This is a genomic window from Klebsiella sp. M041 (assembly GCF_059759695.1).
The window spans coordinates 166,293-247,551 of the sequence record NZ_JCAXWU010000009.1 but is presented as its reverse complement, the minus strand read 5'-3'; the positions used below and the strand labels follow the sequence as shown (position 1 = coordinate 247,551).

At 60.8% G+C, this 81,259-nt stretch carries 74 protein-coding genes and 3 pseudogenes; 42 read left to right on the top strand and 35 right to left on the bottom strand.

Annotated elements, in window-relative coordinates; all coding sequences use genetic code 11:
• Window positions 1–512: 512 nt before the first annotated feature.
• Entirely contained in the window at window positions 513–2,558 is a 2,046-nt protein-coding gene (gene paaZ, locus AC6CWS_RS14395; RefSeq protein ID WP_050534148.1) for a phenylacetic acid degradation bifunctional protein PaaZ, read from the bottom strand.
• A gap of 286 nt (window positions 2,559–2,844) precedes the next feature.
• Between paaZ and paaA the strand changes: the two genes are divergently transcribed.
• The 14 genes from paaA to AC6CWS_RS14325 all read left to right on the top strand — a co-directional run bounded on the left by paaA (window position 2,845) and on the right by AC6CWS_RS14325 (window position 14,414).
• Window positions 2,845–3,774 carry a 1,2-phenylacetyl-CoA epoxidase subunit PaaA gene (gene paaA / locus AC6CWS_RS14390; RefSeq protein ID WP_065882215.1) on the top strand — a complete coding sequence of 310 codons (930 nt, stop codon included), beginning with the start codon at window positions 2,845–2,847 and terminating at the stop codon, window positions 3,772–3,774.
• A gap of 11 nt (window positions 3,775–3,785) precedes the next feature.
• A complete protein-coding gene (gene paaB, locus AC6CWS_RS14385) occupies window positions 3,786–4,073 on the top strand; it encodes a 1,2-phenylacetyl-CoA epoxidase subunit PaaB (RefSeq protein ID WP_023289451.1) in 288 nt (95 codons plus the stop codon).
• Window positions 4,074–4,080: 7 nt separating this feature from the next.
• A complete protein-coding gene (gene paaC, locus AC6CWS_RS14380) occupies window positions 4,081–4,836 on the top strand; it encodes a 1,2-phenylacetyl-CoA epoxidase subunit PaaC (protein WP_065882217.1) in 756 nt (251 codons plus the stop codon).
• A gap of 11 nt (window positions 4,837–4,847) precedes the next feature.
• Window positions 4,848–5,345 carry a 1,2-phenylacetyl-CoA epoxidase subunit PaaD gene (gene paaD / locus AC6CWS_RS14375; protein ID WP_023289453.1) on the top strand — a complete coding sequence of 166 codons (498 nt, stop codon included), beginning with the start codon at window positions 4,848–4,850 and terminating at the stop codon, window positions 5,343–5,345.
• 7 nt (window positions 5,346–5,352) lie between these two features.
• Entirely contained in the window at window positions 5,353–6,423 is a 1,071-nt protein-coding gene (gene paaE, locus AC6CWS_RS14370; RefSeq protein WP_023289454.1) for a 1,2-phenylacetyl-CoA epoxidase subunit PaaE, read from the top strand.
• Window positions 6,420–7,187, top strand: a complete 768-nt coding sequence (gene paaF, locus AC6CWS_RS14365) for a 2,3-dehydroadipyl-CoA hydratase PaaF (RefSeq protein ID WP_023289455.1) — start codon at window positions 6,420–6,422, stop codon at window positions 7,185–7,187. Before paaE ends, paaF begins: the two co-directional genes overlap by 4 nt.
• Before the next feature lie 2 nt (window positions 7,188–7,189).
• The gene (gene paaG / locus AC6CWS_RS14360) at window positions 7,190–7,978 is read left to right on the top strand and encodes a 2-(1,2-epoxy-1,2-dihydrophenyl)acetyl-CoA isomerase PaaG (protein ID WP_050534152.1); all 789 of its coding nucleotides are present in this window, start codon (window positions 7,190–7,192) and stop codon (window positions 7,976–7,978) included.
• A complete protein-coding gene (locus tag AC6CWS_RS14355) occupies window positions 7,979–9,403 on the top strand; it encodes a 3-hydroxyacyl-CoA dehydrogenase (protein WP_072199070.1) in 1,425 nt (474 codons plus the stop codon).
• Window positions 9,393–9,815 (top strand): hydroxyphenylacetyl-CoA thioesterase PaaI, encoded by a 423-nt coding sequence (gene paaI, locus AC6CWS_RS14350; protein WP_080901499.1) that lies wholly within the window; start codon window positions 9,393–9,395, stop codon window positions 9,813–9,815. The genes AC6CWS_RS14355 and paaI overlap by 11 nt, the downstream gene beginning before the upstream one ends.
• Entirely contained in the window at window positions 9,815–11,020 is a 1,206-nt protein-coding gene (gene pcaF, locus AC6CWS_RS14345) for a 3-oxoadipyl-CoA thiolase (protein WP_044522629.1), read from the top strand. Before paaI ends, pcaF begins: the two co-directional genes overlap by 1 nt.
• 26 nt (window positions 11,021–11,046) lie before the next feature.
• Complete coding sequence (paaK, locus tag AC6CWS_RS14340) at window positions 11,047–12,363, top strand: phenylacetate--CoA ligase PaaK (protein WP_023289460.1); 1,317 nt, start codon at window positions 11,047–11,049, stop codon at window positions 12,361–12,363.
• 99 nt (window positions 12,364–12,462) lie between these two features.
• Complete coding sequence (gene paaX / locus AC6CWS_RS14335; protein ID WP_074442607.1) at window positions 12,463–13,389, top strand: phenylacetic acid degradation operon negative regulatory protein PaaX; 927 nt, start codon at window positions 12,463–12,465, stop codon at window positions 13,387–13,389.
• Window positions 13,390–13,398: 9 nt separating this feature from the next.
• Window positions 13,399–13,995 carry a phenylacetic acid degradation protein PaaY gene (paaY, locus tag AC6CWS_RS14330; protein ID WP_065882227.1) on the top strand — a complete coding sequence of 199 codons (597 nt, stop codon included), beginning with the start codon at window positions 13,399–13,401 and terminating at the stop codon, window positions 13,993–13,995.
• 11 nt (window positions 13,996–14,006) lie between these two features.
• A complete protein-coding gene (locus AC6CWS_RS14325; protein WP_023289463.1) occupies window positions 14,007–14,414 on the top strand; it encodes a GFA family protein in 408 nt (135 codons plus the stop codon).
• Window positions 14,415–14,450: 36 nt separating this feature from the next.
• On the opposite strand, the gene azoR is transcribed toward AC6CWS_RS14325, so the two are convergent.
• Window positions 14,451–15,056: an FMN-dependent NADH-azoreductase gene (gene azoR, locus AC6CWS_RS14320; RefSeq protein ID WP_002902889.1), complete on the bottom strand. Its 606-nt coding sequence runs from the start codon at window positions 15,054–15,056 to the stop codon at window positions 14,451–14,453.
• A 203-nt stretch (window positions 15,057–15,259) separates the two neighbouring features.
• Here azoR and hrpA point away from each other — a divergent pair, with 203 nt between their 5' ends.
• Window positions 15,260–19,162, top strand: a complete 3,903-nt coding sequence (hrpA, locus tag AC6CWS_RS14315) for an ATP-dependent RNA helicase HrpA (RefSeq protein WP_048334923.1) — start codon at window positions 15,260–15,262, stop codon at window positions 19,160–19,162.
• Window positions 19,163–19,222: 60 nt separating this feature from the next.
• On the opposite strand, the gene AC6CWS_RS14310 is transcribed toward hrpA, so the two are convergent.
• The 6 genes from AC6CWS_RS14310 to AC6CWS_RS14285 form a co-directional block, all read right to left on the bottom strand.
• Window positions 19,223–19,897 carry an O-methyltransferase gene (locus AC6CWS_RS14310; RefSeq protein WP_074442596.1) on the bottom strand — a complete coding sequence of 225 codons (675 nt, stop codon included), beginning with the start codon at window positions 19,895–19,897 and terminating at the stop codon, window positions 19,223–19,225.
• Window positions 19,898–21,277, bottom strand: coding sequence for an efflux transporter outer membrane subunit (locus AC6CWS_RS14305; protein WP_065882229.1), 1,380 nt, complete (start codon window positions 21,275–21,277; stop codon window positions 19,898–19,900). It abuts the gene before it with no gap.
• On the bottom strand, window positions 21,274–22,359 hold the full coding sequence (locus tag AC6CWS_RS14300) for an HlyD family secretion protein (RefSeq protein ID WP_032452665.1): 1,086 nt from the start codon (window positions 22,357–22,359) through the stop codon (window positions 21,274–21,276). Before AC6CWS_RS14300 ends, AC6CWS_RS14305 begins: the two co-directional genes overlap by 4 nt.
• Before the next feature lie 28 nt (window positions 22,360–22,387).
• Complete coding sequence (locus AC6CWS_RS14295) at window positions 22,388–24,040, bottom strand: efflux MFS transporter permease (RefSeq protein WP_065882231.1); 1,653 nt, start codon at window positions 24,038–24,040, stop codon at window positions 22,388–22,390.
• Complete coding sequence (locus AC6CWS_RS14290; protein ID WP_023289469.1) at window positions 24,040–24,471, bottom strand: MarR family winged helix-turn-helix transcriptional regulator; 432 nt, start codon at window positions 24,469–24,471, stop codon at window positions 24,040–24,042. Before AC6CWS_RS14290 ends, AC6CWS_RS14295 begins: the two co-directional genes overlap by 1 nt.
• A gap of 125 nt (window positions 24,472–24,596) precedes the next feature.
• Complete coding sequence (locus AC6CWS_RS14285) at window positions 24,597–25,520, bottom strand: LysR family transcriptional regulator (protein WP_065882233.1); 924 nt, start codon at window positions 25,518–25,520, stop codon at window positions 24,597–24,599.
• A gap of 100 nt (window positions 25,521–25,620) precedes the next feature.
• Here AC6CWS_RS14285 and AC6CWS_RS14280 point away from each other — a divergent pair, with 100 nt between their 5' ends.
• Genes AC6CWS_RS14280 through AC6CWS_RS14250 form a run of 7 tightly spaced genes read left to right on the top strand, consistent with a single transcriptional unit; the run spans window position 25,621 to window position 33,103 of the window.
• Entirely contained in the window at window positions 25,621–26,619 is a 999-nt protein-coding gene (locus tag AC6CWS_RS14280; RefSeq protein ID WP_065882236.1) for an aldo/keto reductase, read from the top strand.
• A 49-nt stretch (window positions 26,620–26,668) separates the two neighbouring features.
• Window positions 26,669–27,856: an MFS transporter gene (locus tag AC6CWS_RS14275; RefSeq protein WP_065882238.1), complete on the top strand. Its 1,188-nt coding sequence runs from the start codon at window positions 26,669–26,671 to the stop codon at window positions 27,854–27,856.
• Window positions 27,853–28,917 carry an aldo/keto reductase gene (locus AC6CWS_RS14270; RefSeq protein WP_065882240.1) on the top strand — a complete coding sequence of 355 codons (1,065 nt, stop codon included), beginning with the start codon at window positions 27,853–27,855 and terminating at the stop codon, window positions 28,915–28,917. Before AC6CWS_RS14275 ends, AC6CWS_RS14270 begins: the two co-directional genes overlap by 4 nt.
• Before the next feature lie 60 nt (window positions 28,918–28,977).
• Window positions 28,978–30,462 (top strand): FAD-dependent oxidoreductase, encoded by a 1,485-nt coding sequence (locus AC6CWS_RS14265; RefSeq protein WP_064154692.1) that lies wholly within the window; start codon window positions 28,978–28,980, stop codon window positions 30,460–30,462.
• Between the two features lie 2 nt (window positions 30,463–30,464).
• A complete protein-coding gene (locus AC6CWS_RS14260; RefSeq protein WP_065882242.1) occupies window positions 30,465–31,670 on the top strand; it encodes an acetyl-CoA C-acyltransferase in 1,206 nt (401 codons plus the stop codon).
• Between the two features lie 13 nt (window positions 31,671–31,683).
• Window positions 31,684–32,469 carry an AfsA-related hotdog domain-containing protein gene (locus AC6CWS_RS14255; protein ID WP_023289476.1) on the top strand — a complete coding sequence of 262 codons (786 nt, stop codon included), beginning with the start codon at window positions 31,684–31,686 and terminating at the stop codon, window positions 32,467–32,469.
• The gene (locus tag AC6CWS_RS14250; protein ID WP_065882245.1) at window positions 32,450–33,103 is read left to right on the top strand and encodes an HAD family hydrolase; all 654 of its coding nucleotides are present in this window, start codon (window positions 32,450–32,452) and stop codon (window positions 33,101–33,103) included. The genes AC6CWS_RS14255 and AC6CWS_RS14250 overlap by 20 nt, the downstream gene beginning before the upstream one ends.
• Before the next feature lie 62 nt (window positions 33,104–33,165).
• On the opposite strand, the gene AC6CWS_RS14245 is transcribed toward AC6CWS_RS14250, so the two are convergent.
• Window positions 33,166–34,440, bottom strand: coding sequence for a Glu/Leu/Phe/Val family dehydrogenase (locus AC6CWS_RS14245; protein WP_023289478.1), 1,275 nt, complete (start codon window positions 34,438–34,440; stop codon window positions 33,166–33,168).
• 212 nt (window positions 34,441–34,652) lie between these two features.
• Window positions 34,653–34,799: pseudogene (locus AC6CWS_RS14240) on the bottom strand (hypothetical protein).
• A 169-nt stretch (window positions 34,800–34,968) separates the two neighbouring features.
• Here AC6CWS_RS14240 and AC6CWS_RS14235 point away from each other — a divergent pair.
• From AC6CWS_RS14235 to AC6CWS_RS14210, 6 genes are read left to right on the top strand one after another with little or no spacing between them, the layout of a single operon-like run.
• On the top strand, window positions 34,969–36,174 hold the full coding sequence (locus AC6CWS_RS14235) for a bifunctional succinylornithine transaminase/acetylornithine transaminase (protein ID WP_023289479.1): 1,206 nt from the start codon (window positions 34,969–34,971) through the stop codon (window positions 36,172–36,174).
• Window positions 36,175–36,192: 18 nt separating this feature from the next.
• Window positions 36,193–37,215 (top strand): arginine N-succinyltransferase, encoded by a 1,023-nt coding sequence (astA, locus tag AC6CWS_RS14230; RefSeq protein ID WP_023289480.1) that lies wholly within the window; start codon window positions 36,193–36,195, stop codon window positions 37,213–37,215.
• Window positions 37,206–38,672 (top strand): succinylglutamate-semialdehyde dehydrogenase, encoded by a 1,467-nt coding sequence (astD, locus tag AC6CWS_RS14225; protein WP_048334917.1) that lies wholly within the window; start codon window positions 37,206–37,208, stop codon window positions 38,670–38,672. Before astA ends, astD begins: the two co-directional genes overlap by 10 nt.
• 21 nt (window positions 38,673–38,693) lie before the next feature.
• Complete coding sequence (astB, locus tag AC6CWS_RS14220) at window positions 38,694–40,034, top strand: N-succinylarginine dihydrolase (protein WP_065882247.1); 1,341 nt, start codon at window positions 38,694–38,696, stop codon at window positions 40,032–40,034.
• Window positions 40,035–40,044: 10 nt separating this feature from the next.
• A complete protein-coding gene (astE, locus tag AC6CWS_RS14215; protein WP_065882249.1) occupies window positions 40,045–41,040 on the top strand; it encodes a succinylglutamate desuccinylase in 996 nt (331 codons plus the stop codon).
• A gap of 9 nt (window positions 41,041–41,049) precedes the next feature.
• Complete coding sequence (locus tag AC6CWS_RS14210; RefSeq protein ID WP_032452677.1) at window positions 41,050–42,480, top strand: amino acid permease; 1,431 nt, start codon at window positions 41,050–41,052, stop codon at window positions 42,478–42,480.
• A 915-nt stretch (window positions 42,481–43,395) separates the two neighbouring features.
• Here AC6CWS_RS14210 and AC6CWS_RS14205 read toward each other — a convergent pair.
• The gene (locus tag AC6CWS_RS14205; protein WP_023289485.1) at window positions 43,396–44,721 is read right to left on the bottom strand and encodes an MFS transporter; all 1,326 of its coding nucleotides are present in this window, start codon (window positions 44,719–44,721) and stop codon (window positions 43,396–43,398) included.
• Window positions 44,722–45,102: 381 nt separating this feature from the next.
• Here AC6CWS_RS14205 and AC6CWS_RS14200 point away from each other — a divergent pair, with 381 nt between their 5' ends.
• Window positions 45,103–45,903 carry a YdcF family protein gene (locus AC6CWS_RS14200; protein WP_065882251.1) on the top strand — a complete coding sequence of 267 codons (801 nt, stop codon included), beginning with the start codon at window positions 45,103–45,105 and terminating at the stop codon, window positions 45,901–45,903.
• Between the two features lie 61 nt (window positions 45,904–45,964).
• Here AC6CWS_RS14200 and AC6CWS_RS14195 read toward each other — a convergent pair whose 3' ends face one another.
• On the bottom strand, window positions 45,965–46,102 hold the full coding sequence (locus AC6CWS_RS14195; RefSeq protein ID WP_065882253.1) for a hypothetical protein: 138 nt from the start codon (window positions 46,100–46,102) through the stop codon (window positions 45,965–45,967).
• On the opposite strand from AC6CWS_RS14195, the gene aldA reads away from it, so the two are divergent.
• A complete protein-coding gene (gene aldA, locus AC6CWS_RS14190) occupies window positions 46,101–47,540 on the top strand; it encodes an aldehyde dehydrogenase (RefSeq protein ID WP_065882254.1) in 1,440 nt (479 codons plus the stop codon). The two genes, AC6CWS_RS14195 and aldA, sit on opposite strands and share 2 nt — an antisense overlap.
• Before the next feature lie 48 nt (window positions 47,541–47,588).
• Here the strand turns inward: aldA and gap are convergent, their stop codons facing one another.
• Window positions 47,589–48,587, bottom strand: coding sequence for a type I glyceraldehyde-3-phosphate dehydrogenase (gap, locus tag AC6CWS_RS14185; RefSeq protein ID WP_016160929.1), 999 nt, complete (start codon window positions 48,585–48,587; stop codon window positions 47,589–47,591).
• A gap of 282 nt (window positions 48,588–48,869) precedes the next feature.
• On the opposite strand from gap, the gene AC6CWS_RS14180 reads away from it, so the two are divergent.
• On the top strand, window positions 48,870–49,028 hold the full coding sequence (locus tag AC6CWS_RS14180) for a YqaE/Pmp3 family membrane protein (RefSeq protein ID WP_002903230.1): 159 nt from the start codon (window positions 48,870–48,872) through the stop codon (window positions 49,026–49,028).
• A gap of 39 nt (window positions 49,029–49,067) precedes the next feature.
• Here the strand turns inward: AC6CWS_RS14180 and AC6CWS_RS14175 are convergent, their stop codons facing one another.
• From AC6CWS_RS14175 to AC6CWS_RS14160, 4 genes are all read right to left on the bottom strand, one after another.
• Window positions 49,068–49,460: a DUF1398 domain-containing protein gene (locus AC6CWS_RS14175; protein ID WP_065882255.1), complete on the bottom strand. Its 393-nt coding sequence runs from the start codon at window positions 49,458–49,460 to the stop codon at window positions 49,068–49,070.
• 252 nt (window positions 49,461–49,712) lie between these two features.
• Window positions 49,713–49,946 carry a sulfurtransferase-like selenium metabolism protein YedF gene (gene yedF, locus AC6CWS_RS14170; protein WP_004204092.1) on the bottom strand — a complete coding sequence of 78 codons (234 nt, stop codon included), beginning with the start codon at window positions 49,944–49,946 and terminating at the stop codon, window positions 49,713–49,715.
• Window positions 49,943–51,154, bottom strand: coding sequence for a selenium metabolism membrane protein YedE/FdhT (yedE, locus tag AC6CWS_RS14165; protein ID WP_048294706.1), 1,212 nt, complete (start codon window positions 51,152–51,154; stop codon window positions 49,943–49,945). The genes yedF and yedE overlap by 4 nt, the downstream gene beginning before the upstream one ends.
• Before the next feature lie 103 nt (window positions 51,155–51,257).
• Entirely contained in the window at window positions 51,258–51,611 is a 354-nt protein-coding gene (locus tag AC6CWS_RS14160; protein ID WP_048297423.1) for a DUF1304 domain-containing protein, read from the bottom strand.
• A gap of 200 nt (window positions 51,612–51,811) precedes the next feature.
• On the opposite strand from AC6CWS_RS14160, the gene AC6CWS_RS14155 reads away from it, so the two are divergent.
• Entirely contained in the window at window positions 51,812–52,330 is a 519-nt protein-coding gene (locus AC6CWS_RS14155; protein ID WP_032452687.1) for a hypothetical protein, read from the top strand.
• Between the two features lie 70 nt (window positions 52,331–52,400).
• Here the strand turns inward: AC6CWS_RS14155 and ydfZ are convergent, their stop codons facing one another.
• On the bottom strand, window positions 52,401–52,604 hold the full coding sequence (ydfZ, locus tag AC6CWS_RS14150) for a putative selenium delivery protein YdfZ (RefSeq protein WP_004151566.1): 204 nt from the start codon (window positions 52,602–52,604) through the stop codon (window positions 52,401–52,403).
• Between the two features lie 244 nt (window positions 52,605–52,848).
• A pseudogene (locus AC6CWS_RS14145) lies at window positions 52,849–53,001 on the bottom strand (transcriptional regulator); the annotation flags it as partial.
• Between AC6CWS_RS14145 and AC6CWS_RS14140 the strand changes: the two are divergent.
• Window positions 52,988–53,257: pseudogene (locus AC6CWS_RS14140) on the top strand (substrate-binding domain-containing protein); the annotation flags it as partial. The pseudogenes AC6CWS_RS14145 and AC6CWS_RS14140 sit on opposite strands and share 14 nt — an antisense overlap.
• A gap of 39 nt (window positions 53,258–53,296) precedes the next feature.
• On the opposite strand, the gene AC6CWS_RS14135 reads toward AC6CWS_RS14140, so the two are convergent.
• Window positions 53,297–54,856, bottom strand: coding sequence for a YdgA family protein (locus tag AC6CWS_RS14135; protein ID WP_065882257.1), 1,560 nt, complete (start codon window positions 54,854–54,856; stop codon window positions 53,297–53,299).
• An 86-nt stretch (window positions 54,857–54,942) separates the two neighbouring features.
• Window positions 54,943–56,121 carry a mannose-6-phosphate isomerase gene (manA, locus tag AC6CWS_RS14130; RefSeq protein ID WP_023289494.1) on the bottom strand — a complete coding sequence of 393 codons (1,179 nt, stop codon included), beginning with the start codon at window positions 56,119–56,121 and terminating at the stop codon, window positions 54,943–54,945.
• 201 nt (window positions 56,122–56,322) lie between these two features.
• Between manA and fumA the strand changes: the two genes are divergently transcribed.
• Both fumA and fumC read left to right on the top strand, forming a co-directional pair.
• A complete protein-coding gene (gene fumA / locus AC6CWS_RS14125; protein WP_023289495.1) occupies window positions 56,323–57,969 on the top strand; it encodes a class I fumarate hydratase FumA in 1,647 nt (548 codons plus the stop codon).
• Between the two features lie 338 nt (window positions 57,970–58,307).
• Window positions 58,308–59,708, top strand: a complete 1,401-nt coding sequence (gene fumC / locus AC6CWS_RS14120) for a class II fumarate hydratase (protein ID WP_032452692.1) — start codon at window positions 58,308–58,310, stop codon at window positions 59,706–59,708.
• On the opposite strand, the gene tus is transcribed toward fumC, so the two are convergent.
• The 4 genes from tus to rstA form a co-directional block, all read right to left on the bottom strand.
• Complete coding sequence (gene tus / locus AC6CWS_RS14115) at window positions 59,698–60,630, bottom strand: DNA replication terminus site-binding protein (RefSeq protein ID WP_065882259.1); 933 nt, start codon at window positions 60,628–60,630, stop codon at window positions 59,698–59,700. The genes fumC and tus overlap by 11 nt on opposite strands.
• Before the next feature lie 75 nt (window positions 60,631–60,705).
• Entirely contained in the window at window positions 60,706–62,007 is a 1,302-nt protein-coding gene (gene rstB / locus AC6CWS_RS14110) for a two-component system sensor histidine kinase RstB (protein WP_065882260.1), read from the bottom strand.
• Window positions 62,008–62,271: 264 nt separating this feature from the next.
• Complete coding sequence (locus AC6CWS_RS14105; protein ID WP_023289499.1) at window positions 62,272–62,634, bottom strand: hypothetical protein; 363 nt, start codon at window positions 62,632–62,634, stop codon at window positions 62,272–62,274.
• Between the two features lie 230 nt (window positions 62,635–62,864).
• On the bottom strand, window positions 62,865–63,581 hold the full coding sequence (gene rstA, locus AC6CWS_RS14100) for a two-component system response regulator RstA (RefSeq protein WP_023289500.1): 717 nt from the start codon (window positions 63,579–63,581) through the stop codon (window positions 62,865–62,867).
• 128 nt (window positions 63,582–63,709) lie between these two features.
• Between rstA and AC6CWS_RS14095 the strand changes: the two genes are divergently transcribed.
• Window positions 63,710–64,045: a GlpM family protein gene (locus tag AC6CWS_RS14095; protein ID WP_023289501.1), complete on the top strand. Its 336-nt coding sequence runs from the start codon at window positions 63,710–63,712 to the stop codon at window positions 64,043–64,045.
• Here the strand turns inward: AC6CWS_RS14095 and folM are convergent.
• From folM to ydgH, 3 genes are all read right to left on the bottom strand, one after another.
• Entirely contained in the window at window positions 64,042–64,764 is a 723-nt protein-coding gene (gene folM / locus AC6CWS_RS14090) for a dihydromonapterin reductase (protein ID WP_032452696.1), read from the bottom strand. The two genes, AC6CWS_RS14095 and folM, sit on opposite strands and share 4 nt — an antisense overlap.
• A gap of 36 nt (window positions 64,765–64,800) precedes the next feature.
• Window positions 64,801–66,183, bottom strand: a complete 1,383-nt coding sequence (locus AC6CWS_RS14085) for an amino acid permease (protein WP_065882261.1) — start codon at window positions 66,181–66,183, stop codon at window positions 64,801–64,803.
• 177 nt (window positions 66,184–66,360) lie between these two features.
• The gene (ydgH, locus tag AC6CWS_RS14080; protein WP_004887044.1) at window positions 66,361–67,311 is read right to left on the bottom strand and encodes a DUF1471 family protein YdgH; all 951 of its coding nucleotides are present in this window, start codon (window positions 67,309–67,311) and stop codon (window positions 66,361–66,363) included.
• Window positions 67,312–67,832: 521 nt separating this feature from the next.
• Here ydgH and pntA point away from each other — a divergent pair.
• The 3 genes from pntA (at window position 67,833) to AC6CWS_RS14065 (ending at window position 71,098) form a co-directional block, all read left to right on the top strand.
• Window positions 67,833–69,362, top strand: a complete 1,530-nt coding sequence (pntA, locus tag AC6CWS_RS14075) for a Re/Si-specific NAD(P)(+) transhydrogenase subunit alpha (protein ID WP_048297428.1) — start codon at window positions 67,833–67,835, stop codon at window positions 69,360–69,362.
• Between the two features lie 10 nt (window positions 69,363–69,372).
• Complete coding sequence (gene pntB, locus AC6CWS_RS14070) at window positions 69,373–70,761, top strand: Re/Si-specific NAD(P)(+) transhydrogenase subunit beta (protein WP_004887040.1); 1,389 nt, start codon at window positions 69,373–69,375, stop codon at window positions 70,759–70,761.
• A gap of 148 nt (window positions 70,762–70,909) precedes the next feature.
• Entirely contained in the window at window positions 70,910–71,098 is a 189-nt protein-coding gene (locus tag AC6CWS_RS14065; protein WP_004887037.1) for a YdiH family protein, read from the top strand.
• A gap of 119 nt (window positions 71,099–71,217) precedes the next feature.
• Here the strand turns inward: AC6CWS_RS14065 and uspE are convergent, their stop codons facing one another.
• The 3 genes from uspE to ogt all read right to left on the bottom strand — a co-directional run bounded on the left by uspE (window position 71,218) and on the right by ogt (window position 73,768).
• On the bottom strand, window positions 71,218–72,168 hold the full coding sequence (gene uspE / locus AC6CWS_RS14060; RefSeq protein WP_004887033.1) for a universal stress protein UspE: 951 nt from the start codon (window positions 72,166–72,168) through the stop codon (window positions 71,218–71,220).
• A gap of 138 nt (window positions 72,169–72,306) precedes the next feature.
• The gene (gene fnr, locus AC6CWS_RS14055) at window positions 72,307–73,059 is read right to left on the bottom strand and encodes a fumarate/nitrate reduction transcriptional regulator Fnr (protein WP_498256408.1); all 753 of its coding nucleotides are present in this window, start codon (window positions 73,057–73,059) and stop codon (window positions 72,307–72,309) included.
• A 193-nt stretch (window positions 73,060–73,252) separates the two neighbouring features.
• Window positions 73,253–73,768: a methylated-DNA--[protein]-cysteine S-methyltransferase gene (gene ogt / locus AC6CWS_RS14050; RefSeq protein ID WP_023289506.1), complete on the bottom strand. Its 516-nt coding sequence runs from the start codon at window positions 73,766–73,768 to the stop codon at window positions 73,253–73,255.
• 267 nt (window positions 73,769–74,035) lie between these two features.
• Here ogt and AC6CWS_RS14045 point away from each other — a divergent pair, with 267 nt between their 5' ends.
• Entirely contained in the window at window positions 74,036–74,194 is a 159-nt protein-coding gene (locus AC6CWS_RS14045) for a hypothetical protein (RefSeq protein WP_064154677.1), read from the top strand.
• A 32-nt stretch (window positions 74,195–74,226) separates the two neighbouring features.
• Here AC6CWS_RS14045 and abgT read toward each other — a convergent pair whose 3' ends face one another.
• The 3 genes from abgT to AC6CWS_RS14030 form a co-directional block, all read right to left on the bottom strand.
• Window positions 74,227–75,753: a p-aminobenzoyl-glutamate transporter gene (abgT, locus tag AC6CWS_RS14040; protein ID WP_049013443.1), complete on the bottom strand. Its 1,527-nt coding sequence runs from the start codon at window positions 75,751–75,753 to the stop codon at window positions 74,227–74,229.
• Between the two features lie 123 nt (window positions 75,754–75,876).
• Entirely contained in the window at window positions 75,877–77,322 is a 1,446-nt protein-coding gene (locus tag AC6CWS_RS14035; RefSeq protein WP_065882272.1) for a M20 family metallopeptidase, read from the bottom strand.
• Window positions 77,322–78,632, bottom strand: coding sequence for a M20 family metallo-hydrolase (locus AC6CWS_RS14030; protein WP_065882274.1), 1,311 nt, complete (start codon window positions 78,630–78,632; stop codon window positions 77,322–77,324). Before AC6CWS_RS14030 ends, AC6CWS_RS14035 begins: the two co-directional genes overlap by 1 nt.
• A gap of 166 nt (window positions 78,633–78,798) precedes the next feature.
• Here AC6CWS_RS14030 and AC6CWS_RS14025 point away from each other — a divergent pair, with 166 nt between their 5' ends.
• Together AC6CWS_RS14025 and smrA are read left to right on the top strand one after the other, a co-directional pair.
• The gene (locus AC6CWS_RS14025) at window positions 78,799–79,707 is read left to right on the top strand and encodes a LysR family transcriptional regulator (protein WP_044522727.1); all 909 of its coding nucleotides are present in this window, start codon (window positions 78,799–78,801) and stop codon (window positions 79,705–79,707) included.
• Window positions 79,708–79,808: 101 nt separating this feature from the next.
• Window positions 79,809–80,372: a DNA endonuclease SmrA gene (gene smrA / locus AC6CWS_RS14020; protein ID WP_032452707.1), complete on the top strand. Its 564-nt coding sequence runs from the start codon at window positions 79,809–79,811 to the stop codon at window positions 80,370–80,372.
• On the opposite strand, the gene AC6CWS_RS14015 is transcribed toward smrA, so the two are convergent.
• Entirely contained in the window at window positions 80,369–81,175 is an 807-nt protein-coding gene (locus tag AC6CWS_RS14015; RefSeq protein WP_023289513.1) for an IclR family transcriptional regulator domain-containing protein, read from the bottom strand. The genes smrA and AC6CWS_RS14015 overlap by 4 nt on opposite strands.
• Window positions 81,176–81,259 lie beyond the last annotated feature (84 nt).

The window sequence follows — 81,259 nt, the reverse complement described above, 5'->3', positions numbered from 1 at the left end:
TGGCGGCTGCGCCTTACCCGGCCTACCTGTCCGGGTCTGACTGCCAGTAGGCCCGCGCAAGCGCAGCGCCGCCGGGCAAGGACAGCGGGCACGGAGCCGATTTTGTGCCGGGTGGCGGCTGCGCCTTACCCGGCCTACCTGTCCGGGTCTGACTGCCAGTAGGCCCGCGCAAGCGCAGCGCCGCCGGGCAAGGACAGCGGGCACGGAGCCGATTTTGTGCCGGTTGGCGGCTGCGCTTTACCCGGCCTGGAGGGTTCGTGCGACCTGTCCTTGATTGACCCACTTGCGCGACTGAAACTGCCGGGGCTGGCCGGAGCCCGGGGGGACAGGGGGCGGCGGCGACGGGCCGCCCTCTGTGCGCACCCTGCGCCGTAAGAGACATAACGCAGAGGACCAACCGGGAGCGCAAACTACGCTGAAGCCGCAGATAACATAAAGGACTTCCCGCGGCGAAACCGTTGCACACCGCTTGCAGTCTCAATGGCTCAAGGTTCGGCCAACAGATTCCGCCATTACGCCGGGAAATCCCCCTGCTGGCGCGCCACCAGGGTCAGAATGGAATACAGCGCCACCGCCTGCTGGTGCTGGTTGAAAATCTCCACCGCCCATTCCACCACGCCGGTAGCTTTCTCCTCGGCGCTACGCTGACGTTTAACGGTTTTCCGCTTACAGGTCAGACGCACCTGGATGGTGTCTCCCGGCTTGACCGGTTCAATAAAGCGCAGGTTTTCCATGCCGTAGTTGGCGATAACCGGCCCGACGCCGGCATCGACGAACAGACCGGCCGCCGCGGAGATCAGGAAATAACCGTGGACCACGCGCTCGCCGAAAATCGAGTCGGCGGCGGCGATTTTGTCCATGTGGGCGTAGAAATGGTCGCCGCTCAGACAGGCGAAGTTAACGATATCCGCTTCGGTCAGGGTCCGCCGCGGGGTCAGCAAACTGTCGCCGGGCTGGATCTCTTCGAAATATTTGCGGAACGGGTGAATGCGGTCTTCGCTCACCTGGGCGCCGCGCACCCACTGCTGGCCAATGGTCGCCAGCATCGTCGGGCTGCCCTGGACGGCGGTGCGCTGCATATAGTGTTTCACCGAACGCAGTCCGCCGAGCTCTTCGCCGCCGCCGGCGCGGCCGGGACCGCCGTGCACCAGCTGCGGCAGCGGCGAACCGTGGCCGGTTGACTCGACCGAGGACGCCTCGTTCAGTATCTGAATACGGCCATGGGCGCGGGCGGCGCCGAGGATAAACTCGCGCGCCAGTTCGCCGCTGGCGGTGACCAGCGTTCCCGCCAGGCTACCGCCGCCGGCACGAGCCAGCGCCAGGGCATGCTGGCGATCCTGGTAGGGCATCAGGGTCGCCACCGGACCAAAGGCTTCAATGGCGTGAACCGCCGGGGTTTCATCCGGCTGCGCGCAGTAGAGCAGCGTCGGCGGGAAAAAGGCCCCGGCCGCGCTGAGGTCCGCCTGTCCGCCAAGCAGCGCTTCGCAGCCGGCGGCAATCAGTTTATTGACGCTCTCCTGAACGTCCTGACGCTGCTCGTGATTAACCAGCGCCCCCATCTTAATCCCTTCCTGCGCCGGGTCGCCGACGGTCACTTTATGCAGGCGGGCGATCAGGGCATCGCTAACCGCATTGATCTGCGCCAACGGGACGATGATGCGGCGGATAGCGGTACATTTTTGCCCGGCTTTCGCCGTCATCTCGCGGACCACTTCCCGGATAAACAGCGCGAACTCCGGCTGCTCCGGCGTGACGTCTTCGCCTAACACACAGCAGTTGAGCGAATCCGCTTCCATGGTAAAGGGAATCGATTTGGCCACCAGGTTGGGGTGCGACCGCAGCTGCTGGCCGGTGGCGGCTGAGCCGGTAAAGGTCACCACGTCCTGGCTGTCGAGATGGTCGAGCAGATCGCCCGCGCCGCCGCAAATCAGGCTGATGGCGCCTTCCGGCACCAGGCCGCTGTCGACAATCGCCTTCACCATGGCCTGGGTGAGCTGGGCGGTAGCGGTGGCCGGTTTAACGATCGCCGGCATGCCGGCCAGCCAGGTGGGGGCCAGTTTTTCCAGCATTCCCCAGCAGGGGAAGTTGAAGGCGTTGATATGCACAGCGACGCCTGATTTTGAGGTCAGCACGTGACGCGCGGCAAAACCGCCCTGTTTAGAGAGCGGGATCAGCTCGTCTTCCGGCCACAGGATATCGTCCGGCAGTTCGCGACTACCGAGCCCGGCATAGGTGAAAAGGGTGCCGATGCCGCCTTCGATATCCACCCAGCTGTCGGCGCGGGTGGCGCCGGTTTGCGCGGAAATCGCGTAGAACTGGTCTTTCTGCTCCAGCAGATGTTTCGCTACCGCTTTTAACATCGCGCTGCGTTCAATAAAGGTCATGGCTTGCAGAGCCTGACCGCCGCGCTCAATTGCGAAGCGGCGCGCCTGCGCCATATCCAGGCCTTCGCTGGTCACCTCCCACAGCGCCGCGCCGGTGATGGCGTGATGGATAGTACGGGCGCGGCCCCGGCCGGTCTGCCAGGCGCCGGATAAGTAGCTGGCTAACTGCTGCATCGCGAATCTCCAAATATGTTACGTGGAATGTCTATAAATAGTTCTTTTATGAATCATAAAATGCAAGCGCGTATTTAATAAATTATTAACATTGTGATCGCGATGACGTTATGTTTTTGACCTAATTAACTGTATTTGTTGTGGTTTACAAAAGGTTTTGCGGAGGCTATCACAAAAAGAGTAAACAAAATTTGTGGTTTTCTTTAACCAATATGTAACCTTCAATAAACAAAGTGATTCACATAAACTGTTGTGATGTGAATATCGGAATCATAAAGGTGATGACGTGACAGAAGAACAACGCTTTGACCAGCGCATCGCGCAGGAAACGGCCATCGAACCGCAGGACTGGATGCCGGATGCCTATCGTAAAACCCTGATCCGTCAGATTGGTCAGCATGCGCACTCGGAAATCGTCGGCATGCTGCCGGAAGGCAACTGGATCACCCGGGCGCCCACTCTGCGCCGCAAAGCGATCCTGCTGGCTAAAGTGCAGGATGAGGCCGGCCACGGGCTGTATCTCTATAGCGCCGCGGAAACCCTCGGCTGCGCGCGGGAAGATCTGTATCAGAAGATGCTCGACGGGCAGATGAAATACTCCTCCATTTTTAACTACCCGACGCTGAGCTGGGCCGATATCGGCGTGATCGGCTGGCTGGTCGATGGCGCGGCCATCGTCAACCAGGTGGCGCTGTGCCGGACGTCCTACGGCCCCTATGCCCGGGCGATGGTCAAAATCTGCAAAGAAGAGAGCTTTCACCAGCGCCAGGGATTCGAAGCCTGCATGGCGCTGGCGCAGGGTAATGACGCTCAGCGGCAGATGCTGCAGGACGCCATTAACCGCTTCTGGTGGCCGGCGCTGATGATGTTTGGCCCCAGCGACGACAACTCGCCGAACAGCGCCCGCAGCATGGCGTGGAAAATCAAACTGCACTCCAACGACGAGCTGCGTCAACGCTTTGTCGACAACACCGTGCCGCAGGTGGAGATCCTCGGCATGACCGTCCCGGACCCGGAGTTGCACTTTGATGAAGCCAGCGGCCACTACCGCTTCGGCGAGATCGACTGGCAGGAGTTTAACGAGGTGATTAGCGGCCGTGGCGTGTGCAACCACGAGCGGCTGGCCGCCAAGCGTAAGGCCTGGGAAGAGGGCGAGTGGGTACGCGAAGCCGCGCTGGCCCATGCGCAAAAACAGCAGGCCCGCAGCGCGGCATAAGGAGAGACAACATGAGCAAAGTTTACTGGCCGTTATATGAAGTGTTCGTTCGCAGCAAACAGGGGCTTTCCCATCGTCACGTCGGCAGCCTGCATGCCGCCGACGATCAAATGGCACTGGAGAACGCCCGCGACGCCTACACCCGCCGCAGCGAAGGCTGCTCCATTTGGGTGGTGAAGGCCAGCGAAATCGTCGCCTCGCAGCCTGAAGCGCGCGGCGAATTCTTCGACCCGGCGGAAAGCAAAGTCTACCGTCATCCGACCTTCTATACCGTGCCGGACGGCATGGAACACATGTGAGGCGACGATGAATAACCACAATCCTGTAACCACCTACGCTCTGCGTCTTGGCGACAACGGCCTGGTGCTGGCCCAGCGCTTAGGCGCCTGGTGCGGCCATGCCCCGGAGCTGGAGATCGATCTCGCATTGGCCAATATCGGCCTCGATCTGCTTGGCCAGGCGCGCAACTTTTTGAGCTATGCCGCCGAGCTTAACGGCTGCGGCGATGAAGATACCCTGGCCTTTGGCCGCGATGAGCGCCAGTTCAGCAACCTGCTGCTGGTGGAGCAGCCGAACGGCAATTTTGCCGACACCATCGCCCGCCAGTTCTTTATCGACGTCTGGCACGTCGCCCTGTACAGCCGGCTGGTGAACAGCCGTGACGCGCAGCTGGCGGCCATTGCCGCCAAAGGGCTGAAAGAGGTGCGCTACCACCAGCGCTTCAGCCGCGGCTGGCTGGAGCGTCTTGGTCACGGCACCGAGGTTTCAAATCGCAAAATGCAGCAGGCGGTCGACAATCTGTGGCGCTTCACCGGCGAACTGTTCCTTGCCGATGACCTGGAGCTCAGCCTGGCCGGGGAGGGCATTGCGGTTGATCCGCGCGAGCTTCAGGCCGAATGGCAAAGCACCGTGCATACCGCGCTGCTTGACTCAGGCTTACCGGTCCCGCAGGAAGCGGCCTTTCGCAGCGGCGGCAAACAGGGGCTGCACAGTGAACATCTCGGCACGCTGCTGGCGGAGATGCAATATCTGCAGCGTTCCCATCCCGGCCTGCAGTGGTAAGGGAGGGGACGATGCAACGTTTAGATGACATCGCTCCCGCCGAGGTGCGCGCCATCTGGGGAGTGTTAAGCGCGATCCCGGACCCGGAAGTGCCGGTACTCACCATCACCGACCTCGGCATGGTGCGCAGCGTCGCGCGCCACGGCGACGGCTGGGTGATTGGCTTTACCCCGACTTATTCAGGGTGCCCGGCGACGGAGCATCTGCTGAGCGAGATCCGCGCGGTGATGAGCGAGCATGGTTATCTGCCGGTCCACATCGTCCTGCAGCTGGACCCGCCGTGGACCACCGACTGGATGAGCCAGGAGGCCCGCGAGCGCCTGCGCCAGTACGGCATCAGCCCGCCGCAGGGGCACGCCTGCCACGCGGAAATGCCCGCCGAGGTGAGTTGTCCGCGCTGCGGCAGCACCCGCACCTCGCTGATTAGCGAATTCGGTTCCACGGCCTGCAAAGCGCTCTATCGCTGCGACAGCTGCCGGGAACCCTTTGATTACTTTAAATGTATTTGAGGTTGCCATGACGACGTTCCATGCGCTTAAGGTCGCGAGAGTCGAGCCGGAAACCCGCGATGCGGTGACCATTACGTTTGCGATTCCGCAAGCCCTGCAGGCGGAGTACTGCTTTCGTCCGGGCCAACATCTGACGCTGAAAGCCCGACTGGGCGGTGAAGAGCTGCGCCGCTGTTACTCCATCTGCCGCAGCCCTACGCCGGGAGAGATCAGCGTCGCGGTCAAAGCCATCGACGGCGGGCGCTTCTCGCGCTTCGCCCAGCACGCTATCCAGCAGGGGATGGAGCTGGAGGTAATGGTGCCGCAGGGGCATTTCGGCTATCAGCCGCAGGCTGAACGGCAGGGCGACTATCTGGCGATCGCCGCCGGCTCCGGGATCACGCCGATGATGGCGATCGTTAGCGCCACCCTGGCCACCGAGCCGCACAGCCGCTTCACGCTGATCTACGGCAACCGCAGCAGCCACAGCATGATGTTCCGCCAGGCGCTGGCCGATTTAAAAGACCGCTATCCGCAGCGCCTGCAGGTGGTGCATCTGTTCAGCCAGGAGTCGATGGACAGCGATTTGCTGCAGGGGCGCATCGATGGCGACAAACTGCGCCAGCTCGCGGACCATCTGCTGGATTTCAGCCGTTTCGACGAGGCCTTTATCTGCGGCCCGGCGACGATGATGGATGAGGCGGAAACGACCCTGCGCGAGCTCGGCGTGCCGGAGCACGCCATTCATCTCGAACGCTTCAATACGCCGGGCGGCAGCGTTAAGCGCGCCGCCGGGGTGCAGGCGGAAGGGCGCACGGTAACCATCCGCCAGGACGGGCGCGATCGGCTGATCGCCCTCAGCGCCGAAGACGACAGCATTCTGGATGCCGCATTGCGCCAGGGGGCAGACCTGCCGTTTGCCTGCAAGGGCGGGGTGTGCGCCACCTGTAAATGCAAAGTGCTGCGCGGCGAAGTGGCGATGGCCGCCAACTATAGCCTCGAAGCGGATGAGCTGGCGGCGGGTTACGTGCTGAGCTGCCAGGCGCTGCCCACCAGCGGCGACGTGGTGGTCGACTTTGATGCGCGGGGGATGGCATGAGCGAGCTGATGATCCACCGCCATGGCCGGGTGCTGCAGCTGACGCTAAACCGTCCGCAGGCCCGCAACGCGCTGAACAATGCCTTATTAACCCGGATTGCCGAGGCGCTGGAGGCTGCGGCCGCTGATGACAACGTCAGCGTCTGCGTCATCAGCGGCAATCCGCGCTTCTTTGCCGCCGGAGCCGACCTGAACGAGATGGCGGAGAAAGATCTCCCGGCGACCCTGGATGATATCCGCCCGCGGCTGTGGGCGCGTATCGATGCCTTCCCCAAACCGCTGATCGCCTCGGTCAACGGTTACGCCCTCGGCGCGGGCTGCGAGCTGGCCCTGCTGTGCGACCTGATTGTCGCCGGGGACAACGCCCGCTTTGGCCTGCCGGAAATTACCCTCGGCATCATGCCGGGCGCTGGCGGCACCCAGCGGCTGATCCGCAGCGTTGGCAAGGCGCTGGCCAGCCGGATGGTGCTGAGCGGCGAGAGTATTGACGCCCGTCAGGCGCAGCAGGCCGGACTGGTAAGCGATATCCATCCGGCGGCGTTAACCGATGAATATGCCCTGCAACTGGCGACCACCATCGCCCGCCACGCGCCGTTGGCGCTCCGGGCGGCGAAACAGTCGCTGCGCCTGTCGCAGGAGGTGAGCCTGCAGGCCGGTCTCCAGCAGGAGCGCCAGCTGTTCACCCTGCTGAGCGCCACCGAAGACCGCCGCGAAGGCATCGACGCCTTCTTACAAAAACGTACCCCGGACTTTAAAGGACGCTAATCGTGGAAGCTTTCATTCTCAGCGCAGTGGAACAGGGCGTCATGACCATTACCCTCAATCGCCCGGACCGCCTCAACAGTTTTAACGACCTGATGCATCAACAGCTGGCGGAATGCCTGAAGCAGGCCGAGCGCGACGACGGCGTGCGTTGCCTGCTGATCACCGGCGCCGGCCGTGGCTTTTGCGCCGGCCAGGATTTGAACGACCGCAACGTCGACCCCAGCGGCCCGCCGCCGGATCTCGGCCTGTCGGTGGAACGCTTTTACAACCCATTAGTGCGTCGTCTGGCGGCGCTGCCGAAACCGGTGATTTGCGCGGTCAACGGCGTAGCCGCTGGCGCAGGGGCCACCCTGGCGCTGGGCTGCGATATCGTGCTGGCCGCGCGTTCGGCCAAGTTTGTGATGGCCTTCAGCAAGCTCGGGCTGGTGCCGGACTGCGGCGGCAGCTGGTTCCTGCCGCGGGTGGCCGGCCGCGCGCGCGCCATGGGGCTGGCGCTGCTGGGCGATAGCCTCAGCGCGGAACAGGCCGCGCAGTGGGGGATGATCTGGCAGCTGGTGGATGATGCCGAACTGGCGGACACCAGTCTGCAGCTGGCGCGCCATCTGGCGGCTCAGCCGACGTTGGGTCTTGGGTTGATTAAAAAGGCGCTGCTGGCGGCGGAAACCAACGGTCTCGACGCGCAGCTGGACCTGGAGCGCGATTATCAACGCCTCGCCGGGCGCAGCGATGATTATCGCGAAGGGGTCAGCGCATTTCTGGCCAAACGGCCACCACAGTTCAGCGGGAAATAGATGATGACGACATCCATAGCCAACGTGGCGGTGATCGGCAGCGGCACCATGGGGGCCGGCATCGCCGAAGTGGCGGCTGCCGCCGGGCATCCGGTGCTGATTTACGACATCGATCATCAGGCCATCGCCCGGGCGATCGAGGGTATTGCCAGGCGGCTCGCCTCACGGGTCGAGCGCGGCAAACTGGCGTCAGAGCAGGCCGACGCGCTGCTGGCACGCCTGCATCCGGCCCACGATTTAGCCGCGCTGGCCGACGCAGATTTAGTGATCGAAGCGGCCTCTGAACGCCTGGAGGTAAAAACGGCGCTGTTCGCGCAGCTGGCGGCGATCTGCGCGCCGTCAACGTTGCTCACCAGCAACACCTCGTCGATTTCGATTACCGCCATCGCCGCCGGAGTGAAGCATCCCGAACGCGTCGCCGGGCTGCACTTCTTTAATCCGGCGCCGGTCATGAAGCTGGTGGAGGTCGTCAGCGGCCTGGCGACGTCTGCGGAAGTGGTGGAGCAGCTGTGCCAGTGCGTGAGCGGCTGGGGGAAGCGGCCGGTGCGCTGCCGCTCGACGCCCGGCTTTATCGTTAATCGCGTGGCGCGTCCATTCTACGCCGAAGCCTGGCGGGCGCTGGAGGAGCAGGTGGCCGCCCCGGAGGTTATCGATGCCGCTTTGCGTGACGGCGGCGGTTTCCCGATGGGGCCCCTGGCGCTGACGGACCTGATTGGCCAGGACGTCAACTTCGCCGTGACCTGCTCGGTATTTAACGCTTTCTGGCAGGACCGCCGTTACCTGCCATCGCTCCTCCAGCAAGAGCTGGCGCTGGCCGGGCGGCTGGGCAAAAAGAGCGGCCATGGCGTCTATCGCTGGCCTGCGGAAGTCAGGACGGCGGCGGCGCTGCCGCCGGTTGCCCATGGCGCTCAATCCGTCATCACTATAAGTGACAGTGTCACCGAGCTGGACGAGCTGCTGTTGCTGGAGACCGAAGGCGAGACTGCCCTGGCGCTGAGCGTTAAGCATCGCCGTCCGGTGGTGGTGTATGACCTGTGCGCCAGCGATACGGTGGTGCTGGCCGCAGCGGCGACCAACGCGCCGGCGGCGACGGACAAAGCGGTGCACTACTTCCAGCAGCAGGGCAAGAACGTGCTGCGTATCGCCGATTATCCCGGCCTGCTGGTGTGGCGCACGGTGGCGATGCTGATTAACGAAGCGCTGGATGCACTACAGAAAGGGGTGGCCAGCGCACAGGATATCGATACCGCCATGCGTCTGGGCGTCAATTACCCGCAGGGCCCGCTGGCGTGGGGGGACAGCCTCGGCTGGCGCCGCGTGCTGCGCCTGCTGGAGAACCTGCACCACCATTATGGCGAGGAGCGCTATCGCCCCGGCTCCCTGTTGCGCCAGAAGGCGCTGATGGAGAAGCATCATGAGCAATGATGCCTGGCGCAACGCGCGCGCGATGTACGAAAAAGATACCTGCGCCAGAACGATGGGGATCGAACTCATCGAAATGGACGACGGTTTTGCGCAGATGACCATGACCGTCTCGCCGGACATGCTTAACGGCCATCAAACCTGCCACGGCGGTCAGCTATTTACCCTTGCCGATACCGCTTTCGCCTACGCCTGTAACAGCCAGGGGCTGGCGGCGGTGGCTTCGGCGGCCAGCATTGATTTTCTCCGCCCGGCGTTTGCCGGCGACCGGCTGGTCGCCACCGCCAGAGTCAAACAGCAGGGCAAGCTGACCGGGGTCTACGACATTGAAATTGTTAATCAACAGCAAAAAATTGTGGCCCTGTTTCGCGGCAAATCGCACCGCATCGGCGGCACAATCACAGGAGATGTGTAATGCGCGAGGCCTTTATTTGTGACGGGATCCGCACGCCGATTGGCCGCTACGGCGGCGCGCTGGCCAGCGTGCGCGCCGACGACCTGGCGGCGATCCCGCTGCGTGCGCTGCTGAGCCGCAACCCCAGGCTTGACCCGACCGCGATCGATGATGTGATTTACGGTTGCGCGAATCAGGCGGGCGAAGATAACCGCAATGTGGCGCATATGGCGACGCTGCTGGCCGGCTACCCGCATACGGTGCCGGGAACCACCCTCAACCGCCTGTGCGGCTCCGGGCTGGACGCCGTCGGTTTTGCCGCCCGGGCGATCAAAGCCGGCGATGCCGATCTGCTGATCGCCGGCGGCGTGGAGTCGATGTCGCGCGCGCCGTTTGTGATGGGGAAGGCCAGCGCGCCGTATCAGCGTCAGGCGGAGCTGTTCGACACAACCATTGGCTGGCGTTTTGTGAACCCGCTCATGGCGCAACACTTCGGAACTGACAGCATGCCGGAAACCGCCGAGAATGTAGCCGAATTGTTAAATATCAGCCGCGCCGATCAGGATGCTTTCGCCTGGCGCAGCCAGCAGCGCACGGCGCAGGCCCAGCGCGACGGCATTCTGGCGCAGGAGATCGTGCCGGTGCAGGTTGTCGGCCGGAAAGGGGCGCTTAGCGACGTGCGCGAGGACGAGCATCCGCGACCGGAAACCACGCTTGAGCAGCTGGCGCAACTGAAAGCGCCGTTCCGTCAAGGCGGCGTCATTACCGCGGGCAATGCTTCCGGCGTCAACGACGGCGCCGCGGCGCTGATCATCGCCAGCGAACAGCAGGCCGCTAGCCAGGGGCTCACGCCGCGGGCGCGGATCGTGGCGATGGCGACGGCGGGCGTCGAGCCGCGCCTGATGGGACTGGGGCCGGTACCGGCGGTGCGTAAAGTGCTGGAGCGGGCGGGGCTCAATATTAACGATATGGATCTGATTGAGCTGAATGAGGCCTTCGCCGCCCAGGCGCTGGGGGTGCTCAGACAGCTCGGCGTGCCGGACGATGCGGCGCATGTGAATCCCAACGGCGGCGCCATCGCTTTAGGCCATCCGCTGGGCATGAGCGGCGCGCGTCTGGCGCTGAGCGCCAGCCTTGAGCTGCAGCGCCGCGGCGGGCGCTATGCGTTGTGTACGATGTGTATTGGCGTGGGTCAGGGCATCGCCATGATCCTCGAGCGAGTGTGAGCTAATTTACCTGCGAGTACCCTACAATGATAACTACTACAAAATTAGATCCGATTGAAACCGCCTCGCGTGATGAGCTGCAGGCCCTGCAAACCCAGCGTCTGAAGTGGACGCTGAATCATGCGTATAACAATGTGCCAATGTATCGTCGTAAATTCGACGCCGCAGGCGTGCACCCTGACGACTTCCGCGAACTGAGCGACCTGACCAAATTCCCGTGCACCACCAAACAGGATCTGCGCGACAACTATCCCTTCGATACTTTCGCGGTGCCGATGGAGCAGGTGGTGCGCATTCATGCCTCATCCGGCACCACCGGCAAACCGACGGTGGTGGGTTATACGCAAAACGATATTGATAACTGGGCCAATATCGTCGCCCGTTCGCTGCGCGCCGCCGGCGGCACGGCGAAAGATAAAATTCACGTCGCCTACGGCTACGGCCTGTTTACCGGCGGCCTTGGCGCGCACTACGGCGCGGAACGCTTAGGCGCGACGGTGATCCCGATGTCCGGCGGACAGACCGAAAAACAGGCGCAGCTGATCCGCGATTTCCAGCCGGATATGATCATGGTGACGCCCTCATACTGTCTGAATCTGATTGAAGAGCTGGAGCGCCAGATGGCCGGCGATGCCCGCGGCTGTTCATTACGCGTCGGCGTCTTTGGCGCCGAGCCGTGGACCCTGGCGATGCGCGCGGAGATCGAGCGCCGGCTGGGGATCACCGCCCTGGATATTTACGGTCTGTCAGAGGTGATGGGCCCGGGGGTGGCGATGGAGTGTCTGGAAACCGTTGACGGCCCGACCATCTGGGAAGACCACTTCTTCCCGGAAATCGTTAACCCGGACGACGGCACGCCGCTGGCCGATGGCGAACACGGCGAACTGCTGTTCACCACGCTGACCAAAGAGGCGCTGCCGGTGATCCGCTATCGTACCCGCGATCTGACGCGCCTGCTGCCGGGCACCGCGCGCACCATGCGCCGTATGGACCGCATCAGCGGACGCAGCGACGATATGCTGATCATCCGCGGGGTTAACGTCTTCCCGTCGCAGCTGGAAGAAGAGATCCTTAAGTTTGAACACCTGGCGCCGCACTACCAGCTGGAGGTGAATCGCCGCGGCCATCTCGATTCGCTGGCGGTGCGCGTGGAGCTGAAAGAGAGCGGGCTGGCCCTGAGTCACGAGCAGCGCTGCCAGATTTGTCACCAGCTGCGCCACCGCATTAAGTCGATGGTCGGGATCTCCACCGATATCACCATCGTCAACTGCGGCAGCATTCCGCGCTCTGAAGGCAAAGCCTGTCGCGTATTCGACCTGCGTAAAGCGGTGGTCAGCGGTTAATTCTCTCCCAGATAACCCGGCTGAGGCCTTTACGCCGTAGGCCGGGAATTTCCTGTGCTATGATTCATAAAGGAAAAATATAACAACAGAATGAATCAGATGAGTAAACTCGACGCCTTTATTCAACAAGCGGTGACGGCGACGCCGATCAGCGGCACGTCATTAATCGCCTCGCTGTATGGCGACGCCTTATTACAACGCGGTGGGGAAGTGTGGCTGGGCAGCGTCGCGGCGCTGCTGGAAGGATTAGGCTTCGGCGAGCGTTTCGTCCGCACCGCGCTGTTTCGCCTCAATAAAGAGGAGTGGCTCGATGTCGTCCGTATCGGCCGCCGCAGCTTCTATCGTCTGAGCGACAAAGGGCTGCGCCTGACCCGACGCGCGGAACATAAAATTTATCGCGCGAACGCAGCGGAATGGGACGGCACCTGGCTGCTGCTGCTTTCGGAAGGCCTGGAGAAAAATGTGCTGGCCGACGTCAAAAAGCAGCTGCTTTGGCAGGGGTTTGGCGCGCTGGCGCCGAGCCTGTTAGCCTCGCCGTCGCAAAAGCTGGCGGATGTCCAGTCGCTGCTCCATGAAGCGGGGGTCGCCGAAAACGTCATCTGTTTTGAAGCCCACTCGCCGCTGGCGCTCTCCCGGGCGGCGCTGCGCAGCCGGGTGGAGGAGTGCTGGCATCTCACCGAACAAAACGAGATGTATGAGGCTTTTATCTCGTTATTCCGGCCGTTACTGCCGCTGCTGCGCGACTGCGACCCCGCGGAGTTAACGCCGGAACGCAGCTTTCAGATCCAGCTCCTGCTGATTCATTTCTATCGTCGGGTGGTGCTCAAAGATCCGCTGCTGCCGGAAGAGCTGCTGCCGGCGCACTGGGCGGGGCAAACCGCCCGCCAGCTGTGTATCAATATTTACCAACGGGTGAGTCCCGGCGCGCTGGCGTTCGTCAGCGAGAAAGGTGAAAGCTCGGTCGGCGAGCTTCCCGCGCCGGGCCCGCTCTATTATCAGCGCTTTGGCGGTTTGCCGGGCGCATAAGGAGGTTGCATGCCGATTTATCAGATTGATGGACTGACCCCGGTGGTGCCGGAGGAGAGTTACGTCCACCCGACCGCGGTGTTGATTGGCGACGTGATCCTCGGCAAAGGGGTCTATGTTGGGCCCAACGCCAGCCTGCGCGGCGATTTTGGCCGCATCGTGGTCAAAGACGGGGCCAATATTCAGGACAACTGCGTGATGCACGGCTTCCCCGGCCAGGATACGGTGGTGGAAGAGGACGGACATATCGGCCACGGCGCTATTCTGCACGGCTGCGTGATTGGCCGCAACGCGCTGGTGGGGATGAGCGCGGTGATTATCGACGGGGCGACCATCGGCGAAAACAGCATTGTCGGCGCCTCGGCCTTTGTCAAAGCCAACGCTGAGATGCCCGCCAACCATCTGATCATCGGCAGCCCGGCAAAAGCGATTCGCGTCCTGAGCGAACAGGAGCTGGCGTGGAAAAAGCATGGCACCCGTGAATACCAGGTGCTGGTGGAACGCTGTCAGCAGACGCTGCATCAGGTTGAGCCATTACGGGAAGTGGAAGAGGGGCGTAAGCGGCTGGAGTTTGATGAAAACCTGCGGCCAAAATCCTCAACCTGAGGGGGAAATATATGGCAGAGAAATTATCCGCTCACTGTCACTGCGGTGCGGTGGCGTTTACCGTTGAACTCAGCGACGGCTTCAATACCGCTCGGCGCTGTAACTGCTCATATTGTCGAATGCGCGGGGCGGTCGCGGTCTCTTCGCCGCGTTCAGGCATAGAGGTGGTACGCGGAAGGGATAAGCTCACCGAGTATCGCTTTAATACAGGGGAAGCCGTGCACTTTTTCTGCTCGGTATGCGGGATCTACACCTTTCATCAACGGCGTTCAAACCCACAGGAGTATGGTGTGAATGTGGCCTGCATTGACGGCGTTTCGCCTTTCGATTTTTCCTGCGTGGAGGTCAACGACGGGGTGAATCATCCAAACGATGGCGGCGGAGGCGTGGTGGGGTATTTGCGCTACGAGAAAAAGTAAAACACTCCTCCCGCAGGAAGCGAGAGGAGTGAAATATTAGGCTGCAACCACGCTGTCGATGGCCGCTTTTGCGTCAGACTGCGCTTTGGCCGCGACTTCCGGGCCGTAAGCGATACCTTCGGCGAACACGAAGTTCACGTCGGTGATGCCGATAAAGCCGAGGAAGGTGGACAGGTACGGGGTGACCAGGTCGGTCGGGGTATCTTTATGGATACCGCCGCGGCTGGTCACGACGACCGCGCGTTTACCGGTCACCAGACCTTCCGGCCCTTTCTCGGTGTAGCGGAAGGTCACGCCGGCGCGAGCCACCAGGTCAAAATAGTTTTTCAACTGCGTCGGAATGTTGAAGTTGTACATCGGCGCAGCGATAACAATCACATCATTGCCTTTCAGTTCGGCGATCAGCTCGTCGGAAAGGGCCAGCGCTTCCTGCTGACGCGGCGTCAGCGGCGCGTCGCTCGGACGCAGGGCGCCAACCAGTTCACCATCCAGAACCGGGATCGGATTAGCGGCCAGGTCACGCACGGTGATCTCGTCGCCCGGGTGTTTTTCCTGCCATTGTTCAACAAAATAGTCGGAAAGCTGACCAGATTGTGAGTACCCTGCCAGAATACTGGATTTCAGAACTAATACTTTGCTCATGGGTGTTTCCTTTTTTAATGTGATTGACGGGTCAGTGCCCTGGTGCTTGATGACACTGTATTCACAATCACGCCACAGAGATAGCGCAATATATCGAATCCTATGTTCAGATTTTTTGAACAAGGCACGGATGACACAGATGTGGTACTCTAAGGCAATACTTCAAAAGAGATTTTCCCGGCAGAGCTCTGCCCGATAACGCTATGACAGAACAACAAAAAATCACCTTCCCCCAGCTTTATCAACAGCTCGACGGCCTGATGCTGCGCGACAAAACGCGCTTTGCCCGCCGTCTGCACGGCGTGAAGAAGGTTAAAAATCCTGAATCGCAACAGGCCATCCTCCAGGAGATGGCGCAGGAGATAAGCCAGGCAGCCGGTAAAGTCCTGCTGCGCGAAGCGGCGCGACCGGCCATCACCTATCCGGAAAACCTGCCGGTTAGCCAGAAAAAACAAGAAATTCTCGAGGCGGTACGCGATCACCAGGTGGTGATTGTCGCCGGGGAGACCGGTTCGGGTAAAACCACCCAGCTGCCAAAAATCTGCATGGAGCTGGGCCGCGGGCTGAAAGGGCTGATCGGCCATACCCAGCCGCGTCGTCTCGCCGCGCGAACCGTCGCCAACCGTATCGCCGAGGAGCTGCAAACGGAGCCGGGCGGTTGTATCGGCTATAAGGTCCGCTTTAGCGATCACGTCAGCGACAACACCATGGTCAAGCTGATGACCGACGGTATTCTGCTGGCGGAGATCCAGCAGGATCGCCTGCTGATGCAGTATGACACCATCATTATCGATGAAGCGCACGAGCGCAGCCTGAACATCGACTTCCTGCTCGGCTACCTGAAAGAGCTGCTGCCGCGCCGTCCTGACCTGAAAATCATCATCACCTCGGCGACCATCGACCCGGAACGTTTCTCAAAGCATTTCAATAATGCGCCGATTATCGAAGTCTCCGGGCGGACTTACCCGGTGGAAGTGCGCTACCGGCCGATAGTGGAAGAGGCGGACGATACCGAGCGCGATCAGCTGCAGGCGATCTTTGATGCCGTCGACGAGCTGGGGCGCGAAGGGCCAGGGGATATTCTGATCTTTATGAGCGGCGAGCGGGAGATTCGCGATACCGCCGATGCGCTGAATAAGCTGGATCTGCGCCATACCGAGGTGCTGCCGCTGTACGCTCGCTTGTCCAACAGCGAGCAGAACCGCGTCTTCCAGCCGCACAGCGGACGGCGCATCGTGCTGGCGACCAACGTGGCGGAAACCTCGCTGACCGTGCCGGGCATCAAGTACGTTATCGATCCCGGTACCGCGCGTATCAGCCGCTACAGCTACCGCACCAAGGTGCAGCGCCTGCCGATCGAGCCGGTTTCCCAGGCCTCCGCCAACCAGCGTAAAGGCCGCTGCGGCCGCGTCTCGGAAGGGATCTGTATTCGTCTTTATTCAGAAGACGATTTCCTGTCGCGCCCGGAATTTACCGACCCGGAAATTCTGCGCACCAACCTGGCGTCGGTCATCCTGCAGATGACCGCCCTGGGCTTAGGCGATATCGCCGCCTTCCCGTTCGTTGAAGCGCCGGATAAGCGCAACATTCAGGACGGCGTGCGCCTGCTGGAAGAGCTGGGCGCGATCACCACCGATGAGCAGGCCACCGCCTATAAGTTAACGCCGATGGGCCGCCAGCTCAGCCAGCTGCCGGTGGACCCGCGCCTGGCGCGGATGGTGCTGGAGGCGCAGAAGCACGGCTGCGTGCGGGAAGCGATGATCATCACCTCCGCGCTGTCGATTCAGGATCCGCGCGAGCGGCCGATGGATAAGCAGCAGGCCTCCGACGAGAAGCACCGCCGCTTTCACGATAAAGAGTCTGATTTCCTCGCCTTCGTCAATCTGTGGAACTACCTCGGCGAGCAGCAGAAGGCGCTGTCGTCGAATCAGTTCCGCCGCCAGTGCCGGGTCGATTTTCTGAACTATCTGCGCGTGCGCGAGTGGCAGGATATCTACACCCAGCTGCGTCAGGTGGTGAAAGAGCTTGGCCTGCCGATCAACAGCGAACCGGCGGAATACCGCGAGATCCATACTGCGCTGCTGACCGGTCTGCTGTCGCACATCGGCATGAAGGATGCCGATAAACAGGAGTTTACCGGCGCGCGTAACGCCCGCTTCTCCATCTTCCCGGGGTCCGGTCTGTTTAAAAAGCCGCCGAAGTGGACGATGGTGGCGGAACTGGTGGAAACCAGCCGGCTGTGGGGCCGCATTGCCGCCCGCATTGAGCCGGAGTGGGTGGAGCCGGTCGCGCAGCACCTGATCAAACGCTCATACAGTGAGCCGCACTGGGAGCGGGCGCAGGGCGCGGTGATGGCGACGGAAAAGGTCACCGTCTATGGCCTGCCGATCGTTGGCGCGCGTAAGGTCAACTACAGCCAGATCGACCCGGCGCTGTGCCGCGAGCTGTTTATCCGCCACGCGCTGGTGGAGGGCGACTGGCAAACGCGCCACGCCTTCTTCCGGGAGAACCTGAAACTGCGGGCGGAAATCGAAGAGCTGGAGCATAAGTCGCGCCGCCGCGACATTCTGGTGGATGACGAGACCCTGTTCGAATTCTACGACCAGCGCATCAGCCACGACGTCATCTCCGCCCGGCATTTTGACGCCTGGTGGAAGCAGGCCAGCCGCGACACCCCGGATCTGCTCAACTTTGAGAAGAGCATGCTGATTAAGGAAGGGGCGGAGCAGGTCAGCAAACTGGACTATCCGAACTTCTGGCATCAGGGCAATCTGAAGCTGCGTCTGACCTATCAGTTCGAGCCGGGCGCCGACGCCGACGGCGTGACGGTGCATATTCCGCTGCCGCTGCTTAATCAGGTGGAGGAGGCCGGGTTTGAATGGCAGATCCCCGGTCTGCGCCGGGAGCTGATTATCGCCCTGATAAAATCGCTGCCGAAGCCGGTGCGGCGCAATTTCGTCCCGGCGCCCAACTATGCGGAAGCGTTTCTTGGCCGGGCGACGCCGCTGGAGCTGCCGCTGCTCGACTCCCTCGAGCGCGAACTGCGGCGGATGACCGGCGTGACCATCGACCGCGAAGCCTGGCAGTGGGATCAGGTGCCCGATCACCTGAAAATCACTTTCCGGGTGGTGGACGATAAAAACAAGAAGCTGCAGGAAGGGCGCTCGCTGCAGGCGCTGAAAGAGGCGCTGAAGGGCAAAGTTCAGGAGACGCTGTCGGCGGTCGCTGATGACGGCATCGAGCAGAGCGGGCTGCATATCTGGAGCTTTGGCACCCTGGCGGAGAGTTACGAACAGAAGCGCGGCAACTATAAGGTGAAAGCCTGGCCGGCGCTGGTGGACGAGCGCGACAGCGTGGCCATCAAGCTGTTTGATAATCCACAGGAACAGCAGCAGGCCATGTGGCGCGGTCTGCGTCGCCTGCTGCTGCTTAACATTCCGTCGCCGATTAAGTATCTGCACGAGAAGCTGCCGAACAAAGCCAAGCTCGGGCTCTATTTTAACCCGTACGGCAAAGTGCTGGATCTGATTGACGACTGCATCTCCTGCGGCGTTGATAAGCTTATCGACGAGGCGGGCGGGCCGGTGTGGACGGAAGAGGGCTTTAGCCAGCTGCATGATAAAGTTCGCGCCGAGCTCAACGAGACGGTCGTGGAGATCGCCAAACAGGTCGAGCAGATCCTCACCGCGGTGTTCAATATCAACAAACGGCTGAAAGGCCGGGTGGATATGACCATGGCGCTGGGGCTGTCGGACATCAAAGCGCAGATGGCGGGGCTGGTTTACCGCGGCTTTGTCACCGGCAACGGCTTCCGTCGTCTTGGCGATACGCTGCGCTATCTGCAGGCGATTGAAAAGCGTCTGGAGAAGATGGCTATCGATCCGCACCGCGACCGCGCGCAGATGCTGAAAATCGAGAGCGTGCAGCAGGCGTGGCAGCAGTGGCTGAATAAGCTGCCGCCGAACCGCCGTGAGGACGACGATGTCCGGGAGATCCGCTGGATGATCGAGGAGCTGCGGGTGAGCTTCTTCGCCCAGCAGCTGGGGACCCCGTACCCCATCTCGGACAAACGCGTGCTGCAGGCGATGGAGCAGATTACGCCGTAACCTGGCCGGTTGTCCCCGGTGGCGCTGCGCTTACCGGGGCGACGGGCCCGGCGTCCACGCTTAAGCGTTGACCCACGCCAGGGTAAAGCCGTCCCAGCCTTTCGTGCCCACGGTTTGCAGCGCCGTTGCCGTCAACCGTGGCTCGGCGCCCATCATCTCAATGAACTGACGCACGCCCTGAACGCGCTCGTCGGCGCTCTGTGGGTTGACCACTTCGCCGTCGCGTACCACGTTATCGCCAATAATTAAGGTTCCCGGGCGGGAATAACGTAGCGCCCAGCGCAGATAATGGGGATTATTCGGCTTATCGGCATCGATGAAGATCAGGTCGAAAGCGGGACATTCGCCAAGCGCCTCCAGGGACCGTAGCGCAGGCCCCTCCCGCAGCGTGACCCGCTGGTCAACCCCCGCCAGCTGCAGATTCTCCCGCGCCACCCGGGCATGATGCGCGTCGGCCTCCAGGGTGAGGAGTTGGCCGTCGGCAGGAAGCTCGCGCGCCATCCAGATGGTGCTATAGCCGCCGAGGGTGCCGATCTCCAGGATCCGCTTAGCCTGGGTAAGCCGTACCAGCAGGGCGAGAAACTGACCCTGATTGGCGGCGACATCGTGTGCCGGGAGCCCGGAACGATGGTTGTTTTCCAGTACCCGATCGAGCACAGGATCGCTGGGAATTAAGGCCTCAATCAAATAATTGTCTACTGCAGACCACTGTTGTTGCATATGACGCTTCCCCATTTAGCTCCCTGATGAATCAGACCAGCCGCCTCCCAGCGCCCGGTATAGATCGATCTGCGCCAGCAGCAGGTTATTCTTCACCTGTACCACGCTAAGCTGGGTGGAGAACAGCGTTCGCTGGGCATCAAGCACATCCAGATACGAAGAGTAGCCGTTACGGTAGCGGTTCTGCGCAATGCGCAATGTTTCTTCCGCCACCGCCTCCTGCCCCTGCAGTTCGGTCAGCTGTTCGCCGTAGCGGCTAATGGCGTCCAGGCTGTCATTGACCTCTTTGAACGCGCCGCGCACCGTGTTCTCATAGCTGTACAGCGCCTGGTTGCGCTGGGCCATCGAGACATCCACCTGGGCATTTAACGCCTGGCGGTTAAGCAGCGGCGCCAGGATGCTACCGCCAATGCTCCAGAGTCGCAGCGGGTTGTCCAGCAGATCCGGCAGCGTCCGGTCCTGCAGGCTGCCGGTGGCGGTCAGGTTGATAGACGGCAGTAGCTGCGCCTGGGACGAGGCCAGGGTGGCATCGGCGGCGACCAGCTGACGCTGGGCCTGTACGATATCCGGGCGGCGGTTGAGCAAGGTGGACGGCAGCTGCGAGGGCAGACGCAGCGGGGTGAGCCCGGCGAATTCGCCGCGTTTTATCGCGCCGGGGTTATCCCCCAGCAGCACGCTGAGGGCGTTTTCCTGCTGCGCAATCTGGTGCTGCAGCGGCGGGATCTGCGCCCGCGTGGAGCGCAGCTCCGAATCCGCCTGCATCAGCTCAAGGCGCGAGGTATACCCGGTTTCATACTGACGTTTGGCCAGGCGCCAGGCGTCTTCCCGCGCCTGGAGCGTCTGCTGCGTGACCCGCAGTTGCTCATCCAGCGACAGCAGCGTCACGTAGCCCACGGCCACCGAGGCGGCGACGCTCAAATTGGCCGCGTCGGCAGCGGCTTTCTGCGCCTCGAGGCTGGCCCCGGCGGCGCTGGCCGCGCTGCGGTTCGCGCCCCAGATATCGACATCATAGCTGGCGGTCAGGCCGCCTTTATACACCGTACTGTGGATCGGCAGGCCGGTGGCGGCGGACTGCGCGCGGGCGCGGGTGCCGGTCAGGCTGGCATCCAGCGAGGGGAAAAGAGTGCTGTCGGCGGCATACGCCCGCGCCTGATACTCATTCACCCGCTCGCGGGCGATCAGCACATCGCTGTTATAGCGCAGCGCCCGGTCGACATACTGATTCAGCGCGCTGTCATGAAAATTGCGCCACCATACGCCTTCCACCGGGCTGGCAGGGCCAACGTCGGCCCGCCAGGCGGCAGGGATGGCGAGCGTCGGCTGGGCGCGCTGCACATCGGCGGACTGACAGCCGACCAGCGCCAGGACGATGGCAAGGGTGACCGGGCGGATCATGGCTGCTTCTCCGCGCGGGTATCAATGGTCACCTGCACCGACATGCCGGGGCGCAGGCGCTCGCTGTTGCGTTGCCCCTCGTTAACCGTGATGCGTACCGGGATGCGCTGGGCGATCTTGACGAAGTTGCCGGTGGCGTTGTCCGGCGAAATGGCGCTGAACTCCACCCCGGTCGCCGGGGAGATACTCTGCACCTTGCCGTGGAAGGTCTCGCCGTTGAGCGCGTCAACGGTGAAGGTAACCGGCTGGCCGATACGCACATCGGCCAGCTGGGTCTCTTTCAGGTTGGCGATCACCCAGTGCTGCGGCGGCACCAGCGAGGTCAGATGGGTTCCGGCGCTGACGTAAGCGCCAAGACGCACCGAAATCTGCCCCAGCTGGCCGCCGGTGGGGGCGATGATCTGCGTATTCTGCAGGTCGATCTGCGCCAGCTCGAGGGCTGCTTTGGCGCTGGCCACGTCGGCCTCAAGTGAATCGCGATTGACGATGGTCGATTCGCGGTCCTGGCGCGACATCTCCAGCGCCGCTTTCGCCTGTTCAATATCCGCTGCCCCCTGGGCGGCGCTGGCGCGGGCGGAATCCCGCTCGCGGATCGACAGCGATCCATCGGCGGTCAGCTCCTGCACCCGTTTTAAATCAGCCTGGATTTTCAGATTCTGCGCGCGGGCGTTTTGCAGCGCGGCTTCATTTTTGGCGATCGTCGCCTCGGCGCTTTTGCGCTGCTGCAGGTTGTTGCGCAGCGCTGCCTCCTTCATCGCCAGGGTGGCCTGGGCCTGGTGCACCCGCTGTTTATAGATGCGATCGTCTATCTGGAACAGTACCTCGCCCGGCTGAACGATGGCGAAATCCTTGACGTTGACGGCAGTGATGTAGCCGTTGACCTGTGGGCTGATAAAGGTGGTCTGCCCGCGCACGTAGGCGTTGTCGGTAAACTGGCTATGGCGGGTGAACGGCGGCAGTTGCCAGGCATAGAGGATCACCAGTACGCCGACGAGGCCTATCGCCGCGGCGGTAAAAATGGAGACCACGCGAATGTTGTTTCGGGTATTGGCCTGTTGTTTGGCCGCATCCTGCTGACTCATAACGACTCCAGAGATGAAATGATGATAATTATTTGTTGCCGGTGGCGCGTTTTAAGGCGATACGGGCGGTCAATCGTAAGCGAATTAAGCGCCAGAAAACCCACACTAACGTCCCGGCGGAGATCGCCGCCGTCAGCAGATAGGTGTCATTCCAGGCGAGAATATTGGCCTGCAGCGTCGCGGCGTTTTGCAGCAGGGTGGTGGCCTGGACGCTGAGCAGCGTGCTGTCGCCGATCTGGCTCTGGTACATCTGGCTGTACTGCTGCAGCCGCTCGACGATCAGCGGGTTGAGCGTGGTGATCTGGTCCGCCAGCTGGCTGGAGTGAAATTTCTCCCGCCAGGTCTGGAAGGTGCCGAGTATCGCCGACCCCAACAGACCGCCTATGTTCTGGCTCATGCCGAACAGCACCGAGAAGCTGACCAGGTTGCGCGGATCGGCGAACACCCCGCCAATGCCGGCGAGCATCGCCGGCGCCAGAAAGAAGGCGCTGCCGAAGCCAAGCAAAAACTGGCTGAACATCAGCTGTTCCGGACGGGTGAGGGCGTTGGACTGGCTGTCGAGCAGCGAGGCCACCATGATCAGCGCCAGGGCGGTGGCGGTCGGCCAGTAGAGCTTCTGCGGGTTAAGCGTCAGGCAGCTGGCGATGATCCCGCACAGAATGCCGGCGAAAATTGACCACGCGAGGTTGGTCATCTGTTCGTTTTGCAGGCCAACGTACTGCAGCCAGCCGATCACCCCGGTATTCTGCTCCGCTAGCACGATGCGGATCAGCAGCATAATCAGACCCAGGCGCAGGATACTGCCGCTGGAGAGCCATTTGGTATTGAGCAGAGGATTGCTGCGGTTATGCTCAAAGGCGATGGCGGCGACGATCAGCACCACCGCCGCGGCCAGCGACCAGCCGATCCACGGCGCTTCGAACCACCACTCGAGCCGCCCCAGCGAGAGCACCGCGCAGACCAGCGCCATGCCGGGGGCCAGCAGGAAGAAGGTAATAAAATCCTTCTTCTCGAACACCTTTTTACGATCGCTCGGCGGCAGCTTCAGGGCGATGACGCAGGCCAGCGACACCAGCGCCAGCCCCAGCTCAAAGAAGTAGAGCCCGCGCCATTCATCGATCTGCAGCAGCTCGCTGGAAAAGAGGCGCGCCAGCGGAATGGCCAGCGACGAGCCGGTGATACCGATAGTCAGCCCTTTCAGGCGGTGGCGTGCGGGCCAGGCCTGCACCTGATAGTAGATCCCCAGCGAGCTGAGCGCCGCGGCCACCATGCCGTGGGCGGCGCGGACCATCAGCGCCGAGCTGAGATCGTTGACGAACAGGTGGAAGAAGGTGACCAGCACATAGAGCACCAGAAAGCCTTCGGTAAAGGCGCGCAGCCCGAACTGCTGACGAAATTTCACCAGCAGCAGGTTAATGGAGACGTTGGTCATGACATACACCGCCGGCAGCCAGGCGATCTCCGTCGACCAGGCGGCGAAGGTGCCCTGCAGCAGCTGCAGATTGGCGGTGACCACCGCGTTGCCCAGCGCGCCGGTGAGGCACACCAGCAGCCCGACCACCCCGTAGGCCAGGCGCTTCGCCGGGCTGTGCAGCGGCGTCGATGGCGAGCCGAGCAGGGCCGGTTTTTCATGCGGCGCCCAGTCATGAGGGACGTAGGGGTTACTCTGGCGACGGGGCATTATTTCTTCTCCACTTCGCGCAACAGCTTTTCCAGCACCCGCTGAGTTTGTTCCCGCTCCTGCGGCGTGATCGCCGTCAGGATCTCTTCACGCAGATCGTCCGCCACCGTTTTGACCTGCTCGAAGAGGGCCTGCCCCTGGTCGGTGACCACCAGCAGCCGCTTGCGTTTATCGCGGTCGGTGGTGACGCGCTCCACCAGGCCGAGGGCCACCAGGCGGTTGATCAGCGGCACAATGGTCGGGCTCTCCACTCCCAGCTCCTGCGCCAGTTCGCTTTGCGACAGCGGCTGGTGGTGGCGGGCGATGGCGGCGACCGCCACCCAGCTGGCCTGGCTGAGGCCGAGGTTTTTCAGCCGACGATTAACCGCCAGCCGCCAGTGATGGGCGGTCAGATATAAAAGATGGGAAAAGTTAAGCTGTCGATGGTCCATAGGTCGTCTGCCAAAATCGTTAGAGCTCTAACGAGTTTATGTCTGACAACCGGCGGAATTCAAGGGAAAGGATAAAAAATGGTTAACGGTGTGTGCGTTTATTGTGGCGACAGGAGGATACCCCCTCAAATCATTTTCTCATGGAGGATACTCTTATTCTGCGCCATCACCCAGGTGATAAAAGCGCGCAGGGGCGCGGGAATATGTTTGCGACTCGGATAGTAGACGCAGAAATGATCCGCCGGGTAGCGGTAGCTGGGTAATAAGCGAACCAGGCTGCCGGCGTTCAGTTGCGCGGACACCAGCGACTGATAGACAAAGGCGATCCCCAGTCCGCTCTCCGCCGCCTGAATCATCGCCGTATCGGAATCGACGACCAGATCGCCCTTGACGGCGACTTCGCCTGGCTCGCCGTCGGGGCTGATAAATTCCCACCGGTACTTTTCGCCGCTGGGAAAACAGCGGTTGATGCAGCGGAAATTGACCAGCGACTGCGGGGTGTCGGGCGCTCCGGCCTCGTGGAGATAGTCCGGGCTGGCCACTGGGATCAGCGACAGCTTCTCGCCAAAGGGGATGGCAATCATATCTTTGGGCACGTCCCGGGAATAGCGAATGCCAGCGTCAAAACCGGACTCGATAATATTCACTTTCCGATCGGTGGTAAACAACTCCAGCGTCACGTCAGGATAGGCGGTTTTAAAAGCAATAAAATAGCGCTGAAAGAAAAGGTCGAGAACTATGCGCGGTAAATTGACTTTCACCACCCCTTCCGGGGTCAGACGGTGATAATTCAGACTGTCGACCACCCGGCGATAATCATTCACCACCGGCGTCATATTATTAAGAAATTCCTCACCTACGGCGGTTAAAGACAAACTGCGCGTCGAGCGATTGAGCAGGCGCACGCCTAATTTTTCTTCCAGATGATTAATAGCGCTGGTGAGGGCCGGCGGTGAAAGATTTAATGCTCTGGCAGCTTGCCGAAAACTGCCATGTTTCACTATGAGTATTAATATTTCAATTTGTTGCAAATCAGGCAACGTTTTCATTGTTAATTTCCAGCTAACACCGCGTTCGGAATAGATTAATTGTTATCAATGTAAAAGGGAAGTATATATTTAATAACATTCAGCACGTAAGGAAAATAAGGTGAAAACACGTTATCTCGGAAAAGAGAAGTTCCAGGTTTCCGCATTGGGTCTCGGGTGTATGGGAATGAGTTTCGCCTATGGCGGCGCTGAGGAGTCGCAGGCGATAAATACCATCCATGCCGCAGTGGACATGGGGGTGACCTTCCTGGATTCCGCCGAAGTGTATGGGCCTTTTGACAATGAAGTCCTTGTTGGGAAAGCGATTAAAGGCATCCGCGATAAGGTGCAGATTGCCACCAAATTTGGCTTTCGTATTCTGCCGACCGGCCAGGGGCTGGAGCGGATGGCCGGCGTCGACAGCCGTCCGGAACATATTCGCGAGGCGGTGGAAGGGTCGCTGAAGCGGCTGAATATCGAGACCATCGATCTGCTCTATCAGCACCGCGTCGATCCCGCGGTGCCGGTGGAAGAGGTGGTGGGCACCATGGCCGACCTGGTCAAAGAGGGTAAAATTCGCCATATCGGGCTGTCGGAAGTGTCAGCCCAGACGCTGCGCCGGGCCTGCAAGGTGCATCCGATCGCCGCGGTGCAGACGGAATACTCGCTGTGGACCCGTGAGCCGGAGGGCGGCATCCTCAAAGCCTGCCGCGAGCTGGGCGTGGGCTTTGTCCCTTACAGTCCGCTGGGCCGCGGCTTCCTGACGGGCCAGATCACCGACCCCGGCGTCTTCGCAGCCGATGATTTTCGTCGCAATCTGCCGCGCTTCCAGGCCGAAACCATGCGCAAAAACCAGCAACTGCTCGACCGTCTGCAGCAGGTCGCCAGCCGCTACGAGGCCACCCTGGCGCAGATGGCCCTCGCCTGGGTGATGAGCAAAGGGGAAGATATCGTGCCGATCCCCGGGGCGCGAAAAATGAACCATCTGCGCGATAATGCCGCTGCGGCCGATATTATGCTCTCCCCTGAGGATATTCTCGCCATCGATCTTATTTTCGCTCCCGAAAACGTCGCCGGATTACGCTATAACCAGGGCGACTTTAATTTAATCGAAAAATAATCTCCTGAATACGCTCCTCCCGCCGGTCTGGCGGGAGATAAGGTAACTTATGACTATTGCTGTTTCCCGTCCGGCGGGATTGCCTGCGGCGGTGTATGCGCTTTCCGTGGGTTCATTTGGTATTGGCACCACCGAATTTGTGATTATGGGTTTATTACTCGATGTGGCCCATGACTTTCATATATCCATTACGCTCGCCGCCTGGTCTATTACCGCTTATGCCTGTGGGGTGGTGATTGGCGCGCCGCTGCTGACGCCTCTATTAAGCCGTTATCGCAAAAAACCGGCGCTGTTATTTTTAATGATCTTATTTTCCATTGGAAATTTAGGCTGCGCGATCGCTGGTAATATGACCATGCTAATTATTGCCCGGGTAATAACTGCGTTCGCTCACGCCTCGTTCTTCGGAATAAGCTCGGTCTATGCCGCGGAGCTGGCGCCGGTGAATAAACGGGCTTCGGCGGTCTCCGCCGTGTTTCTCGGCGCCACCCTGGCCAATATTCTGGGCGTGCCGCTCGGCGCCTGGGTGGGGCAGTACCTTGGCTGGCGCTATACCTTCTATATGGTCACGCTGATCGGCATTCTCTCCGCCCTGGCGGTGATCGCCCTGGTGCCTGGCCGTCAGGCGCAGCCGTCGGCCCAGAGCCGGATCCGCGATGAGCTGAAGGTGCTCCGTCATCCCGCGGTGCTGCGCAGCCTGCTGATCACCGCCCTCGGGTTCTCCGGCGTCTTCGCCGCCTTCACCTACATCGCGCCGATGCTGAAAACCGTCACCGGGATGAGCGAACACCTCATTCCGCCGGTACTAATGCTGTTCGGCGTCGGGATGGTCGCCGGGAATCATCTTGGCGGCCGACTGACCGACGGCGGCGTCCGCCGGGCGCTGCTGCTAACTCTCGCCTTGCTGAGCGTCGTCCTGTGTCTTTTTCCATGGGCGATTCAGACGCTGCCCGGCGCCTGCGCGGCGGTGTTTCTGCTGGGGGCGGCGATGTTCTCCACCATTCCGCCGCTGCAGATGCAGGCGCTGGACAGCAGTGAGAGCGGCAAAAGCATGGTCTCTTCGTGCAATATCGCCGCCTTTAACCTCGGCAATGCCGGCGGCGCCTGGTTTGGCGGGCTGCTGCTCGCCTCCGGCGTCTCTCTCTCTCACATTCCCCTGGCCGGTGCTTGCCTGACCGCCAGCGGATGGGTTATCGCTAGTGTGACGTTGTCACCTTTAAAAGGAAGTCAAGCATGAAGTATCGATATTTAGGTTCCACCGGGCTGTCGGTTTCGGAGCTCTGTTTTGGCGCCATGACGTTTGGCGAGAAAGGGGCCTTTCTCGGCGCGCCGGGGCGCAACTGGTCGGAATTCGGCGTGGTGCCTGAGCAGACGGCCTACGATCTGGTGTACAAAGCGCTGGACGCCGGGATTAACTTTTTTGATACCGCGGACTGTTATAAGAATGGCCAGGGCGAAGTGCTGCTCGGCAACGCGCTGAAGGGAAAACGCCAGCAGGTGATTATCGGTACCAAAGGACGCTGGCAAACCGACCCCAACCCGAACGCGCTGGGGGCCTCGCGCTACCATATCATCAATGCCGTCGAGGCCAGCCTGCAGCGGCTGAAGACCGATTATATCGATATCTATCACCTTCACGGGTTCGATCCGCGCACCGCGCTGGAGGATACCCTGCGCACGCTGGATACGCTGATCCGCGCCGGGAAAATTCGCTATATCGGGGTCTCCAACTACGCGGCCTGGCAGCTGGCGAAGGCGCTGGGGATCTCGGAGCGCCTTGGGCTGGAGAAATTCTGCGTCTATCAGGGCTATTACAATATCGCCGCGCGTGAACTGGAGCATGAGATTATCCCGCTCAGCGTCGATCAGAACGTCGGCATCACCGTCTGGAGCCCGCTGGCCGGGGGCTTTCTCACCGGCAAATACCCACGCAATCAGGCGTTTCCCGAGGGCAGTCGCCTGGCGAACGCCACGCCGTTCGAATCCGCGCCGATCGCCAACCGCGAGCAGGCCTGGCAGACCCTGGAGGTGATGCAGGAGATTGCCCGCCAGCGCAACGCCAGCGTCGCGCAGGTGGCGCTCAACTGGCTGCGTACCCGTCCGGGGATCGCTTCGCTGGTGATCGGCGCGACCAAACTGGCCCAGCTGGAGGATAACCTGGCGGCGCTGAACTGGACGCTGAGCGACGAGGAGACGGCGATCCTCAACAGCGTGAGCGAGAAAGAGAAACCATACCCCTACTGGCATATCTGCAATGTCGCCGGCGATCGTCGTCTGGCCGATGATATCTATCCCTAATCACCCTACACCCAGGCAACACGCGTATGCCCCGCACGGGGCATACAGAGAGGCTCGATCGTGAAAAAAGTACTCATTGTTGGCGCCGGCCCGGTAGGGTTAATCATTGGCTGCTATCTGAATAAGTATGGAATTGATTTTGATATCATTGATAAAAATACCCACAGCACCACCTGGTCCAAAGCGCTGAGCGTCAGTCCGGCGACCATTAAAGCCTTCCACGGCTTAGGCCTTGCCGGGGAACTGATCGCCCAGGGAAAGCAGGTTCAGTCAGTCTACGCTTACTATAAAAACCGCAAATTTCTGCATATCGATAACCGCCGACTCGCCACCTGTTACCCCTTCCATGTCAGTATCCCGCAGCCGCGGACGGAGAAGATCCTCGAAACGGCGTTGGCCGACGCCGGGCGGGAGGTCAAACGTGGGCACCAGCTGGTCTCCTGGCGCCGGGAGGGGGAACGCTATCACGTCTCCCTGCTCGACGATGCCCGCCGGGCCTGTTCCGCCGCTTATGACTATATTATCGGCGCCGACGGCGCGGCCAGCACCGTTCGCGAGCTGGCCGGGATCGGCTTTAGCGGTCATGACTATCCGCTGCATTTTGTGATGGCGGACGTGCAATTCGACCGCGCGGCGGCGCTCCCGGGAACCTCCTACCATATTGATGAGCAGGGCTTTTTGATTTTCCTGCCCATGCCGGACAATCAGGTCAGGATCGTGATTAAAAAAGCCGGGCGCCTGCCGACGCCGCGTCCGGTGCCGGACCTGCAGGAGATCAACGCCGCGCTGGCGCGCTACTGCCCTCAGGTGCCGCCGGCGCAGACGCTCACCTGGTCCTCCAGCGCCAATTTCTATAACCGCATCGCCGATGACAATCTGCAGCATCATATTATGCTGGCGGGAGATGCCTTCCACCTGTTCAGTCCCATTGGCGGGCAGGGGATGAACACCGGCGTCCAGGATGCGGTGAACCTCGCCTGGAAGCTGGCTTTCTATCTGCACGGCGTGGCCACTGACCGACTGCCGGCGTCCTATCGCGCCCAGCGCTTCGCGGCGGTGAGCGGTGTACTGCGCTCCACCGATCGCGATACCGGCCTGATTGCCGGTCTGGTGCCGAGAAATCATATCGACGGGGTCTACTTTCCGGAGTTTTGCAACCGTCACTACTATCGTCACCAGCTGCCGCTGCAGTACGCCGGCTTCACCGCGACGCAGGCGCAGCACCCGGACGGCCTGGCAGGGCACCATGTTCCCTGGTACGTTTTTGCCTCGCCGCAGGCGATGTTTCGCAACAGCTATGACGTCTTCGCCAGCGGTAAGGTGGTGATCTTTTCCGCCCGCGCCGCTTGTCCTCCTATGTCCCGCCTGAAGCAGGCCGGCTGGTTTATATTCTGCCCCCTCGAACCGGCGGACGAGGCGTTTCTCGAAGCGCTACAGATCGGTCCCGATGACTATGCGGTGGTCAATCCCGATGGCTATGTGGGCTTTACCGGCAGCGAAGCCGGGACACGGCAGTATCTTTCCTCGCTCTACGTAATGGAATAATCATGAACAAAGTCTATATCGTCGCGGCCTGCCGTACGCCGGTGGGGCGCTTTCTTGGCGCCCTGAAAACGGTCTCTGCGGTGGAGCTGGCCGCGCTCACCGTCAGGCACAACCTGCAGCAGGCCGGCATTGACCCGGCGTGGATCGATGAGGTGATCTGCGGCTGCGTCCTTGCCGCCGGGCAGGGGATGGGACCGGCGCGTCAGGTTGCGCTTCGGGCGGGGATCCCGGTGCAAAAGCCGGCTTACACCCTGAATATGATCTGCGGTAGCGGCATGAAAAGCCTGACCGAAGGGGCGATCCATATCCAGAGCGGTTATGCTGACCTGGTGGTCGCCGGCGGAATGGAAAATATGAGTCAGGCGCCGTTTTTGCTGCGGGGAGAGATAAGGGGCGGGATGAAATTCGGCGCGTTCAGCAGTGAGGATGTGATCCAGCGCGACGGATTAACCGATCCGCTGCTGCAGATCCCGATGGGGGAAACGGCGGAGGCCATCGCCGCGCAGGAGCAGATCTCGCGCGCGGCGCAGGACCAGTATGCCCTGGAGAGCCATCACAAAGCCTCCGCCGCCAGCCGCGCCGGCTATTTTGCCGATGAGATGGTGCCGGTGACGGTCAGCGCGAAGCGGGGCGTCAGCACGGTCCGCGAGGATGAGCCGATCCGCCATGATCTTAACGCCGAGCAGCTGGCGGCGTTGAAACCGGCCTTTCGCGCCGACGGCAGCGTCACGGCGGGCAATGCCTCCGGGCTGAACGATGGCGCCGCGTCGGTGATCCTCGCGTCGGCGCGCGCCGTTGCCCGCTATGGCCTGCAGCCGCTGGCGGAGATTGTCTCCTTTGGCGAGGGCGGCGTCGACCCGTCCATGATGGGGCTTGGCCCGCTGCCGGCGATAGCGTGCGCCCTGCGCCGCGGGCGTTTTCAGCTCAGCGATATGGCCCGGCTGGAGATCAACGAAGCCTTTGCCGCGCAGGTGCTGGGGGTGGTCAAGGGACTGGCCAGAGCGCATCAGATGACGGAGGAGGAGATTGCTTCCCGGCTGAACGTCCACGGCGGCGCGATCGCCCTCGGCCATCCGCTGGGTAGTTCCGGGACGCGGATTGTGGTCAGCCTGGTGCACGCGCTGCGCCGGGAGAATCAACCGACCGGCCTGGCGTCGCTGTGCATCGGCGGCGGGATGGGGATTGCGTTACTGGTGAAAACGATCTGAGGAGACAAGCGCCATGGAAAAATTAATTGTGGTGGGTGAGAAATTTACCGATTTTGCCCGGCGGCATGAGAATGTGCTGACGGTGAATGAGTTTGAGCGGTTTGTCTGGAGCGGCGAGCTGGCCGGGGTCGATAAAATCGTTATCGGTCAGGGGGTACAGCTCGACGACATCTCCCGCACCATCTGCATTATTCGTCAGCACTATCCGGACACAATGCGCCAGATCGTCAATCTGCAGGATCTCTATTATCAAAACAATCGCGATCATCAGCGGCTGGTACATAAACGTAAAAAAGCGAATATCCTCATCACCTCGCCGGAAAAACGCGATGAGGATAGCTATTGCGCGCGCCTGATCCTGCAGGATGCCTCGGAGCTGCTCTGCGACCACCAGACTGGGCAACATATTCAGGGGATGGTGCTGATCGAGGCGGCGCGGCAGACCATCATCGCCACCACGGAAAAATTCCTGCTGGCGGAGGCCGGCGTGGCGATGGCGGAGAAGTACTTTACCCTGAGCTCGCTGCAGGTGGCCTTTTCCTGCTTTGTTTTTCCGCTGCCGGTGACCATCGTCCTCAACGTGGTGTCGCGCAAAAGTTCAGCCCATGGCCGCTTCACCTGTGAATGCTCGGTGGGGTTTGACCAGACCGGCACTCGCAAAGCGGAAGTTGGCTTTAGCTTCAGCGTCTATGACCTTAACTACATCACTCGCAAAGAGTGCGAGCAGGCGGCGCAGTGCCATCAACATTATCTGGTCAGTATTGAGCAGGGGGACGGGGATGAGCATCGCCTTTTTTGATGTGGATGAAACGCTGATTACCGGCAAAAGTATGTTCCTGTTTCTGCACCGCTATGCCGCGGAATATCCGCTGCAGTGCGGTTTGACGGCCGCGGCGATTGTCCGGCAGCTGCAGGCGCTCAGCGAAGCGGGTCAGTCGCGGGAGGCGATCAACCGCTACTATTACTCGCTGTTTCGCCACGAGTCGCGCCCCCGGGTGCGGGCGGTCGCCGAGCGCCTGTATCGCGAAGGCGGATATGGTTTTCACCGCGAGGTGGCGGCGCGCCTCAGGCAGCACCAGGCGTGGGGGGATGACGTGGTGTTTGTCTCCGGGTCGATGACCGACATTCTCTGGCCGGCGATGGCGGCGCTGGGGGTGGAACATGCCCTGTGCTCAGAGCCGGTCGTGGTGGATGACCGCTATACCGGCGAGCTCTGGCGGACCGCCATCGGCGAACACAAGGCGGCGCATGCCCAATGCTATGCGCAGGAACAGGGCCAGCCGCTGGCGGCGTGCTACGCCTTCGGCGATCATATCTCGGATCTGCCGCTGCTCGCCGCGGTCGGCCACCCCTGCGCGGTGAATCCCTCTCCGGGGCTGCTGGCGGAGGCGCAGCGTCGGGGATGGCCAGTGCTGTGGTCCACCGGCGGCTGACGGCGCGACGGCAAAAAAAAGGGGCGGCGCAATGCCACCCCTGATTCACTCCCTGACGGGGATCAGCCCGGGTAGATGCCGCGGTCTTTACGCGCCATCAGGATGCGCTCGCAGGCCACGATATAGGCGGCGGTACGCAGGGTACATTCTTTCTCGGCCGCTTTATCGCAGACGTGAATAATGGCGTCGGTCATGATGCGGTCCATCTTGGCGTTGATCTCCTCTTCGCTCCAGAAGAAGCTGGCCATGTCCTGCACCCACTCAAAGTAGCTGACGGTCACCCCGCCGGCGTTGCAGATAACGTCCGGCACCACGATCACCCCGCGCTCGGCCAGCACATCGTCCGCTTCCGGATAGGTTGGGCCGTTAGCCCCTTCCAGCACCAGTTTGCAGCTCAGCTTCTCAGCGCGCTCGCGGGTGATTTGCCCTTCCAGCGCCGCCGGGATCAGGATGTCCATCGGGGTGGTCCAGAACGCCTCTTTATCGATCTCCTGGGCGCCCGGGAAACCGGCGATCTGCTTTTTCTCCGCCTGCCAGGCGGTGAGGGCGGCCATATCAATCCCGCCTTCGTTGTACAGGGTGGCGGTGTGATCCTGAATGACCACTACGCGGGCGCCGACGCCGGCGAACAGGCGCGCCGCTTCGCTACCGACGTTACCAAAGCCCTGCAGCGCCACTTTAGCGCCTTCAATTTCGATGCCGGCGCGACGGGCCACTTCCCGGCCGGTGACGAACACGCCGCGTCCGGTGGCTTTTTCACGACCGAGGGAGCCGCCGAGGTGGATCGGCTTGCCGGTGACTACGCCGGTGATGGTGGTGCCATGGTTCATGGAGTAGGTGTCCATCATCCACGCCATCACTTTGCCGTTGGTGCCAACGTCCGGCGCCGGAATATCTTTCTGCGGCCCGATGATAATGCCGATTTCGCTGGTATAGCGGCGAGTCAGGCGTTCCAGTTCACCTTCCGACAGCGAGAAGGGGTCGACGCGGATGCCGCCTTTGGCCCCGCCGTAAGGAATATTGACCGCGGCGCACTTAATGGTCATCCAGGCAGAAAGTGCCATGACTTCGTTAAGATCAACATCCGGATGGTAGCGAACACCACCTTTACCCGGCCCACGCGAAAGATTGTGCTGAACGCGATAGCCCTCGAAGTGGCGAATGGTGCCGTCGTCCATCTGCACAGGGATGTCGACGATCAGCGCACGCTTCGGATGGCGCAGGGTTTCCACCCAGTAGGCAAGATCGCCGAGATAAGGCGCGACACGGTCGATCTGGCGCAGGTAGGTGGTCCATGGAGATGTACTACTTTCAGATGCGTAAGATAACTTTTCCATAAGAGTCCTGTTTCTCAGTGTTATTTATGTCGTGTAAAACCGTGGAATAGCTACAGCAGTAAACTCTGTGCAATGAATGGTATCACCAATTTTATAAAGCGGTATTTGACGGCAATTCCGATTTTTAAATTTTTGTTAGAAATTTTATTTTTTAAGTGAATAACTACGCACGAGAACCACCCGCAAGCTGTGCATTTTAATTCACTTTTTATTCACTTAAGTGCATAAGAAAATATTTTTTCTATGTTTTTCATTATCTTGATGATCTTCAAAAAGTGAATAAATTGCGTTTCCCCATATTGACAATCTTATTGTTCACAGGCCAGCATTAGCCCACACAACAACATGGCGTTAACCATGAATTAACAAATACCCGTAAAAATAATAGGGCTTAACTTTTCTGTGGTGAATATTTTTACCATCGCAGCGGGCGCGCTCGTGCCCAAAATAAGCCGAGGGTCAGGGTTAATGTCGATTGTCCAACGCGGCGGGAGCGTTTTCCGTCGTCTTACGTTCCGGAGATGAATGATGTCAGGCAGTATGACTCGCGAAGATTTTGACGCTTACCTGGTTCCCTGTTTTGCCCCCGCGCCGTTTATTCCGGTGAGGGCGGCGGGCTCCCGCGTCTGGGACCAGCAGGGGAAAGAGTATATCGATATGGCCGGCGGCATCGCAGTGAACGCCCTCGGCCATGCCCACCCGGCGCTGGCTGAGGCCCTGCAGGGTCAGCTGGCGAAACTGTGGCATATCGGCAATGGCTATACCAACGAACCGGTGCTGCAGCTGGCGAAAACCCTGGTGCAGTCCACCTTTGCCGACAAGGTGTTCTTCTGCAACTCCGGCGCTGAAGCGAACGAGGCGGCCCTTAAGCTGGCGCGGAAATATGCCCACGATAAGTTCGGCGGTGAAAAAAGCGAAATCATCGCCTTCAACCACGCCTTCCATGGCCGCACGCTGTTCACCGTCTCCGTCGGCGGCCAGCCGAAATATTCCAGCGATTATGCGCCGCTGCCGCAGGGCATTACCCATCTGCCCTATAACGATATCGAGGCGGTCACCGCGGCGATCTCCTCACGTACCTGCGCGGTGATCGTCGAGCCGATTATCGGCGAAGGCGGGGTGATCCCGGCGGACCCGGCGTTCCTCCAGGCGCTGCGCGCCCTCTGCGATCGCCATCACGCCACCCTGATATTCGATGAGGTGCAGACCGGCGCCGGTCGTACCGGCCATCTCTACGCCTACCAGCATTACAACGTCGTCCCGGACATCCTCACCAGCGCCAAAGGGCTGGGGGGCGGCTTCCCGATCGGCGCGATGCTGGCGAAAGAGGCCTGGGCGCAGGTCTTCCAGCCAGGCACCCATGGCACCACCTTCGGCGGTAACCCGCTGGCGGCGACCGTCGCCAACGCCGTGCTGGCCCATCTGGATGCGCCGCTGCTGGCGGGCGTCGGCGAGCGCCATGCGCTGATCGTCGACCAGCTGAATGCCCTCTCTGCCCGCTACGATGCGTTCAGCGCCGTGCGCGGCGCCGGTCTGCTGATCGGCGCCGAGCTGGCCGGACCGCTGCGCGGGAAGGCCAAAACCCTGACCAACCTGGCGGCGGAAGAGGGGGTGATCGCCCTGATTGCCGGTCCGGACGTGCTGCGCTTCGCGCCGGCGCTCAATATCCCGCTGGCGGATATTGCGCAAGCCTTCGTGCGCCTTGATCGCGCCGTTGCCCGCTTAACCCGCTAACCGGGAGGACGGCCTGTGATGCTATTTCGTCCCGTAAGGGAAAACGATCTTGACGACATCGTCCGCCTTGCCGCGCGGGCGGGGGTCGGCATGACCTCTTTACCCCATGATGCCGGGCGCCTGGCCGCCCGGATACGCCGCAGCATTGACACCTTCGCCGGCGCGCTGCCGCGCGGCCAGCAAGGCTTTCTGTTTGTGCTGGAAGACACCGCGCTGGAGCGGGTGGTGGGGGTCAGCGCCATTGAGGTGGCGGTGGGCCTGGACGAGCCGTTTTACAATTTTCGCATTCAGAAAACGGTTCGCGCCTCGAAAGCGCTGGGGGTCTATAAGCCTCAGGAGCTGCTCAATCTGAGCTATGACCACACCGGTCACAGCGAGCTGTGTACGCTGTTTCTCGACCCCGGGTATCAGCGCAACCGCAACGGTCTGCTGCTCTCCAAGGCGCGGTTTTTGTTTATCGCCGCCTTCCGCGAGTGGTTTTCGCCGCACCTGTTTGCCGAACTGCGCGGCTGCAGCGATGAGCAAGGGCAGTCGCCGTTCTGGGATGCGCTGGGCCATCACTTCTTCGAGATCCCGTTCGCCGATGCCGACCGGCTGACCGGCACCGGCATGAAAACCTTTATTGCCGAGCTGATGCCGGCGTACCCGATCTATATCTCGCTGCTGCCGGAGAATGCCCGTCAGGTCATCGGTCAGGTGCATCCCAACACCGCCCCGGCGCGGGCGATCCTCGAGAAAGAGGGGTTCAGCTGGCGCGGCTCGGTGGATATTTTCGATGCCGGTCCGGTGCTGGAGGCGGAGACCGATCAGATCCGCGCCGTGCGCGACTGCCAGTGCCTGCCGGCTCAGCAGCTGACGGGCACGCTGTCGGCGCCGACGCTGGTCGCCAACGGTCAGTTCGACAATTTTCGGGCGCTGCTGGTGGCCCACGAAGAGCAGGTCTCACTGGACGCCGCCGCGCTGGATGCGCTGCAGGTCACTGAAACCGACCGCGTTTACACGGTAACCCTGAACCCAGAGGAAAACAGATCATGGCGGTAAAAGCACAGTTCATAGCCGGGCAGTGGCAGCCGGGCAGCGGCGCTACGATGAGTAAACTGGCCCCGGAGGATCAATCTCTGCTGTGGCAGGCGGCCAGCGCGGGGGCCGACGACGTCCAGGCGGCCTGCGCCGCGGCGCGGGCGGCGTTTTATCCCTGGTCGCACCGCCCGCTGGCCGAGCGTATTGACGTCGTCCAGCGTTTCGCCGCGCTGCTGGAGACGCACAAAGAGGCGCTGGCGACCTTGATCTCCCGGGAGACCAGCAAGCCGCTGTGGGAGACTCGCACCGAAGTGCAGGCGATGATCGGCAAAGCCGCCATCTCCGTCGAGGCCTATCACCAGCGGACAGGCTTTCACGAGTCGACCCTGCCGGACGGTAAAGCGCAGCTGCGCCACAAGCCGCACGGCGTGATGGCGGTCTTCGGTCCCTACAACTTCCCGGGCCATCTGCCCAACGGGCATATCATTCCGGCGCTGATCGCCGGTAACACCGTGGTGTTTAAACCCAGCGAGCTGACGCCGGCCACTGCGGAACTGACGGTCCAGCTGTGGCAGCAGGCGGGCGTCCCCGACGGGGTGATTAACCTGCTGCAGGGCGGGAAAGCCACCGGCCAGGCGCTGCTGGAAAACCGCGATATCGACGGCGTGCTGTTCACCGGCAGCGCGGCGGCGGGTTTCCACTTCCATCGCTACTTCGGCGGTCAACCGGAGAAGATGCTGGCCCTCGAGATGGGCGGCAACAACGCGCTGATCGTGGCCGACGTGGCCGATGTCGATGCGGCGCTGCATGTGATTATCCAGTCGGCGTTTATCTCCGCCGGACAGCGCTGCACCTGCGCGCGCCGGCTGATCGTTCAGCGCGGCGAGCAGGGGGATGCGCTGCTGCGGCGACTGGTGGAGGCCAGCGCGCAGATCCGCGCCGGGAAATGGAATGACCAGCCGGCGCCGTTTATGGGCGGGGTGATTTCCCTTGAGGCGGCGCAGAACATGCTGGCGGCGCAGCAGAAACTGGAGGCGCTCGGCGGCAAGGTGCTGCTGCGTATGCGCCAGCCTGACCCGCACTCCACGGTGCTGACCCCGGGGATCGTCGATGTCACCGGTATCGAGGTGCCGGATGAAGAGTACTTTGGTCCGCTGCTGACGGTTATCCGTTACGACGACTTCCCGGAGGCGATTCGCCTCGCCAACCAGACCCGCTATGGCCTGGCCGTAGGGCTGATCTCCCGCGATGCGGCGCAGTTTGACCAGCTGGCGGACGAGGCGCGAGCCGGGATCGTCAACTGGAACAAGCCGCTGACCGGCGCTTCCAGTAAAGCGCCGTTTGGCGGGGTGGGCGCCTCCGGCAACCACCGCGCGGCAGCGTGGTACGCCGCCGATTACTGTGCCTGGCCGATGGCCTCTCTGGTCAGCGACACGCTGACGCTTCCGGCGAACGTATCGCCGGGCCTGCCATTTTGATAACGGATCCTGTGAGGACATATGTCTGGTTTTGAAGCTAACTTTGATGGCCTGGTCGGCCCGACGCACCACTACGCCGGACTCTCCGTCGGCAATGAAGCCTCGCAAAATAACCGCGATGGTCTCTCTAACCCTAAAAAGGCCGCGCTGCAGGGGCTGTATAAAATGAAAGCCCTGGCCGACCGCGGATTCGTGCAGGGGATCCTGCCGCCGCAGCCGCGGCCGAACCTGCGCCTGCTGCGCGACCTGGGATTCGAGGGTAGCGATGAGCAGGTCATCCGCCAGGCGGCCCAGGCGGCGCCGCAGCTGCTCTCCGCCTTCAGCTCCGCCTCGTCGATGTGGACCGCCAACGCGGCGACCGTTTCGCCGTCGGCGGACAGCGCCGATGGCAAAGTCCATTTCACTGTCGCCAACCTGAACAATAAGCTGCACCGCATGCAGGAGGCGCCCACCACCTCGGCGATCCTGCGCGCCACCTTCGCCGATCCGCGCTACTTCGCCCATCACGCGGCGCTACCGCAGCATGGCGACCTCGGCGACGAAGGGGCGGCCAACCATAACCGCTTCTGCCGGGAGTACGATCGTCAGGGCGTGCAGCTGTTTGTCTACGGTCGACGCGCCAGCGGCGGCATCGCCCCGGTGAAGTATCCGGCGCGGCAGACCCTGGAGGCCAGCGAAGCGGTGGCCCGTCTGCACCAGCTGGATCCGCGCTATACGGTGTTTGCCCAGCAGGCGCCGCAGGCTATCGATCGCGGCGTGTTTCATAACGACGTTATCGCGGTCAGCAATCGCCATGTGCTGTTCCACCATCAGCAGGCGTTTGTCGATCAGTCGACAGTATTGGCGACGCTGCGGGCAAAAAGCGACCGTCTCGATATCCCGTTTACCAGCGTGGAAGTGCCGGACGAGCGGGTGTCGCTCGATGACGCCGTGGCCTCCTATCTGTTCAACAGCCAACTGCTGAGCAAACCCGACGGCAAGATGCTGATCGTGGTGCCAGAGGAGTGCCGGCAGCGGGAAAACGTCTGGCGCTACCTGGGCGACCTTGCGGCCGACATCGCGTCGCCGATCGATGAAGTGGCGGTTTTTGACCTGCGGGAAAGCATGCGCAACGGCGGCGGCCCGGCCTGCCTGCGGCTGCGGGTGGTGCTCAACGAGGCGGAGCGCGACGCGGTCAACGCCCACAGCCTGATGAACGACGAGCGTTACCAGCAGCTGACGGCGTGGGTGGAAAAACACTACCGTGACCGGCTGCACGCCCGCGATCTGGCGGACCCGCAGCTGCTGCGCGAGGTTTATCAGGCGCTGGATGAGCTGACGCAGATCCTGCGTCTGGGCCCTGTCTATGATTTTCAGCGTTAAGGAGCGGCAGATGGAGCATCTGGTTAACGATTTACTGCACTGCCGCCTGCAGGGGTGGACCTTTCCGGCGCACATCGAGACCCGCTGGCTGGGCGAGGGCATCCTGCAGCTGCTGCCGTCCACGCCGTGGCGTCAGGCGACGATCCTCTCCGCTGGCGTCCATGGCAATGAGACCGCGCCGACCGAGCTGCTGCTGCAGCTGACCCACGATCTGAGCCAGGGGCGGCAGCCGCTCACCCAGGCGCTGCTGATCGTCTTTGGTAACCTGCCGGCGATCCGCGCCGCGCGTCGCTATCTGCACAACGACCTCAATCGCCTGTTCGGCGGCCGCCATCTGGCGGTCTCCCCGGGCAATGAGTCGCGGCGGGCTTTTGCCCTCGAGCAGGCGGTGCAAGCCTTCTATCGCGCCGCCGACGCGGCGGGGCCGGTCAGCCGCAGCCATCTCGATATGCATACCGCCATTCGCGGGTCGCTGTATCGCCAGTTTGCGTTGCTCCCGGCCCACGCGGAGGATTTTTCGCCCGGCTTCTACCAGCTGCTGCAGGCCAGCGGGATGGACGCCATCGTGCGCCATACCGAAGCGGGCGGCACCTTCACTCATTTCACCTGCGAAAAGTTCGCCGCGCAAAGCGCCACCCTTGAGCTGGGAAAAGTGATGCCGTTCGGCGCCAACGATCTCAGCCTGTTCGCCGCCGCCGACGCGGCGATCCGGGCCTGGATTTCTGACGCGCCGCTGCCCACGCGCGACAAAGCGCCGGTGGATTACTTCCTGGTCGAGGAGAGCATCATCAAGCGCGAAGGGGAATTTACGCTCAATCTGGCGGCCAACGTCGAGAACTTCACCGCGCTCCCGGCAGGGTATGAGATCGCCCGCCAGGCAGAGAAACGGTGGGTGGTGCAGGCCCGGGCCCCCTATATCCTCTTTCCCAATGCCGGGGTCGCCACCGGCCAGCGCGCCGGGCTGCTGCTCCGCGCCGCGGCGCTTCGCCTCCCGCAACCAGCCTGAGGAAACACCATGACTGAACATCAACATCAGGCGCCATCTGCCGCCGGAGGTGAAGGCGCGTCACAGCTTAAGCGCGGGCTTGGCGCCCGCCATATCCAGATGATCGCCCTCGGCGGCGCCATCGGCACCGGGCTGTTTATGGGGGCGGGGCGCAACATCGCCGTCGCCGGCACCTCGATTCTGGTTATCTATGTGCTGGTCGGGTTCTTTACCTATATGGTGATGCGGGCGATGGGGGAGCTGCTGCTCACCCGCCATGACTACCGCTCGTTTGCCGACTTTGTCGGCGAATATCTCGGACCGCAGGCCAGCTTTTATCTCGGCTGGACCTACTGGCTGAGCTGGGTGGTGACCTGTATCGCCGACGTGGTGGTGTGCGGGAGCTATATGCAGTACTGGTTCCCCGAGCTGTCGGCGTGGATGCCGGCCCTCAGCATGCTGGCTATCCTGTTCCTGCTCAACCTGCTGTCGGTGAAAATGTTTGGCGAGGCGGAGTTCTGGTTCGCCCTGATCAAGGTGATCACCATTATCGCCCTGATCGCCACCGGCGGCTGGATGATTGCCACCGGCTGGACCTCTCCGGACGGCGTGACGGCTTCTCTGAGCCATCTCACCGACCCGACGGCCTTTATGCCTCACGGTATCACCGGCTTTTTCGCCGGCTTCCAGATAGCGATCTTCTCCTTTACCGGCATCGAACTGCTGGGGACGATGACGGCGGAGACCCGCGATCCACAGCGCATTTTGCCCAAGGCGATCAATGCCCTGCCGCTGCGGATTATCATCTTCTATCTGCTGTCGATGGTGGTGATCATCGCTGTCGCCTCCTGGCCGGGAGTGTCGGCGGAGACCAGCCCCTTCGTGACGCTGTTTGCCAAAGCCGGGCTGCCCGCGGCGGCGGCGGTGATTAACTTCGTGGCGCTGACCTCGGCGATGTCCTCGGCCAACAGCGGGGTCTTCTCCAGCACCCGCATGCTGTACGGCCTGTCGGTGGAGAAGCATGCGCACTGGCAGTTCCGTATTCTGTCGCGCAGCACCCGCATCCCGGTGCGCAGCCTGCTGTTTTCCTGCTTCTGTATGCTGATCGGTACGCTGCTGCTGTTCCTGGTGCCGAATGTGATGACCCTGTTTACCATCGTCTCGACCCTGGCGGCGATTATGGTGGTGTTCAGCTGGGGGATGATCCTCGTGGCCTATCTGGTTTATCGCCGTCAGCGTCCGGACCTGCACGCCGGTTCGATCTTTAAGATGCCCTTTGGCGTGGCGATGAGCTGGGTGAGCCTGCTGTTCTTCGCGTTCGCTATCTTCATCATGATCTTTGACCCGGACACGCTGCTGGCGCTGCTGGCTTCTCCGCTGTGGTTTATCGCGCTGTGGGCCTTCTGGAAGCTGAAGCAGCGGCGCGAGGGGCAGCTTCAGCTGGACAATCAGAGCGCCTGACACCCGCCGGCCCTGGCGGCCGGCTACAAGTCGTCTTAACCGTTGTTCTCGTTTGTCTGCCCGGTGGCGGCTGGCGCCTTACCGGGCCTGGATGCTTACCGGGCCCGGAAGGGTGCAGTTTCACCCGCGGTATGATCCCCCCGTAGGCCCGCGCAAGCGCAGCGCCGCCGGGCAGGATGGTCGGCTTCGCAGCAGCTTTACTGCCCGGTGGCGGCTGGCGCCTTACCGGGCCTACTGTCTTACTGAACCTGGGATGAGCGGTTTCCCACGTGGCGCGATCTCCCTGTAGGCCCGCGCAAGCGCAGCGCCGCCGGGCGGGATACTCGGCTCCGCAGCGGCTTTACTGCCCGGTGGCGGTTGGCGCCTTACCGGGCCTGGATGCTTACCGGGCCCGGAAGGGTGTAGTTTCACCCGCGGTATGATCCCCCGTAGGCCCGCGCAAGCGCAGCGCCGCCGGGCGGGATAGTCGGCTTCGCAGCAGCTTTACTGCCCGGTGGCGGTTGGCGCCTTACCGGGCCTACTGTCTTACTGAGCCTGGGATGAGCGGTTTCCCGCGTGGCGCGATCTCCCTGTAGGCCCGCGCAAGCGCAGCGCCGCCGGGCGGGATAGTCGGCTTCGCAGCGGCTTTACTGCCCGGTGGCGGCTGGCGCCTTACCGGGCCTACTTTCTTACTGAGCCTGGGATGAGCGGTTTCCCGCGTGGCGCGATCTCCCTGTAGGCCCGCGCAAGCGCAGCGCCGCCGGGCGGGATAGTCGGCTTCGCAGCAGCTTTACTGCCCGGTGGCGGCTGGCGCCTTACCGGGCCTACTGTCTTACTGAGCCTGGGATGAGCGGTTTCCCACGAGGCGCGATCTTCCTGTAGGCCCGCGCAAGCGCAGCGCCGCCGGGCAGGATGGTCGACCCGGACCGGCTGCGGTTAGGCGCTTTCCGCCCGGGGGCGCGCCGCGCCAGGGACGGATTTCATCCGGCTGGCGCAGAATATCGCCAGCAGCGAAATCGCCACCGTAACGCCCAGGTAGATGGCCACCGGTCGCCAGTCACCATCGTATTTCGCCAGCAGACCGGTGGCGATAAGCGGCGCGGTGCCCCCGGCCAGCGCGGCGCCCAGCTGGTAACCCAGGGTGATCCCGGTGTAGCGCACATTGGCGCTGAAAATCTCTGAGCACAGGGTACCCAGCACCGCGGTCACCGGCGCCCACAGGATGCCGAAGGCAACGATCGTCGCCAGCATAATGCCCCAGCTGGTGCCGGTGTCGAGCAGCAGGAACCACGGAACGATAAACAGCCCCAGCAGCACCACGCTCAGGGTGTACATCTTTTGCCGGCCCACCTTGTCGGACAGCAGCCCCATCAGCGGGATCATCACGGTGGCCACCAGCGCGCCGAGGGTGACGGATTCCAGCGCCTGCGACTTCTGATAGCTCAGGGTGGTAGTGGCGTAGCTGACCACAAAGGTAGAGAAGATATAGAAGGGGGCGGTCTCCACCACTTTCAGACCCGCGGCGATCAGCACCTCCCGCCAGTGGTGTTTGAGCGTCACGCGCAGCGGAGCCTTCGCCACCTGGCCAGACTGTTTCACCTGCTTAAAGGCGGGCGTTTCGTCGATATCTTTGCGGATCCATAGGCCGAGGAAAACGAGGACGGAGCTGAGCAGGAACGGAATGCGCCAGCCCCAGGCAAGAAACTGCGCCTCATCGAACAGGGTCATCAGCGAGACGATAAAGGTCGCCATCAGCATGCCGATGGTCACGCCGGCCTGAGGAATACTGCCGAAAAAGCCTTTCCGCTTTTCCGGGGCGTATTCGTAGGCCAGCAGCAGCGCGCCGCCCCATTCGCCGCCGATACCCATGCCCTGAATAATGCGCAGGGTAATCAGCAGGGCGGGCGCCCACAGGCCCACCATTTCGTAGGTGGGCAGCAGGCCAATGGCCACCGTGGCGCTGCCCATCAGCGACAGGGTCAGCACCAGCGTCTTCTTGCGACCGATGCGATCGCCGATGTGGGCGAAAATGACCCCGCCGATGGGGCGGATAAAAAAGGTGAGCGAAAAGGAGAGCCAGGAGAGGATCAGGCCGATGACCGGGTCGACCATCGGAAAGAAGATTTTGTTAAACACCAGCGCGGCGGCGGTGCCATAGAGAAAATAATCAAACCATTCGATGGCGCTGCCGGTCAGGCTCGCGATCAGGACCTTCTTGTTTTTCTGCAGAATGGATGCAGTGTTGCTTTCTGGATTGCTCATTACGAAACGTTCTCCCGCCACGGTAAAAGGTCAGGTGTCACTCTGTGCGTGCAGGGTGCAACCTGATGTGAAAAAGGTTGTGTAATTGTTAAGCAACTTAGAGTTGATGGTTACAATTGGCAAGTTATCCCTCGGCAACGCGGGCGAGAAAACGCGCTTTTGTCTGGTGTAACCGCGAGGTAAATTTTTATTTTCCACCTGTTTTTGCTGTTTTTTGTTATTTTCATGGTCAGTTATTCAGGTGCAACCTGTGTGTTTTTAGATGTTTCTTGTTATTTCAAAATGGTTACAAATCGACGTCGCTTTGCGCCCCGGCAGGCGGCGTTTATGATGGCCGGACTATCCTCTCTGCGCGGCTGAGAGGTGATTGAGGAGATCAGAATGGCAGAACAATTTCCCCCGCTGTCGGCGACGACGCTGGCGGCGGCTAACCTGACTGGCGGCTGGCTGGCGCAGAACGATCTGGCGACGCTGACCGCGCCGCCGGCAGTGGATGTGGTGGTGCTGGCTGGCAATGCCGTGATCCCCACCATCGACGCCGCCTGCCGGTTGGCGGCGGAGCAGGAGGTTCCGCTGCTGATCAGCGGCGGCGTAGGACACTCCACCGGTTTTCTGTATGAGGCGGTGCGCGAGGATCCCCGCTACCGTTCGCTCGCGGTGGAGGGCCGCCCGGAAGCGCATATTCTGGCGGATATTGCGCATGACTTCTGGCACATTCCTCGCCCGCGGCTGGTGGTGGAGGATCGGTCGACCAACTGCGGTGAAAACGCGCGCTTTACCCGCACAATGCTGGAGAGCCGGGGGATCCCCCATCGTCGCGGGATCGTCATTCAGGACCCCACCATGCAGCGGCGGACGATGGCCACCTTCGCCCGCGTCTGGCAGGGGGCGACGACGCCGCCGCAGTGGCTGAGCTTTCCCGGCTGCTCGCCGGTGCTGGAGCAGACCGACGGCCAGCTGGGGTTCGCGGGCGGCGGGGCGGGGCTGTGGCCGATGACCCGCTACCTCGCGCTGCTGCTGGGCGAGCTGCCGCGCCTGCAGGATTCCCCTGAAGGGTACGGTCCGCGGGGGAAAGACTTTATCAGCCACGTGACCTTCCCGCCGGCGATCCTCGACGCCTGGCGACAGCTGCGGGAGGATGACCGGCTTGCCGGGGCGCTGCAGGCCCGCCTCCTCGGCTGAAAAATGCCCGTTTGCGGCAGATTTATCGCAAACGGGCAATTTGTGTTATTGAAATGTAACCTCAACCGGCCATTTTTGGCTCGGTTTTATGAATCAGCTCACAGAAATGCGCCAACGTGCTGCAAATCCACGGCTTATCCGCCCGATATTTAACAAAAAAATCACTTGTTAAATACAAATGCACCACAGGAGCAGCCATGACAGCACCCGTTCAACACCCAATGTATATTGATGGCCAGTTCGTTACCGGTTGCGGCGACGGCTGGATCGACGTGCTTAACCCGGCGACTGAAGCGCTGCTGTCGCGGATCCCGGACGGGACCGCGGAAGAGGCGCGGCTGGCGATTGACGCCGCAGAGCGCGCCCAGCCGGCCTGGGAGGCGCTGCCGGCCATTGAGCGCGCGGGCTGGCTGCGCAAAATTGCCGCCGGCATTCGTCAGCGTGCTGACGACATCGCCGGGCTGATCGTCGCTGAAGGGGGCAAGATCCAGCAGCTGGCGGCGGTGGAGGTTGCGTTTACCGCCGACTATCTCGACTACATGGCCGAATGGGCGCGGCGGTATGAAGGGGAGATCGTGCAGAGCGACCGTCCCGGGGAGAATATCCTCGTCTTCAAACGCGCGCTGGGGGTGACCACCGGGATCCTGCCGTGGAACTTCCCGTTCTTTCTTATCGCCCGCAAGCTGGCGCCGGCGCTGATCACCGGCAACACTATCGTCATTAAGCCCAGCGAATTCACGCCAAACAACGCCATCGCTTTCGCCGAGATCGTCCACCAGGTTGGGCTGCCGAAAGGGGTCTTTAACCTGGTGCTCGGCCGTGGGGAAACCGTCGGCCAGGAGCTGGCCGGCAATCCGAAGGTGGCGATGGTCAGCATGACCGGCAGCGTAGCGGCGGGGGAGAAAATCATGGCCGCCGCGGCAAAAAATATCACCAAAGTGTGCCTCGAGCTCGGCGGCAAAGCGCCGGCCATCGTCATGGACGATGCGGATCTGGAGCTGGCGGTGAAGGCGGTGGTGGACTCGCGGGTGATCAACACCGGGCAGGTGTGCAACTGCGTCGAGCGGGTCTATGTTCAGCAGGGGATTTACGATCGCTTCGTCAACCGCCTCGGCGAGGCGATGAAGGCTGTGCAGTTTGGCGACCCGGCGGCGCGGGATGACATCGCCATGGGGCCGCTGATTAACGCCGCCGCGCGGGATCAGGTGGCGCGCAAAGTGGCAAAGGCGGTGGCGCAGGGGGCGCGGGTCGCGCTGGGCGGTCAGCCGCAGGAGGGGAAAGGCTATTTTTATCCGCCGACCCTGCTGCTGGATGTGCGTCAAGAGATGGATATTATCCATGAGGAAACCTTCGGGCCGGTGCTGCCGGTGGTGGCGTTTTCGACGCTCGATGAAGCGCTGGCGATGGCCAATGACAGCGATTATGGCCTGACCTCCTCGATCTATACCCGCGATCTTAATGTGGCGATGAAGGCGATTAAGGGGCTGAAATTCGGCGAAACCTATATCAACCGCGAGAACTTTGAGGCGATGCAGGGATTCCACGCCGGCTGGCGTAAATCGGGGATCGGCGGCGCAGATGGCCGCCATGGCCTGAATGAGTACCTGCAGACTCAGGTGGTCTATCTGCAGGCCTGAGGCGCTCAATGCAGAATCGGCGGGCAGCGCAGGCTGTCCGCCGTTCACTTAGCGGGCAAATTTCTCCAGCACGCGGATCAGTTGGGTGACAAAGCCGTATTCGTTATCGTACCAGGCGACGGTTTTCACCAGCTGTACGCCGCCGGCCTCCACAATCTCCAGCTGGGTGGCATCGTAGATTGAACCGAAATGGCTGCCGATGATATCGGAAGAGACAATCTCTTCTTCGGTGTAGCCAAAGGATTCATTGCCCTCTGCTGCCTGCTTCATCGCCTGATTGACCTCATCCGCAGTCACTTTTTTCTCCAGCACCGACACCAGCTCCGTCACTGAGCCGGTTTTGGTCGGTACGCGCTGGGCATGGCCTTTCAGCTTCCCGCTCAGGGCGGGGATCACCAGGCCGATAGCCTTGGCTGCGCCGGTAGTGTGCGGGATGACGTTTTCCGCCGCCGCCCTGGAGGCGCGCAGATCTTTACCGCGCGGCCCGTCCACCAGCGACTGGGTGCCGGTATAGGCGTGGATAGTGGTCATGGTGCCTACGGTGATGCCGAAGGCATCCTGCAGGACTTTGGCCATCGGCGCCAGGCAGTTGGTGGTGCAGGAGGCGACGGAGATGATGGTGTCATCCGGCGTCAGGGTGTCATCGTTGACGTTATAGACGATAGTTTTCATTTCGCCGGCGGGGGCGGAAATCAGCACCTTGCGCGCGCCGGCCTGGAGATGGGCCTGCGATTTCTCTGCCGAGGTGTAGAACCCGGTACACTCCACAATCACTTCCGCGCCCGCCGCCTGCCACGGAATATGCTGCGCCTCTTTTTCGGCATACACGGTGATGGTCTTACCGTTGACGATCAGCGCATCTTCCGTGAAGTCGACGCTCCACGGGAAGGGGCCGTAGTTTGAATCATGCTTTAGCAGGTAGGCCAGTACTTTTGGCGAGGTGAGGTCGTTGATAGCCACCACCTCGAGGCTGCTGTCGACTTCTAATAAACGGCGTAACACCAGACGTCCGATACGACCAAAACCATTAATCCCAAGTTTACTCATGGATATTCTCCGGTTGGTAAAACGACTCGATGTGATAAAACTCCTCCAGGCTTAGTCCTGACTCGCAGCCAGGTCAACTGACAATCTGTGCGGTTCGCTGCCGGGCCCGCAGCATGAGCCAGAAAAGTGGATGTTTTGGCGGACTTTTTTATCCGTGACGGCAGGGAATAATTTTTGTTACCGGAGATGAGGGGGTCGCCTGCTGGCGAAGCGGTGAAAAGCGTCTATGCTTAACTATTGAATAACTTAGTAAAATATTGCCGTTAGATGAAGGGAGAGCTTATGGGATTCTGGAGAATCGTTTTTACTATCATTCTGCCGCCGCTGGGAGTACTGCTGGGGAAAGGTTTCGGCTGGGCGTTTATTCTCAACATTATTCTGACCCTGCTGGGCTATATTCCAGGCCTGATCCACGCCTTCTGGGTGCAGACCCGCGATTAAGGGCTGGCCCCTCAGGCCAGGCTTCCCCCTGGGACCCGCTCAGGGGGGAATCAGGCTCTCTTTATACAGCAGCCTGTTTTCCTTCGACCAGTAGTGGCGAGTCTCCTCGTCCAGGTCGACGCTCCACTTAAACACCCCGGCGCTGGCGAGATCCCTGCAGTACTGTTCAAAGTTGATGGCGCCGGCAAAATGGCGGATGACCGCGGCCGAGGTCAGCCGATGGCTGGGGGCGCTGCGCACGCGCAGCAGGCCGCGGGCGCTTTTTATCGTCATCACCTCGTCGTTGGCCATCACGAAATTCATATTGCCGGTAGAGACAAAGTAGATATAACACGAGACCTGATGCCGACGCAGTTCACTGGCGAAGGTGGCAAAATCGGCATCTGAACGCACTTGCTCAAAAAAATGACCCAGCCTGGCCAGCAGTTCCATTTCTATCCTTATTGTGTTGCGGTGCGCGGCTTTGGCCGGTAGCGGCAGAAACCATTCACGAAGTTACTTATTCGTATTTTAATAATATAGGCGCGTTATATTAAGGGTTATTGGATAACTGGAACATCGTTTCAAGTGTTACAATGTATTGCAATCGTTTGCCTGCACGGCCCCTCTGGTGGTGAGGAAATGGCGTGACGGGAGACGGGGAAACCCATGCCGGCGATGAAGGTCGCCGGCGGGGAAACGGGGTTACTTCTGGATCAGATAGCGAATGGTCGGGCCATCCTGCTGAATATCCAGCACCGTATAGCCATGGTTCCTGGCATCAAGCGGAATGTTATTGATCGACTGCGGACAGTCGCTAATCACTTCGAGGATCTCGCCTTTTTGCAGGGAGGGCATCGCCTCCAGGGTGGCGACCGCCGGATAGGGGCAGGGCTCGCCGACCATGTCCAGGCGATAATCAGGGATGATGTTCTTCATGCGCTCTCCTTCACGGTCCGGACCGCTGCCGACTGGCGGCGGAAAAAATGTCTCTCCCAGGCGATCACCAGCAGCAGGGCGATCAGCAGCAGCAGATAGGTCGCCAGCAGTCCGCCGAAGGGACCAAAAGCGTTCAGCAGGTTGACCTTTTGCCAGTGGGTGGCGAGCGGGGCGGCGATATCGTCCCAGCACCAGGCGAGCAGCGTGGAGCCGATAACGTTGCCCAGCCCCACCCACCAGTAGTGAACCTGGCCTTCCACCGCCCGGTACATCCAGCCGGTTTCACAGCCGCCGGCCAGCACGATGCCAAAGCCAAACAGCAGCCCGCCAATCGCCGCGTTGGGACCGGCCCACATGATTTTCGGCGCCATCCCCAGTTGCACATAGCTGAAGATGCCGATGGCGCTCGCCGCCATGCCGAAGATTATCGCCTTCGCCATCACCGTCCGGCCGGTGATCCACATATCGCGGAAGGCGGAGGTGAAGCAGATCTGCGCGCGCTCGATAAGCAGACCGAAGCCGATGCCGAACAGCATCGCCAGGCCGAGCGCAGGGTGGTCTGCGGCGGTGAGCAGGCCCCAGCCGATCATGGCGAAAAAGATCACCATGCCCAGGCGGAAACGGCGGCGCGCCTGCTGCGGTTTTTGGGTTAACGGCGAAGCAGCGGATACCTTTTGCATTTTTACCGGTATGCGAAAAAGAGGCAGCAGGGTGAAGCGAGCGCCAAACCAGGAGCCGATGGCGGTGGCGATGGCAAACAGCCAGGCGTGCAGGGAGAACTGCGGAATGCCGGTGAAAAAGGCCGCCAGGTTGCAGCCCATCGCCAGCCGCGCGCCGAACCCGGCGATGATACCCCCGGCTACGGCTTGCACAATGCGGATCCGGCTGCGTGGCAAGCGCAATTTGACGTTATTGGCCCACAGCGCCGCCGCCAGGCAGCCGCCGAACATGCCGATGATCATCCTGCCGTCGATGCGGGTCAGCGGCGTCCCGTCGAGATGGATCAGCTGATAATAGCCCCACTGTTCGCTGTGGACCCCCAGCAGCTGCAGCAGCTGGCCACCCCAGCGGGTAAATTCGCCGGTCACCGCCCAGAAGGTGCCGGTGATGCCAAAATAGTAGGTTGAGAGAATGCCCGCGGCGATGACCGCCGGGACGGGGGACCAGAACCGGATAAGCCAGGCCTGTTTGAAGGATTGCCATGTCATAAAAATGCCTCTGAACTCAGAAGGTATTAAAGGTCGATGACCGACCGAAGGGGGCACATAGTATCCGCCTTAGCGCCAGCTTTCTCTGTTTTAGATCAAGGCCCTACCCCTGCGTCAGCACCGCCAGCAGCGCCAGCAGCGCGGGCAGCGCCTGAATATAGAGAATTTTGCGGCTGGCGGTCAGCGCGCCGAATATCCCGGCGGCCAGCACGCAGGCGAGGAAAAAGATCACCACCGGCTCGCCGGACTCCCCCAGCCACAGCCCCCACGCCAGGCCGGCGGCCAGGAAACCGTTATACAACCCCTGGTTGGCCGCCAGCACCCGGGTTTCCCGGGCGAAATCGGCGCTGAGGTTAAAGGCCCGGCGCCCGGCGGGCGCTTCCCAGAAAAACATCTCCAGCACCAGGATGGCGAGATGAATAATAGCGACCAGCGCAACGAGGAGAGTGGCTAACACAGCAGTCCTTAATCGATGAGATGAATGTGTCTGCAGTATAGCCGCTGGCGCTCACCAGGCGAGAGGGCGACTGCTATAGTGCATATAGCGTCATGTTTGCCTGCCGCGACGAGCGCCGGTTTATCTGATTGCCCTTTGGTTTAGCTTAGCGGTGATAGTATGCCGGGTTCTTTTTTTACGGGTGTGGCGTAGGTTACTGAATGTTGAATAAATTATGGGTTGTGTTATCCGGGCTGCTGTTGGTTGCCATGCCGTCGGCGCAGGCCGGGGAATTAAATCTCTATTCGATGAATACCGGTTCCTATGTTTATCACATGACCGGCAACCACGGACAATATAACGAGCATTTCAACAACAACTTTTTCTCGGTGGAGCGCAAGTTTTCAGCGGATTCAAAATACAGCGCGCTGGTCGGCACCATGAAAAACAGCTTCGACGATCGCTGCCTGACCCTCGGCGTGCGCCGCGACTGGCTGAAAAACGACACCGGCTGGCTGCTGAAAGGGGTGTATGCCTATACCGGTGAATTTTTCTTTGACGCTTTCAGCCACTGCGGCGACTCAGGCACCTACCGCACCGCCAAAAAAATCACCGGCGTCGGTTTTTCGCCCTATATCTATCATGGTCTGCAGTATAACTTCACCGATTATTTCGGCGTCGAGGGCGGGATTATTCTCCCGGCGATCTTTGTGATGAGTATTCAGTGGAGCTTTCGCTAAGCGCCTGTATCAGGCCGGTAAAGGAGAGGCCACCCTGGGTGGCCTGCTCATGTTGCCCTGGCGGCAGGGATTAATGGAAACCGAGACGGATCAGATCTAACGGACAGAAGCGGCCCTCGCAGCCGTCGATTTCCACGCAGTCCGCCCGACGCAGCTGCTCGGCGGTTTTCCCCTCGCCATGGATCGCTTTAATCACGCCCGTCGTACCGTTACCGGCGATCATGACCATGCTGCCGGTGGCAATAGCGTTACGATTACGGTCATAGGTTTTCATGCTCTCCTCCTCAATAAACCAGTGTAAGCAATGATTAAGCGGCCAAATTAATACCGCTTCCTGCCTAAAAAAGTTTTGAGGAATATCAAAATTATTTTAATAATGCCGACATCAGCCGGGCGCGAGAGTCATTCATGGTTGCTACAGGGTTTGCCTGCGCCGAGGGAAAAGCCTCGATCATCCTGCCAGCCATCTGGCAGGCAGGATAGGGTTTGACGACCAGATAATTCACTTTGCCGGCGCATCAGATAAGGCTGCGCAGGGCGGCTATCAGCCCAGCGACACCGCGCTCCAGCTTCTCGCGTGGACAGCCGACATTGAGGCGCAGAAAGCCATTGCCTTCGGGACCATAGGTATACCCCGGCATAATCGCCACCTTCTGCCCGGCGACCGGCGCATGGTTCGGTCTGCTGCGCGCCGGAAGGCAGAGTGGTGAAGATGGCGTCGACAGCTACTTCGAGCAGCGGGTGGCGCTGGCGGCGTTCGCCGATGTGCCTGAGGCCGCGCTTGACGACCTGCCGCTCACCTGGGTCACCACCCCGGCGCGCGAGATGGGAAAAACGCTGGCGGAGTCGATGCTGCGGCGGCTGGAGGAGGGCGCGGGCGAGACGCGAAATCAGATCATGCCCCCGCGGCTGGTGACGAGAAAATGACGGAGACGGCGCGCGGTGGCCGTCTCCTGAGCCGATAAGTTACGGCTGCGGGGCGGCGTCGTCCTGCTGAGGCGCGGCGTCATCCTGCTGCGGCTGGCCCTCCTGCGGCGCGCTGTCCGGTAACGAAGGCGCTTCGAGACCAAACATCGCGGCAAAATCCTCCAGCGGCATTTTCTGGCCGTTCAGCGTCACCTGGCCGTTCGCGTACTGCAGGCTGCTGCTGATGGCGTTATCTTCCATGGTGGTGATGCGGAACATCTGGCCCATCGCCGCCAGGCCTTTGACCTGCTGATCGGCGAGTTTGGCGGCGTCGGCTGGCTGGTAGCCTTCCAGACCGGCGATCTTAGTCATAAACTCCGTCGCCATATCCACCGGGATCACCACTTTGCCGTCAAGGGACTGCACCACGCGATCCAGGCTGTCCGCCAGGGTCTGCGGCGGGGCGGTCACCTGGGCCGGATCTTTCAGCAGCACCGAGAGGTTGAGGCTGCTTTCGCCTTTGGCATTGCGCCAGCTCAGCGGTGAGATAGTCACCGACGGATTGCCCTTAAGCAGGATCGGCAGCGCATTGAACAGGGTTTCGGTAAGCGCCTGCTGATACAGCTCCGGGTTCTGCGCCAGCTCTGGTTTCGCCAGCAGCGCCTGAGACTGCGCGCTGTACTGCTGGCTGAACTGGTGCCACGCCTGACCGTCGACGTTATCCACTTTCAGCGTCAGTTTGCCGCTACCCATATCCTGACCCTGCAGCTTCAGGCTGTTGACGGTGTAGTTCGCCTGGCTGTTCACGCCTTTGCCGTCCTTGGTCAGCGTGGAGCCGCCGTCCAGCGCCATGCCTTCAACCAGCGCAAGCTCTTTGCCTTCGACGCTGATGGCCAGTTTATCGAGGGTCATTTTTTGCTGGCCGATACGCTCGTTGAAGCTGGCCAGCTCGGTGGCGCCGTCGGTGGTCAGGTTGACGAAGCGCAGCTGCACCTTCTGGTTATATTCGTTGAGAGCATCGATCTGGCCGCTGCCGGCCTGGCCCTTCAGGCTGATGTTTTTGCCGTCGCGGTCGGCGTCGAGCTGGAACTCGCCGCCGCTGAAGGTGACTTTCTCATCCCCTTTGGCGTAGTCGAGGGCATTGAGGACGATCGCCGACTGGCTGTCGCCGCTGTAGGCGATGCGCGTATCGACGGTAAAGGGGGTATTGCCTTTGGCTATTTCGAACAGCGCCTGGCTGGCGTCGTTTTTCACCAGCGTGGTGTGGACCGAGGCCATCGCCGGGGCCAGATTAAAGGTTTTTAACGAGGCCAGCGGGAAGGGGCCGTGATCGACCACCTCGTCAAGCACCACGCTCTGCCCGGCGGCCAGCCAGCCGTTAGCCTGACCGGCGATCGGCTTCACCACCAGCTGCAGATGGCTGCTGAACAGCCCGCGCTGGTAGTCCTGATAGCTCAGCTCCAGACCTGACTCCGGCGCGCTGCTGCGTAACTGCGCGTTAGCCTGCTGCACCATATCGGCAATCCGGCCTTCCAGCTGTTTGCCGGTGTACCAGGCGCCGCCTGTCCATACCACGCCCAGCGCCACGATGATTCCTGCTGCGACCAGCGATTTTTTCATAGCATTTGTCCATAAATGAAGCCAGGCGGAGAGACCGCCTGGCTGAGTTGTCATAATCAGTAAGCGCGACCTGAAAGGTCTGTCGTTTACTGGAGCTTATTGAACACGCGCGCCACGCGGCCATGGCCGCTGACCTGCACCGGCGACTCATTGGCGGCCACAAAGGCCGATTCGCCCGGCTTGAGGGTCAGGCTCTGGTCGCCTTTGCGCAGCAGGGCTTCGCCGTCGACGCAGAAAACGATCGCCGCGCTCGCCTGGGCCAGATCGCTGGCCTCGGCGGAGAGATCGTGCAGCGAGAAGGCAAAATCTTCCACCGGGATCGGGAAGTCCAGCTCCGCGCCGTGCCGCTGCGGCTGGGTCAGCAGCTCACCCGCCGGTTTGGCCTCGAACTTGACGTTGGCCACCAGCTCAGGGATATCAATGTACTTCGGCGTCAGGCCGGCGCGCAGCACGTTATCCGAGTTGGCCATCACCTCCAGCGCCACCCCCTGCAGATACGCGTGCGGCGTTTCGGCAAACAGGAACATCGCTTCGCCCGGATTCAGCTTCACCACGTTCAGCAGCAGCGGGGAGAAAAGTCCGCTGTCGTCGGGATAAAATTCGGCGATCAGGCGGATGGTCTGCCACGGTTCGCCCTGTTCGCGGTCCAGCACCTCGCGCAGCGCCTGCAGCGCCTGCGCTTTTTCCTCGCCCTGCATATTCAGCAGGCTGGCAAACAGCTGGCTCAGGCGAGCCGCGTCCGGCTGCTGCAGGAAGGCGCCGATCGCCGGGTGCGCGTTAGCCACCGGCTGCAGCAGGCTGACAATCTCGCTGAACTCGCGAAACGCGTTCATCGCCAGGAACGGGGTCAGGGCGAAGACCAGCTCCGGCTTGTGGTTCGGATCTTTATAGTTACGTTCGGCGGCGGAGAGGGGGATGCCGGCGGCGTTCTCGCGGGCGAAACCCTCTTCGGAGGCCTGCTTGTTAGGATGGACCTGAATGGAGAGGGGCTGCGCGGCGCACAGCACTTTAAACAGGAACGGCAGTTCACCGAAGCGTTGCGCCACTTTGTCGCCGAGCAGGGCGGCTTTGTCCGCATCAATCACTTCGCGCAGCGAACGCGGCTGGCCGTCTGCCGCCAGGATCTGCGAGCTGCTCTTCGGATGCGCCCCCATCCACAGCTCTGCCATCGGCAGGTTGTCCGGGTTGGCGATGCCATACAGTTCAGTTAAGGCGGTGTGGCTTCCCCATGCATAGTTCTGCACGGCGTTAATCAGCTTTTGCATTCTCAATCCCTGTTTCAATCAAAGTAAAATTTATCGCCCTATTAAACCAGCAAACGCTGGAGAAGCAACTGCTGAAAGAAAAAGTCGTCCCTGTCTCAGTTTTTGTTAAAAAATTGTGTAAAATTGATCGACTCGCTTTTCTACAGGCACATGGAGTCCCTGCCTGAAACATAATCAGCCAAAGCAGTAAGTGAGAGTACAATGTCGAATAAACCGTTTGTTTACCAGGATCCTTTTCCCCTCAAAAAGGATGACACCGAGTATTATCTCCTCAGCAGTGATTACGTCTCCGTCGCCGAATTTGCCGGCCAGGAAGTGCTAAAAGTTGACCCTCAGGCGCTGACCCTTCTGGCGCAACATGCCTTCCACGACGCCTCCTTTATGCTTCGCCCGGCCCATCAGCAGCAGGTAGCGGATATCCTTAACGACCCGGAAGCCAGCGAAAACGACAAATACGTCGCCCTGCAGTTCCTGCGCAACTCCGATATCGCCGCCAAAGGCATTCTGCCTACCTGCCAGGACACCGGCACCGCCATCATCATGGGTAAAAAAGGCCAGCGCGTCTGGACCGGCGGCGGCGACGAAGCCGCGCTGGCGCAGGGGGTATACAACACCTACATCCAGGACAACCTGCGCTATTCGCAGAACGCCCCGCTGGATATGTATAAAGAGGTCAACACCGGCACCAACCTGCCGGCGCAGATCGACCTCTATGCTACCGATGGCGATGAGTACAAATTCCTCTGTATCGCCAAAGGCGGCGGCTCGGCGAACAAAACCTATCTCTACCAGGAAACCAAAGCGCTGATCACCCCGGCGAAGCTGAAAAACTATCTGGTGGAGAAGATGCGTACCCTTGGTACCGCTGCCTGCCCGCCGTACCACATCGCCTTTGTCATCGGCGGTACCTCGGCGGAAGCGACGCTGAAGACCGTCAAGCTGGCGTCCACCAAATACTACGATGGTCTGCCGACCGAAGGTAATGAGCATGGCCAGGCGTTCCGCGACATTCAGCTGGAGCAGGAGCTGCTGGTGGAGGCGCAAAACCTCGGCCTCGGCGCGCAGTTCGGCGGCAAATACTTCGCCCACGATATCCGGGTGATCCGCCTGCCGCGCCACGGCGCCTCCTGTCCGGTAGGGATGGGGGTTTCCTGTTCCGCCGACCGCAACATCAAAGCCAAAATCAACCGCGACGGCATCTGGATCGAGAAGCTGGAGAGCAATCCGGGGAAATATATCCCTGAGCATTTGCGCCAGGCCGGCGAAGGCGAAGCGGTGAAGGTGAACCTTAACCAGCCGATGAGCGAGATCCTGGCGCTGCTGTCGCAGTACCCGGTCTCCACCCGTCTGTCGCTGAGCGGCACCATTATCGTCGCCCGCGACATCGCCCACGCCAAGCTGAAAGAGCTTATCGATAACGGCGAGGAACTGCCGCAGTACGTGAAAGATCACCCGATCTACTACGCCGGCCCGGCCAAGACGCCGGACGGTTACGCCTCCGGCTCCCTTGGCCCGACCACCGCAGGCCGCATGGACTCTTACGTCGATCTGCTGCAGTCTCACGGCGCGAGTAAGATCATGCTGGCGAAAGGCAACCGCAGCCAGCAGGTCACCGACGCCTGCCACAAGCACGGCGGTTTCTACCTCGGCAGCATCGGCGGCCCGGCGGCGGTACTGGCTCAGCAGAGCATCCGCAGCCTGGAGTGCGTGGCGTATCCGGAACTGGGGATGGAGGCGATCTGGAAAATCGAAGTGGAAGACTTCCCGGCGTTTATCCTCGTCGATGATAAAGGCAACGACTTCTTCCAGCAGATCCAGACGTCGCAGTGCGCCCGCTGCGTGAAATAAACCTGGCCGCCCTTCGGGGCGGCTCTGGCCGATGACAAACCTGTTTTCGTTATCGTGCGCGCCTTCTGCCGGGTGGCGGCTTTCGCCTTGCCCGGCCTACGAAAACAGCAATATCAACCGGGTATGCCATTCCCTGTCGGCCCGCGCCAGCGCAGCGCCGCCGGGCAATCGCTGAAGATGGCACGTTGTCAGCCGTCCCGGCCGCCCTTCGGGGCGGCTTTTTTTATGCCGCTTTGCGGCACGAACCACCAAAACAACTTATCAATCTGGCCAATACTTACTCTTTTAAGCAGGTGAGCTTTGTCGCTATGACGCACTTTTCATCCAAGGAGAAAGTAATGACAACGCATCGCAGTGAAAAAGACTCGATGGGCGCCATCGACGTCCCGGCCGATAAACTCTGGGGCGCCCAGACCCAGCGTTCGCTGGAGCATTTCCGTATCTCGACCGAAAAAATGCCCGGGGAACTGATATATGCTCTCGCGCTGACCAAGCGGGCGGCGGCGAAGGTCAATCAGGATCTTGGCCTGCTGACGGCGGAGAAAGCCGGGGCGATCGTCGCCGCCGCTGACGAAGTGCTGGCCGGAAAACATCCCCAGGAGTTCCCGCTGGCTATCTGGCAGACCGGTTCCGGCACCCAGAGCAATATGAATATGAACGAGGTGCTGGCTAACCGCGCCAGTGAACTACTCGGCGGGGAGCGGGGGATGGCGCGAAAAATCCACCCCAATGACGATGTCAATAAAAGCCAGAGCTCGAACGATGTGTTCCCCACCGCCATGCACGTCGCGGCGCTGGTCGCCCTGCGGGAAAAGTTGCTCCCGTCGCTGCAGGCGCTGCGGGCCACGCTCAACGAAAAAGCGGTGGCCTTCAGGGATATCGTGAAGATCGGTCGCACCCATCTGCAGGACGCCACGCCGCTCACCTTAGGCCAGGAAATCTCCGGCTGGGTGGCGATGCTGGACCATAGCCTGAAGCATCTTGAAGCCAGCCAGCCGCACCTTGCCGAGCTGGCGCTGGGCGGGACGGCGGTGGGGACCGGGTTGAATACGCATCCGGAATATGCCGTGCGGGTGGCGGCCGAGCTGGCCTCGCTCAGCGGACAGCCGTTTGTCACCGCGCCGAATAAATTCGAAGCGCTGGCCACTGTCGATGCCCTGGTCCATGCCCACGGCGCGCTGAAAGGTCTGGCGGCCTCGCTGATGAAAATCGCTAACGATGTCCGCTGGCTGGCCTCCGGGCCGCGCTGCGGGATTGGCGAAATCGCCATCCCGGAAAACGAGCCTGGGTCATCGATTATGCCCGGTAAGGTCAACCCGACGCAGTGCGAGGCCCTGACCATGGTCTGCTGCCAGGTGATGGGTAACGACGTGGCGGTGAATATCGGCGGCGCCTCGGGTAACTTTGAGCTCAACGTCTATCGGCCGATGGTCATTCACAACTTCCTGCAGTCGGTGCGTCTGCTGGCGGACGGCATGACGAGCTTTAACGAGCACTGTGCGGTGGGGATTGAGCCGAATCGTGAGCGGATCACCCAGCTGCTCAACGAGTCGCTGATGCTGGTGACCGCGCTGAATACCCATATCGGCTATGATAAAGCGGCGGAGATCGCCAAAAAAGCGCACCATGAGGGGCTGACCCTGAAGGCTTCGGCGCTGGCGCTGGGCTACCTGACGGAAGCCGAATTCGATAGCTGGGTGCGCCCGGAGCAGATGGTCGGCAGCCTGGCTACTCGCTAGCCAGCCAGAGGTGCAGGCGTGGGATCAGTAATCTCAGCGCTTGCGCCTCCGGTTTGTAGCGGTATTGCACATTGTCGGCGTCGTAGTTGAGCAATTCGCCAATATCCGGCACGCTGACCCCCTGGCTACCGGACATCAGGGCGATCAGCGGGCTGGGGCAGGCGTACTGCACCTGTTTCTGCTCGCTGGCATACCAGACGCGGGCAATCGGCTGCACTTTCACCGGCCGTTTGATTTTCAGCCGCGCCCGCTGCGGCAGGGCGGCGATATCCTGATACTCCCTTTCCAGTTTGCTCTGCCACTGCTCGCGGGTCCAGGGCGGCACCGCCCGCGGCGATTGCAGGCTTTTTTCCAGCATCATCAACACCTGGTCGCGGGTCAGATTTTTGATTACGTGCTTATTGGCCCAGCCGAAGCGGATAGTGCTCGGGTCGAGGAGGGGCGTTAGCGTGCGATAGGCGCTGAGGGTGATTAACCCAGGCAGATGGCGATGCACCCACTCAAAGCGGGCGGTAGGGGGCAGGCCAGCGTCGACAGTGACGATTTTCTCGAAGGTGGCCTTCAGGGCGTTAATCTGCTGAATGCGCGCCAGCAGCGCCTGCTGTTCCGCGGCGGAGACCTGTAGACAGATAGCGCCCGGCAGGCGGACGGCGGCTTTGCTGCTGCGGGTTTCCGACTGCTGCTGGATAAACAGATGGCCGTAGTGGCGCAGGGCGAGATCCAGCGCCGCCTCGCCGGTGTGCTGGACGACCGTAATGTTCGCCAGCGGGTCATGCTCGGCATCTTTACTGATCGCCGGCAGCTCAAACACCCGGCCCGCCAGCAGCCGGCAGGCCGCTAACGCCTGGCGCAGCGCCTGCAGCTCCAGTTCGATCTGGCGAAAGGTATCATTCAGACGTTCAACGAGGTCGTAGCTGGCCATCGCCTTCACCTTAGTTACAACATACTATTCGATTTTTGCAGCATACCCAGCCCGCGGCTTCTGCGCAAGTTTTATTCAGGCAGAGGTAAAATCGGGCAACTGATGATAGACCGGCCAGCTAAAGCAGAAGCGGGCGCCGCCGAGTGGACTGGCCTCGCAGCGAACGTCGCCCCCCATCGCCTGGGCGATACTGTGGACAATGGCCAGGCCGAGGCCGCAGCCTCCGGTCGCCCGATCGCGGCTGGGGTCAAGACGAACAAAAGGTTCGAACACCCGCTCGCGCTCCTCGGGGGCAATGCCCGGGCCGTCATCGTCGACCTGCAACGACGCGCGGGAACCCTGCAGGGTCAGGCTGACCGCTACCCGCTGACCGCTGTAGCGCAGGGCGTTGTTCACCAGATTATCCAGCACCCGCTCCATCAACCGCATATCCAGCGCGCCATAGTTGCCGCGGGTCAGCGTCGCGAGGCCGACTTCGCGCTGCGGGTTGACCATCTGGATATCCTCGACGTGGTCGCGGATCCAGGCGGGGAAATCGGGGGTGGTCAGGCTGAGCTCCGTCTGCGGGCGGTCGAGACGGGCGTAGGTCAGGAGCTCTTCTATGAGCGCCTCCAGCTGGCCGATATCGCGGTTCAGCGCCTGCGATTCCGCTTCTGTGAGGTTTTCGCTCATCTCCAGACGGTAGCGCAGGCGCACCAGCGGCGTCCTGAGCTCATGGGCGATGCCGTCAATCAGCTGCTTTTTACTGGCAATGAGGGCGTTAATGTTGTCGGCCATCTGGTTGAAGGCCACCCCGAGCCGCTCAAAGCTGGACATGCTGTCAAAATGAATACGCTCGCTGAGGTGGCCTTCGCCAAAGCGCTGGGCGGCGGTCTCAATGCGCAGCATGTCCTGCCAGTGCGGACGCATCCAGATAAACACCGGGAAGGCCAGCGAGATAGCGATAAACGCCATCAGCGCTACGTCCAGGAGACGCATTTCATGCAGAAAATAGAGATAGGGCACCGGGCCCACGGATAACACATAGTGGCTGCGGGGGATGCGCTGGATAAAGGTGTACTGGTCGTCGAGCGCGACGATATCCCCGGCGCGCAGGTGCTGCATCGAGCTTTCCGACAATTTGAATTTGCTCATCGGTTCGATGTGCAGGTCGAACGACAGATTAAGATCCAGTTCTTTCAGCGTCTTGCTCCAGTCGCGAGGCGGAATTTCCCGCAGCTCGCTGCGCATCAGATACAGTGAGCTTTTCATCAGATCGTCAAGCGACTGCCGGCCGGCGCGTTCAGCGGTAAATTTATAGACCAGGCCCACCAGCATGGTCATCACCAGAAAGCAGACGAAGAGCAGAAGGTAGAACTGCACGAACAGCTTTTTCATTACATTACCGCATAGTCAAAAAGAGAAACCTGCCGGCGCCTCGGGACCATCTGCCCGGCGAGGCGGAAACGTCTCGGGTTTACCGGGGCGAGCCGATGCCCGCGCGGGAGTAACCGATACGCTATCAAAGCAGGGTTTATGCCCCCTGACAATAGCCAGCGGGGGGGGACCGACGTCGTTAAAGTGTGACAGTGTCACTTATTGTGAGCTTACCTCTGCATTAGGCAAGGATTGTCTCCAGTGTCATCTGCGCGCCGCTGGGCGCTACTCGCGATAGTAGGGGATATCCACCGGATAGAGGGTGGCCAGGCTCAGCAGTCGACAGCGCACCAGCTGTTTTGCTTCGGCATACCAGTAAGCAAATTCGCCGGTGGTCTGGTGGTAAATCATCTGATCAAGGTTAGCAAACGGGATCACCAGCAGCGGCCCCTGGCGCACGTATCCGCCGCCGGTTTCGAAATGGTGATCTCCCCAGGATTGCTGGGTATGTTGATAGCGGTGGAGGAGCACCTTAATTTGCCCGCGCTGTGGACAGAGGAGCCGGATATCGGCGTTGTCGAGGGAAAAAGCCCAGCCAGAGAGTGACGTGAAGAGGGTAAGTGCCAAAAGTACAACGTATTTCATCATGCAAAAGTCCTGTGTTTTCAGGCTTTATGCCACTCTGATAACGGTAAGTCCTTGAGCACAATCATATTGAGGGGTTATGTGATGGGCTTCTGTACGGCGAAACATATTGATTTACTCAATATGACAAACTGGCGGCGGCCCGCCAGCGCGAAGGCGGCGGAAAATGCGATGCGCATGCCGCCGGGGAACAGGCGGTAAACGGGCCCCTTTCAGGGCCGCAGAAGGAACGCTCAGTTGTCCCAGGCGTGGGGGGCGAAGAGGTAGCCTTTATTGCGTACCGTCTTAATCCGGTAGGGTTCTGTGGCGTTATCGAGCAGTTTTTTGCGCAGGCGCGAGATGGCGACGTCGACGCTGCGATCCATCCCGTCGTAGGTGACGCCGCGTAAATTTTTCAGCAGGGCGTCGCGGTCCATAATCTGCCCGGCGTGGGTAGCCAGCTCCCACAGCAGGTCGAAATCGGCGGTAGACAGGGCGACGCTTTCTCCGCCGAGCAGTACCTGGCGGTTGACCGGGTCAATGGTCAGTGAGCCAAAGGAGATGGTCTTGTGCGGGGTGAGCGTCGCAGGCGCGCCTGCTCCCGCCGGGGCGATATGCTGGCGCAAATGCAGACGCAGTCGCGCCAGCAGCACCGCCGGCGGGGTGGTTTTCAGGATATAATCGCTGGCGCCCATCTCCAGGGAGAGGATATGGTTCATATCGCTGTCGAGCGAGGTCAGCAGGACAATCGGCCCTTGCCATTGCCCACGCAGATCGCGACAGAGCGTCATTCCGTCCTTGCCGGGCAGCATAATGTCCAGGAGCACGAGGTCCGGTTTCTCCCGCGCGATCACTTCCTCTGCGCGGTCGCCGCGAGGCTCGACCACCACATCCATATCATGCTTGCCGAGATAGGCGGCGATCAGCGCCCCTACCTCAGGGTCATCCTCAACAAAAACGATTTTATTCATGTCTATTGCACATCAGTAAAAGAAGTAACATACACCGCGCCTATTTTACCCGCCATTCCTCTTTTAAAAACAGCGCTAATTCCGCTATGCTGCGCTAACTTGTTGATTCATTGTTAAGGCATAAGGACATGGGGCTGTTAATCAAAGGGCTGCTGGGCGCGCTGGTGGTGGTGCTGATTGGCGTGCTGGCGAAAACCAAAAACTACGCCATCGCCGGACTTGTTCCGCTGTTTCCCACCTTTGCGCTCATCGCCCACTATATTGTCGCCAGCGAGCGCGGTATTGAAGCCCTGCGCACCACTATCGTGTTCGGTATGTGGTCGATCGTTCCCTATTTTATCTATCTGCTGTCGCTGTGGTACTTCACCGGGATCATGCGCCTGCCGTTGGCGCTGGCAGGCGCAGTGGGGTGCTGGGGGCTGTGCGCGTGGCTGTTGATTGTTGGCTGGAGCCGCTTCCACTAACGCAGAGGGCGACCGCCGTCGACGGCGAATGACCGGCCGGTCACGTAGCGGCTGGTAAACAGATAGTCGATAAGGTCGCTGATCTCTTTCTCGCCCGGGGCGATTTTCATCAGCGACTTATCCAGCGCCTGCTGACGATAAGCCTCGTCGTCACCTTCATTGAACATGATCAGCGACGGCGCAATGGCGTTGACTTTGATCTCCGGGGCCAGCTTGCGGGCAAAGGAGCGGGTCATGTTGTCCAGCGCGGCCTTGCTGGCGGCGTAGGCGATATGTTTATCGCTCCCGCGCTCCACCACGTAATCGGTGATATGGATAATGTCGCTGGCGGCGTGGCCGTGGCCGCGCAGGAGCTCCTCCAGCGCGTGGTTGAGCAGATAGGGGGCATGGACGTGGATCTGCATCATGCGGTTGATCACCGTGCTGAGCGGTACGCCCGGCTTCTCCGCCATCCAGTCGCTGGCGTTGTGGATGATGGCCCGCAGGCCGCTGGTATGCGATTTAACCGCTTCGGCAAAGGTCAGAATGCCGTCATCGCTGCTGAAGTCGGCCTGCAGACAGAGGGCGCCCGCTTCGCGCAGGTCTTCGATCGCCGGATAGGGCGTGCGATAGCTGACGATCACCGGCTGGTGTTGCTGCAGAAAATGGTGCGCCAGCGCGAGGCCGATGCGGCGGCCTCCTCCTGTGATCAGAACCGGGCGGGGCTGTTGTTCAGCCATGGGTATCTCCTTTGATTTCTGCGGCAGGGCGACCGCTTACCCCACCAGCATCCACGTTGCCGGCACAGCGGCAACCAGCAATAAACCAATTAGCGCCAATTCGCGGCGTTTGAGCGAACGATCGTGCTGGTGCGTACGTCGGGCGTACAAAAAGACCAGAAGACCCGGAGCGTAAAGTACCACCGACAATAGCAAATGCACAGGTCCCGACGCGTATAATAACCATAAGCCATAAATGCAGGCGCCGATACCCACCGCTTTATGCAGCGGATGGGTGGCGATTTTGAGTAAAAAGGCGCCGACCAGCAGATAGGGCACGAGGATCATCTCTGAGGCGATGGTCAGCAGGGTGCCGTAGTCCGAACCGGTCAGCCAGATGAGGACCAGCGACGCCTGAACGCTGATATTGGTCAGCCACAGCGAAGCGGAGGGGGCGTTGTTGCGGTTCTGGCGGGCGAACAGGCGCGGGAAGGCTTTGTGAGTGGCGGCGAGGTAAGGCACTTCGGCGGCCATGATCGTCCAGCTGAGATAAGCGCCACACACCGACACGATAAGCCCGGCGGCAATCACAATTTCACCCCACGAGCCCATCAGTCTGACCATCAGTCCCGCCATCGACGGGTTGCGCATTTCGGCCAGTTCGCTACGCGGCACCACGCCCAGCGACAGGAGGGTGACCAGCAGATACACCGCGAGGGCCGAAAGCACCGCCAGCAGCGTCGCGCGGCCAACGTCCCGCTTGTGTCGCGCGCGGGCTGAGACCACCACCGCGCCCTCGACGCCGATAAACACCCACAGAGTGATCAGCATCGTGTTTTTAACCTGCTCCCACACCGGTACGCCCAGCGCCAGGCCGCTGAAATCGAGGCGGAACGTATCCAGCTGAAAGGCCAGGGCGGCGAGGGCGACAAACGCCCCCAGCGGCAACAGCTTGGCGAGGGTGGCGACCAGGTTAATCCCCGCCGCCGTCTGCACGCCACGCAGGACCAGGAAGTGGACCACCCACAGCAGAACTGAAGCGCCAACGATAGACTGCCAGGTGTTGCCATCGCCAAACAGGCGCAGCTCAGGGGTATCGGTGAAGAAACTGAGCGCCGAAAAGACGATCACCAGATAGGAGACATTGGCGATCACCGCGCACAGCCAGTAGCCCCAGGCGGAACAGAAGCCGATCAGCTCGCCGAACCCTTCGCGGGCGTAAGTGAAGATCCCGCCGTCGAGGTCGGGACGAATACGGGTCAACAACAGCATCGCGAAGGCGAGGAACAGGATCCCGACGCCGGTAATCGCCCAGCCGATGAGCAGAGCGGAAGGGCTGGCCACGGCCGCCATATTTTGCGGCAAACTGAATACGCCAGCGCCGAGCATTGAGCTGAGGACCAGGGCGGTCAGGGCGCTCAGGCCCAGTTTCTTTTCCATTGCATTCCCGAGGTGAAAATGGCTGTTCCAGAATATTTATTTTGCGAAATCGCATAAAAATGGAGGATTGCGCTAAGGCGCGGGATTTTACGGAGTGTCCGAGGGCCATGCAATGGCGGGGGATGAAAAAAAATGAAAAGGCGGCAATGCGCCGCCTTTTTAGCCAGTCAGCAGCGATTATTTGTACAAATCGGCGCTGATGGTGATGTTGCCGCCGCGTTCCTGCCACTGGCGGGTAATGTGATAGTACTTCGCCCCTTTCTTCGCCGCGCGTTTTGCCGTCTGATAGGAGATCTCGGTCATGTTGCCGTAGTTGCCGGTGAACTTGATGTTATCGAACGGCACCATTTGCGCCGCAGTCACTTTGTTCACTTCTTCAACTTTAGTGCCGTCCGGCAGCGTGACAGTGTAACGTCCGCCTTTTGACGACTGGGTCTCGAAGAAACGACCTACGCCGGTGCCGGAGCCAACCGCCGCGGTGGTGGCGACGCCCGGGATTTCGACGTTTTTCGCCGCTTCGCCGCCTTTGGCCAGCGCCGCGCGGCCGGCTTCAGAATCAGCCGGGATAGCGTCCGGGCTCTGCAGAACACGTTTTTCCGCATCTTTTTTGTAGATATAGGCGGTAATGCGCTGATTGCCGCCCTGGTTGGCGTCCACCTGGCGGACGATGAAGAACGCATAGGCGCCTTTCGCTTTCGCCGCTTTGGTGATGGCGTCGTTCACTTCCGGCTGGCTGCGATAGAAGCCCTGGACGGTGACGGTGTCGTAAGGCATCAGCTCAACGGCCTGATCTTTCGGCAGCTCCATCACGCCATTGATGATGCGATTTTTCGGCGCATCCGCTTTCGGCGCGTCGTCTTTATAGAGGTCAGCCGTGACGCGCCAGTTGCCGCCATTGCCGTAATCCGACGTGTCGACAACATAGAATGAGGCCGCGCCGTCTTTGTCAGCTTTGCGCGATACCGCTTGCACCGCGTCGCCAATGGCATTAAAGCGGCCGGTGACGACAACGCGATCGTAGGGCTTCAGCGCAGCCGCCTGCTCCGGGGTCAACTCGGTCGCTGCGTGGGCAGACAACGTGGCGGTTGTCAGGAGAGCAGACGCCAGGAGGGTGTTTTTAAGCTTCATAAAAATAATCCTTTGCCTTGCGCAAACCATATACTGGTGTTGTTGTTGACTGAAAACGTTTGATTATTGCATTTAATCGCCGTGACTGTCTGCGTCATTTTTTGCGTGCCGCCCGAATCGTATACTATGGAAAGATAACATTTTTCGATATGTTGAAAAAACAGCCGCTTGACCAGCAAAAACGATAATCGATACCACTTTTATTAGTTAATGTAATGTTAATACAATGATCTCAATGGCGATAAATGGCGTTTTATACCACTGGATAAGCGGATTATCAGGCCTGATAGGCAAATTCAGGTAAATATTGCTGCCCGGAACCATCTGTGCTGACAATAAGCAATAAAATCAAAATTTCTTTTTTATCGCTGTAGATCACAATCGCTATTTTCAGTAGGTTATAAAAAGTTTGTTACTGTTTCATTTTGCAGACAGCGAAAGATGGCGAGGATGATTTTGCCGTCCTGTCGCTGTTGGTCAGAAAAGTAAACCATCATCAAAAACCGATGGAAGGGAAAACTATGCGTATTGGTGTACCACAAGAAAGGCTAGCCCAGGAGACCCGGGCCGCCGCCACGCCGAAGACCGTTGAGCAGTTGCTCAAACTCGGCTTTAGCGTCGCGGTAGAAAGCGGCGCCGGGAAGCTGGCCAGCTTTGACGATGAGGCCTTTGCCCAGGCAGGGGCTGAAATCGTGACCGGCGACGAGGTGTGGCAGTCTGATGTCATCCTCAAGGTCAATGCCCCGAATGACGATGAAATTGCCCTGTTAAACCCAGGAACCACGCTGATTAGCTTTATCTGGCCGGCGCAAAACCCGCAGCTGATGGAAAAACTGGCGGCCCGTAATATCAACGTGATGGCGATGGATTCGGTGCCGCGTATCTCACGCGCCCAATCGCTGGATGCGCTCAGCTCAATGGCCAATATCGCCGGGTACCGCGCTATCGTTGAAGCGGCCCATGAATTCGGTCGTTTCTTTACCGGGCAGATCACGGCGGCAGGCAAAGTTCCGCCCGCCAAGGTGATGGTTATCGGCGCCGGGGTGGCTGGACTGGCGGCGATTGGCGCCGCCAACAGCCTGGGCGCGATTGTCCGCGCCTTCGATACCCGCCCGGAAGTGAAGGAGCAGGTGCAGAGTATGGGCGCCGAGTTCCTCGAGCTGGATTTTAAAGAGGAAGCGGGCAGCGGCGACGGCTATGCCAAGGTGATGTCCGAAGCCTTTATCAAAGCCGAAATGGCGCTGTTCGCCGCTCAGGCGAAAGAGGTCGATATTATCGTCACCACGGCGTTAATACCGGGCAAACCGGCGCCGAAGCTGATCACCCGGGAAATGGTTGACTCAATGAAGTCGGGCAGCGTGGTGGTCGATCTCGCCTCGCAAAACGGCGGCAACTGCGAGTACACCGTGCCGGGCGAAGTGGTGACCACCGCCAACGGCGTGAAAATTATCGGTTATACCGACCTCCCAGGCCGTCTGCCGACCCAGTCCTCCCAGCTCTACGGCACTAACCTGGTGAACCTGCTGAAGCTGCTGTGCAAAGAGAAAGACGGCAATATCGTTATCGATTTCGATGACGTGGTGGTGCGCGGCGTGACCGTGGTGCGCGAAGGCGAAATCACCTGGCCGGCGCCGCCGATTCAGGTCTCCGCTCAGCCGCAGGCCGCGGCGAAAAAAGTGGAAGCACCGAAAGAAGAGGTCAAACCGGCGTCGCCGTGGCGCAAATATGCGCTGATTGCGCTGGCGATTATCCTCTTCGGCTGGCTGGCCAACGTGGCGCCAAAAGAGTTCCTCGGCCATTTCACCGTCTTCGCGCTGGCCTGCGTGGTGGGTTACTACGTGGTATGGAATGTCTCCCATGCCCTGCATACGCCGCTGATGTCGGTGACGAACGCCATTTCGGGCATTATCGTGGTTGGCGCATTGTTGCAGATAGGCCACGGCGGCTGGGTCAGCTTCCTGAGCTTTATCGCGGTACTGATCGCCAGCATTAATATTTTCGGTGGTTTTACCGTGACTCAGCGCATGCTGAAAATGTTTCGCAAAGGATAAGGGGTAGCACATGTCTGGTGGATTAGTTACAGCTGCATACATTGTTGCTGCAATCCTGTTTATTTTCAGCCTGGCGGGTCTGTCGAAACACGAAACCTCGCAGCAGGGCAACTATTTCGGCATCGCCGGGATGGCCATCGCTCTGATCGCCACCATTCTGGGGCCGGACGCCGGCAACGTCGGCTGGATTATCCTCGCGATGGTGATCGGCGGGGCAATCGGTATTCGTCTGGCGAAGAAGGTCGAAATGACCGAGATGCCGGAGCTGGTGGCCATCCTGCACAGCTTCGTGGGCCTGGCGGCGGTGCTGGTAGGGTTTAACAGCTACCTGCAGCATGAAACCGGTATGGAGCAGATTCTGGTCAATATCCATTTGACCGAAGTGTTCCTCGGCATCTTCATCGGCGCGGTGACCTTCACCGGTTCGGTGGTGGCGTTTGGTAAACTGCGCGGCAAGATCTCCTCCAAACCGCTGATGCTGCCTAATCGCCATAAGCTGAACCTGGCGGCGCTGGTGGTCTCCTTCATACTGATGGTGATTTTCGTGCGCTCCGACAGCACCGGCACCCAGGTCCTGTGCCTGCTGGTGATGACCGCGATCGCGCTGGCCTTCGGCTGGCACCTGGTGGCCTCTATCGGCGGCGCGGACATGCCGGTGGTGGTCTCTATGCTCAACTCCTACTCGGGCTGGGCGGCGGCGGCGGCGGGCTTTATGCTGAGCAATGACCTGCTGATCGTCACCGGCGCGCTGGTGGGCTCTTCCGGCGCCATCCTCTCTTACATTATGTGTAAGGCGATGAACCGCTCCTTTATCAGCGTGATCGCCGGCGGCTTCGGCACCGATGGTTCCTCCAGCGGCGGCGATGAAGAAGTGGGCGAGCACCGCGAAATTAGCGCCGAAGAGACGGCGGAGATGCTGAAAAATTCGCACTCGGTCATCATCACCCCGGGCTATGGTATGGCGGTGGCCCAGGCACAGTATCCGGTGGCCGAGATCACCGAGAAGCTGCGGGCGCGCGGCATTAAGGTGCGCTTTGGCATTCACCCGGTCGCCGGCCGTCTGCCGGGGCATATGAACGTCCTGCTGGCGGAGGCCAAGGTGCCTTACGACATCGTGCTGGAGATGGATGAGATCAACGATGATTTCAGCGACACCGACACCGTGCTGGTCATTGGCGCTAACGATACCGTCAACCCGGCGGCGCAGGACGATCCGAAGAGCCCGATTGCTGGTATGCCGGTGCTTGAGGTGTGGAAAGCGCAGAACGTGGTGGTCTTTAAGCGTTCGATGAACACCGGTTACGCCGGCGTACAGAACCCGCTGTTCTTTAAAGAGAACACCCATATGCTGTTTGGTGATGCCAAAGCCAGCGTCGATGCGATCCTGAAAGCGCTGTAATGTAACATTATTGTTTTACAACGTTTGTTTATAAGCCGTCTCCTGTGAGACGGCTTTTTTATATGCAGAAGGATGCCAGGAATTGTTCATAAAATAAGCGGAGAGAGGTGATATAATGTTCCGGTTCTTACATCAGACAGAGGATATTATGGATACCGAGTTAACCCCAACGCAGATGGCCATCGAATTCTTACGCCGCGACACTACCGTCATGACCCCAGCGCAGTATCTGAAAAAACTTAAACTGCTGGAGCTGGAGTTTGCTGACCTGATGGCGCTCTCCTCGCTGGAGCTGAAAGAAGAGATCGATCTGGCCTGGCGTCTGGGTATCCACTGAGTCGTTCATGATCGCCATGCAATGACGGGGCCGCAAGCGGCCCTTTTTTGTGCCTGAGGGAAAGCGGGCAAAAAAATCCCCCGCGAGGCGGGGGAAGGTGAACGTTCCGGGAGGGAAGGTTAATCGTCGTCGTCGTCGTCCAGTTCCACCGGCGTCTGATAGGCCTCTGGTTTAAGCACCAGCAGATCGCAGCGCAGGTGGTCGACGACCTGCTCCGCGGTATTGCCAAGGAACGCCGCGGAGAGGCCGGTGCGTCCGACCGTACCCAGCACCACGATCCCCGCCTGCAGATGCTCGGCGAGATCCGGGATCACCTCCTCAGGCAACCCTTTTTCCACATGGGTGAATTTCTCGTCAATGCCAAACTTCTGCCGCAGCGCTTTCATCGCCAGCAGATGCTGACCGCGAATGGCGTCGTTGTACACGCTGGGATCGAAATCCGGCAGCTCAATCGCGATATTGATCGGGGTGACCGGATAGGCGCCGATAAGGTGCACTTCAGTGTGGTTGACTTCTTCCGCCAGCGACAGCGTCTCGCGAACCAGCTTCTCGTTGAGGGTGTTGTGATAATTCTCTTCACTGGCCAGATTGACGGCGACCAGCGCTTTACCGCCTTCCGGCCACGGCTGATCTTTCACCATCCAGACCGGGCAGGGGCACTTACGCAGCAGATGCCAGTCGGTCGGGGTGAAGATCACCGCTTCCAGCTTGTCGTGCTGGTGGGCCATCTTCAGCAGCAGGTCGTGTTTCTCACTGATCACTTCCTGAATAATGGCTTCGAAGGGGCGGTTGTGCCACACCACTTTCACGTCAATCGGCACACCGGATTCAAGATAGAATTTCGCCTGCTCGCGGATCCAGGCCGTTCGTTGGGCAATGACGCCCTGACGCATCGCCGTCCGTTCGTCCGGCGACAGCAGGGTGGTCATTTCATAAGAAAAATCATAGATCGGCAAAAAGGCTTTGATGCGTCCACCAATCCGTTGGTGCAGGTACACCGCTCGCCTTAGCGCCGGCTGGTCGTCCTGGTTAGGATCGATTACTACCAGCATGCTCTGATACTTCGCCATACAGGGTCTCCTTACAACTGCAGCTACCGTCAGTTATTAAAAAGATAACCTATATGGATGAATTGAAACAGGGGAGGAGCCTGGTCAGATCAACAAATCTGAAAAAAATGCCGATCCTGACCAGGTGTTGCGCGGAGATTAAGCGACGTTGCGCGCCTGACCGGCCAGCTGGGCCAGCAGGTCGCCGTTTTCAATGGTGATGTATTTGCCTTTCACCGCCAGCATGCCGCTCTTCTGGAAACGCCCCAGCAGACGGCTGATGGTTTCGACGGTGAGGCCGAGATAGTTGCCAATGTCGCCGCGGGTCATGGTCAGTCGGAACTCGCGGGGAGAGAAACCGCGCTGCGCGAAACGGCGTGACAGGTTATAGATAAACGCGGCCAGGCGCTCTTCGGCGTTCTTTTTGGAAAGCAGCAGGATCATATCCTGGTCGCCTTTGATCTCACCGCTCATCAGGCGCATCATCTGCTGACGCAGATTCGGCATTTTTCCGGAAAGATCGTCGAGGGTTTCAAAGGGGATCTCGCACACCATCGAGGTTTCCAGCGCCTGGGCGAAGCTCGGGTGCAGGCCGGTGCCGATGGCGTCGAAGCCCACCAGATCGCCCGCCAGATGGAAGCCGGTAATCTGCTCATCGCCTTGCTCGGTGATGGTGTAGCTTTTGATGGTCCCGGAGCGAATGGCGTACAACGATTTCAGCTCATCGCCCGCTTTGAACAAGGTTTGACCTTTCTGGATGGGCTTTTTCCGCTCGATATTATTATCCAGCTGATCAAGCTCATGCTCGTTCAGAGTAAAGGGGATGCAGAGCTGGCTGATACTGCAATCCTGACAATGGATAGCACAACCGCCAGACTGAATGCGTCGAATAATTCGCTTCTCAGGGATCATATGTCTGCTCAGGCCTTAATTGATATTGGTCAATTTTAACATCTTTTTGATGAGCAGGTAAGTCTTCAGGCTCTGAAACACGTAATATCAGCAGGGTAAATCAACACAGGCTGATATCTGCTTGATTAAAAATAGATTATTCAGCCACATTGGATTGTAAAATCACCTGAAAATTCCGAAAACGCATTTTCAGTCAAAGCAACAGATAGCCCTCGTGGCGCAGAAGCCACTCTTTACGCTGCACGCCGCCGGCATAGCCGGTCATCGTGCCGTTACGCCCGATGACCCGATGGCAGGGCACCACAATACTCACCGGGTTGGCGCCATTGGCGGCCCCCACGGCGCGCGCCGCGCCGGGACGACCGAGCGCCTCGGCCAGCTGACCGTAGTGCATCACCTGGCCGCAGGGGATCTCGCGTAACGCCCGCCAGACCTGGCGCTGGAAAGGGGTGCCGGCGGTGGCGGTAGGCAGGGTCTCGATAACGGCCAGATCGCCGGCAAAATAGTCGTTCAGCTTACTGCTGAGACCGCCTGGATTGCGGCAGTCGACGCGCTGATAGCCTTCCCGGCGATAGTGTACATCGAGCAGGGTTTCCATCCGATCGCGGTGCTCGTCCCACTCGACGGCGCGCAAATTAAACTGTTCGTCGCAGAGCACCCACAGCGCCCCCAGCGGGGTATCCATTTTATCCTGCAGCAAGGTCAACATCGTTTCGGTCATCCACCATCGTACACGAGGGCCACACGATACCACGCGCCGGCGGCGGTCAACTATACTCCCAAAAGATAAACCCGCATCATCGACCGGTAGCCAGCGGCCGTTACGTTGATTTATTTTTGGATCGATCCTGGCGGGTTATCGGGCATGGTTTTTGCTACTTTTAAGCTGACGACGCCGGTCCTCCGCGCAGCTTTGCGCGCCCGGGAAGGTGCCGCCGCGTCGGCGCGGCGCGGTTAATAACTCAGAGGTGGGGCTATGCAATATATACTGACTGGCGTAATCGTATTGATCTTCAGCGGCCTGGTTATCCATTGCCTCACGCTGTTACTCGAACGCGGGTATCGCGCGCTTTTCGGTATCTTCGCCGGAGCCGCTGATCTCCCCCGCAAGGTCAAAGTGAAGGTGCCGCGTTAAGCGTAAGCCGCCGTCCCTGGCGCTTCAACGGCTTAAGGAAGCCGCGGATAGATGCCAGGGCCGATGGGCAGTCCTGCCAGATACCAGCCCACCAGCAACAGCAGCCAGACGGCGAGGAAAATCAGCGGGTAAGGGAGCACCAGCGAATAGTATGTCCCGAGGCGGGCGTCCGGTCGGTAGCGCTGTAAAAAACCGAGAAACAGCGGCACAAACGGTGAAACCGGCGCCAGCGGCAGCACCGATGAATCGGCGATGCGAAACAGGATCTGCGCAAACGCCGGGTGGAAGCCCAGCAGCATAAACATCGGCACGAAGATCGGCGCCAGAATCGACCAGATGGCCGAGCCGCTGGCGATAAACATACACAGAAAAGCCGACAGCAGCGCCAGACCGACAAACGCCGGGACGCCGTTCATGCCGGCGCTCTCCAGCAGGTCCGTCAGGCCAACGGCCATAAACCTACCCATATTGCTCCAGTTGAACATCGCCACGAACTGCGCCAGCGGGAAGACCATCACGATAAATCCGGCCATCTCTTTCATCGGCTCAATCATCAGCTGCGGCAGATCGGCCTGGCGGCGAATTTTGCCGGTGGCGATGCCGTAAGCCAGCGACACGACAAAGAAGAAAAAGATGATCAGCGGCACGATGCCTTTGATAAACGGCGAGGGCATGACCGTGTGTTGAACCGGGTCGCGAAGAATGCCGTTTTCGGGGACCACCATCAGGGCGATGACCGCCACGAACGCCAGCGTCGCCACGCCGGCGATGCGCAGGCCGAAACGCTCCTCGGCGGTCAGGGTCTGCAGCTTGTCATCACGACTGCCTTGCCATTGGCCCAGTCGCGGCTCCACCAGCTTGTCAGTGATCAAACCGCCGACGAGGGTCAGGAGGATCACCGAGGTCGCCATAAAGTACCAGTTGTCGATCACGCTGACGTGCAGAGAGGCATCGATGGATTTGGCCGCCTCGGTGCTGATCCCGGAGAGCAGCACGTCGGTGGTGACGATCAGTAAATTGGCGGTAAAGCCGCAGCCCACGCCGGCAATGGCCGCCAGCAGGCCGGCGACCGGATGCCGACCGACGGCGAGAAACATCAGCGCCCCCAGCGGCGGCATGATCACCAGCGCGGCGTCGGAGGAGATATGGCTGAAAAAGGCGATAAACAGCACCATATAGCTGGCATAACGGGCGCTAACGTGGGAGGCCATCTTCACCATCAGCGCGGGCAACAGACCCACCCGCTCGGCAAAGCCGGCGCCCAGCACCAGGGCGAGGATCGCCCCCAGCGGCGCGAAACCGCTGAAGTTTTTAATCACGTTCGGTAGAAACCAGTGCAACCCTTCCACGCTGAGCAGGTTTTTGACCACCACCCGCGACCCGTCCGCAGGGTTTTGGACCCCGACGTTGAAGGCGGAGAGTATCGCCGTGGCGGCGATCAGCGCCACGATAAGATAGATAAACAGCAAAAACGGGTGCGGGACCTTATTACCGATCTTCTCTACCCAGCCATAACGCTTTCCGGCGGGGGAAGGCGACGGTATGGATGACATACTCATGGGCGTTCCTCTGTTGTCGTTGTTGTGTTAGGCAGGCCTGCTCCCATACTGCCGGCGGTTATTATGGTCGGTGCGTGCCGCGATGCCGGTCAGCGTCTGTCAGGAGCGGGCTGGTCTGTATGGTTAGCGTAAAACCGACGGTCTCACCTCCGCCGGGATCGGGCAGCGGTAGGGATGTTCGGCCAGCGCTTGCCTGAGCTCTCGCTGGCTGGCCTCCAGCAGCGCGCGGTCGCTGAATAAGCGGATCGCCGTCGCCGCGAGGACTTTCCCCGCCAGCAGCATCCCTTTATGGGCGATGGCGGTGCGTCCCTGGCTCACCAGCTGCCAGCTGTGCAGCGGGGTACCCACCGCGAAGCAGGGGCTGAAGCACTGGGCCACCGGCGCTTTCCAGCTGACGTCGCCGACGTCGGTGGAGCCGGCGAGGAGCGTATCCGTGGCCGCCCACGGCGCCACCTCATCAATCAACAGCGTGTCGCGGTGGCGACGAGCGAAGGTTTTCCCCGCCTCGCCGCCGGTGCCGGCGATATTGTTCAGGCTGTTGTTGATATCGTTGTCGCTGAGCGTGGCGCGGATCGCTGCGGCAAAGGCGCGCTCGTCGTCGCTCCATGCCGGCGTGCCGTAATGGCATACCGCCTGGTACATCGCCGCTTCGAGCGTGCGGTTGGGCAGATAGCCCGAGCAGGCTTTTTCAAAGCGGCAGCTGACGTGGGTCTCGGTCATCAGCGCGGCCCCCTGGGCAATCTTCTCAATGCGGGCGAAAATCTGTTCCACGTCGGCCATCTCCGGCGCGCGGATCAGATACAGCACTTCCGCCTGGGCCTGGACGACGTTGGGCGAGACGCCGCCGGTATCGGTAATGGCGTAATGAACCCGCGCCTTCTCGATAATATGTTCATTCAGGAAGTTGCTGCCGGTGGTCATCAGGGTGACCGCGTCCAGGGCGCTTCGCCCCAGGTGCGGCGAATTGGCGGCGTGGGCGGCGGTGCCGGTAAAGCGCCACGCCGCCTGAATGTTGGCGAGGGTGCGGGTGCTGAACATCCCGGCCCAGGACTCCGGATGCCAGGTGAGGGCCGCATCGACGTCATCAAACAGCCCTTCGCGCACCATAAAGGTTTTGCCCGAGCCGCCTTCTTCCCCCGGGCAACCGTAGAAGCGCAGGGTGCCTGCGCCGCCGTGCTGCTGCAGCCATTTTTTAGCGGCGACCGCCGCGGCGAAAGCCGCCGTCCCGAGCAGATTGTGCCCGCAGCCGTGACCGTTGCCCCCCGGCGTCGACGATGTCGGCTCCGCGCAGTGGGCCTGCTGGCTAAGACCCGCCAGGGCGTCAAACTCGCCCAGCAGGGCAATAACCGGTTGACCCTCGCCGACGCTGGCGATAAAAGCATTGGGGATCCCGCCGGCATCCCGGGTAAGCTGAAAACCTTCCGCTTCCAGGGCGTCCGCCAGCCGGCGGGCGGACCAGAACTCCTCAAAGCGCGTCTCCGGGTGATCCCAGATATCATCGGCGATAGCGCAATACGTCTCGCGGCTTGCCTCAATCACCTCGTCCACAAACTGAAAAATGGGTTCCATCACACCCCCCGCTGCCAGGGAAAGTTAAGCGCGACGCGCGCCAGGGTGTCGACCGCGACCGTCATTACGCTCTCGTCGAAGTCAAACTTCTCGTTGTGGTGACCGGCGCTCAGTTCGGTGCCGAATATCATGTACGAGGCGAGGCCGCCGCGCGCCTGGACCCGGGCCATCATCAGGGTGGCGTCTTCCGATCCCGCCGGGGCGGCGATGCGATCCACCGCCTGCTGCACGCCGGGCACAAGGGCGGCCTGTTCGCGCAGGTACGCCACCCACGCCGGCGACGGGGCGCTGGCGGTGGCCGCGCCCATCATGCGTAACTCGTACCCGGCTTGATGCATCGCCGCGGCCCCGGCGATGACGTGCTGCGCCCGATCAAAAACATACTGGTTGATGGCTTCGCTTTCGCCGCGGGTTTCCACTTTTAACAGGGCCGAAGAGGGCACCACGTTGCGTCCGGTGCCGGCCTGCATCACCCCAACGTTGACCCGCGACGCGCCGGCGCTGTGCGGTGGGATGGCGTGCAGAGCAAGGGCGGCCTGGGCGGCGGCGAGCAGCGCGTTGCGCCCATCTTCAGGCTTACCGCCGGCATGGGCGGCCACGCCGCTAAACTGCACATCGAATTTGGTGGTGGCCATAAAGTTGTCCCCCCCGCACACCACGGTGCCGACCGGAACGCCGGTGCCGATATGGATGGCGGTGAAATAGTCCACCTCGTCCACCACGCCGGCGGCCACCATCGCGCGGGCGCCGCGGGTACCCTCTTCAGCAGGCTGGAAAATAAGTTTAATGACCCCGTTGAGCTGGGCGGCATACTGCTTGAGCACATGCGCCAGACCCAGCCCGATGGCGGTATGTCCATCGTGGCCGCAGGCGTGCATCATGCCGGCGTTGCAGGAGGCGAAATGGTCGCGATGGGGGCGGTGGCTGTCATCGTGCTGCTCATTGAGGTCGAGGGCGTCCATGTCGACGCGAAAGGCCAGGGTTGGGCCGGGACGTCCGGTGTCGAGCGTCGCCACCACGCCGGCGAACCCGCCTTCAAACACCGGCAACCAGCGTTCCGGCGCCCCTTGCTCGCGGGCGCGCTCGAAAGCCTGGGTCAGGGTCTCCTCATCCGGCAGCCCCATCCGGCTGTCGGCATCGATGACGTCACGCCCCAGCGCCAGCTGGTAGCCGAGCCCGTCGAGGATCTCCGCCACCTTGCTGGCGGTGCGAAACTCCAGCCAGCCGGATTCAGCGTGCAGGTGAAAATCGCGGCGCCATTGGGTCATGGCTGGCGCCAGCTGGCGCAGGTATTCATCAAGTTGCGGCATAGCTTATCCTGTCATAAGTAAAAAATGTGACGGCGTTCACGATGTGATAGCTTTTGTTTATCACTGACGCGCTACAGGCCTTAACGCTCTTAACCTGCCACAGCCTGATGGATTACAGTAGATGTCATTTTCTTCCTTCTGATAAACAACGGTTATCACCAAAAGCATGGCATTTCAGATTAAATTTCATCAAATTCGCGCCTTCGTCGAGGTGGCCCGGGAAGGGAGTATTCGCGGCGCCAGCCGCTCGCTGGCGGTCTCGCAGCCGGCCCTGACCAAAGCGATTAAAGAGCTGGAGGAGGGGCTTTCCGCTCAGCTGTTCGTCCGCCGCCGCCAGGGGGTGGCGCTGACTGACGATGGCGAAAGTTTTTATCAACATGCGAGCCTGATCCTCGAGGAGCTGCGGGCGGCGCAGGATGAACTGCTGCAGCGCCAGGGAGAGCAGGCCGGGCAGATCAATATTGGCCTTGGCGCCAGCGTCGCCCGGTCGCTGATGCCGTCGGTGATCTGCCGCTTTCATCAGCAGCATCCGCAGGTGAAGGTGCGGATCATGGAGGGCCAGCTGCTGGCGATGATCAATGAGCTTCGCCAGGGGGAGCTGGATTTCACCATCAACACCTACTATCCCGGGCCGTACGACCATGAGTTCAGCTTTGAAAAACTGTTTGAGAAACCGTTCGCGGTCTTCGCCCGCGCGGGGCATCCGGCGGCGCAGGCCACCTCGCTGGTGGAGCTGATGGATCACCACTGGACCATGCCGACGCCGCGCGGCAGCTACTTTAAACAGCTGCAGGACCGGTTTAATCAGGCCGGACTGGCGCCAAAGGTGGATATTGTGTGCGAGACCTTCTCGTCGTGCATCAGCCTGGTGGTGAAAAGCGATTTTCTCAGTATCCTGCCGGTGGAGCTCGGCAACGATCCGATGATGGCGGACAAGCTGATGATGATCCCCGTCCGCGAAGCGTTGCCGACGGCGGCCTATTTTCTGATCCAGCGGCGCGACACCCGGCAGACGCCGCTAACGGCGTCATTAATCACCCTGTTTCGCCGCCAGAGTCGACAATTGTTTCCTTAACCGCCCGTCGCGCTCACTTTGCCAGCAGACGGGGCTAAACGCGTTGAGGGGGGAGCGCGAGGCGGCTATAGTAGCTGGCGACAGCCGCTGGAGGAGAGCCCATGAACCTTGATGACAAATCCCTGTTTCTTGACGCCATGGAAGATGTCCAGCCCCTGAAACGTAACAATGACGTGCACTGGCATCCCGGGCGCAACAGTCGCGCCCCGCAGCGCGTCGACACCCTGCAACTGGATAATTTTCTCACTACCGGCTATCTCGATATCGTACCGCTCGCCACGCCGCTGGAGTTTAAGCGCGAAGGGCTGCAGAGCGGTGTGCTGGATAAGCTACGGCGGGGGAAATACAGCCAGCAGGCGAGCCTCTCCCTGCTGCGCCAGCCGGTGGAACAGTGCCGGCAGATGCTCTTCGCCTTTATGGTGCAGGCGCAGAAAGAGGGGTTACGAAATGTGCTGATCGTTCACGGCAAAGGCCGCGACGACCAGTCCCATGCCAATATCATCCGCAGCTATCTGGCGCGCTGGCTGGAAGAGCTGCCGGAGGTGCAGGCCTTCTGCGCCGCGCTACCACATCATGGCGGTAGCGGCGCCTGCTATGTCGCGCTGCGTAAATCGGCCGAAGCGAAGCAGGAGACCTGGGAGCGGCACGCCAAGCGCAGCCGCTAGCGCAGCAGCAGCGTCAGCTCGCGAGCGGCTTTTTGCAGCTCCGGCAGCACGCGGTCGATCATCTCGCGGGCCGACATCTGGCCCGCATGCACCCCGACGTTCAGCGCCGCCTGCGCCTGCCCCTGGGCGTTAAACAGCGGTACCGCGAGGGAGCGCAGGCCCATCTCCAGCTCCTGATCGTTGAGGGCATACCCCTGCTGATGCACCCGTTTCAGCTCGGCGCGCAGCTTCGCCACCGAATCCACCGTCTGCGGGGTATAGCGGATCATGGTTACCCGGGCCAGCATGTCGTTGAGCTTCTCCTCCGGCTGATGGCTGAGCAGCACCCGACCCATCGAGGTCGCCCACGCCGGAAGGCGGCTGCCGATATCGAGGTCGATGGTCATGATCCGCGAGCTGGAAGCGCGGGCGATATACAGGATATCGTCCCCGTCGAGGGTGGCGATGGAGCAGGATTCATTGAGCATTTCGCTCAGATGCCGCAGCACCGGCTGCGCCGAACGCGCCAGCGGCGTTGAGGCCAGCCAGGCGTGCCCCAGGGCCAGGATCCGCGGCCGCAGCTGAAAATGCTTACCGTCTTCGGCATAAACGAACCCCAGCTTGCTCAGGGTATACAGGCAGCGGCGCACCGCTGCGCGCGGAATGCCGGTCTTTTGACTGATCTGTGAGATAGACAGCAGGGGCCGCTGCGGCGTGAATGCCTGAATCACCTCCAGGCCGCGCGCCAGCGAGGCCATGAAGTTAGGATCGCCCTTAAACGGATCGCCGTCGCCGGTCAGTAAATCGTCTGGATGCTTGTCCATTTCTGTTCCCCATATTTGCCATCGATCACATTCTTTCGCTAAAGATAACCGATGTTCGATTATCGCACCATATTTCGATTATCG

Bases quoted from the DNA above. Each gene is read 5' to 3' on its own strand.
- AC6CWS_RS14195 (WP_065882253.1), bottom strand. From the start codon at position 46,102: ATGGCTGCTCCTGTGGTGCATTTGTATTTAACAAGTGATTTTTTTGTT.
- ydfZ (WP_004151566.1), bottom strand. From the start codon at position 52,604: ATGAAAACCTATGACCGTAATCGTAACGCTATTGCCACCGGCAGCATG.
- AC6CWS_RS14235 (WP_023289479.1), top strand. From the start codon at position 34,969: ATGTCAGGCAGTATGACTCGCGAAGATTTTGACGCTTACCTGGTTCCC.
- AC6CWS_RS14025 (WP_044522727.1), top strand. From the start codon at position 78,799: ATGGCATTTCAGATTAAATTTCATCAAATTCGCGCCTTCGTCGAGGTG.
- AC6CWS_RS14045 (WP_064154677.1), top strand. From the start codon at position 74,036: ATGCAATATATACTGACTGGCGTAATCGTATTGATCTTCAGCGGCCTG.
- smrA (WP_032452707.1), top strand. From the start codon at position 79,809: ATGAACCTTGATGACAAATCCCTGTTTCTTGACGCCATGGAAGATGTC.
- AC6CWS_RS14245 (WP_023289478.1), bottom strand. From the start codon at position 34,440: ATGGAAAAGTTATCTTACGCATCTGAAAGTAGTACATCTCCATGGACC.
- aldA (WP_065882254.1), top strand. From the start codon at position 46,101: ATGACAGCACCCGTTCAACACCCAATGTATATTGATGGCCAGTTCGTT.
- manA (WP_023289494.1), bottom strand. From the start codon at position 56,121: ATGCAAAAGCTGATTAACGCCGTGCAGAACTATGCATGGGGAAGCCAC.
- AC6CWS_RS14030 (WP_065882274.1), bottom strand. From the start codon at position 78,632: ATGCCGCAACTTGATGAATACCTGCGCCAGCTGGCGCCAGCCATGACC.
- AC6CWS_RS14310 (WP_074442596.1), bottom strand. From the start codon at position 19,897: ATGGGGAAGCGTCATATGCAACAACAGTGGTCTGCAGTAGACAATTAT.
- AC6CWS_RS14295 (WP_065882231.1), bottom strand. From the start codon at position 24,040: ATGCCCCGTCGCCAGAGTAACCCCTACGTCCCTCATGACTGGGCGCCG.
- AC6CWS_RS14325 (WP_023289463.1), top strand. From the start codon at position 14,007: ATGGCAGAGAAATTATCCGCTCACTGTCACTGCGGTGCGGTGGCGTTT.
- fumC (WP_032452692.1), top strand. From the start codon at position 58,308: ATGACAACGCATCGCAGTGAAAAAGACTCGATGGGCGCCATCGACGTC.
- pcaF (WP_044522629.1), top strand. From the start codon at position 9,815: ATGCGCGAGGCCTTTATTTGTGACGGGATCCGCACGCCGATTGGCCGC.
- rstA (WP_023289500.1), bottom strand. From the start codon at position 63,581: ATGAATAAAATCGTTTTTGTTGAGGATGACCCTGAGGTAGGGGCGCTG.
- AC6CWS_RS14290 (WP_023289469.1), bottom strand. From the start codon at position 24,471: ATGGACCATCGACAGCTTAACTTTTCCCATCTTTTATATCTGACCGCC.
- gap (WP_016160929.1), bottom strand. From the start codon at position 48,587: ATGAGTAAACTTGGGATTAATGGTTTTGGTCGTATCGGACGTCTGGTG.
- paaF (WP_023289455.1), top strand. From the start codon at position 6,420: ATGAGCGAGCTGATGATCCACCGCCATGGCCGGGTGCTGCAGCTGACG.
- rstB (WP_065882260.1), bottom strand. From the start codon at position 62,007: ATGAAAAAGCTGTTCGTGCAGTTCTACCTTCTGCTCTTCGTCTGCTTT.
- AC6CWS_RS14285 (WP_065882233.1), bottom strand. From the start codon at position 25,520: ATGAAAACGTTGCCTGATTTGCAACAAATTGAAATATTAATACTCATA.
- paaZ (WP_050534148.1), bottom strand. From the start codon at position 2,558: ATGCAGCAGTTAGCCAGCTACTTATCCGGCGCCTGGCAGACCGGCCGG.
- AC6CWS_RS14275 (WP_065882238.1), top strand. From the start codon at position 26,669: ATGACTATTGCTGTTTCCCGTCCGGCGGGATTGCCTGCGGCGGTGTAT.
- paaD (WP_023289453.1), top strand. From the start codon at position 4,848: ATGCAACGTTTAGATGACATCGCTCCCGCCGAGGTGCGCGCCATCTGG.
- AC6CWS_RS14260 (WP_065882242.1), top strand. From the start codon at position 30,465: ATGAACAAAGTCTATATCGTCGCGGCCTGCCGTACGCCGGTGGGGCGC.
- astE (WP_065882249.1), top strand. From the start codon at position 40,045: ATGGAGCATCTGGTTAACGATTTACTGCACTGCCGCCTGCAGGGGTGG.
- paaK (WP_023289460.1), top strand. From the start codon at position 11,047: ATGATAACTACTACAAAATTAGATCCGATTGAAACCGCCTCGCGTGAT.
- paaX (WP_074442607.1), top strand. From the start codon at position 12,463: ATGAGTAAACTCGACGCCTTTATTCAACAAGCGGTGACGGCGACGCCG.
- AC6CWS_RS14305 (WP_065882229.1), bottom strand. From the start codon at position 21,277: ATGATCCGCCCGGTCACCCTTGCCATCGTCCTGGCGCTGGTCGGCTGT.
- AC6CWS_RS14300 (WP_032452665.1), bottom strand. From the start codon at position 22,359: ATGAGTCAGCAGGATGCGGCCAAACAACAGGCCAATACCCGAAACAAC.
- ogt (WP_023289506.1), bottom strand. From the start codon at position 73,768: ATGTTGACCTTGCTGCAGGATAAAATGGATACCCCGCTGGGGGCGCTG.
- AC6CWS_RS14035 (WP_065882272.1), bottom strand. From the start codon at position 77,322: ATGGAACCCATTTTTCAGTTTGTGGACGAGGTGATTGAGGCAAGCCGC.
- paaY (WP_065882227.1), top strand. From the start codon at position 13,399: ATGCCGATTTATCAGATTGATGGACTGACCCCGGTGGTGCCGGAGGAG.
- hrpA (WP_048334923.1), top strand. From the start codon at position 15,260: ATGACAGAACAACAAAAAATCACCTTCCCCCAGCTTTATCAACAGCTC.
- ydgH (WP_004887044.1), bottom strand. From the start codon at position 67,311: ATGAAGCTTAAAAACACCCTCCTGGCGTCTGCTCTCCTGACAACCGCC.
- AC6CWS_RS14255 (WP_023289476.1), top strand. From the start codon at position 31,684: ATGGAAAAATTAATTGTGGTGGGTGAGAAATTTACCGATTTTGCCCGG.
- yedE (WP_048294706.1), bottom strand. From the start codon at position 51,154: ATGACATGGCAATCCTTCAAACAGGCCTGGCTTATCCGGTTCTGGTCC.
- abgT (WP_049013443.1), bottom strand. From the start codon at position 75,753: ATGAGTATGTCATCCATACCGTCGCCTTCCCCCGCCGGAAAGCGTTAT.
- astD (WP_048334917.1), top strand. From the start codon at position 37,206: ATGGCGGTAAAAGCACAGTTCATAGCCGGGCAGTGGCAGCCGGGCAGC.
- AC6CWS_RS14205 (WP_023289485.1), bottom strand. From the start codon at position 44,721: ATGAGCAATCCAGAAAGCAACACTGCATCCATTCTGCAGAAAAACAAG.
- pntA (WP_048297428.1), top strand. From the start codon at position 67,833: ATGCGTATTGGTGTACCACAAGAAAGGCTAGCCCAGGAGACCCGGGCC.
- AC6CWS_RS14210 (WP_032452677.1), top strand. From the start codon at position 41,050: ATGACTGAACATCAACATCAGGCGCCATCTGCCGCCGGAGGTGAAGGC.
- azoR (WP_002902889.1), bottom strand. From the start codon at position 15,056: ATGAGCAAAGTATTAGTTCTGAAATCCAGTATTCTGGCAGGGTACTCA.
- AC6CWS_RS14135 (WP_065882257.1), bottom strand. From the start codon at position 54,856: ATGAAAAAATCGCTGGTCGCAGCAGGAATCATCGTGGCGCTGGGCGTG.
- paaI (WP_080901499.1), top strand. From the start codon at position 9,393: ATGAGCAATGATGCCTGGCGCAACGCGCGCGCGATGTACGAAAAAGAT.
- AC6CWS_RS14175 (WP_065882255.1), bottom strand. From the start codon at position 49,460: ATGGAACTGCTGGCCAGGCTGGGTCATTTTTTTGAGCAAGTGCGTTCA.
- pntB (WP_004887040.1), top strand. From the start codon at position 69,373: ATGTCTGGTGGATTAGTTACAGCTGCATACATTGTTGCTGCAATCCTG.
- folM (WP_032452696.1), bottom strand. From the start codon at position 64,764: ATGGCTGAACAACAGCCCCGCCCGGTTCTGATCACAGGAGGAGGCCGC.
- astB (WP_065882247.1), top strand. From the start codon at position 38,694: ATGTCTGGTTTTGAAGCTAACTTTGATGGCCTGGTCGGCCCGACGCAC.
- AC6CWS_RS14085 (WP_065882261.1), bottom strand. From the start codon at position 66,183: ATGGAAAAGAAACTGGGCCTGAGCGCCCTGACCGCCCTGGTCCTCAGC.
- paaB (WP_023289451.1), top strand. From the start codon at position 3,786: ATGAGCAAAGTTTACTGGCCGTTATATGAAGTGTTCGTTCGCAGCAAA.
- paaE (WP_023289454.1), top strand. From the start codon at position 5,353: ATGACGACGTTCCATGCGCTTAAGGTCGCGAGAGTCGAGCCGGAAACC.
- fnr (WP_498256408.1), bottom strand. From the start codon at position 73,059: ATGATCCCTGAGAAGCGAATTATTCGACGCATTCAGTCTGGCGGTTGT.
- AC6CWS_RS14105 (WP_023289499.1), bottom strand. From the start codon at position 62,634: ATGATGAAATACGTTGTACTTTTGGCACTTACCCTCTTCACGTCACTC.
- AC6CWS_RS14015 (WP_023289513.1), bottom strand. From the start codon at position 81,175: ATGGACAAGCATCCAGACGATTTACTGACCGGCGACGGCGATCCGTTT.
- astA (WP_023289480.1), top strand. From the start codon at position 36,193: ATGCTATTTCGTCCCGTAAGGGAAAACGATCTTGACGACATCGTCCGC.
- AC6CWS_RS14065 (WP_004887037.1), top strand. From the start codon at position 70,910: ATGGATACCGAGTTAACCCCAACGCAGATGGCCATCGAATTCTTACGC.
- AC6CWS_RS14155 (WP_032452687.1), top strand. From the start codon at position 51,812: ATGTTGAATAAATTATGGGTTGTGTTATCCGGGCTGCTGTTGGTTGCC.
- paaC (WP_065882217.1), top strand. From the start codon at position 4,081: ATGAATAACCACAATCCTGTAACCACCTACGCTCTGCGTCTTGGCGAC.
- AC6CWS_RS14180 (WP_002903230.1), top strand. From the start codon at position 48,870: ATGGGATTCTGGAGAATCGTTTTTACTATCATTCTGCCGCCGCTGGGA.
- fumA (WP_023289495.1), top strand. From the start codon at position 56,323: ATGTCGAATAAACCGTTTGTTTACCAGGATCCTTTTCCCCTCAAAAAG.
- AC6CWS_RS14200 (WP_065882251.1), top strand. From the start codon at position 45,103: ATGGCAGAACAATTTCCCCCGCTGTCGGCGACGACGCTGGCGGCGGCT.
- AC6CWS_RS14355 (WP_072199070.1), top strand. From the start codon at position 7,979: ATGATGACGACATCCATAGCCAACGTGGCGGTGATCGGCAGCGGCACC.
- AC6CWS_RS14250 (WP_065882245.1), top strand. From the start codon at position 32,450: ATGAGCATCGCCTTTTTTGATGTGGATGAAACGCTGATTACCGGCAAA.
- AC6CWS_RS14270 (WP_065882240.1), top strand. From the start codon at position 27,853: ATGAAGTATCGATATTTAGGTTCCACCGGGCTGTCGGTTTCGGAGCTC.
- AC6CWS_RS14095 (WP_023289501.1), top strand. From the start codon at position 63,710: ATGGGGCTGTTAATCAAAGGGCTGCTGGGCGCGCTGGTGGTGGTGCTG.
- tus (WP_065882259.1), bottom strand. From the start codon at position 60,630: ATGGCCAGCTACGACCTCGTTGAACGTCTGAATGATACCTTTCGCCAG.
- yedF (WP_004204092.1), bottom strand. From the start codon at position 49,946: ATGAAGAACATCATCCCTGATTATCGCCTGGACATGGTCGGCGAGCCC.
- uspE (WP_004887033.1), bottom strand. From the start codon at position 72,168: ATGGCGAAGTATCAGAGCATGCTGGTAGTAATCGATCCTAACCAGGAC.